At 41.7% G+C, this 115,343-nt stretch carries 93 protein-coding genes (2 of these 93 cut by a window edge); 37 read left to right on the top strand and 56 right to left on the bottom strand.

Features of this window, described 5'->3' with window-relative positions; all coding sequences use genetic code 11:
- The 7 genes from E0Y80_RS01825 to lspA all read right to left on the bottom strand — a co-directional run.
- Positions 1 to 1,440 carry the 5' portion of a sulfatase family protein gene (locus tag E0Y80_RS01825; protein ID WP_156305697.1) on the bottom strand. Its footprint begins 78 nt before the window's first position, so the window shows 1,440 of its 1,518 coding nt (coding positions 1–1,440); its start codon is at positions 1,438 to 1,440; its stop codon lies off the left edge, out of view.
- Between the two features lie 120 nt (positions 1,441 to 1,560).
- Positions 1,561 to 3,813, bottom strand: a complete 2,253-nt coding sequence (locus tag E0Y80_RS01820) for a GH92 family glycosyl hydrolase (protein ID WP_156305696.1) — start codon at positions 3,811 to 3,813, stop codon at positions 1,561 to 1,563.
- 214 nt (positions 3,814 to 4,027) lie between these two features.
- A complete protein-coding gene (locus E0Y80_RS01815; protein ID WP_156305695.1) occupies positions 4,028 to 4,585 on the bottom strand; it encodes a GNAT family N-acetyltransferase in 558 nt (185 codons plus the stop codon).
- Positions 4,586 to 4,621: 36 nt separating this feature from the next.
- A complete protein-coding gene (locus E0Y80_RS01810; RefSeq protein ID WP_156305694.1) occupies positions 4,622 to 5,692 on the bottom strand; it encodes a hypothetical protein in 1,071 nt (356 codons plus the stop codon).
- A 38-nt stretch (positions 5,693 to 5,730) separates the two neighbouring features.
- On the bottom strand, positions 5,731 to 6,150 hold the full coding sequence (locus tag E0Y80_RS01805; RefSeq protein ID WP_156305693.1) for a hypothetical protein: 420 nt from the start codon (positions 6,148 to 6,150) through the stop codon (positions 5,731 to 5,733).
- A gap of 192 nt (positions 6,151 to 6,342) precedes the next feature.
- Positions 6,343 to 6,825 carry a hypothetical protein gene (locus E0Y80_RS01800; protein WP_156305692.1) on the bottom strand — a complete coding sequence of 161 codons (483 nt, stop codon included), beginning with the start codon at positions 6,823 to 6,825 and terminating at the stop codon, positions 6,343 to 6,345.
- Between the two features lie 222 nt (positions 6,826 to 7,047).
- A complete protein-coding gene (lspA, locus tag E0Y80_RS01795; RefSeq protein WP_231595884.1) occupies positions 7,048 to 7,551 on the bottom strand; it encodes a signal peptidase II in 504 nt (167 codons plus the stop codon).
- 131 nt (positions 7,552 to 7,682) lie between these two features.
- Here lspA and E0Y80_RS01790 point away from each other — a divergent pair, with 131 nt between their 5' ends.
- Both E0Y80_RS01790 and E0Y80_RS01785 read left to right on the top strand, forming a co-directional pair.
- A complete protein-coding gene (locus E0Y80_RS01790) occupies positions 7,683 to 8,228 on the top strand; it encodes an RNA-binding protein (RefSeq protein ID WP_156305690.1) in 546 nt (181 codons plus the stop codon).
- Between the two features lie 9 nt (positions 8,229 to 8,237).
- On the top strand, positions 8,238 to 8,621 hold the full coding sequence (locus E0Y80_RS01785) for a hypothetical protein (protein ID WP_156305689.1): 384 nt from the start codon (positions 8,238 to 8,240) through the stop codon (positions 8,619 to 8,621).
- Positions 8,622 to 8,682: 61 nt separating this feature from the next.
- Here the strand turns inward: E0Y80_RS01785 and E0Y80_RS01780 are convergent, their stop codons facing one another.
- Positions 8,683 to 10,878 carry a S41 family peptidase gene (locus E0Y80_RS01780; RefSeq protein WP_197091448.1) on the bottom strand — a complete coding sequence of 732 codons (2,196 nt, stop codon included), beginning with the start codon at positions 10,876 to 10,878 and terminating at the stop codon, positions 8,683 to 8,685.
- A gap of 466 nt (positions 10,879 to 11,344) precedes the next feature.
- Between E0Y80_RS01780 and E0Y80_RS01775 the strand changes: the two genes are divergently transcribed.
- Genes E0Y80_RS01775 through hemW form a run of 3 tightly spaced genes read left to right on the top strand, consistent with a single transcriptional unit; the run spans position 11,345 to position 14,057 of the window.
- Positions 11,345 to 12,349 carry a type IV toxin-antitoxin system AbiEi family antitoxin gene (locus E0Y80_RS01775; protein ID WP_156305687.1) on the top strand — a complete coding sequence of 335 codons (1,005 nt, stop codon included), beginning with the start codon at positions 11,345 to 11,347 and terminating at the stop codon, positions 12,347 to 12,349.
- A gap of 33 nt (positions 12,350 to 12,382) precedes the next feature.
- The gene (locus E0Y80_RS01770; RefSeq protein ID WP_156305686.1) at positions 12,383 to 12,919 is read left to right on the top strand and encodes a hypothetical protein; all 537 of its coding nucleotides are present in this window, start codon (positions 12,383 to 12,385) and stop codon (positions 12,917 to 12,919) included.
- A gap of 10 nt (positions 12,920 to 12,929) precedes the next feature.
- Positions 12,930 to 14,057: a radical SAM family heme chaperone HemW gene (gene hemW / locus E0Y80_RS01765; protein ID WP_156305685.1), complete on the top strand. Its 1,128-nt coding sequence runs from the start codon at positions 12,930 to 12,932 to the stop codon at positions 14,055 to 14,057.
- A gap of 62 nt (positions 14,058 to 14,119) precedes the next feature.
- On the opposite strand, the gene E0Y80_RS01760 is transcribed toward hemW, so the two are convergent.
- Positions 14,120 to 16,585: a glutaminase family protein gene (locus tag E0Y80_RS01760; protein ID WP_156305684.1), complete on the bottom strand. Its 2,466-nt coding sequence runs from the start codon at positions 16,583 to 16,585 to the stop codon at positions 14,120 to 14,122.
- Between the two features lie 333 nt (positions 16,586 to 16,918).
- Here E0Y80_RS01760 and E0Y80_RS01755 point away from each other — a divergent pair, with 333 nt between their 5' ends.
- From E0Y80_RS01755 to E0Y80_RS01740, 4 genes are read left to right on the top strand one after another with little or no spacing between them, the layout of a single operon-like run.
- Positions 16,919 to 20,074, top strand: a complete 3,156-nt coding sequence (locus E0Y80_RS01755) for a PVC-type heme-binding CxxCH protein (RefSeq protein ID WP_156305683.1) — start codon at positions 16,919 to 16,921, stop codon at positions 20,072 to 20,074.
- 25 nt (positions 20,075 to 20,099) lie between these two features.
- Entirely contained in the window at positions 20,100 to 20,954 is an 855-nt protein-coding gene (locus E0Y80_RS01750; RefSeq protein WP_156305682.1) for a sugar phosphate isomerase/epimerase family protein, read from the top strand.
- Positions 20,955 to 21,014: 60 nt separating this feature from the next.
- The gene (locus E0Y80_RS01745; protein WP_156305681.1) at positions 21,015 to 22,274 is read left to right on the top strand and encodes an MFS transporter; all 1,260 of its coding nucleotides are present in this window, start codon (positions 21,015 to 21,017) and stop codon (positions 22,272 to 22,274) included.
- A 24-nt stretch (positions 22,275 to 22,298) separates the two neighbouring features.
- Positions 22,299 to 23,348: a ThuA domain-containing protein gene (locus E0Y80_RS01740; RefSeq protein WP_156305680.1), complete on the top strand. Its 1,050-nt coding sequence runs from the start codon at positions 22,299 to 22,301 to the stop codon at positions 23,346 to 23,348.
- Positions 23,349 to 23,355: 7 nt separating this feature from the next.
- Here the strand turns inward: E0Y80_RS01740 and E0Y80_RS01735 are convergent, their stop codons facing one another.
- Entirely contained in the window at positions 23,356 to 24,603 is a 1,248-nt protein-coding gene (locus tag E0Y80_RS01735) for a 3-deoxy-D-manno-octulosonic acid transferase (protein ID WP_317163504.1), read from the bottom strand.
- Positions 24,604 to 24,659: 56 nt separating this feature from the next.
- Between E0Y80_RS01735 and E0Y80_RS01730 the strand changes: the two genes are divergently transcribed.
- Entirely contained in the window at positions 24,660 to 25,625 is a 966-nt protein-coding gene (locus E0Y80_RS01730) for a UDP-glucuronic acid decarboxylase family protein (RefSeq protein ID WP_156305679.1), read from the top strand.
- 11 nt (positions 25,626 to 25,636) lie between these two features.
- A complete protein-coding gene (galE, locus tag E0Y80_RS01725; RefSeq protein ID WP_156305678.1) occupies positions 25,637 to 26,665 on the top strand; it encodes a UDP-glucose 4-epimerase GalE in 1,029 nt (342 codons plus the stop codon).
- A gap of 92 nt (positions 26,666 to 26,757) precedes the next feature.
- On the opposite strand, the gene E0Y80_RS01720 is transcribed toward galE, so the two are convergent.
- Positions 26,758 to 27,177 carry a DUF983 domain-containing protein gene (locus E0Y80_RS01720; RefSeq protein WP_156305677.1) on the bottom strand — a complete coding sequence of 140 codons (420 nt, stop codon included), beginning with the start codon at positions 27,175 to 27,177 and terminating at the stop codon, positions 26,758 to 26,760.
- An 8-nt stretch (positions 27,178 to 27,185) separates the two neighbouring features.
- Positions 27,186 to 28,181: a helix-turn-helix domain-containing protein gene (locus E0Y80_RS01715; protein WP_156305676.1), complete on the bottom strand. Its 996-nt coding sequence runs from the start codon at positions 28,179 to 28,181 to the stop codon at positions 27,186 to 27,188.
- A gap of 36 nt (positions 28,182 to 28,217) precedes the next feature.
- Between E0Y80_RS01715 and E0Y80_RS01710 the strand changes: the two genes are divergently transcribed.
- A complete protein-coding gene (locus tag E0Y80_RS01710) occupies positions 28,218 to 28,772 on the top strand; it encodes a hypothetical protein (protein WP_156305675.1) in 555 nt (184 codons plus the stop codon).
- Between the two features lie 112 nt (positions 28,773 to 28,884).
- Positions 28,885 to 32,166 carry a transcription-repair coupling factor gene (gene mfd / locus E0Y80_RS01705; protein ID WP_394350215.1) on the top strand — a complete coding sequence of 1,094 codons (3,282 nt, stop codon included), beginning with the start codon at positions 28,885 to 28,887 and terminating at the stop codon, positions 32,164 to 32,166.
- Between the two features lie 190 nt (positions 32,167 to 32,356).
- Here the strand turns inward: mfd and E0Y80_RS01700 are convergent, their stop codons facing one another.
- Complete coding sequence (locus E0Y80_RS01700; RefSeq protein WP_156305673.1) at positions 32,357 to 34,855, bottom strand: M14 metallopeptidase family protein; 2,499 nt, start codon at positions 34,853 to 34,855, stop codon at positions 32,357 to 32,359.
- 108 nt (positions 34,856 to 34,963) lie between these two features.
- On the opposite strand from E0Y80_RS01700, the gene E0Y80_RS01695 reads away from it, so the two are divergent.
- Positions 34,964 to 36,154, top strand: a complete 1,191-nt coding sequence (locus E0Y80_RS01695) for a trans-sulfuration enzyme family protein (RefSeq protein ID WP_156305672.1) — start codon at positions 34,964 to 34,966, stop codon at positions 36,152 to 36,154.
- Positions 36,155 to 36,194: 40 nt separating this feature from the next.
- Here the strand turns inward: E0Y80_RS01695 and E0Y80_RS01690 are convergent, their stop codons facing one another.
- The 16 genes from E0Y80_RS01690 to E0Y80_RS01615 form a co-directional block, all read right to left on the bottom strand.
- Positions 36,195 to 38,147: a glycoside hydrolase family 127 protein gene (locus E0Y80_RS01690; protein ID WP_156305671.1), complete on the bottom strand. Its 1,953-nt coding sequence runs from the start codon at positions 38,145 to 38,147 to the stop codon at positions 36,195 to 36,197.
- Between the two features lie 59 nt (positions 38,148 to 38,206).
- A complete protein-coding gene (locus E0Y80_RS01685) occupies positions 38,207 to 39,865 on the bottom strand; it encodes a sodium/sugar symporter (protein WP_156305670.1) in 1,659 nt (552 codons plus the stop codon).
- 5 nt (positions 39,866 to 39,870) lie between these two features.
- A complete protein-coding gene (locus E0Y80_RS01680; RefSeq protein WP_156305669.1) occupies positions 39,871 to 41,043 on the bottom strand; it encodes an aldose epimerase family protein in 1,173 nt (390 codons plus the stop codon).
- A 20-nt stretch (positions 41,044 to 41,063) separates the two neighbouring features.
- Positions 41,064 to 42,221, bottom strand: a complete 1,158-nt coding sequence (locus E0Y80_RS01675; protein ID WP_156305668.1) for a galactokinase — start codon at positions 42,219 to 42,221, stop codon at positions 41,064 to 41,066.
- Positions 42,218 to 43,270, bottom strand: a complete 1,053-nt coding sequence (locus E0Y80_RS01670; RefSeq protein ID WP_156305667.1) for a UDP-glucose--hexose-1-phosphate uridylyltransferase — start codon at positions 43,268 to 43,270, stop codon at positions 42,218 to 42,220. The genes E0Y80_RS01675 and E0Y80_RS01670 overlap by 4 nt, the downstream gene beginning before the upstream one ends.
- A gap of 40 nt (positions 43,271 to 43,310) precedes the next feature.
- Complete coding sequence (locus E0Y80_RS01665; RefSeq protein ID WP_156305666.1) at positions 43,311 to 44,390, bottom strand: glycoside hydrolase family 43 protein; 1,080 nt, start codon at positions 44,388 to 44,390, stop codon at positions 43,311 to 43,313.
- A 9-nt stretch (positions 44,391 to 44,399) separates the two neighbouring features.
- The gene (locus E0Y80_RS01660; RefSeq protein WP_231595883.1) at positions 44,400 to 45,506 is read right to left on the bottom strand and encodes a family 43 glycosylhydrolase; all 1,107 of its coding nucleotides are present in this window, start codon (positions 45,504 to 45,506) and stop codon (positions 44,400 to 44,402) included.
- Positions 45,507 to 45,623: 117 nt separating this feature from the next.
- A complete protein-coding gene (locus E0Y80_RS01655; RefSeq protein ID WP_156305665.1) occupies positions 45,624 to 46,781 on the bottom strand; it encodes a sialidase family protein in 1,158 nt (385 codons plus the stop codon).
- Positions 46,782 to 46,800: 19 nt separating this feature from the next.
- Positions 46,801 to 48,744, bottom strand: coding sequence for a family 20 glycosylhydrolase (locus tag E0Y80_RS01650; protein ID WP_197091447.1), 1,944 nt, complete (start codon positions 48,742 to 48,744; stop codon positions 46,801 to 46,803).
- Positions 48,737 to 49,930, bottom strand: a complete 1,194-nt coding sequence (locus tag E0Y80_RS01645) for an AGE family epimerase/isomerase (protein ID WP_156305663.1) — start codon at positions 49,928 to 49,930, stop codon at positions 48,737 to 48,739. Before E0Y80_RS01645 ends, E0Y80_RS01650 begins: the two co-directional genes overlap by 8 nt.
- Before the next feature lie 6 nt (positions 49,931 to 49,936).
- A complete protein-coding gene (locus tag E0Y80_RS01640; RefSeq protein WP_156305662.1) occupies positions 49,937 to 52,015 on the bottom strand; it encodes a GDSL-type esterase/lipase family protein in 2,079 nt (692 codons plus the stop codon).
- Complete coding sequence (locus E0Y80_RS01635) at positions 51,999 to 53,225, bottom strand: MFS transporter (RefSeq protein ID WP_156305661.1); 1,227 nt, start codon at positions 53,223 to 53,225, stop codon at positions 51,999 to 52,001. Before E0Y80_RS01635 ends, E0Y80_RS01640 begins: the two co-directional genes overlap by 17 nt.
- A 4-nt stretch (positions 53,226 to 53,229) precedes the next feature.
- Positions 53,230 to 54,351: a hypothetical protein gene (locus E0Y80_RS01630; protein ID WP_156305660.1), complete on the bottom strand. Its 1,122-nt coding sequence runs from the start codon at positions 54,349 to 54,351 to the stop codon at positions 53,230 to 53,232.
- Positions 54,351 to 55,274: a dihydrodipicolinate synthase family protein gene (locus tag E0Y80_RS01625; protein ID WP_156305659.1), complete on the bottom strand. Its 924-nt coding sequence runs from the start codon at positions 55,272 to 55,274 to the stop codon at positions 54,351 to 54,353. The genes E0Y80_RS01630 and E0Y80_RS01625 overlap by 1 nt, the downstream gene beginning before the upstream one ends.
- A 66-nt stretch (positions 55,275 to 55,340) precedes the next feature.
- A complete protein-coding gene (locus E0Y80_RS01620) occupies positions 55,341 to 56,912 on the bottom strand; it encodes a RagB/SusD family nutrient uptake outer membrane protein (RefSeq protein ID WP_156305658.1) in 1,572 nt (523 codons plus the stop codon).
- Between the two features lie 10 nt (positions 56,913 to 56,922).
- A complete protein-coding gene (locus E0Y80_RS01615; protein ID WP_156305657.1) occupies positions 56,923 to 60,210 on the bottom strand; it encodes a SusC/RagA family TonB-linked outer membrane protein in 3,288 nt (1,095 codons plus the stop codon).
- Between the two features lie 144 nt (positions 60,211 to 60,354).
- Here E0Y80_RS01615 and E0Y80_RS01610 point away from each other — a divergent pair, with 144 nt between their 5' ends.
- Complete coding sequence (locus E0Y80_RS01610; RefSeq protein ID WP_156305656.1) at positions 60,355 to 61,044, top strand: FadR/GntR family transcriptional regulator; 690 nt, start codon at positions 60,355 to 60,357, stop codon at positions 61,042 to 61,044.
- 11 nt (positions 61,045 to 61,055) lie between these two features.
- Here the strand turns inward: E0Y80_RS01610 and E0Y80_RS01605 are convergent, their stop codons facing one another.
- The 3 genes from E0Y80_RS01605 to E0Y80_RS01595 form a co-directional block, all read right to left on the bottom strand.
- Entirely contained in the window at positions 61,056 to 62,312 is a 1,257-nt protein-coding gene (locus E0Y80_RS01605; RefSeq protein ID WP_156305655.1) for a metallophosphoesterase, read from the bottom strand.
- A 1-nt stretch (position 62,313) separates the two neighbouring features.
- On the bottom strand, positions 62,314 to 63,348 hold the full coding sequence (gene hemH / locus E0Y80_RS01600) for a ferrochelatase (protein ID WP_156305654.1): 1,035 nt from the start codon (positions 63,346 to 63,348) through the stop codon (positions 62,314 to 62,316).
- A 92-nt stretch (positions 63,349 to 63,440) separates the two neighbouring features.
- Positions 63,441 to 64,289 (bottom strand): 4-hydroxy-3-methylbut-2-enyl diphosphate reductase, encoded by an 849-nt coding sequence (locus tag E0Y80_RS01595; protein ID WP_156305653.1) that lies wholly within the window; start codon positions 64,287 to 64,289, stop codon positions 63,441 to 63,443.
- A 1,006-nt stretch (positions 64,290 to 65,295) separates the two neighbouring features.
- Here E0Y80_RS01595 and E0Y80_RS01590 point away from each other — a divergent pair.
- The 3 genes from E0Y80_RS01590 (at position 65,296) to E0Y80_RS01580 (ending at position 68,102) form a co-directional block, all read left to right on the top strand.
- Positions 65,296 to 66,243, top strand: a complete 948-nt coding sequence (locus E0Y80_RS01590) for a DUF4185 domain-containing protein (RefSeq protein WP_197091446.1) — start codon at positions 65,296 to 65,298, stop codon at positions 66,241 to 66,243.
- A 367-nt stretch (positions 66,244 to 66,610) separates the two neighbouring features.
- Entirely contained in the window at positions 66,611 to 67,420 is an 810-nt protein-coding gene (locus E0Y80_RS01585; protein WP_156305923.1) for a helix-turn-helix domain-containing protein, read from the top strand.
- Positions 67,421 to 67,493: 73 nt separating this feature from the next.
- Positions 67,494 to 68,102, top strand: coding sequence for a DUF417 family protein (locus E0Y80_RS01580; RefSeq protein ID WP_156305651.1), 609 nt, complete (start codon positions 67,494 to 67,496; stop codon positions 68,100 to 68,102).
- Between the two features lie 158 nt (positions 68,103 to 68,260).
- Here E0Y80_RS01580 and E0Y80_RS01575 read toward each other — a convergent pair whose 3' ends face one another.
- Entirely contained in the window at positions 68,261 to 68,806 is a 546-nt protein-coding gene (locus tag E0Y80_RS01575; RefSeq protein WP_156305650.1) for a YciE/YciF ferroxidase family protein, read from the bottom strand.
- Positions 68,807 to 69,224: 418 nt separating this feature from the next.
- Here E0Y80_RS01575 and E0Y80_RS01570 point away from each other — a divergent pair, with 418 nt between their 5' ends.
- The 3 genes from E0Y80_RS01570 to E0Y80_RS01560 are packed head-to-tail and all read left to right on the top strand — an operon-like array spanning position 69,225 to position 73,561.
- The gene (locus tag E0Y80_RS01570; RefSeq protein WP_156305649.1) at positions 69,225 to 71,717 is read left to right on the top strand and encodes a mechanosensitive ion channel family protein; all 2,493 of its coding nucleotides are present in this window, start codon (positions 69,225 to 69,227) and stop codon (positions 71,715 to 71,717) included.
- A gap of 18 nt (positions 71,718 to 71,735) precedes the next feature.
- A complete protein-coding gene (locus E0Y80_RS01565; RefSeq protein ID WP_156305648.1) occupies positions 71,736 to 72,803 on the top strand; it encodes a PCMD domain-containing protein in 1,068 nt (355 codons plus the stop codon).
- Positions 72,800 to 73,561, top strand: a complete 762-nt coding sequence (locus E0Y80_RS01560; protein WP_156305647.1) for a porin family protein — start codon at positions 72,800 to 72,802, stop codon at positions 73,559 to 73,561. Before E0Y80_RS01565 ends, E0Y80_RS01560 begins: the two co-directional genes overlap by 4 nt.
- A gap of 927 nt (positions 73,562 to 74,488) precedes the next feature.
- On the opposite strand, the gene E0Y80_RS01555 is transcribed toward E0Y80_RS01560, so the two are convergent.
- The 4 genes from E0Y80_RS01555 to E0Y80_RS01540 all read right to left on the bottom strand — a co-directional run bounded on the left by E0Y80_RS01555 (position 74,489) and on the right by E0Y80_RS01540 (position 77,428).
- Complete coding sequence (locus E0Y80_RS01555) at positions 74,489 to 74,998, bottom strand: RNA polymerase sigma factor (protein WP_156305646.1); 510 nt, start codon at positions 74,996 to 74,998, stop codon at positions 74,489 to 74,491.
- 987 nt (positions 74,999 to 75,985) lie between these two features.
- Positions 75,986 to 76,183, bottom strand: coding sequence for a hypothetical protein (locus E0Y80_RS01550; protein WP_156305645.1), 198 nt, complete (start codon positions 76,181 to 76,183; stop codon positions 75,986 to 75,988).
- Between the two features lie 47 nt (positions 76,184 to 76,230).
- Positions 76,231 to 76,452, bottom strand: coding sequence for a hypothetical protein (locus E0Y80_RS01545; protein ID WP_156305644.1), 222 nt, complete (start codon positions 76,450 to 76,452; stop codon positions 76,231 to 76,233).
- Between the two features lie 781 nt (positions 76,453 to 77,233).
- Positions 77,234 to 77,428, bottom strand: a complete 195-nt coding sequence (locus E0Y80_RS01540; RefSeq protein ID WP_156305643.1) for a hypothetical protein — start codon at positions 77,426 to 77,428, stop codon at positions 77,234 to 77,236.
- Between the two features lie 1,134 nt (positions 77,429 to 78,562).
- Between E0Y80_RS01540 and E0Y80_RS01535 the strand changes: the two genes are divergently transcribed.
- Positions 78,563 to 78,982, top strand: a complete 420-nt coding sequence (locus tag E0Y80_RS01535; RefSeq protein WP_156305642.1) for a nucleoside-diphosphate kinase — start codon at positions 78,563 to 78,565, stop codon at positions 78,980 to 78,982.
- A 317-nt stretch (positions 78,983 to 79,299) separates the two neighbouring features.
- On the opposite strand, the gene E0Y80_RS20855 is transcribed toward E0Y80_RS01535, so the two are convergent.
- Entirely contained in the window at positions 79,300 to 79,434 is a 135-nt protein-coding gene (locus tag E0Y80_RS20855) for a hypothetical protein (RefSeq protein ID WP_262885844.1), read from the bottom strand.
- A gap of 1,469 nt (positions 79,435 to 80,903) precedes the next feature.
- On the opposite strand from E0Y80_RS20855, the gene E0Y80_RS01530 reads away from it, so the two are divergent.
- The 6 genes from E0Y80_RS01530 (at position 80,904) to E0Y80_RS01505 (ending at position 87,032) form a co-directional block, all read left to right on the top strand.
- Positions 80,904 to 81,626, top strand: coding sequence for a LytR/AlgR family response regulator transcription factor (locus tag E0Y80_RS01530; protein WP_156305641.1), 723 nt, complete (start codon positions 80,904 to 80,906; stop codon positions 81,624 to 81,626).
- Positions 81,627 to 81,859: 233 nt separating this feature from the next.
- A complete protein-coding gene (locus E0Y80_RS01525) occupies positions 81,860 to 82,960 on the top strand; it encodes a sensor histidine kinase (protein WP_197091444.1) in 1,101 nt (366 codons plus the stop codon).
- A 1-nt stretch (position 82,961) separates the two neighbouring features.
- Complete coding sequence (locus tag E0Y80_RS01520) at positions 82,962 to 85,721, top strand: lantibiotic dehydratase (protein WP_156305639.1); 2,760 nt, start codon at positions 82,962 to 82,964, stop codon at positions 85,719 to 85,721.
- A 106-nt stretch (positions 85,722 to 85,827) separates the two neighbouring features.
- The gene (locus E0Y80_RS01515) at positions 85,828 to 86,148 is read left to right on the top strand and encodes an ArsR/SmtB family transcription factor (protein ID WP_156305638.1); all 321 of its coding nucleotides are present in this window, start codon (positions 85,828 to 85,830) and stop codon (positions 86,146 to 86,148) included.
- A gap of 2 nt (positions 86,149 to 86,150) precedes the next feature.
- On the top strand, positions 86,151 to 86,615 hold the full coding sequence (locus E0Y80_RS01510) for an SRPBCC family protein (RefSeq protein WP_156305637.1): 465 nt from the start codon (positions 86,151 to 86,153) through the stop codon (positions 86,613 to 86,615).
- A gap of 6 nt (positions 86,616 to 86,621) precedes the next feature.
- The gene (locus E0Y80_RS01505; RefSeq protein WP_156305636.1) at positions 86,622 to 87,032 is read left to right on the top strand and encodes a DoxX family protein; all 411 of its coding nucleotides are present in this window, start codon (positions 86,622 to 86,624) and stop codon (positions 87,030 to 87,032) included.
- Positions 87,033 to 87,211: 179 nt separating this feature from the next.
- On the opposite strand, the gene E0Y80_RS01500 is transcribed toward E0Y80_RS01505, so the two are convergent.
- The 13 genes from E0Y80_RS01500 to E0Y80_RS01440 all read right to left on the bottom strand — a co-directional run bounded on the left by E0Y80_RS01500 (position 87,212) and on the right by E0Y80_RS01440 (position 98,576).
- On the bottom strand, positions 87,212 to 87,370 hold the full coding sequence (locus E0Y80_RS01500; RefSeq protein WP_156305635.1) for a hypothetical protein: 159 nt from the start codon (positions 87,368 to 87,370) through the stop codon (positions 87,212 to 87,214).
- Positions 87,371 to 87,680: 310 nt separating this feature from the next.
- Positions 87,681 to 88,445, bottom strand: a complete 765-nt coding sequence (locus tag E0Y80_RS01495) for a hypothetical protein (protein WP_156305634.1) — start codon at positions 88,443 to 88,445, stop codon at positions 87,681 to 87,683.
- Positions 88,446 to 88,455: 10 nt separating this feature from the next.
- Positions 88,456 to 89,289: a conjugative transposon protein TraN gene (gene traN, locus E0Y80_RS01490; protein ID WP_156305633.1), complete on the bottom strand. Its 834-nt coding sequence runs from the start codon at positions 89,287 to 89,289 to the stop codon at positions 88,456 to 88,458.
- Between the two features lie 24 nt (positions 89,290 to 89,313).
- Positions 89,314 to 90,603, bottom strand: a complete 1,290-nt coding sequence (traM, locus tag E0Y80_RS01485; RefSeq protein WP_156305632.1) for a conjugative transposon protein TraM — start codon at positions 90,601 to 90,603, stop codon at positions 89,314 to 89,316.
- Positions 90,604 to 90,989: 386 nt separating this feature from the next.
- Positions 90,990 to 91,598, bottom strand: coding sequence for a conjugative transposon protein TraK (gene traK / locus E0Y80_RS01480; RefSeq protein WP_231595882.1), 609 nt, complete (start codon positions 91,596 to 91,598; stop codon positions 90,990 to 90,992).
- Between the two features lie 29 nt (positions 91,599 to 91,627).
- On the bottom strand, positions 91,628 to 92,833 hold the full coding sequence (gene traJ, locus E0Y80_RS01475) for a conjugative transposon protein TraJ (RefSeq protein WP_156305630.1): 1,206 nt from the start codon (positions 92,831 to 92,833) through the stop codon (positions 91,628 to 91,630).
- Between the two features lie 17 nt (positions 92,834 to 92,850).
- Positions 92,851 to 93,492 carry a TerB family tellurite resistance protein gene (locus E0Y80_RS01470; protein ID WP_156305629.1) on the bottom strand — a complete coding sequence of 214 codons (642 nt, stop codon included), beginning with the start codon at positions 93,490 to 93,492 and terminating at the stop codon, positions 92,851 to 92,853.
- Positions 93,493 to 93,503: 11 nt separating this feature from the next.
- On the bottom strand, positions 93,504 to 94,154 hold the full coding sequence (locus tag E0Y80_RS01465) for a hypothetical protein (RefSeq protein ID WP_156305628.1): 651 nt from the start codon (positions 94,152 to 94,154) through the stop codon (positions 93,504 to 93,506).
- Complete coding sequence (locus E0Y80_RS01460; RefSeq protein ID WP_156305627.1) at positions 94,151 to 94,843, bottom strand: conjugal transfer protein TraI; 693 nt, start codon at positions 94,841 to 94,843, stop codon at positions 94,151 to 94,153. The genes E0Y80_RS01465 and E0Y80_RS01460 overlap by 4 nt, the downstream gene beginning before the upstream one ends.
- A 4-nt stretch (positions 94,844 to 94,847) precedes the next feature.
- Positions 94,848 to 97,325, bottom strand: coding sequence for a TraG family conjugative transposon ATPase (locus tag E0Y80_RS01455; RefSeq protein ID WP_156305626.1), 2,478 nt, complete (start codon positions 97,323 to 97,325; stop codon positions 94,848 to 94,850).
- The gene (locus E0Y80_RS01450; RefSeq protein WP_156305625.1) at positions 97,322 to 97,657 is read right to left on the bottom strand and encodes a DUF4133 domain-containing protein; all 336 of its coding nucleotides are present in this window, start codon (positions 97,655 to 97,657) and stop codon (positions 97,322 to 97,324) included. Before E0Y80_RS01450 ends, E0Y80_RS01455 begins: the two co-directional genes overlap by 4 nt.
- Before the next feature lie 2 nt (positions 97,658 to 97,659).
- Complete coding sequence (locus E0Y80_RS01445; protein ID WP_394350214.1) at positions 97,660 to 97,938, bottom strand: DUF4134 domain-containing protein; 279 nt, start codon at positions 97,936 to 97,938, stop codon at positions 97,660 to 97,662.
- Between the two features lie 200 nt (positions 97,939 to 98,138).
- Complete coding sequence (locus tag E0Y80_RS01440) at positions 98,139 to 98,576, bottom strand: hypothetical protein (RefSeq protein ID WP_156305623.1); 438 nt, start codon at positions 98,574 to 98,576, stop codon at positions 98,139 to 98,141.
- Positions 98,577 to 99,095: 519 nt separating this feature from the next.
- On the opposite strand from E0Y80_RS01440, the gene E0Y80_RS01435 reads away from it, so the two are divergent.
- The 6 genes from E0Y80_RS01435 to mobC all read left to right on the top strand — a co-directional run bounded on the left by E0Y80_RS01435 (position 99,096) and on the right by mobC (position 105,955).
- Complete coding sequence (locus E0Y80_RS01435; protein WP_156305622.1) at positions 99,096 to 100,004, top strand: toprim domain-containing protein; 909 nt, start codon at positions 99,096 to 99,098, stop codon at positions 100,002 to 100,004.
- Between the two features lie 15 nt (positions 100,005 to 100,019).
- On the top strand, positions 100,020 to 100,382 hold the full coding sequence (locus tag E0Y80_RS01430; RefSeq protein WP_156305621.1) for a hypothetical protein: 363 nt from the start codon (positions 100,020 to 100,022) through the stop codon (positions 100,380 to 100,382).
- Positions 100,370 to 100,729 carry a relaxase/mobilization nuclease domain-containing protein gene (locus E0Y80_RS01425; RefSeq protein ID WP_156305620.1) on the top strand — a complete coding sequence of 120 codons (360 nt, stop codon included), beginning with the start codon at positions 100,370 to 100,372 and terminating at the stop codon, positions 100,727 to 100,729. The genes E0Y80_RS01430 and E0Y80_RS01425 overlap by 13 nt, the downstream gene beginning before the upstream one ends.
- 553 nt (positions 100,730 to 101,282) lie before the next feature.
- Positions 101,283 to 103,094, top strand: coding sequence for a reverse transcriptase domain-containing protein (locus tag E0Y80_RS01420; RefSeq protein ID WP_156305619.1), 1,812 nt, complete (start codon positions 101,283 to 101,285; stop codon positions 103,092 to 103,094).
- Complete coding sequence (locus tag E0Y80_RS01415; RefSeq protein WP_156305618.1) at positions 103,078 to 103,962, top strand: hypothetical protein; 885 nt, start codon at positions 103,078 to 103,080, stop codon at positions 103,960 to 103,962. The genes E0Y80_RS01420 and E0Y80_RS01415 overlap by 17 nt, the downstream gene beginning before the upstream one ends.
- Positions 103,963 to 103,981: 19 nt before the next feature.
- Complete coding sequence (gene mobC, locus E0Y80_RS01410; RefSeq protein ID WP_156305617.1) at positions 103,982 to 105,955, top strand: conjugal transfer protein MobC; 1,974 nt, start codon at positions 103,982 to 103,984, stop codon at positions 105,953 to 105,955.
- 26 nt (positions 105,956 to 105,981) lie between these two features.
- Here mobC and E0Y80_RS01405 read toward each other — a convergent pair whose 3' ends face one another.
- Both E0Y80_RS01405 and E0Y80_RS01400 read right to left on the bottom strand, forming a co-directional pair.
- Positions 105,982 to 107,811 (bottom strand): Xaa-Pro dipeptidyl-peptidase, encoded by a 1,830-nt coding sequence (locus E0Y80_RS01405; protein ID WP_156305616.1) that lies wholly within the window; start codon positions 107,809 to 107,811, stop codon positions 105,982 to 105,984.
- A gap of 89 nt (positions 107,812 to 107,900) precedes the next feature.
- Positions 107,901 to 109,853: a gamma-glutamyltransferase family protein gene (locus tag E0Y80_RS01400; protein ID WP_156305615.1), complete on the bottom strand. Its 1,953-nt coding sequence runs from the start codon at positions 109,851 to 109,853 to the stop codon at positions 107,901 to 107,903.
- A 194-nt stretch (positions 109,854 to 110,047) separates the two neighbouring features.
- Between E0Y80_RS01400 and E0Y80_RS01395 the strand changes: the two genes are divergently transcribed.
- Positions 110,048 to 111,400 carry a Gfo/Idh/MocA family protein gene (locus E0Y80_RS01395; RefSeq protein WP_156305614.1) on the top strand — a complete coding sequence of 451 codons (1,353 nt, stop codon included), beginning with the start codon at positions 110,048 to 110,050 and terminating at the stop codon, positions 111,398 to 111,400.
- Between the two features lie 22 nt (positions 111,401 to 111,422).
- Positions 111,423 to 112,475: a DUF6807 domain-containing protein gene (locus tag E0Y80_RS01390; protein WP_156305613.1), complete on the top strand. Its 1,053-nt coding sequence runs from the start codon at positions 111,423 to 111,425 to the stop codon at positions 112,473 to 112,475.
- Positions 112,476 to 112,541: 66 nt separating this feature from the next.
- Here E0Y80_RS01390 and ybeY read toward each other — a convergent pair whose 3' ends face one another.
- Positions 112,542 to 112,976, bottom strand: a complete 435-nt coding sequence (gene ybeY / locus E0Y80_RS01385; RefSeq protein ID WP_156305612.1) for an rRNA maturation RNase YbeY — start codon at positions 112,974 to 112,976, stop codon at positions 112,542 to 112,544.
- Between the two features lies 1 nt (position 112,977).
- Entirely contained in the window at positions 112,978 to 113,391 is a 414-nt protein-coding gene (ruvX, locus tag E0Y80_RS01380) for a Holliday junction resolvase RuvX (protein ID WP_156305611.1), read from the bottom strand.
- Between the two features lie 98 nt (positions 113,392 to 113,489).
- Between ruvX and def the strand changes: the two genes are divergently transcribed.
- Entirely contained in the window at positions 113,490 to 114,713 is a 1,224-nt protein-coding gene (def, locus tag E0Y80_RS01375) for a peptide deformylase (RefSeq protein ID WP_197091443.1), read from the top strand.
- Positions 114,714 to 114,732: 19 nt separating this feature from the next.
- On the opposite strand, the gene E0Y80_RS01370 is transcribed toward def, so the two are convergent.
- Positions 114,733 to 115,343 carry the final stretch of an amidohydrolase gene (locus E0Y80_RS01370; RefSeq protein WP_156305610.1) on the bottom strand. It continues 1,102 nt past the right edge of the window, so only the last 611 of its 1,713 coding nucleotides appear in the window; its start codon lies beyond the right edge, outside the window; its stop codon occupies positions 114,733 to 114,735.

Here is a 115,343-nt window from a genome sequence, read left to right as displayed (position 1 = left end):
TTCACCTGGATCTTGAGCAAGGTTGTATAATTGATCCTCTGGATTATTGCCTAATTCAGTATTGGTCAATTTGCTTATTGCAGGACCTTTACTGGGAAGAATATACTTCATATTCCCTTTGGTAATGGATTGGGAGCCTGCTGATTTAACCAGGTATTCCCTGCCTTTCTTATCTTTTCCAATAAAAGTGTTCCATATGTTTTCACTATCCAATTCACTTTGATTGGCCAAAGGTTTCTTGAAGTAGTTTGCAAAACTTGACAATAGGTCCATTTGACAGATTAGCGCATCCGATTCTTGAGATTTTTTAATTCCTTTCGGCCAGCTTATTATAAATGGAACCCGAGTTCCACCTTCAAAAGAAGAATATTTACCGCCCCTGAATGGTCCAAAAGGATTATGTCCATTCAGTTGGGTAACTGCTCCATCTTCATATCCATCATCAAGTACAGCTCCATTATCACTTGTGAAAATTATAATAGTGTTTTCGTAAAGACCATTATCCTTTAGTGCTTTAGAAATTTCACCTACTGTATGGTCCAATTGCAATATAGCATCTCCACGAAAACCTAATCCACTTTTCCCTTTAAATTGCGTTGAAGGCATTCTTGGAACATGTGGCTCCGTTGCATGGTAGCTTAAAAAAAAGGGGTTGTCTTTATGTTGACGGATATAGTTAACAGCTTTGTCAGTAAATGTTGGAGTTACTTCTTCGTCTACCCATCTAGATTGAACACCTCCAGTCATCCAGCCTATTCTACCAATGCCATTAATAATCGTTTGGTTATGCCCATGATTGAGACTAGCTTTCATTTTTAGGAGTTCTGGATTTTCCAATCCTGTAGGTTCATTTCCAACTTTCGCTTTGTAGGAAACATGAATCGGATCTTTAGGGTCAATTCCTTGGACAATGTGTCCTTCGAGGAAAACAGTAGGGACGCGGTCGGCTGTTGCAGGAAAGATATAGGAATAATTATAGCCGACTTCCAATGGCCCGGGCTTAATTTCTTCATTCCAATTCTTTTCAACTTGATTGCCAAGTCCAAGATGCCATTTCCCAACGATTGCCGTTTCATAACCTTGTTGTTTAAATAGTTCAGGTAAGGTAATCTGATTTTGATCTATAATCAAGGCTGCGTCGCCTGGTAGCACACCGGTCCCTGATTTGCGGAAAGGGTACTTTCCTGTCATCAAAGAGTATCGAGATGGTGTACAGGTAGCTGCAGAGGAATGTCCATTCGTAAACCGAATTCCGTCCTTCGCTAATTGGTCGATGTGAGGGGTCTGGATTTTAGTAGCTCCATAAGAACTCAAATCTCCATAGCCTAAATCGTCCACATAAATCATGACGACATTTGGTTTATCCTGTGCAAATACAAAAAGGGGGAAAAGGAATAATAACAATAAAGTATTTTTAAGTCTAATGGATTCAAGTATCATAAAATTCAATTGGGTTTAGAATAGGTCGAATATACAGATTTTAAACAAGTTTTAAAATCGCTAAACAACATAAAAGTCCAAGAGAATCACTTGGGCGTTTATGTTGTTAGGTACAGCAATCTATTTGCTACCCCAATTTTGATTTGCTTTATCACCCATCACAAATTCCAGAACCCCTCCAATTAAAATCTCCTGGTGAGAAATTTCAGGTTTATTCAATGGCTTACCGTTTAACTTAGCAGATTGAATATATTTTACCTTATCTGAAGCTCCCTTTGCAAGAACGGTAAACGTCTTACCGTTTTCTAATGATATGCTGGCTTTTTCGAAGAATGGAGAACCAATACTATAGACGCCAGAGCCTGGAGTAACCGGATAAAATCCAAGTTGAGAAAAAACCACAAAAGAAGAAAGTCCGCCCCCATCTTCATCTCCTGGCACTCCCATCAAATCATTTCTGAACCATTGCTTAATCAGCGTTTTAATTCTTTTTTGTGTCTTCCAGGGCTGTCCCGCATAATTATATAGGTAAGGTATATGTAAAGAAGGTTCATTTGCCATTGAGAACTGTCCTACATTTCCCGTGTGATCAGGAAGCTGTTGATAGAAATCGAATTTAGACCTTCCTAATGGCTGTACGAACATATCATCCAAATACTTTACAAATTGCTGGTTGCCTCCCATGAGATTGATCAAATCCGGAATATTATGTTGAACATCCCATCTATAGATCCAGGCATTGTTTTCCCCATAATACTCTCGAGCACCTTGCCCACCAGAAAACACGTAGTCAAACGGTTCTATAAAATTTCCTTTTTCATCCTTAGGATGGAAGAAATTGGTTTCTTGATTGAATATATTTCTATAATTAAGGGATTGTTTCATAAAACGATCATAATCCTCAGTTTTTCCTAAATGTTTAGCCAATTGTGCAAGACACCATAAGTCATAAGAAGTACCTAAGGTGACAGCCACAGGTTGACGTCGTTCAAAGCCGTCAACTTCAGCATAGATTTCTTTTTCACCAGGGTGAAGCGCAGGGATATACCCCTTCTCAACAAAGAATTTATCCATTTTCCCAGCAGGTTTACCGGACCAAGGGGCTAAAGTTTTTTCGGTTATTGCACCTTTTGCTGCACGATACGCCTCTTCAACATTAAATGAACGAACACCTTTCTCATAGGCATCCAATATAGAGGCTACTCCATGATTTGAATTCATCCTTCTGCTGTCACCATTGATTTCTGGAAAAGTAGGCAACCAAAAATTATCCATCTGTTCAGACATACGAACAAAAGATTGCAGGATATTTCCCTCCTTTTTTGTATCTATCAAAACATTTAAAGGGTGATGGGCACGATAGGAATCCCAAATCCAGTCATCCGTAAAAAAAGGGACCCCATCATCATTGTGAACCTTACCATCAAACGCACTAAAATAACGACCATCCTCAGAAATATTTACCGGTCTTTCAAATGTTCTGTATAAGGACGTATAGAAAATATTCTTATCATTTTCACTGTCACCTTCAACCTTTAATTTTCCAAGAGCTTTATTCCAAACCGATTTTCCATATTCTCTTACTTTGGCTAAATCATAATTTTTGATTTCCCGGTTCATATTGGCCTTAGCTTGAACCGCATCAATAAATGAAATACCATAGCGGATTTTTATTTTTTTATTTGAACCCGAAAATGTTAAGACTAGGTTTGCTTGTTCACCAGTTGCTTCTGAAGATTTAGAAACCTGTCCATTTTTTAAACTAGCAATATCAGATGGCTGTTGATCAAATTCAGCGTATAAATACACTTTTGTATTGTTGCCGATATCTTGGCTACCAGACAGGCCTTTTCCGTCCCATTTCACTTCACCTTTTCGCGTATTGAATATCAACTGTGGATTTCCATCCTTTTCAAAATTGAGCTCATACATTGCGGCCTGGTGAGCAACTGCAAAATGAACATCAATTTGATCTTGGTCAAGATATACTGAATAGCTGTATGGATTGATGGTTTCCTGATCATAGCTATAGTTCAACACGGGTGCTAGATCACGGCCACCGGCAGATAATGGGCTTAAATTAAAAGCAGAACTACCGCGATGACTGGTTACAACTAAGGGTAGGCCCTTAATACGGTCAGAGGTAAAATCCCCTCTTTCAGGGTAAACACGCAGTATGGAATTCGGTAAATGTACCGTTGGATAAGTAGGAACCAATAAATGGGATATATTTCCCATATAGGGGTTGACATAATCAACTTCAGTTTTCTGAGCCATAGCCTGAAAACCGGAAACACAAATTAAAGCAACTGTAAATAACAGCTTACCTTTGTTCCATACTCCTCTCCAATGAGAAAATCTCTCTGTAAACATACAACGGTGTATTTAGTAATTTAAAATTGGACGACTGTTAAAATGCTCGATAAAAAATGGAATTCAAAGGATCAAAAACAGGCCTAATACCAAATTTAACAAAAAATACAACACAAAAGCCAATTTGTCATAAAAAGGTTTTAGCTAATGTTTTGACATATATTATTAAGCAAAAAAAAGCCCATTTAAGGGCTAAAATGAAAATCTTACTATTTTATTTTTTGAGTTGCATATGTTCTAGATGTTTTCCCATTAACCATTTTTCGCCCACAACTTCAAAACCCAATCTTTCATAGAGCTTTTTTGCTTTAGGATTATCATCATCGACCAAAAGACCCAATACGGAATTCCTACGGACCACATATTCTTCGATCAAATATTGAATAATTTTGGAACCAAGGCCTCTCCCTTGCTGATTGGGATTTACTCCTATACAATCGATATAGTATTCGCCGGCTTGAGTTTCGTCCTCGGGATTAAAATCTTTTCCATAATTTACCCGCACAAATCTTGCAACAGGCGCTCTAAGTTCAGCTAACTTTCCTCCATCGTAGACTAAGGCTGTAGCAACAACAAGCCCTTCATCTTCCATAACCCAATTGTTGTCGAAGGAGTATTGATTACCTGGACTTTTTACTAATTCTAGTAAAAAATTTAAAGCGAGTTCATGGTCACGCTGTCCAATAAAACGATATGCAATTTCTTCCATTGCCAATAGCAAATAATTTGCAATTGGCTCTGCATCTTCCACAGTTCCCTTTCTAATTAACATGATTCTATTAAATGATATCTTATAAGGTACTAATAATTATATTCTAAGACTGAATAAGATGAGTTTATACCCATCTTCTGTTCTAAGAAATTCAAAATGGCTTTGACTTCTATTTCCACTGACATCATGATTTACAACTAAATCCATGACTGGATATTTCCAATACATGGGATCCGCACAATGATTATAAAATTTTAGAAATGCTGGACCTTCAAATAGAAAAGGATTCAGATATGATGTACTGATAAAGAAATCAGCCGAACCATCCATAACCGACATTAAAATAGGTTTTATTTTATCCAAATGATCTGCGACAAAGTCCAGGCTATTTTGTTTCAACCAGCCTGTATCTTCATTCCAATATGTTACCGTATCGAAACACATCTCAGTTAACAACTCATCTCTAACTTCTAATGAAAACTGATCTTCTAGATGTTGTTTAAATTCTTTTTCAAAATTGATAAAGGAATAAATTTTGCCATCAACCCCTTTAAATTTTTCCCAATAAGATTGATCTTGAATAGATTCATCGATAAGAATATTATAGAAATCAAGATCAGTTGTAATTGGAAAATCCTCAATGATTACATTGTTGTTTGTATCGATAAGCGAACTTTTTCCACCCACCCAATAACTATGTTCACCATCGCTTTTTCTTTGAGCACCTTTCAGAACAGTGATTAAGCCGTTTTTCACGATATCCATAGCGCTATATTCAGCAGGAATTTGAATTACTCCATCAGCATTTAAAACGCCGACTTTATCTGTTTTACGGTTATGGAACCTAATAAATCCCTCATTTTCACAATCCGGGGTATTATCAAAATAATGCAGGCTATCAAAACCCACTTTTAGACCATTTTTGGTTAAAAAATATTGCTTTATACCCTGACCATCCGTATTCTCTATAACGGAAATAATATTTTGAAATTTATCAGGAAGTCCAAAAAACGCATTCAGATTTGCTGGAATTACCACCTCATTCTTTTGGTTTTTATAGCCCACCAATGTACTATCAGCATTATAAAATGCAAAAAGCCAATCCTTTTCTTGGGAGAAAGCGTTATAAGTTAGTAAACAGCAAAGATATATTAAATGAATCCTCATCGAATCATCCATTTATAGTATAACGCAAAGAACCGATATTAGCGCTTCTTTTTAGTTTTCTTTTTCTTTTCCAGCTGATCAATTCTTGCAGAAAGTGCGGCAATTGTAATTTCTTGAGATTGAATGGTTGCTTGTTGTGCATTAATTACCTTTTCCAATGCAGCAGCAAGAGATCCATTATCTACGGGCCTATCTATTTTAGAGGGCAAAGTAATTGCAACCTCTTCGCTGTGATGATTATCAGCTCTCAACAACTCACCTACTCCAGAAATCAACCATTCAGGGGACACATCTTTATACGTAGATAAAATAGTAGCTATTGCGTCCGAACCAAGTGCGGAGTTCTTTTGGACTCCTTTAAAGTTTGCATAGGACAACCCTAAACCTTTAAAAAACTCAACTTTATGGATTCCTTTGTATTCAGCGATTAGATGTACTCTTTCTTTAATATTGGTCATATTCTTAGTGTTAATAAGTTTGGATAAAATTTAGACTAAAAATATTAATATTTTTATGAATACCAATATGTTAACAATAATATAACTAGATTTTTATAAAGGATCTTTAGATTCATTATAAAAAAAGAAATCCAATTGAGACAATTGGATTTCAAAAAGAAGTAAGTCACCATGCGATGACTTAATTTTTTATTAGAATTTAAAATTAACACCAAGGTTAATAGCAGATACGCTACCTTCATCAGAAAGGCCTCGATAACCTGCATAAGCTTCCCAAGAAGACTGTTGATAACCAATTTTAGGCATGTAGTAGAAACCTCCTCCACCACCAGTACTAGTCACAACACCGTATCCTAAATCAGCACCAATAAAGAATTCAGGAACGATTGAGTATTGAGCAGATGCTGCTAAAGGAATGTAGTTAAAGTTTTCACCACCTGCGTCCTTAAACTCACTTTTAATAAAGTAATTTTGGAAACCCACTGTTGGACCTACTTGAAAGCTAGGAGCGACATTCCACAAATAAGCCGCATCAGCGCCAGCTGTAAATGAAGAAATGTCAGCAGCATCTCCAACAGGAAGACCTACATTAACCCCAATTTTAAATTGTCCACTTTGAGCCTGAGCTCCCAATCCCATCAATAAGACGGCTGCTGCAATAAATAATCTTTTCATTTTTATTAGTTTTAGATGATCGATTTCAAAACCTACCTTCAAAAACCGTTCCATCCTATTTATTTCAAATAATTGTACATTAATATGTTACAATATTTAATCTTCAAAATTCGGCCCAAAATTTAGCTTTAGTTTAACACATTGGACATCACTTCGTAGAGAACAGTCCTTAAAGAGAAGAACTGATTAATTATTCAATCTCATGGAATGGTTAAATAATAATTAGGAGGAGCTTTCTTCGGTATGAAAATAGTTTTGAGAATGGCAGTAGAATAAAGATATGATTCCAATTACAATGGAAACATCCGCCATATTGAAAATGCCAGTTTGAACAATTCCAAAATCAAGATGAAGAAAGTCAGTTACCGATTTAAACTTAAAGCGGTCGATCATATTACCTATCCCACCACCAATAACAAAAGCTATTGAAATGATTAGAACGATGCTTCTATTGGAAAATCTTACCATATAATATAATCCGAATAAGATAAAGACAACAGGCAGAAGCATGAGGAAAAACATTTTTACTGGTGCTAGCCAAGATTCACCAAGACTTAAAAATGCACCGGTGTTTTCAATATTCGTGAGCGTCAAATAATTCTTGATCACCGGAATCATTTCCCCAGGATTAACCTGGGATCTCACAATGGATTTCGTAATCTGATCACAGCTAATATTCATTGATATCACACTTACCCCAAGCAATACTTTAATCCATCTATTCATTACAATACAGTTTATTGCCTTAATAATTTTGGCCTTATCAATAAATAAATATAATAAATAGATTTTATTATAAATGAGGAGAAGTATAACTTTGAAATCGTAAGACCCAAAGTCATCGAACCAATTAGATTATGAGGCATTTATTCACTTTACTGATGATGTTTATTTTAATTATTTCATCATGCAAAACAACTTTCCAGGAAGATCATAAAATTGGGCCAACCGCAACGATTACAAAAAAAGGAAAAATTGAAAGTGTCATTTTCTCAAAAGATGCCGAATGTTCTCTATGCAATCTAGGTGTAATTAGATTTACTCCAACTCTTCAAGAAATTAATGAAGCTGAAGAAATTCTCAAAAAAAATATAAAAGAAGCAAACGTTCCTATGAATAATCAAGGGGATGGCTGTCCAATTATACATAAAAACCTAAAAAATTACAGAAGACAATATTTTGGGTTTATAGACCCAGAAGGCAATAAAGTTTTATATGTGAATTTCAGTTGGGCTAAATATACGATTTCTGATAAGATGAAAGGATATCCATCCCCTAATGAGGATACAAGCTGGAAAGAAGGAAGACTTATAGTGCATGATGGCTGCAGCTATCATTGGGAAATAGAAATAAATTTAACTAAACAAATTTTACAAAATTTGTCCGTTAATGGATTAGCATAAAGAATTGTTATGAGTTGGGATATTGTATTGTTTAAAGCAGATAGGAAAGTTGATCTTCAGGACCCTCAAATTGAAAACTATTTACAATTGTTTGATTTCAATAGCGCTATTGAAATGCACTTTAGAGAAATTGAAAAATCTGTAGATTTTTGGGAAATAATTGGCGATGGATATTCAATAAATTATTATCCCGATAACCAAAAATGTACTCATACAATGGTTAATTTATATGGTGAGAAAGGATTATTCGAATTGATTCAGCTTGCAAGAAAACATAATCTACAAATTTACGATTCTGGACTTGACGATTTTCTTGATCTAGAACATCCAGAAAATAATGGATATAAAAATTTCATTGGGTATGTTAAGCAGATTATGGAGAAAGAGAAATGAAGACTCATTATTAATTCATATTATGAATAAATAGGTCCTGTTCTTATTTTTAATATCAACTTTAATTTTTGATTACTTCAATAGCCTTATTTAATTCATCATCTTTTCTATTCCTTATTCCATTAATCGTCGGTTCTACAAAAATATCTGGAATAATCCCAATCTTTTGTGTTTGTCTTCCATCTGGATATAAAATCCCAATTCCAGAAATAGAAGTGGATATTCCTCCTGGTAAGAGAAAACTAGTCATATTTCCGTCTGCTCCAGCGGTAGCATTACCCAATATTTTAGTGTTTAAACCTGCTTTCAATGCCATTGCTGTATATTCTTGGGAACTTTGTGTATTTTCATTTACAAGTACAATTACTTTCCCTTTATACGTGTCCCCAAATGGTTGGATTTTATTTGGTGAACGTAAAATAAATTCACCTGGCTTATTCATATTCATAACAGCTGTACTAACAAATGGAACCGAACTATCAACAAACAATGATCCTAATTGCTGATAAATATCGGCTTCTGCTGTTGCATGCCTTAAATCAATTATTACTGCATTAGTTGATCTCAATTTTTCCCTTAATTCAGAAATATTCTTTGGTAAAAAAGAACTTGTGTTAATATATCCTATATCTGACTCAAAAACTTTAAAAAAATTCTCTTTCTTTTTTTTGTTATAAAAGTCATTCATATTTAACTCATTTCTTGGATATAATGTAATCTCTTTTGTAATAGAAAGTCCATCACGCAAGAATTTAATTTTCAGCTTATTATTTGCTGATCTTAAAATTTCATTTGCTAAATCTCTTTTTATCGTTCGCTCGTTAGATCCAGGATAAAACACTTTTAAACTATCTATAAGATATTCAACTGTTTTATAATTAATATGTGTAATAACATCTCCTAATTCAAAAGGGATATATATTTTTGGAGTAACTACAAAGTGATCTGTAACAACCAATTTGTCCTCTACAAATTCAACTTTTGAAGGAGAATAAAAATGCCCCTTTAAGTGGTCTATTTTGTCCGCTCCTGACCATATATTAGCATGAGAATCTCCGATTTCACCAATTAATTTTAAAGTCGCTATTTCGTATTCTAGCTCATTTTTGGAATGAATAAGTTGGGGTAAATATTCCTCAAAAACTTTATCCCAGTCTTTTTCTAATAAATTTCTATAAGGATAAAAGTATTGGATAATATTCCAATAGCGCATTAATGATAATAAACGAAACCCGTCATCTGGGTAGGGCATGTTTTCATAAGCAGCCTCATTTTTTAAAATAGGTTTATCTGCTTCTTGTCCAATTCCAATGTAATAATGGTTATTAGTTTCATTCCATCTATTCTCATATACATTTATAAGCTTCTCTTTTAAATCCAAAGAAAATTCACCATTTTTAATCCAATTCAAATTATTTTTTAAGAATATTTTAGGATCAACTTGCTTTGGTTGGACAAGTGTGTCTAATTGTCCTAAATTTTCTATCCACTTTACAAGTCCGATATCTCTTTCTTCAGATGTATTTACAGACAAGTATTTAGGCAAAAACCTAAATAACTCATAATCCCAATTTAGTTCACCTTTGGCTATTTTTGGGTGATGGTATTTTAAAAATCCCCAAATTTTCGTTAATAATAGGAGATCTTCAGTTTTATTACTGCTTAAATCGAAAGTTTTGATTTTACTACCCTTGTCAAACTCCCTATCGGTCGAAGCAGGATAAACTTTTTCTACTAAAAGAGTAATATCTTTTCCATCCACAAAGACTTTAAAATCATCAAACCATACTTTACCACTTCCAATTAAAACACCACCTATAGCAATACTTTTTGTTCTATCCGGCTGTAGCGGTAAACTAACCTTATATTCTTTCCAATCAGTTGTCCCTTTAATACCTTGGTCCTCCATAAAAGTATAAGATACTGCAGGATCAATACGTATCATTAGACCTGCAAATCCATTATTAATATTTTTAGTTTTTATGTAGCCAGAAAGAGTTATTTCTTTTCCTTCTAAGTGCCTTGGTAACATAAATATCCATGCTTTAAATTTAGGATCTGAATTTTCTATCGATTCCAAAACTGCCGAATATTTTCCATGTCTTTTCTCCTCCGAATCTAGATAATTTAAGTATTGATTATTTCCTAGGGTATGCCAATAAAGTGGCTGATTAGCATTAAGTTTATCAAAACTCAAATTATAATCCTCCGTATCAGGTAATTTAGATTCGTGTGCACAAGAAATGCTTAAAAACAAAAATATAATAAGTTGAATACAACGAATTAGATATAGCATTATAAATTGAGATAGTATTCTTAAATATAAAGAAATTAATATCTAACGGCCTAATAATAGTCCTCAAAAATTAATGAAATAAGCACAAAGCAATATTCTCGAATGTGACACCTTACAATTAACTATCTTTGCCTAATAAAAAACTGAGCGAGTACCCAGTATGTGTAATTGCATTAAAAATCAATTGCTTGAGTTTTAAAAGTAACAAATAGAAAACATAGATTTTTAGTTTCTTTTTTGACATTCGGATTATAAATCCAGACAATATCCGGAGAATAGAACCATTATCTGTTTTACAATCCACGAATTACATTGCTATATATTTAATTCAAGGTTTGATTACACATATAATATTTCTTTGATTAATAAATAATGTTCACTGAATTCGTTTGTTCACGTAACGTGAACATAGTAGAAAAATGAACGAATGATAACTCAACAGGAAATCAAGACGGTAAATAAAGCATTGAACAATCTCGAAAATGTAGCGGGTTTACATGGAGAATGGGAACCTACTGATAATTCAGAGATAGATGGAATATTGACAATTGCTTTAGGCGAAAATCGAATTAAATTTAAAACGGACGTTAAGAAAGAAATCCGGCATACACATTTAGAACGAATTAGAACTCTAGCTTACGTAAATGACACGTTTTTACTCTTAGCGCAAAACATTTTCCCTAAAACTAAGGGAATGCTGAGAAAAGAAAACATAGCGTATTTAGATATAGCTGGAAATTTTTACTTCCGCAATGAGAACTATTATATTTTTATTGAGGGAAACAGAATACCAGCAGTGGAAAAAGAAAAACCTAACAGAGCATTTACTCCTACTGGACTGAAAATAGTGTTTTTGTTACTTACTGAAAAAAACGCTTTAAATATGTCTTATAGGGAAATTGCTCATCGAGCAAATGTAGCATTAGGCAACGTTCCTTTAGTTATAAATAACTTACAAGAAGCCGGTTATCTAATCGCCAAAAATAAAAATAAATATATAATAACTCGTAAACGTGAGCTACTAGAGCGCTGGATCACAGGCTATAGTGAGACCTTAAGACCAAAACTAAAGGTAGGGCGGTGCCGGTTTTTAAAAAATAATACGTATTGTAAAGAGCAGCAACTTGCGCCTGGTGATGTATGGGGAGGAGAAGCTGGTGCGAACATAATGTCAAATTATATTGAACCCGAAATAAAAACACTTTACACCAAATTATTGAAGATGGAGCTTATGACAAAAATGATGCTTGTTCCGGACTCTAAAGGTGATATTGAAATCATACAACATTTTTGGCAAGAAGCGAATAATTTAGAGAAAGACTGTGCTCCGCCTATATTAATTTATGCTGATTTAATCCTTAGTCAAGATCCAAGAAATAAAGAGGTTGCAGAATTGATTTTTGACAACTATTTAAAAACTGATTTTTACTAATATGAGATACGGAGAGCTTAAACATATATAGGCATGACCAGTATTCGTGTAGATGGATTAATAGAGGTATATAATAATGGGATAGAAGATGTAAATTTTGAGACTGGGCATTCATTCAAAGTAGCAACATTACCTGCAATAGCCTTACTCAAGCTCATTGCTTACGATGACAGACCAGAACAGCGTCAAAAAGATGCTACTGATATCTCGAATCTAGTTGTCCATTTTTTTACATTAAATGACGAAATGATATATGAACAACATAACGATTTATTTGATGAAACAAAAGGTATAGTTTTCGAAAGCATTGGCCCTATTGTATTAGGGAGAGAAATGAGAAAAATTGCAAATAGCAACGAGGATTTAGAAATAAGACTTAATAATATTTTAGACAAACATATACAAGGGGGAGAAAATAGTGCATTTGTACGATTAATGGTTAATCCATCAAATGATGATTCAACTATTGAAAGTGTTGTAAACACATTAAAAGATATACTAAAGGTTTTAATAATTCTATATAAATATCTTTTTATTCTTAATTCCTTACCTTTGCCTCATACTATCTGAGCGGGCACCCATGTTCTATTTTCACATTCCATTTTGCAAGCAAGCCTGTCACTATTGTGACTTCCATTTTAGCACCTCTATAAAATATAAGGATGAGCTATTGGAGGCAATGCTGCAGGAAATAGTGCTTCGTGCCTCTTACCTTGAAGACAAGAAAGTTGACTCCATTTATTTTGGGGGTGGAACGCCATCAATCCTTCAAGCGAAAGAAATCGATCGTCTTATTGGACATGTTGCCAAGTATTTCGAAATCAGCTCTGGTGCAGAAATTACACTTGAGGCAAATCCCGATGATTTAGATAAAAAGAAAGTTCAAGACCTTCGAAATACGGAAATCAATAGGTTTAGTATAGGGATTCAGTCCTTCTTTGAAGAGGACTTAATATGGATGAACCGTGCACATAATGCGGAGGAGGCCAAATCTTCTATTATGCGAGTTCAGGATGCTGGATTTGAAAATATTACCTGCGACCTTATTTACGGATTTCCGCTATTGACTAATCTCAAATGGAAATCAAATATGAAGCAGCTTATAGAATTAGAGGTGCCGCATATTTCATCCTATTCGATGACGGTTGAAAAGAAGACCGCATTAGCACATATGATCAATAAGGGAAGCACGCCAGCTTTAAATGAGGAACAAAGTGCTGAACAGATGCTGATGTTAATAGAAACTTTGCTTTCCTCAGGCTATGAACATTATGAGATTTCCAATTTTGCTAAACCAGACAGTTATGCCCGACATAACAGCAACTATTGGAAGGGCAAACCCTATTTAGGAATCGGCCCTTCAGCTCATTCATTCAACGGAACTTCACGCTCTTGGAATATTGCCAACAACGCACTTTATATCAAAGGGATCCTAGCAAAAGAACTCCCATTGGAAACCGAGCAATTGAGTAAGAATGATCGCTTCAATGAATATGTGATGACCTCATTGAGAACAAAATGGGGAATTGACCAGGAGTATGTAAAGAAGGAATTTGGAGATGATTATTTAAATAGTATCAAAAGTAACATTGAAGAATACATTCATGATCGTTTTGTCGGGATATCGGAGGATGGGAAGATAATCTTAAATCCATCGGGTAAATTAATAGCGGACCAAATTGCATCGGAATTATTTATCGTTGATTAAAAAATGAAGGGGAATGCAAGCGCATCCCCCCTCTCTAATTAACCTAATATATAACCTGAATCTTAATTCCTTCCTTTAATTTGATCTTCAAATTTCTTTATAAAATATCCACCCACTACCGCTCTAGCTTTAAAGCCCCGTCTTTCCGGCCGATCTGTCCAAGTCCAATCGGACATCGGAACCCGAGTCGTCGATTCATTCATAAAACTGTAAACCGGTTTAATGAATTTCTGGAAGGCATCATGACTATCCGCCATTGTTGCTGTCCAAAATATCCAGTCTGTTTTTGTATAGGCTTCGCGGCTATCCAGAGGTAGGCCGAATTGATTCTGTTTAGTTAAATAGTATTTAATTTCCCTGTTAATAACATTTGGATCAAAAATCCCCATATCGAATACCTTATCCCAAACCAGATTATACTTCTGGCTCCAAGTGCCGGGTTTATCGAAAGTAAGCCTATAGTGATCCCCGTCATTAGCCATTTTCTCCCATTCTTTAGCCATCTCTTTAGCTTTTGAAATATATTTATCGGCAACCTCATTCTTCCCTAGCATCTTTGCTAGATGCCCAAAAGATGCAATGCCCATAATCGCTTTTGCAGAAAGATTGGCATTGTGAGCAAAATGACCTGCAAAATCATCGGTGCAGAGTTGATTTTCAGGATCCAACCCATTTTCTACCAAATAATCCGCCCAGATAGTTAGTGTTTTCCAATGCTTGTCCGCATATTTTGCATTGCCTTCAGCTCTGGCTATGGCATAGGTTAAAACCAACATGTTACCACTTTCCTCCACCGGCATATCATCACCATAAGTTTGACCATTTCCCACAGGATATGTACCAATATCATGAGAAGGGAATGGTTTCGGCCATTTTCCGGATTCCGAATAGTAGAAGATGAAGTTTCCTAAGGCCTTCGCTAATTCAGGGTTATAAGTAAGGAATAAAGGAGCAGAAGGATAGGTTATATCGACTGTACCGATAGAGCCATTACTATCATTCTCCTTAGACAGCCATAGTAGGTCTCCATTTGGAGCCTCCACTAATTTATGAGCAGCAATAGATTGGCGATAGGCTAAGGCACATAACTCTGCATATTCCTTTCCGTATTTCTGATAGTCCAACATAAATTGGTTGTCAAATTTTTCTACTGCCTGCATCAATTGATCATACTCTTTGAATGCGAGCTCAAATTGTTTTTCAATACTGCTATTTTCTTTTCTATTCCAGTAGGGTCTCAGATTCGTGCCAAAATATTGAATAGCAAACACATCGTCATAGCCTATAGCAATCTTACCTTTAGCAGTACCATTTACCTGAAGCTTTTTTGTTAGCGCCAATTGATCTATTCCATTATTCTGACTCTTTGATTCTGGAATTCCTTTTACGAACGAGGATCGTAAAGAGGCACTGTTACCTACTTTTGCCTTTGACCCTTGGCTCTCTGAAGCCAAATAAAAGTAGCCCCAATCATTTTTGACATGATCTCCTTTACGTTCTAAAACCTTTTGGGAAACTGAACCTGTTTTTAGATAAGTAATTCCATTATTCTCAAAGGTTGAGGATACAGATTCTTGAGTTGGAAGATTGAGTGCCCAGTTTGGAGATGCTTCAAAATACAATTCCACATCTTTTGGTTTCGAAGATTTAAGTTCATAACTTAAATAATTGATTGGCCTGGACAACAACTCAAGATTATCCAAAAATACAGGAGCCGTAAAAGTGACTTTCAATTCAACATCTCCACATTGAAAAACATAGATGGTTTGCATAGGCTGAACATCGAATGAAAGCTGTGTTGCAGTTTTCCCGAAATAGGAATCATCTGTTCGTTCAACCAATAATCCAAAGTCTAGAAAACCATTTGCACCACCATTAAAACAATAGGCAGCAATTAAGTTTTTACCTTTCTTTAAGCTCTTTAAAACCTGATCTGAAAGCTCAACTCTTTTGTTTTTCCCTGTTCCCCCTGTATTTACGACTTCAATACCATTGATATAAATTTTGGTATCGTCATCATGGGAATATTCCAAGTAAACAGATTGATTTGAAAGATCTTCTTTTAACTCAATTTCCCTTCTAACCCAAATTTTATCGGTTGTCCAGTTTGTTTTGCTGAGGGATTCATTTTCAATGGTTCCAAAAGCCCCTTTGCCAGAGCTCCATTTAGAATCATCAAAGTTCATTGACGCCCAATGATCAGTGGGCTGATTCGTTGTATATTGGCCATTCCATGATCTATCTTCTCCATTAGGGACTAAGGAAATCATTTCCAATTCTTCGGTACCCATGAACCTATACAATTCTCCATCAATTTTTACAACTCCCAAGAATGGAGTTTTCTTATCGGACCAATGTACTGGACTTGAATCATAAAGATTATTTGTATAGGACCAGCCACTGCTATTGGGGTCGATCGTGATTAATGGAAAAGCAGGTGCTCGAAGGTCATTCTTAGTATGTTGCGCAACTAAGACCTGCACACACAGCGCCAAAAATAGGATTAGTACATAGGTTTTCTTTATCATGCAAAAAGTTCAAAACTTATTCTTTTAAGTATAGACATTGTTTCACAAATATTATATTGTTCAACGATTCATATACCTTTATAAATATAATGATTGACTATAGGTTTATTATCTCTTTAGATAGAACTAAATATAACAACTAAAACGTTTTAAGCAAACTGTGTAAGGAATTCTTTACAAAGTAATTCCATATCAATTGTAATATTTTTATTAAACAGGATAGTACAGGACACCCTAAACAAATTATAAACCTATATTTGAGTTAACCTGAATCGATGTACCTAAGAATTTCGTTTCATATAGATCTATAATCAACCTCTACAAATTTAAATTATGAACTCATTGAGGCATTTAATAGCATTTTCATTTATCCTGTTTTTACTTGGCTGTAGCCATAAACCAAGCATGGAACCCATCAAAATCCATAAAGATTCACGAGTTGTTTTAGTAGGAAATAATTTAGGATCAAGAATGATGGAATATGGGGATTTTGACACGGAATTGCACACTCGATTTCCTGACAGTAATCTATACATTAGAAATATCTGTAGTCCCGGGAATACACCGGGATTCCGGCCACATCCATCGAGAAATTCTCCTTGGGCATTTCCGGGGGCAGAAAAATTCAATCCTGAATTTGATATCAATACAGGTAGCGAAGGCCATTTCCCAACAGAGGACGAATGGTTAAACACTTTAAAGCCAGATCTGATTATTGGATTTTTTGGATACAATGAATCCTTTCGTGGACAAGAAGGAATAGAAGATTTTAAAGGTGAAATAGCTGCATTTATCGACCATACCAATGCACAAGATTATAATGGGGGAAAAGGAACCCAGTTGGTTCTAGTTTCGCCAATTGCGTTTGAAGACCTGTCAAACATCTACGACCTTCCTGATGGCAAAGAAACCAACAAGAATATAAAATTATATGCCGATGCGATGCAGCAGGTGGCTAAGGAAAAGAACGTTCCATTTTTAGATGTATATAATATTACTCAAAAATGGTATGACCAAGAAAAAGATCCTGTAACCATTGATGGATCACAACTTTCAGAAGCTACGTATGCAAAATTTGCAGACTACCTTGTCAGCAATATTTTTGGAAAAGGAGATGGAAAACCATCTGCTCATAAAAAGGAAATTAAAGAAGCCGTTTTAGAAAAGGATTGGGTTTGGAATCAAGACTTTAAAATTCCGAATGGAGTACATGCCTATGGCCGAAGGTATAATCCATTCGGTCCAGAAAACTATCCATTTGAAATCAAAAAACTACGTCAATTAGGTGAGATTAGAGATACCGCGATATGGAAAGCCGCAAAAGGAGAATCCTATGATCTTGCCGCAATGGATAAGAACACCTCTTCACTACCGGAAGTAAAAACGAATTATGATTTTGGACAAGGTAAAGATGCAAAGTACTTATATGGCGAGGAGGCCCTAGCAAAGTTCCATACTGCCCCAGGCTATAAGATTGATCTTTTTGCCTCAGAAAAAGAATTTCCAGATCTAGCAAATCCTGTCCAGATTTCCTTTGATTCTAAAGGAAGACTTTGGGTTGCGACCATGCCTAGCTATCCACATTGGAAAGCTGGTGATGGGAAACCAAATGATAAAATTATTATCCTAGAGGACACTAATGGCGATGGAAAGGCAGATAAACAATCAATTTTTGCAGACCACTTGCATTTACCCATTGGATTTGAATTTATTCCTGAAGGGGTTTTATTATCTCAAGGAAAGAACCTGGTATTGTTGAAAGATACAGACAACGATGGCAAAGCTGATAAGAAGGAAATTATTCTTAGTGGATTTGATGATCATGACACCCATCATGCACATAGTGCTTATACTATGGATCCTTCGGGGGCAATGTTTATGGCAGAAGGCGTGTTCCTGCACACAAATGTTGAAACCTCCTACGGACCTGTAAGAGGTGTTAATGGCGGGTTTTATAGATATTCTCCACAAAACAAGCGATTAGAAAGAGTAGCACAGGTATCCATTCCTAATCCTTGGGGAATTGCAACCGATGATTGGGGACAGACTTTATATTTGGAAACATCTGGACCAGACGTTCGTTGGATGCTGCCTGGTAGTATAAAACCTAGATATGGGGAGGCGAATGACAAATCATTTACCTTAGTAGATGAAGCACATCGCGTTCGCCCAACTTCTGGATTAGAATTTATATCATCCAGTCACTTCCCTGATTCTGTTCAAGGGGATTACCTATTAAATAATACCATTGGATTCCTTGGAGGAAAACAGCATACTTTTGAAGATGATGGAACTGGATATAAATCGAAACATAGGCAGGATTTATTCTGGTCGGATGATAAGAATTTCCGTCCAGTAGATGCTGAGATAGCACCCGATGGCTCTTTATATATCGTAGATTGGCACAACATGCTGATTGGACACATGCAGCACAATGCGCGTGATCCGCTTCGTGACCACGTTCATGGTAGAATCTATAGAATTACCTATCCATCTAGACCACTTGTGAAGCCGGCAAAAATTGATGGTGCTTCCATTGATGAATTATTAGAAAACTTAAAACTTCATGAAAGTAGAACACGCTATAGAACCCGCACAGAATTAAGGATGCGAGATGCTGATGAGGTGGTTAAAAAAACCGTTGAATGGGCTAAAAATTTAGACGAGAAAGATCCTAAATATCTCCATAATTTGACCGAAGCTATGTGGGTAACATGGGGCGCAAATAAAATTAATGCCGATCTTGTACAGAAACTCCTTGAATCCAATGATTATCATGCACGCGCTGCTGCAATTCATGCTTTAAGGTACAATACTGACAAAATCAAGAATTACAAAGAATTGATGGCCAAAGCCACAAAAGATGAAAGTGGACGAGTAAAATTAGAATTAATCGCTGCAGCATCATGGATGAAACCAAATGAAGGACTTGATTTAATGAATACCATAGATACAACGACTCTGGATAAATGGAACAAACCGGCTTATCTGACCTCATTGGCGCATTTAAACAATAAATCTGTCAAAGAAAACAAGGAAACAAGTAAGACTGCTACGAAGCTTACAGGCCCAGCATTAGACCAGTTTAAACGAGGCTCTGTTATTTACGCGAAAGAAGGCTTCTGCGTAACCTGTCATCAGCCAAACGGCAAAGGCTTAAATACCTCAGGCTTCCCGCCATTACAAGCAAGTAGATGGGTAACAGGAAATGAAGATCGATTGATTAAATTAACCTTAAATGGTTTATTAGGACCAATTGAGGTCAATGGTAAAAAGTATCCGGGCCAAGTACCGATGACTCCATTTGGCATGATGTTAAATGATCAGGAGATTGCGGATGTATTAACGTTCGTGCGGAATTCATTTGGAAATGAGGCATCACCGATTTCAGCGGCAAAAGTTAAAGAAATACGTGATTCAATTAAAGATAAAAAAGGTTTCTACTCACCGGATGAGTTATTGAAGGTACACCCTCTTGAAAAAGAATAATTATTTTTAGAAAAAGAAGATATATATGAACAAAATTGGCTTTAATATCTTACCATGGACTGCTGGAGTTTCTTCAAAGGCTTTTCCCATTCTTGACCGATTAAAGAAAATAGGTTATGACGGTGTTGAGGTTTTTATAGGCTCCCCTGACCAAGAAGAGTACAAAGCATTAGCAGAACATGCAAAGAATTTAGGCTTAGAAGTAAATGCAGTTACCGTATTAGGGCTGGATGAAAACCCGATATCTCCAGATAAAAAAACACGTGAGAAGGGAATAGAAAGGATTAAATGGGCAATTGACCGCGCACAGGATTTGGGGGCGGAAATATTATGCGGACCTTTCCATTCCACACATGGATTCTTTACAAGAGCTGCACCTAATGAACAGGAATATCAGTGGGCGGCTGAGGCCTTAAGAATTGCCGGAGATCACGCACAGAAAGCAGGTATAACACTAACTCCCGAAGCAGTTAATCGATTTGAGAATTATTTAGCCAGCTGCATAGATCACCTGTCCTATTTAATAGAGCTGACTAATCATCCGAACGTAAAGGGAATGTACGATACTCACCATGCAAATATTGAAGAAAAGAATGTTACAACATCCATTCAAAAGATAGCCCCAAATTTAGCGCACGTGCATATCAGTGAAAATGACCGTGGAACTCCGGGGAAAGGGTTGGTACACTGGGATGAAGTCTTTCAATCATTGCATGACATTAATTATAAGGGATGGTACACGATTGAGGCATTCTCCAGAGCAGATCCTGATTTTGCGAATTCCATTAATGTATGGCGAGAATATTCGGACCCATGGGAAATTGCCGAATATGGGTATAATTTTATCAATACTAACTTAGAAAAATTTGAAAAAAAATAAGTTATCTTGTATCTTGTTGAAAAATCAACAAGAAAAATTTAACCACAAATAAACCCTATTATGAGTAAACAAGTTAACCCTAGTGCCTTGTTTTTAGGAAGCTGTCTAGCACTAATCACTACAGGCCTTACATTCTCCATCCGCGCAGGAATCTTACCGCAGCTTGGCGAGAATTTTAATCTTTCTGCAGAACAACTTGGATTTATCAATTCCATGTGGTTCCTTGGATTTCCAATTTCAATGATTCTCGGTGGTATTTTTTATTATAAAATTGGCCCCAGCAACATTATGCGTTTCGCATTTATCTCGCATACATTAGGTATTTTGTTAACAATCTTTGCGAACGGATATTCTACCTTATTGATTTCAACCTTATTTATAGGATTAGGAAATGGTTGTACTGAAGCAGCTTGTAATCCATTGATTGCCGATCTATATTCAGGCAAAAAAATGGACAAAATGCTAAACAGATTCCACATGTGGTTCCCAGGCGGAATTGTATTGGGTAGTTTGATCTCCTTAGCAATGACAAAAATGGGAGCATCTTGGCAGACTCAAATGTGGATTATTATGATCCCTACAATTCTGTATGCCGTTATTTTCTATGGTAAAGCATTCCCAAAACCAAAACAAGAAAGCCAAGCTTCTCTATCAAACAATTTGAAAGCGATGTTTTCACCAACCTTTATCTTCTTATTCTGCTGTATGGCATTAACGGCTATTTCAGAATTCGGACCACAACAATGGGTTGGAATTATCATGGCAAATAGCGGAGCAAGTCCAATGTTAGTTTTAGCACTGGTAACAGGTGTTATGGCCGTTGGTCGCTTTTTTGCCGGTCCAGTCGTTAAGGCACTTGGGCAAACAGGGGTTTTACTGGGCGGGGCAATTTTTGCAACCATTGGCGTTTATTTATTCTCCGTTGCAACAGGAGGAATGGTTTATCTTGCGGCATTACTATTTGCAGTTGGTGTATGTTACTTCTGGCCGACTATGATTGCCACAACTGCTCAAAGGGTCCCTCTTAGTGGCGCAATAGGCATGTCTGTAATTGGAGGAGTTGGTATGTTTTCAACATCGATATTCCAACCTATCATCGGACGTTGGATCGACCAATCAAAAGCTGCTGTACAACAATCAGGAGCTGTAGTTGAAAATCTGGACCTTGCAGTTGGTCAAATCACATTGGCAAAATTGGCAATCTTCCCTGGAGTTCTAATCATTTTATTCATATTCTTCCATTTCTGGCAAAAAAGATCATATAAACCGGTACATGAAGAAGAATCCGATCCATTAGATCCTCAAGTAGAAACAACTTAATCAACCATATTTTTAAGATTTATAATGACACACAACCTCAGAACCGGTAAAACCTTTAAGAACAGTTCAAGTAGATTAATTTTAATTCTGTTCTTGGCACTTAGCTTTAGTTTACAAAATTGTTTTGCACAACAAAATAATTGGTTACACTATACACCTGAAAAAGGACAGGATAAAGGAAAGAAAATAGTCCTTATTTCTGGCGATGAAGAATACCGTTCCGAGGAAAGCTTACCCATGCTGGCGAAAATATTAACTCAAAAGCATGGGTTTGAAACTGTCGTATTGTTTTCAATAAATCCAAGCAATAATCAAATCGATCCTGAATTTCAAAAAAACATTCCCGGAATAGAGAACCTGGAAAATGCAGATTTAATGATTATTGCAACTAGGTTCCGCGAATTACCTGATGCACAGATGAAATTCGTTGACAACTACTTAAAAGCTGGTAAACCAGTAATAGGACTAAGAACCGCAACCCATGCCTTTAATTTTTCAAAGGAATCTAAAAGTCCATATAAACACTATGGATATGGAAGCGCTGAAGGAGAATGGAAAGGTGGATTTGGCGGATTAGTTTTGGGTGAAACATGGATCAATCACCATGGAGATCATGGAAAAGAAGGTGCTTTAGGATTGATCAACGGCCTTGAAGTAAATGCCAAAAACCCAATCCTATTAGGTGTTGGTGATATTTGGGTACCCTCCGATGTTTATGGAATTAACAACAATCTTCGCAATGCCCATATCCTTGTCTTTGGACAGCCTACCTTAGGAATGACTGCTGACAGTCCTGTGAATAAAAAGAAAACCATTATGCCGATTGCATGGACTAAAGACTATCAGTTGCCAGGTGGCAAAAAAGGAAAAGCATTTACAACAACTATGGGAGCTTCAATTGATTTATTAGATCAGAACCTTCGCCGATTAATTGTAAATGCCGCTTATTGGGCAGTAGGCTTAGAAAATGACATTAAAGCAGATTTAAATGTAGACCCAGTTGGAAATTATAAACCTATTATGTTTGGTTTCGGCACACATATTAAAGGAAAATATCCTAAAGACTATAAATAGAAAAAACTTAATCTAACAAGCGTTCGGTTTGCAGATATTTCATGATGATCTGTGTCGCGCCAGAACGTTGCTGAACATAATTTTTTGCAGCGGTGCTAGCCTTTAAAAGCTTCTCGCTATTTTGTAAGGCAATATAAACTTCATTTAAGTCTTTTTCGGAGGAAACAGAAAATCCTGCACCTAATTCCAAAAGGTCAATAGCCTCTTGGAATTTTTCATATTTAGGGCCAAAGATAACCGGCATCCCGTAGGTTGCTGCTTCTAAAGTATTATGAATTCCCGCGCCAAAACCTCCGCCAATATAGGCCATTCTACCATAATGATACAGTGAGGAAAGCATACCGATATTGTCAATAACTAAAACCTGTGAAGATGCTATTTGCTGATCGGTATAGCTGCTGAATTTTGAGAACAATAATGCAGTAGGAAATAACTTTTTAATGGAATCAATATGTTCTTCATGTATCTCATGGGGAGCAATAATAGCTTTCAAACTCTTGTTTTTTTCTAAGAGAGCCTTAAGTAGTTCCTCATCTGCCGGCCAAGTACTTCCCGCCACTATTGTTTCGTGATTTAGTGAAAACCTAGCTGCTTCAGAAATCTCTTGATGTTGTTTTGGAAGCTCCACTACCCTATCAAAACGGGTATCTCCCGCTAATCCTGCATTCGAAATCCCAATCCACTTCAACATATTGACACTATCCGTATTCTGAGTGAAGTAATAAGAGACCTTCTTTAAAATTGACCTAAAAAAACCACCATATTGTTTAAAAAAGACCTGATCCTCCCTAAAGATTGCCGAAATCATAAGTAACCTAATCTTTCGCTTATTTAGCTCATTAAAATAATGATACCAATATTCATACTTTGTAAAAACGGCAAATTTAGGATCAATGATATCTAAGAATTTTCGAGCATTCTTTGCAGTATCTGCCGGCAGATAAAAGACATAATCAGCTAAAGGCGTATTTTTTCTTATCTCATAACCTGATGGAGAAAAAAATGTTACAATAATTTTTTCTTGAGGAAAACGCTGTTTTATCTGTTCCATAACTGACCTCCCCTGCTCGAATTCTCCCAAGGAAGCAAAATGAAACCAGATGTATTTTTGCCCCTGTTCAACCGTTTGCTCAATATGTTTCAATATGTCTTTACGACCATTGACCAATAGTCTGGCCTTCGCATTAAAAGGGGCCAGAATCTTGATCAGTAAGCTATAAATAGAAATTCCTAAATCGTAAAGAAAACGCATCATGTTAAAATATTACTTATCTTCGTCAAAGATATTTAAACCTTTTTAAATTCACTATTGTGCAAGAAAACAAGCGCAAACGAATACTTATAACTGGAGCAGCAGGATTTTTGGGATCTCACCTCTGTGACCGCTTCATTTCAGAAGGTTTTCATGTGATTGGAATGGATAACCTGGTGACAGGCGACATTCAAAATATCGAACATCTATTCAAGCTTTCTAATTTCGAATTCTACAACCACGATGTTTCTAAATTCGTCCATATTCCGGGAGAATTACATTATATCCTTCATTTCGCCTCCCCAGCTAGTCCCATTGATTACCTTAAAATCCCTATTCAAACCTTAAAAGTAGGATCGCTAGGTACTCATAACCTTTTAGGATTGGCAAAAAGCAAACAGGCAAGAATATTGGTGGCATCAACCTCCGAGGTATATGGTGATCCTTTGGTTTCACCGCAAAATGAGGAATATTGGGGAAATGTTAATCCAGTAGGACCTCGCGGAGTTTATGACGAAGCAAAACGTTTTCAAGAAGCCATGACCATGGCTTACCACAACTTTCATGGTTTAGAAACACGAATTGCAAGGATCTTTAATACTTTCGGCCCAAGAATGAGGCTGCACGATGGAAGAGCATTGCCGACTTTTATTTCCCAGGCTCTCCAAAATAAAGACGTCACGGTATTCGGTGATGGAAAACAAACTCGATCATTTATCTATGTCTCCGATCAAATAGAAGGAATCTGCAAACTGCTTTTTAGCGACTACCATTTACCTGTCAATATCGGTAACCCCGAGGAAATGACCCTGATTGATATGGCAAAAGAGATCATCGAATTGACAAATAGTAAGTCTCAAATCATTTATGAGCCATTACCGATCGACGATCCTAAACAAAGGCGACCAGACATTCAAAGGGCTAGAGAGATTCTTCATTGGGAACCAAAAGTATCAAGAAAAGAAGGGCTTGAAAAAACAATAGCATATTATAATTCATTATTTAAAGAACATCCAACTATATAAAATAGAATAAAATGAGCAAAATTTTAGTTACCGGAGGAACCGGATTTATAGGATCACATACGGTTGTAGAGCTTTTCAATGCTGGATATACACCAGTATTGGTAGATAACCTTTCAAATTCTAGTATTAAGATTTTAGATCAAATCGAGAAAATCATTGGTGAAAAGCCTGAGTTTCATCAATTTGACCTTTGTGATGCAGCAAAAGTAAATGAATTTGTAGCGGCAAATCCAGATATCTCAGGTATTATACATTTTGCAGCTTCAAAAGCTGTAGGAGAATCGGTTCAAAACCCCCTTAAATATTACCATAATAACTTCTTCTCTTTAATTAACTTGCTAGAGGCTTACCGTGAGAAACCTATTAATTTTGTATTCTCATCTAGCTGTACTGTATATGGAGAACCAGATACCTTGCCTGTTACAGAATCTGCACCGGTGAAAAAGGCAACTTCTCCTTATGGAAACACCAAACAAATAGCTGAGGAGATCTTAGAAGAAACTGCGAATGCAAATAAAAACTATCAGTTTATCGCATTGCGTTATTTCAACCCGGTAGGAGCACATGAATCAGCGTTAATTGGAGAATTACCTCTCGGAGTGCCACAAAACCTGCTACCATTCATCACCCAAACCGCAATCGGCAAACGTGAGAAATTAACCGTATTTGGTGATGACTATGAAACTCCAGACGGTTCTGCAGTTCGTGATTATATCCATGTCGTTGATTTAGCGAAAGCACACGTTGCAGCAATTAAGCTGCTGGAAAAAGGCAATCCTAACGGTAATTATGATGTTTTCAATATTGGAACTGGAAATGGATACTCCGTATTGGAAGCCATCAAAGCATTTGAAAATGCTTCAGGCCAAAAGCTGAACTTTGAAATAGGCCCTCGCCGCGAAGGTGATATTATAAAGGTTTGGGGAGATGTGACAAAATCTACCAAAGAACTAGGATGGAAAGCTGAATTAGGCATCGATGAAATGATGTCTTCCGCTTGGGCTTGGGAAAAATATTTAAAAGATAATCCAATAGGATAATTAGATAAAAGTATAGATTTATAAAGAAAGCGTCTAATTTTAAGAATCGGACGCTTTTTCATTTTTATCTAAGGCATTTATATCTTCTGAAGTTATTTACCCTCCTCCTTTGCCCTTTGAAAGATCTTTGGATTAAACTTGAAAGATGGTGTCATCAGGTAAAGTAGAATAATCCTAGAATATCTATTATTGAAAGGAGCCAACAGAATAGTGGTCGCCAAAGCAACAATAACATATAGCCAGGGGCTTTCAAGATTTCCCGATAGAAGATAGGTTCCCACGCATGCTGTAACCAATTCAGCAACACTCATAGCATAACTCACATACATCGCTACATAAAAATAACCAGGTTCCTTTTCAAATTTTAAATCGCAGGCCGGACACCTCTCCAACATCTTTTGAGACTTAAAACTTAAAAGTGGTGCTGCAAACATATTCCCAGTTCTACATCTTGGGCATTTCCCATCAATAGCACTTTTTAATCCGGATGGGATAGTATATTGTGTATCCATATTAATATTTACTTCCATTGTGATTTTCTGAATTCTTCAGGGGTTTTACCTTCTACTTTTTTAAAAAACTTGGTAAAATAGGAATTGTCGTTGAAGTTCAGGTAATAGGAAACCTGCGAAATTGTCCAATCCGGCAAAATCAACAATCTCTTCGCCTCCAACATAATCCTATTCCTAATTACTTCACCCGCTTGTGCTCCTAAATATTCCTTGCAAACAGAATTTAAATGATTTGGTGTTACAAATAATAATTCCGCATAATCCTTCGGCAGATGCAGTTCCTTAAAATTAAGATCAACCAAGGATATAAAATTCTTAATTAGAACTAGATGGTAATCCACCGTCTTCGTTGGAAAATTAGGAACATAAGCTTGATCCAATTTTAATAGCAGATAAAGCAATAAAGAACGCTTTAGATCAATATTAACCGGCTTTGTATTCAACTCATTCAATTGATCAAATAAGAAAGAAAACCCAGCTAATTGATGTTCTTCCAAGACAAATACCCCCTCATTTAAGGAAGAGAATAAATTTAGATTCTCGATATAATCCGGCTGAATCAAAAGCGACTTGAAATAATCGATATCAAAATTGACAATATACCCTGTCATCTTGCCTTCAAACATCCAGGAATGTACCTGGCCGGGTCCCATAAAATATACCTGCCCTCTCTGAATGGCATATCGCCTGAAATCTATCTCATGCATCCCTTCTCCTGAAAGGAATAATACCATTTGGTAGAAGTTATGACGATGTGGGAAAACAAGGTTATTATTCTTGCCCAAATACACATCCAAGCGATCTGCCAAAAAATGCTTATCCTCCTTATAGGAAACCGTACATTGCTCTAAAACAGGTATCTTGCCCATACAACACAAAGGTAGACAATAACTACCACTAGAAGTGGTATAAAACCAACTATCAATGGTATTATTTACTTTTGTAAACCAAAATTCTGCATTTTTAATAGAATTAATACCATTCAAATCCACAATCTTTCTCACATTGTATAATTTTGAATCTATACTTATCTTTATTTCATGTCATTACACAAGGATCAGGAGTTAAAAGAGGCAGTTCTCAATCTACCAACAAAAGAAAAAGATAAATTATTAGTCAGACTGATTAATAAGGATAAAATGCTTTTAAAGCAATTACACTATGAACTTCTAGAAGATGAGACAGACCTTGAAGATCGGATAATTGACTTAAAAAGTCGTTTGGAATCGCTCTTTGAGACTAACCCTAATAAGGTTAAAAACATACCGGTATATTCAAACTACAAAAATTTGAGCAGCACCTTAAGGCAGGCAAGTGGGTTGGTAAATGAACATGAAAAAATAACGAAAGATAAGTTTTCGGTTACAGAATGTAGGTTATTAATATTACAGGAGGCTTTTGATAGATACTCGTCTCTTTTTGGCCCATCAGCACTCTCGCCGGCATTCAAGTTACATAAATATGTGAGCGGAAGAATAAAAAACGTCGTTAAAATTTACGACAACTTACATGAAGATCTTCAATTTGACCTAAAAGATCAAATGGAATATGTACTTGAATTCGCAGGTGAGCATAAACTAGATAATGAGTTATAGCAAGATAGCATTCATAATCCCCGCTTAAATTTTCGTAAATTTGCAAAAATAATACCGCGTGAACGTTCAAGAACTAATAGATAAATTCAGCCTTTCAGAACCAGTCAAGAAAATTGCACAAATTATTCAAGATGGCAAACCCAAGATCCACTTAAAAGGGTTGATCGGTTCATCAGATGCAATGCTGGCTGCAGCATGTTATCAGATTGAAAAGAAATTAAATGTCTTTATCCTTCCAACTCATGAAGATGCATCTTTCTTCTTGAGCGATTTAGAAAGCTTATTCGATAATCAAATCCTGTTTTTCCCAGCTTCCTATAGGAAAGCTTTTGAATTTACGCTTCTTGACAGTGCGAATGTTCTACAAAGAGCAGAAACATTAAGCTCAATCAATAAAAATTCAGAGCTTCCAAAAATAATAGTTACTTATCCCGAAGCAATTTCTGAAAAGGTCATCAATAAACAAGATCTTGAAAAAAACACGCTTGAAATAAAAGTTGGAACAAAACTCAGTATTGACTTTATCAATGAATTCCTGTACGAATATGATTTTGAAAGGGTAGACTTTGTCTATGAACCTGGACAATTTGCAATTCGAGGTGGAATCGTGGATATATTTTCTTTTTCAAACGACCTCCCCTATAGAATAGAGTTATTTGGCGATGAAATCGAAAGCATCCGAACATTTGAAATCGAGTCACAGCTTTCGGTGAATAAAATCAACTTTGTAACTATCGTTCCGAATGTTCAAGCCAAGTTTTTAAGCAATAACCATATTTCACTCCTAGAATATATCGAAAGAGATTCCATTATCTGGATCAAGGATGTTCAATTTACCTTGGACATCCTTAAAGAAGGATATAAAAAAGCTTCTCAATATTGGAAAGCATTAACAGAAAAGGATATTAAGGACAATCCAGATTGGGTAGACCCTAGGTTTACATTTACAGATGATAAAAATTTCAATGCTATGTTGTTCGAATATCCCATAGTGGAATTTGGAAAACAATATTTTTATAAGGCAGATGAAGTAGTCACCTTTGATACCCACCCCCAGCCTTCTTTCAATAAGGATTTTAATTTATTGATCCACAATTTTAAAGAGAATGAAAAACATGCTATTCATAATTACATTTTTTCAGACTCTACAAAACAGATTGAAAGAATTTATGCCATCCTAGAGGATCTGGATACAACCGTAACATTTACCCCAATTTATAAAGCCCTAAGAGAAGGATTCAGAGACGATAGATTAAAAATCGCTTGTTATACGGATCACCAAATCTTTGACAGGTATTATAAATACAAACGCAGAAAAGGATATGAGCGTTCCCAGGCCATAACCCTTAAAGAATTAAGTGAGCTAAAGCCGGGCGATTACATAACCCATATAGATCATGGTGTAGGAAAATATGCCGGATTAGAAAAAGTGGATGTGAATGGTAAAAGCCAGGAAATGATTAGGCTGGTATATGCCGACAACGACTTGCTTTATGTAAACATCAACTCCTTAAATCGAATATCGAAATATTCAGGTAAAGAAGGTACGGTTCCCAAAATGAATAAATTAGGAACTGATGCCTGGGAGAAATTAAAAAGAACAACGAAGAAGAAGGTCAAGGACATTGCGCGTGACTTGATCCTACTTTATGCTAAACGGAAAGCTCAAACAGGGAATGCATTTAGTCAAGATACGTATCTGCAGAGAGAGTTAGAGGCTTCTTTTATCTATGAAGACACTCCCGATCAGGAAAAGGCTACCGCAGACGTGAAGAAAGATATGGAATCTCCACATCCAATGGATCGTTTAGTATGTGGAGATGTGGGTTTTGGAAAAACGGAGGTCGCTATTCGGGCAGCATTTAAAGCCGTTGCGGACAGCAAACAGGTCGCTGTATTGGTTCCTACGACCATTTTAGCACTTCAGCATTTCCGTACTTTCTCTGAACGACTGAAAGGACTCCCAGCAAACATCGATTATATTAATCGCTTTAAAAGTAGTAAACAGATTAAGGATACTTTAAAGAAATTAGAAGAAGGTAAAGTCGACATCATCATTGGAACACACCGCCTTGTCAGCAAGGACGTTAAATTCAAGGATTTAGGTCTTATGATAATAGATGAAGAGCAGAAATTCGGAGTATCCGTTAAGGAAAAACTAAAGGTGATGCGCGCAAATGTGGATTCCCTTACGCTGACAGCAACCCCGATTCCAAGAACTTTACACTTCTCACTTATGGGTGCAAGAGATTTAAGTATTATCTCGACGCCACCTCCAAATAGGCAGCCTGTTCAAACAGAACTGCATGTCTTCAATGAGACTTTAATTAAGGATGCCGTTAGTTTTGAAATCGATCGAGGCGGTCAGGTATTCTTTATTCATAATCGCGTTGCCGACCTTCCACAGTTGGGCATGTTGATTAGAAAACTTGTTCCAGGTGCTAAAGTTGGAATTGCCCATGGACAATTAGAAGGAGATGAACTGGAAGATGTGATGTTGAAATTCATTAACCATGAGTTTGACGTTCTGATTGCCACAACGATTATAGAAGCTGGATTGGACATTCCAAACGCCAATACCATCATCATCAACCAAGCCCATATGTTCGGATTGAGCGACCTACACCAAATGCGTGGAAGGGTCGGTAGATCCAATAAAAAAGCATTCTGCTATTTATTGAGTCCGCCGCTTTCCACCCTAACTAGCGAGGCCTACAAAAGGTTGTCAGCAATTGAAGAATTCTCCGAATTAGGATCAGGGTTTAATGTTGCCATGCGTGACCTGGATATTCGTGGTTCCGGGAATCTTTTAGGTGCTGAACAGTCGGGTTTTATCGCTGAAATAGGATTTGAAATGTATAACAAGATCCTCGATGAAGCAGTTCAGGAATTGAAAGACGATGAATTCGGAGATCTATTTGCCGATGAAGAAAATAGAAAATATGTCACTTTCACCCAAATAGATACCGATCTAGAGGTGATGATCCCGGATGAATATGTTACCAATGTTTCTGAGAGATACAATTTATACAATGACATATCGAAGCTCAAGGATGAAGGGCAACTTCAAAAATTTGAACAGGAATTATTAGATAGATTCGGTCCAGTACCTGACCAGGTTTTTGAACTATTCAATACCTTAAGATTACAGTGGCTAGGGAAAGAAATTGGATTAGAAAAAATCTCTTATAAAAAGAATGTGTTGAAAGGGTATTTCGTAAGCAATCCAAGATCCAGCTATTATCAATCAGATAATTTTGGCAAGGTTCTATCCTTTGTTCAAAAATACCCAAGTATTTCTAATATGAAAGAGGTAAAAGGACAACTTCGGATTGCTATCAATAATGTAAATAGCATTGAATATGCTATTGAATTGTTGAAACAAATGCAATAGTAACTTAGAATTAAGGGCGTATCGCAGTTTTATAGAGAAAGACAAAATATCCACCAATGAATTTTAGGTATGCCATCGGCAATATTTTAATATTTTTGATCTTGCGATTTCTGGTCATAAAAGGTCCTAATGTTTACTTTCAAATATAAAAGACATTAGGACCTTAAACAATCCCCAAAAATGGGTATTTTTACTCTACGGTTTGGAAGGTTGCATTAGCCATGATTAGCTTTCCGCTTTCCCAAAAATTTCTAAATAGGACATTGTCCGTCAAATAAACCACGGAACCTCGTCCAACATTCTGTGTACCGAATACCATTCCATTCTTTAACTTCTTGTTCAATGAATGTCCAACGAAACCGCTCATTTTAGCATTTTCAGTTATGTAACCTACATTCCATCCCTTTCCTTCTGGAAAATATTGAAACAGATTCTCATCCTGCTTTAAGGTAAAATAATCTTTCAGCCCATACATTAGCGGATGGGTAGGATCAAAAGTAACCTTGAATATTGCTCCAGCAGTATAGTTCTCCAAAGCTCCACGTTCTCTATCCCCATATTTCTTAAGAAGACTAGGTTTAACCTTCGAGGAGGCAGTGTCTGATTTCAGACTTTTCAACTCAGACCAACCTTGAGATGCTAATTGAGTGACGGCAGATTCCAATGCAATAACCTTTCCGCCTTTTCTTATCCAACTTGAAAACTCTTCACTTTGAGCTTTATCCTTTAAAAATGGATAATTACCATTTGGCATAATGAAAACATCGATTTCATCCCATTCTACCCTTGAGAAATCAGCGGGGTTGATTAAAATTATTGGATATTGTAACTGCTGGTCGAAATAATGCCATACCTCGCCAACATTGGTGGCCCTTTGCCCTTCTCCAGCCATCATAAGGACTTTAGGAGCTTTGATGGTCTTAACATCTGAGCTACCTAGATCCTTACCCCCGTCAACAATGCCAGATTGAATTGCATAGGTCCTAACATTTAATCGATCTGCCTCTTCCTTCAAGACCTTTTCAATGGTCGCCGATCTGTTTCCATTTTTCATGACCAATAACGATCCTTTTGGAAATTCTTCAGCCCCTAATTTAAAGCTCTGATCGGATGCCTTAACAGTAATCTTATTTCTCAATAGGGCGGCTAGCAATTGTGCCGAAGAAAACCCGTCCCACTTAATCGCATAACCAAAGCTCGATCCTGTGCTGTTATTGATAGGTTCAAGCTGATAGGGTGTTAGGTTTCCCATTTTGGAAGCAGAAGCAATCGCTGGCAAACCATAGACATACGGTAAGGACCATGCGGTTATGTCATAAGTAACAGAATCAGTTAGTTTCGCCTCAGGTTCGAATAAAACTCGAATTAATGCTGCTTTTGATTGATTCCCAGGAATTACAACATCCTTTGAATTTAGGCTATGACTCTGGTCTTTCTTACTGAAATAATCAAAACCTTTCAGGGAGCCTGTGGATGAATAGTAATTGATCTTATTTTTATCTAGTAATTCTAACAATGCACGGATCGATTTCTCCCTACCGCTATCAAACTTAATGACATAGGTTTGATAGGATGAAAGTTTGCCAGAGGCAGCGTCATCTCCAAATTTCTTGAATTCTGAAACAACTTTATCTGCATTTTGAGAAACTACTTCAATAACATTTAAACCTGAAGCATGATGCTGAATAGCACGATCAACCAAGGTCAGGGTATCTTTTTGATCAGTATACACCCCCAAACCAGCAGAACTGTTCCCGGCTTTTTCAAAGGTCATCCCGATCGATCCCGAATAAATGGGATAAGTATCTCCATAGGATGGATAAAACAAATCAAATCTTTCCTTCGTAAAGTACAACCAACCTTTTGAATCAAAGTACTTGGCATTATGCTTCCCAATAGTTGTTTGAAATTCTCTCTGCCATGGAGTTATTACCTCATGTAAAGGTTCTGCTGCGGGCGGAAAATAATAAGGTGAATTAATCCCTTGTTCATGGAAATCAACGTGAATGTGCGGCAACCATTTATTGTAGATTACAGCACGAAGTGTACTCTCCTTTTGAGTCTGCCATGCCCAATCCCGATTCATATCAAAATAATAATGATTGTACCTTCCTCCTGGCCAGGGCTCACGATGCTCCCGAGCATACAACTCTGGATTATATTTAATGCCTACAACCCCATTGTACCAATTGTTATATCGCTCCGTCCCATCAGGGTTTAAGCAAGGGTCCAAGATAACCAACGTATTTTCCAACCAGGTTTTACTTTTGCTGTTATTCGGGTTTACCAATTCATATAGGGTCATCATGGAAGCTTCAATAGATGAGGTCTCATTACCATGCACGTTGTTACTAATCCAAACAATCGCGGGTGAACTCGTACTTCCTTGCCCTTCTTGGGCATGTGCTAACTTCAGATTGTTAGTCCTGATATTCTCTAGGTTGCTCATGTTTTGCGCCGATGAAACATAGTACACCTTTAATGGTCGCCCCTCGGTAGTTTCGCCATATGACTCCTCTTTAATTTGATCAGGAACCTGTTTTGCCAAATATTGGTAATATTCCAGGACCTTCCAATGTGGCGTAACTTTCGATCCAACCTGATAGCCTAAATACTCAGCAGGGGATTTAACTTGCGCAAAGGAAAAGGTAGAAATTAGACAAGCCAAAATGACTAGCATTTTTTTCATGTTATATAGGTAATTTAGGGTTAATTATTTAAACAATTCGAAGCTGAAATTAAGTATTTACAAGTTATTTTTTTAATTTTCATACCTTTATTTTTTAAACAACCTACGATGTCACATATAGAAACCGACCTTATCCACAAAGGGCGAGAATTTAACGACAGTAAAGCTGTTGTTACGCCTATCTATCAAACTTCAACGTATTATGCAGATGATGATTTGAAAGAATACATTATCGCCGCAACGGAACCCAAAAATCCTAACTTTTACCATAGACATGGTAATCCCACAAACTCTCAAGCTGCAGCGGTTATATCAAGTCTAGAGAAAACTGAAGATGCTTTGGTCTTGGCAACGGGAATGGCCGCCATAAGTAATGCGATATTAGCGGTCGTTAAAGCAGGTGACCATATCGTTACTCAAAATTCCCTTTATTCAGGGGCCATGCTGTTCTTCAAAGAATTCCTATTAGAATATGGTGTAGAGGTGTCTCACGTCGACCAAAAGGATAATAACGCAATTGAAGGGGCAATCCGACCGAACACCAAACTGATCTATATTGAAACCCCTTCTAATCCAAATCTCGACATTACGGATATGGAATTTGTTTCCAGCATAGCTAAAAAGAATGGAATAATAACTATGGCAGATAATACTTTTGCTTCCCCGATCAATCAAACTCCAGCTGATTTTGGAATCGATGTAGTTGTACATTCTGCAACAAAATACTTGGGTGGGCATAGCGATTTGACAGCCGGGGTGGTGTGCGGCAGCAAAGAATTCATTCAAAAAGTATGGCGAAGATCATTAGTTCTTGGCGGATCATTAAGCCCTTTTGACTCTTGGCTCTTATTAAGAGGCTTAAAAACACTGTCCATGCGTGTTAAGCAGATTAACAGCAACGCATTGGCTTTGGCTAAATTCTTTGAAAGTCATCCTGCCATAAAATATACAGGATATATTGGTTTGGAATCCCACCCTCAAAACAAGCTTGCCCAAAAGCAAATGCGTGGAGGTACGGGAATGCTTTGTATTGAGGTGATTGGGAACACTGAAGATTTAGCTTATAAAAATGCACAGCATATCCTTGATAAGCTTGAAATATTTGCAAATGCAGCAAGTTTAGGTGGCGTAGAATCTTTAGTCGTACATCCAGCAAGTATGTGGGGGTCCCACCACGATAAGGCTCAAAAATCTACTTCCGGAATAACCTCAGGGATGTTGAGAATCTCTGTCGGAATCGAACATATTGATGATCTGATAGCCGACTTTGACCACGCATTAAAAGATATTAAACTATAAAAGGAATCCCTCAAAAATTTTGAGGGATTCCTTTTATAGTTTAATTAACCCGTACTGAGGTTAACTTCTCAGGTATCCATACCTGCATGGCACTCTTACCCCTGTTGTTCCATAAAAAGTATGGAATTGCCGTGATTTCTCTTTCCTCTTGAACAACCTTTCCTCCTGAATGATCAATGGATACGACTGGAGCCTTAAATTGAATCACATTGGTTCCACCTAAAAGGTCCGCCCTATAGTTCACCTGAAATTCTGTGCCATCTGGTAGGAACAAGCCGTTTTTAGCATTTGGATTGTCGATATCCTCAACCGCATAAACAATAGGCCCGTACTGTAAGGCAACCTTGTTGTGATTGTCTTTTAATTCATCCGAGGACACAATGCGGCGAACTTCCATATCCATCTTTAAATCGATCTTATCCCCTTTCCTCCACTTCCGGTTTAGCTTCAGATATCCGTCCTCCTCAATTCCCACTGTAGGCTTCCCATTGACTGTAATGGTATATTCGTTCGCTTTATTGCTCTCATAAGCATACAAGCTGCTTGGAACTGGCTGCTTTAACCAACCCGGTATACGAACAAATACCGTAAATTCTCTTGATTTCTTCGGACTGACCTCAATGCTCACCTCCCCATTCCATGGATAATTACCTGTTTGTTTAACAAAAACCTCATTCTTGTTTAAATCAAGCGTTGTTTCACTCCCAATAAATAAATTGACATACAAATCTGTTGCCGAACGGCTATATATATAAGATCCCAGGGAGGATACCAACCTGGCAATATTGGATGGGCAACATGCTGTCCCAAACCATTCACTGCGTTCATAATTCCCATTGGATGCCAATGGATTCCCATAAAAAAAACGATTACCTGTCAAACTCATTCCATCAATTGCAGCGTTATAAAGCGTACGCTCCAAAACATCAATATACTTGGATTGAGCCGAGAGCATATTCATCCTTTGATTCCAGAAAACCATCCCTACGGACGCACAGGTCTCACAATACGCCGTTTCGTTGGGTAATTCAAAAGGCTTTCCAAATCCTTCATTCGAACCTGATGCTCCAATCCCTCCAGTTATATAATAATGCTTATTCAATACATCATCCCAAATTGCATCCATCGTCCTCAAATAACCTACATCCTTAGTCTCAGATGCTATATCTGCAATGCCTGTATACAGGTACATCGCACGCACAGCATGTCCTGTAATCTTGCGTTGATCCCTAACAGGAACATCATCTTGTGCATATTCAGGTGCCTTCCATTCATCCCAAATCTTCCCAACGCCATAACCTTTACCCCGCTGTTCAACAAACCAGTCCGCCAACGCTAAATATCGATTCTCCTTTGTATGGTGATAAAGCTTCATCAGTGCTAACTCAATCTCCTGATGACCTGAAACCCAAGGTTTGTTCCCAACTCTGAAATATTTGTCAATATGGTCAGCAAACTTTGTGGCAACCTTTAGCAATTTATCCTTTCCAGTGGTATTATAATAAGCAATCCCAGCCTCAATCAAATGTCCTGCACAATAATCCTCATGACGTTCCATGTCCTTCCATCGATCCTGTAAACCAGTTAATGTATAGTAGGTATTTAAATATCCATCGGGCTGCTGTGCCGCGGCAATCTTGTCAATCCATCCATCCGTATTGGCCTCCAATTCCTTATCAGGATAATTCTTAAGCGAATAGGCAATCGCTTCAATTGCTTTATAAACGTCAGAATCATCATAATAGATCCCCTCATGCTTTCCAGAACCCAATGCAGCTTTCTCAAAATTACGAATACGCCCCGTTTTGTCCTCCGTATAGGAAACACAAGCATCCAACGTCGCCGTTGCTACCTTTTCCAAATGTGGTGACCAGAAGTGATCCTCAATGGCAACTTTCGAAAAGTTAATGGGATAAATTTTTTGGGTTGGAGTCTGTGCAGAAAGATTTGCAGTTAATAGCAAACCAGCCGAACAGATCAGTAAGCTTCTCATAAGTGTAAGGTTAGTTTAAAAAAAAGGCTGAAGGAGCCTTCCATCCTTCAGCCTTATGATTACCAGAAAATGGTATATAGGGCAGCCGTAATACCGATGACGATCAAGGCTCCAACAGCAAAACCTGTCTTCGTCCTGAACATACTGGAATCGATTTCCAGACCGTTGGTAACAACACCTTTTTTATTCTCATACATACTGATCACATACATACCGATCAGACAGAATATAAATACAAATCCGATACGGTCAATAAATGGTATTTCATAAACACCATTTACAGGAATTGCAAAACCTGTCGATGCTAAGAAGGAAAGATCCATGAAATTAGGCAAGAATTTTAAAACAATAGATAGTAAGAATCCTACAATCGTTGCAAACAATGCAGCATTTGAAGTCGTCTTCTTCCAGAAAAAGCCTAATAGGAACATCGCAAATACCCCCGGAGATACAAAACCTGTATATTCTTGGATATATTGGAATCCACCTTTTTTATCTATCCCTAAATAGGGAGCTATGAAAATTGCTAAGATCATGGAAACAACAATCGTAATCTTACCAACATTCACCAATTTCCTCTCCGATGCGTCCTTATCAAAAATCTTTTTATAGATGTCCAGAGAAAATATTGTTGCTACAGAATTGGCCTTGCCGGCTAATGATGCCACAACTGCAGCAGTCAATGCTGCAAAAGACAATCCTTTAAGCCCCGTTGGCAATAGATTCAATAAGACTGGATAGGCTCTATCCGGATTTAATTCACCTCCTGCAATCATTTCTTGCTGGAACAGTCCGTCATTATACAATACATAGGCAGCAATACCTGGAAGTACAACGATCAATGGCATCAATAACTTCAATACCGCAGCAAATAACAATCCGTTTCTAGCCGTAGGTAAATCCGCTCCCAAAGCTCGCTGGGTGATATATTGATTACAGCCCCAATAATTTAAGTTGATAATCCACATACCCCCGATTAAAACAGAAAGGCCGGGAAGGTCAATATAATTCGCATTGTCCGGTTTTAATATCATATGGAAATGATCCTGCGCTTTGGTATGAACAATGCCAAGACCGTCTAAAACACCTGTCCCCCCAAAATGATCCGAAACAAGATTCAATGCCAAATAAGTTGTCGCTAACCCCCCTAAAATCAAGAAGAACACCTGAATAACATCGGTATAACCAATCACTTTCATCCCACCAAGGGTAATAAAAACCGCAAATACAGCCAATCCGATCATACAAACCTGAAAGTCAATGCCTGATATACTCGATACAGCCAAGGCACCTAAGAATAAAATGGATGTTAAATTGACAACAATGTATAATAACAGCCAAAAAACCGCCATAATCATCGCAACAGTACTATTGTACCGTTGATTCAAGAATTGTGGCATCGTAAAGATCTTATTCTTCAGATAAACAGGCAGGAAAAATACAGCAACCACTACGAGCGTAACGGCAGCCATCCATTCATAGGTAGCGATCGCTAAGCCTATCTTAAACCCTGAACCGCTCATTCCAATAAACTGTTCAGCAGAAATATTTGAAGCAATTAACGAAGCTCCAATTGCCCACCAGGTCAGTGACCCTTCGGCAAGAAAATAATCCTTCGAATCTCCAGAGGCAGATTTCTTTTTATAATAAATGTAAAGTCCATACCCTGCAACAATGATAAAGTAGCACAGGAATACAATATAGTCTTTGGTTTCCATGGATTTTATTTAGTGGTAAACTTATAAATAGATTTGCTTGTATAGGTATCCCCAGGTTTTAATGTGGTCGAAGGAAATGTCGGCTGGTTTGGAGAATCTGGAAAATGTTGAGTCTCTAAACATAAAGCTGTCCTAAAACTATCCTTGGCTCCATTCTTTAAAGTAACCTTATCCGCCATAAAATTGCCGCTGTAGAATTGAATCCCTGGCTCTGAAGTATAGATATCCATCACGATACCAGATTTGTCCCCCGTAAGCGTTCCCGCATGGTTCAATCCGTCAACCTTTGTTTCATTCAAAACCCAGTTATGATCATATCCCTGGCCGAATTTTAACTGCTCATTATCTTGTTTAATATCTTGTCCAATGGTCTTACTGGTCGTAAAATCAAAAGGTGTCCCTTTAACATCCAGTAATTGACCCGTTGGAATTAAAGTACTGTCAACAGGCGTGAACTTATCAGAATTTAATTTTAAGGCATGTTCCGTGATCGTCCCAGACCCTTCTCCATTCAAATTAAAATAAGCATGGTTTGTTAAGTTAACGACCGTCTTTTTGTCGGTAGTAACCTGATAGGCAATCGATAGTTCATTATTATCGGATAAGCTGTACGTCACTTCCATGTGAATTGGCCCAGGAAAACCTTCCTGTTTATCAGGCAGGGTATAAGCAAAGGTAATAGCCTTCCCGTTTGCTGATTTCACATCCCAATTGGCAAAATGCACCCCTTTTAATCCGCCATGTAAGGTGTTTGGACCATTATTGGTCGGCAAGGTATAGGTTTCTCCATCTAAGGTGAATTTTCCATTGGCAATTCGGTTTCCAAATGGACCTACGATTGGGCCATAATAGGGCTCAGATGGATTGTTATAATCTGAGGCTTTATTGAAACCCAATACCACATCAGTCAAGGTCCCATTCCTGTCAGGAACCTGCAAACCTACAATACGTGCACCAAAATTGGTCAAATAAGCTGTAGCTCCCGATGCATTTTTTAATGTATATAATTTTACTGACTTACCATCAATATCTGCTGAAAAAGAAGCGGAATCCAAGCTAGTAACAATGCTGTGCGCTGAATCTGCACCATTTTCCGCTGTTTGTTTAGTTGGCTGTTGGCAGGCAAAAACAGCTAATAGACCGCCCGCAAACACTAATTTTAGGATTGATTTATTCATTTTTTAGTTTATAATTAATTCTAATATACTAATTCTGAGCCGTTATCAGTTTTTACAAAAATTGCCGTTAGCTCTAAATTAAATTTCTCTTTATAGGCCGGAGATAAGGAATCCACCAGTTGCTGCCCAAATCCCTTCTTCACAATATTAATCGTACAACCTCCAAAGCCGCCGCCCATCATCCTGGCCCCTACCACTTCTTCAAAGGCTTTCGCATGATCAACCAAAAAATCCAACTCCGCACAACTAACCTCATATTCCTTACTCAATCCTTCATGCGCACGGAACATTTGTTTCCCCATGGCCGGAATATCTCCCTTCGACATCTCCTCACATGCCCTAGCCAAACGCTCATTCTCCTCAATCACAAATCTTGCCTTCACGTAACTATCCGAATCCACCCCTTTGACCATTTCGTCAAGCATAGCAGGGGAAACATCCCGCAAACTCTTAACATCCGGGTTTTTACTCTTTACCAAGGACACAGCCTTTTCACAGGAATTCCGCCTGTCATTATAGGCCGATGATGCTAGTGAATGCTTCACGTTCGTATTTAATAATACAATTTCGTAATCCCCTAATTCCAAGGGCACATAGGTATAGGTTAGATCCCGGCAGTCTAATCGAACGACATGATTTTCCTTACTCAATACCGAAGCAAATTGATCCATAATCCCACACATCACCCCGGCATAAGTGTGCTCAGCCAGCTGCCCAATCTTTGCAATGCTTACACGATCAATACCAAATCCGAATAACTCATTCAGCCCAAATGCCGTCGCACATTCGACCGCAGCCGATGAGGAAAGCCCGGCACCTACTGGTATATCCCCGTCAATATAGAGGTTAAAGCCCGACAATGAATACCCCCTTTCCCTCAGTTGATGGACAACGCCTAAAATATAGTTTGGCCAACCTCTATCCGTGGGAGCGACATTATCCAATTCTATCTCAAATCTTTCATTAAAATCTTCCGCAAAGAGATGAATTTCATTATCATCGCGCTTCTGCAGTGCAACATATACCGCCTTGTCAATCGCCGTAGGCAATACAAAGCCCTCATTATAATCCGTATGCTCGCCAATAATGTTGATTCGGCCTGGCGACTTCGAAATTAAGGTAGGGACTTCCCCATACAATTCCTTGAATCTTGACCGAATCTGTTCTCTTGCAATCATCTGTTCTTTCCTTTATAATGTACTGTTGCTTGATTTCTAATTATTTCTGCAGCCTTTTCCGCTGTAATATCTCGCTGAGGGTTCGCCAACATCTCATAGCCGACCATAAATTTCTTTACCGTTGCTGAACGTAGCAATGGCGGGTAGAAGTGCATATGCCAATGCCAAAATTCCTGATCCCCGGCATTCACTGGAGCTTGATGCATCCCCGCTGAATAGGGAAAAGAGGTAGAAAAAATATTGTCATAACGAATCGTCAATTCTTGCAGGGTCTTTGCTAAATCAAGCTTCTCCGCTTCCGAAAATTCAGTGATATCCTTCACATGCCGCTTACTGATCAACAAGGTTTCAAATGGCCAAGCCGCCCAAAACGGCACCAAGGCAACAAAATGTTCATTGTCAACGACAATTCGTTCTTGTTTCTTAAGTTCTAAGGCTAAATAATCTGACAGAAGAGTTTTGCCGTGCTGTAGATAATATTCCCGTTGTTGCTTCTCTTCCTTTAAAATCTCCATAGGAAGCTTGCTCTCGGCCCAGATCTGCCCATGTGGATGGGGATTGCTACAGCCCATTATCGAACCCTTGTTCTCAAAGATCTGTATATATTTTATCCAATCGTTCAATGCTAGGGATGCAAATTCAGCCTGCCAAACATCAACTACTTTTTTTATTTCATCAACCTCCATTTCTGGAAGCGTTAGCTCATGTCGAGGGGTAAAAGCAATGACCTTGCAGATTCCCCTTTCGGTTTCTGCAATCAGCATCCCCTCCTCATTAATTAACCCTGCCTGGGTATCTTCTAAAAGCGCTGAAAAATCATTGACAAAAACAAAACTGGCTTGGTAATCTGGATTCTCACTCCCATCCGCTCTTTTATTCCCCGGACATAAATAGCATGCAGGGTCGTATTCCGGCCTTGCTTCTGTTGGCAAATCTTCAACCTGCCCCTGCCAGGGACGCTTGCTCCGATGTGGGGAAACGAGGATTCTTTCCCCCGTCAACAGGTTTAATCGGGTATGAGGAACATCATTAATCTCAAAATTAGGCATAGGTTCATCTATCTTTTGTCCCCCTAAGATACAAATTCCATCAATTAATTGTAGTTGGACCGTGTACTTTTAACACACCTTTCGAATCTATCTCCAACGGATCTATGAAAACTACCCGCTCATTGCCTGTCTTGGTCGTTCGACCATGATAAACACAGTACATCTTCCCGTCCTTCCCAACAAATACAGAATTATGCCCAGTACCGGTCACATCACCCCCCTTTTCATTGTTCTTCTCCAGAACTGGATTGTGATCTGACTTTATAAATGGTCCCAAAGGACTCCTTGATGTAGCATATCCTACTGCGTAGTATGGCCCTGCATAATGATTCGCAGAATACATCATATAATATTGCTTATTATGCTTAAATAAATAGGATCCCTCCGTCCACCTTCTATTGATCTCGCCATGGGTTACGGATCTGCTCTCCCATTCAGCCTGCTTATCAGATGCGCTCACCGGCGGACGTAATAACAGTCTCGGCTCACCAATAACTCCACTCAAATCTGATCTAAGCCGAATCCCATATACCCAACTCTCTTCAATCTCATCATAAAGCCCCTTATCCTTAGCCCAATCAGCTATCTCAGATTTAACAGGGTGCTTATAACAACACCTTGAATAATATAAATATTTACTGCCATCCTCGGCAACATATACATTTGCATCAATGATCGGATAACCTGGATCAAAAAGTGGTTTATCCGAAATATCTTTAAACGGTCCTCTCGGACTATCTGATACCGCAACCCCAATCTTATAGTTTTCCAATTCATTGTTAGGGTTGTTCTTCCAATGGGCGCTATAGAATAAATAGAACTTATCATCCCATTTATAGACTTCTGGAGCCCAAAAATCCTTGGTTCCCCAAGACTTTTCCTGTAGGTTATTATAGATTACGCCTTCATTTTTCCAATCCTTCAAATCTTTGGAAGAATAGACCACAAAACCGTTCTTTGTGCCCCCTGTTCCATATAAATAATATAGATCGCTTTGCTCATCATAAATAATATAGGGATCCCCTAAAGCAACTGACAGCGGATTTCCAGGTAATTCCTGTGCTTTGCCAAGCAAACAGAACAAGAATGAGAATCCTATTAGCAAAAATCGTATGTTCATCTCTGATTATTAAATTATAGGTTTTTTGGTTTTATTTCTTTCTGGTCTACCTGTTCCGATCACTGGCCAGCCATCTTTCCAGGTCATTGGATCTAGCATCAACATCCTTCTGCTTGTTCCATTGCCTAACTTTCCATTGTTTTTATCAATGGCATGGTAAAATATCCAATCCTTTCCTCTGGAGTCCTTAATGATTCTTGAAGTATGACCCGGTCCGACAATAGACTCTGATCCTTCAAGGGCAAGGCTACCATGATTTCTTTCCTTGATATCTCGACCTTCTTTATCCAGATAGGGTCCCAATAAATTCTTCGACCGTGCACTCAACACATGGTATTTACTATTTGCGCCCTCACAGCAACTTCCCTTTGAGCCCATGAAATAGAAATAGCCGTTTTTCTTAAATATGGTCACCGCTTCATAATCTCCGGCAGCTATTTTATGCTTCTCCCCATTCAATATCTTTTTTCCATCCGGCGTCAGTTCCAGAGCATAGGTCCCTTGTTCGGGACTGTCGGAAAAACTTCCCCAGAAAATATACTTCTTGCCTTTATCCTCTACAAAAAAAGGATCTATGGAATTAGGCACATTGGCAGATTTTGAATCAAGCAATTTCCCTTGATCAATAAAAGGTCCTTTTGGGGAATCCGAAATGGCCAATCCAAGACCGGGATTCTTATCCCCCCAGGTAGAAAATGAATAATAGAGGTAATATTTGCCATCTACCAGGTTGATATCTGGCGCCCAAATCCCGCCAGCCTCTTTCCAATTGGGTTTAATTTCAAAAGCATGGCCAACAAAGGACCAGTTCACCATATCCTTGGATTCTAAAATCGGTACCAGACGCGTCCCCTTTCCATCATCCCAATTATCTTGGGTACCATAGGCATAGAATAGTTTTGTTTTTGGGTCCTGGATTACCGTTGGATCAGCGAGCACCGGTTCAAATACAGGATTCTGATAAGTTTCATGCATTGTGCCTGTAACTGCAGTGTTTTTCCTCGAGCAGGAATCCAGTACAGAAGCCGACAGCAACAAAATAGACATGAGCATTGAATTGCGGACCGAAGGAACATTGATCATATTTTTTATATAGGCCACACTTTTCAGAAACATAACTTGATTGGGTTAAATAGGTTAAACAATTAGATAAAATTCAATTTACGGGAATTTTCTGAAAATCGTGGGAATAAAAAAAGAAAACCCTAAGCTTTTTTGGCTTAGGGCTTTCCATTACTTGATCTTTTCAGTAAGAAAGACAATGTCCTTATAATTATCTTTTTCATACAAGATACCGACCATCTTTGGCTTCATCAGGACTACATCCGAATAGGCCGAATAGGCACCTTTATACCCTTCAGGAGCTTTAGCGATTAGTTTTGAAAAATACCAGGTCCTGCCTTTGTCCTTTGAAAGTCTCAAGGTCAGGTTATCCCTATTTTTTTCATCGGCAGCATTAATATGGGCCAGAATAAAATTCTTTCCTTTCTTCCATGACAACACCGAACCTTGGTTGACCGGGTCTGGTAGGTTAGGGTCTGGAGCAGAGCTTTGCCAGGTTTCACCGCCATCCCTCGAAATAGAAACAACCCGTTTCTTCGGGTTCAGCTGTTGGTTTCTAGAGCTCATGTAAACCTCATTTTCACCCACCTGGGCAGCAGAAGATTCATTTGTGCCTGGATAGGGTACATTCTGGCTCAATTCAAAAGTCTTCCCATGATCATCCGTATAGAATGCATGGGCATTCCAATCTTTCCCTTGTGCGCTTGGATCCCCAGCACTATGGTTGGCAGCAATGTAAATCCGTCCTTTATTCGGACCTGAAGCAAACTGGAACCCATGGCCAGGAGTATTCGCATAAGTTCGCCAATCTTCTTTAAAAGAATATTCTGGATAGACCTGCGGCTGATTAGGCCTATGCGTTTGGCTTGTGATGTTCACAGGTTCAGTCCAAGTCTTAGCGCCATCCGTAGAAGTGATGTACCATATTTCGCGCAAGCCCCTACCCTTTCTTACTTCACCCTCATGGTTATTTCCCGTATTATAAAACAGAAATATCCTTCCTGCTGGATATTCCGGATCCATTAGATCCACTACCGGGGCAGCGTTCCCTGCCTGGAGCTTATCATAATCCGCTGCAACATTCAATCTCCCCCAGGTCTTGCCTTGGTCCTGACTGATCTTATAGACGATATCCACATTGCCATAATCTCCCGCATGATCAACCCTTCCTTCTGAGAAAGCGATCAGGTCTCCATTCTTATTCTTGATAATGGCAGGAATCCTATAACTGGCATAGCCATCCTCGCCAGACCGGAAAACCACAGTTTCCTGCGCGGAAGCAGCTGATATCAAGCATGCAGAAAATACTGCTAAAAATAGTTTTTTCATATATAGTATGTATTGATTTCTAATGATAGGGGATAAATGTAAACATCCATTTGGTTGGGTTTTGCCAATCCTTCCCCTTAAAATCTCCGACTGGCAATTTGATCAATATATCGTTCCAGCCTTCTTTCAACTGAACCTTGGTCGGCTCCCTAAAAGAATAACCTTCATCGCTCAATGGCAATTCCAGACCGCCCTTCTGTCCGGGATGTTTCCATTTCGGGGCAGGAATCTTCTGTCCATTGACGAAAACCTGGCTGTGCAGTTCATCCCAAGCCCCTTGAGCAGGAGAATCACTGGCATAAGAACGGGACAGATTCGCAAAACCTATCCAAAACGGCTTTTCTTCCGTTTTATCACTCCAGATTCTAGACCTTGCATAAAAGGTACTATTTTGCTTAGGGGATTCAATAACTCCCGGAATAATATCAGCCCACCAATGCCTCAAAATAATGGTCCCACCGACTTGGTTCTTATAAACGTGGTAATGATCTCCAAATGGGTCCTTTTCAATGAGAAACTCCTTAGTTAAATCGCCAGCATTATCATAAGGACCGATCAAATCCCAAAACATTTCGGTTTGCCTCTGATATGGAAAAGGAAGGTCAGCGAAATATTTCGTTTTATGTAACAAGATTCTTTTCTCAAATGCTGCAAATTCATGGAAGGCTTCCGTTTCTCTTCCTGGCAGAGATGCCCTCCAACCTGATTCACCGCCTCCTCTCCATATTCTTTCGGCAAATGTTATCATCCCAGGATAAACCGCACTTTGCAGGAACATATCTTCAGGCTTTTCAACTGCGCGATCCGGCCAAGAACATAAAATGGCACCGCTAAGCCGTTCGCTTTCCTTCTCCTGCTCCGCAAACCTTCTAAAAAATAAGGTTGTCACAGTTTCCAAAGGATCCATGTGGTTGATATAAAGATGCTTGGAATCCAGATACTGGAGTCCAGCATTTGGATCGATTGATTTTGGACCGCCCATCCACATTTGACGGACAGTAGTTGATTCCAAGTTACTTCCAGGATCCCAGCCATAGGTTTTGAACCCTAAGGATTCCACATATTTCGTGATTTCGGGCATAAACTGTTTATTGCTGATCTTCACCTCATCCCCTCCTATATGCAAATGTTTGAGGGTGGGATAAGTCTCAGAAAATTCCTTAAGCAATTCCTTGATGTGACCAATGCCCTCTTCACTCTGCATATTGACCTTAAAGAACCGTTCAAAAGCAGCAGAATGCCCCGGCATGTCAATCTCGGGCAGGAATAAGATATGCCTATCCCTGCAATAATCGATCAACTCCTGAAACTCAGCGACACTATAATGCTCTCCAGCCCAACGTGTCATGTTCTCCGCAGCAGTGAGACCAGGATATTTTTTACTTTCCAAACGCCAAGCTACATCCTCTGTGAAATGGAAATGCAGAACATTGAGCTTATACTTAGCCATAACATCGATCTGCTCCTTCAACATGGACAGAGACTGATAATTCCTTCCCACATCCAACAAGAATCCCCTAAAGGAATATGCAGGTTGGTCCCTGATGTTCACCAGGGCTACCTGTTTCTCATGAAAGTCCATTTGCCGTAAGGTCTGAAGGGCATAGAAGATCCCTTTACTAGCCAAGGCTTGTATATGGATTCCCTTGGCATCGATTTTCAACCCATATCCTTCCTCGGAGTCAACCCCATTTAAGCTTGACACGATTTTCAAGGAAATGGCAGGTCCCCTCTTATCCTTCTGGATATTGATGCTATGTCCTTCTAAAATATCTCTTAGCAGGTTGACCTCGTTTTTTCGGATTGATTTGTCAATTTCTAGATGCATCCCCTTGGACAAATCCAGTTTATTTCCTGACCCCTGAATATCTTGAGGCATTGGTATCAAGGCCTCCTGGGAGCTCAGGTTACTGACCGAAAAAAGGTTGATCAACAGTAGAAAAAAATGGGCTATCCTATTCATTGTTTTCCTTATTCTTAAATTGATTAATAATAGTCCAGCAGTACCATTCTTGCCTAGGCAAGTGGAAAGGTCCTTTAAATAAATTCCCTTTTGCGGTTTGGGCCTTTCTCCCATCCCGATGTAGATAACCGAACCATTCCCCATTTTCTTTATCATGGAAATTGGTATAGGCATATTCATGGATCTGCTTATGCATATGGGCATACTTCTGATCCTTGGTTATCAGATATGCCAATAAGGTAGCTATGATGGCCTCGTTCTGTGGCCACCAAAATTTCATGTCCTGCCAATACTCTTGGACAGGCCTGTCATATACGTCTCTAAAATACAGAATACCTCCAAATTCCTTATCCCAGCCTCTTTCCCACATATAGTCCAGCATCCGCAATCCTAGGTTGATCAATTTCTCATCCATATTTCTATGAACGGCTTCATGGAGAATAAACCAAGCCCCCTCAATAGCATGTCCAGGATTGAGCGTTCGCCCATCAATATGATCGATGATGCTACCATCAGGAGCTACTTGCTCCATTACACAGCGGATATCGTCCTTCACAAAAAATCGTTCAATCTCTTGTATCCAATTTTTAATTTCCTGATCACATCGCGGGTCCCCAATGGTATCCCTTAATTGCTGTGCGGTATTGCACATGATCATCGGAATACCTATCCCGCGGCTTGGTCGAGTTACCTCAAACTTTGGTTCCATTTTCCGTCCTCCACTGGCATACTCCAAACAAACCCCAAACAGATCACGGGCAAAATCAGCAGCTTCTTGATCTCCCGAAGCCTTGGCATAAGCAGCACTGGCAATTACAGCAAATGTTTCCGAGAAAAAATAACGGCGCATACGGATTGGATTTCCTTCCTGATCCACATGGAAATACATTTTCCCCTCCGCATTAAAGCATTTGTTTTTCAAAAATTCATAGCCCAAGCGAGCCCCTTCCAACCATTCATCCCGTGGCTCCACCGTGTTATAGAGGGTGGAAAGCAACCAACAGGCACGACCCTGAATCCAAACGGCCTTATCGGTATCGATCAACGAACCATCTTGGTCTCGCATTAACAAGTATCCACCAAACTCATGATCAAATGATCTCGGAAACCAAAAAGGAACCGTATCATTCACCAATTGATCTTTATAAAAATCTGCCAGTGCAGTTAGCTCTTCTTTATTGTACATTCTTTATTATCTTTTAATCGAAAACGTGGAAACAGGAACCCCTTCCTCATTCACTAAATTTGCTCTTGAAAAGGGCTTGTATCCATAATATATCTCGGTTAAGCATCTGGGGTTTTCCAGGACAACCGAATTCCCCCTTATTTCCACTACCTTGAGATCTACCAAATTTCCGTGTCCATCCTTAGCCTGAAACCCTAGAACCTCTTTTGATCCCATAGCCCTTAATTGCTTGGCATGGCTGAATCTAATTTCATGCTTACCTTCCTTGCAATAGGAATAAATGGGCTGGGGACTGTCCGAATTGTTATCTATCCCAAATTCATGCTTCAAGACCAGGTTTGCCAATCGCTTCCCGATGATTAACTTCTCCCTTGGATGTACATCCAAGGAATCACCTACATCAAAACTGATAGCCATATAGACATCCTTCGATTCATTGCTGAGCTTTCTTTGGCTATCCCTGAATTTTGGCCATGACGGCCTATCTATACTGGAAAGCTGAACCGTATAGAATGGCAACCTTTCCCTTTTACCCAAAAAGGGCTTATAATTCGCTCTCCAAGAAGCAATTAATATCTTGAATAAGTGTTCGTGCAATTCAACGTTATGGGCATTACTTTCTCCCTGATACCATAGAATCCCCTTTAATGAGGCATCCTTCCACTTATTGTACCCAGCTTCAAAATTATAGGCCGGTCCATAGGGATGTCTCTGGTTCTTGACCATTGATTTCTTTAGATTGACCTCAGCCCTGTTCCTACAGAAATCCTGGATAAAATCAGATTTTCGCCACCCGTGGATATAAGTCGCCAACAGCGGGTCTTCCTCCAAGCTTCTTCTTGGAATCCAAGACTCGGTATTCGAACCCCCAACGGCTAGTTCAATGATTCCGATAGGAACCTTCGTTTGCTGTCCCAGTGCTTCTGCAAAGCTGTAAGTAATGGCTGAAAAGTTGGCGGCATTTTCTGCCGTTAACCTCTCCCAGTTCCCGGAGAAGTATTCCAGATCATTTACCTTCTTTAAAGTAGCCTCATCCCACTCTTCATTATTTGTTTCCTTTAGGATCTTGTTCTTAAAAATTCGAATATCATTGCGTTTGGAAGCCTCCCGGATCAATTCGCTTGATCCATTGGCATCCTTTAACGGAAAAGCCATATTGGACTGTCCTGATGCCAAGAACACATCGCCAAACAATATATCCTCCAAGAATATCGAATCCTGATCCGTATAGATTTTCATCCGATATGGTCCACCAGCAGGCTTGGCAGAAATATCAATTGCCCACTCCCCTACTTCGTTCGCACTGGATAGGGCAGTTCCTCCATCCATTTCAATAAATACACCCTGCCCAGCATTCGCTTTGCCTTTTATCCGATTAGTTTGATCCCGTTGCAATACCATATGCGAACCTATACTTTCATGTACCGAAAGCCTCTGCCTTACAGGAATTATTCTATCGAAAATGGTCTTTGCAATAATTTCTGCACCTTGTTCAGAAGGGTGTAGATAATCATCAAATAGATCGATACGAAAAGCTAAAGGAGGATAGAGATCAACGAGCTTGTGGAAATGTATCACCGCCACAGCGCCTATTTCTTTCTTGATATCCCAGTACCAATCTCGAGTTCCTGAAAGGAACCGAGGATGTCCACTAAAAATTGGCGTATTTTCACATACATAAACTTCTACCTCCAGATTTTCGTTTTCAAAAAGAGAGATCAGTTTATTGTAGTCCCGTTGAAAGTCCATTTGGTAGTTAGGCCAATTTCTTGGATCTGTATCATTCAGACCTAGGGAAATGACAACCAAATCAGGTTTAAAGGCTATGGCAGCCTTTAGTTCTTCTGATTCCAGATAAGGGTTGTGCCCTTTTTCCAGCAGCGTTGCGCCATTTCTCCCAAAATTGCGGACTTCATAACCATCACCCAGTAATTGCTGCAATTGATCCGGATAAGTCTTCCCTTTAGCCAAATTAGAGCCTTTAGTAACCGAATCGCCAATACAGGCCACCCTCTTCTTTTGTTGGGCAAAAAGAAAGTTGAACGAAAGAATAAATAAGAAAAGTACTTTAATCGATAGCCTCATTTCCCTTCGGTTTTAGTACGGCCAATTGGATGATCAAAACGATCAACACAATTCCCGCCAATAAAGCAAAATCACTTCCCAATTGCCCCTCATCCGCCGAAGCACCAAGAATCTTGGTGATGTAAGCTCCTGCAAATACACCCACCATATTCATGATTCCATACGCCGTTGCCCTGTATTTTGAGGACACAAACTGACAGAGGATCGGCATATTGTTGGCATCAAACATCCCAAAACCGAAGCCAAACATCAGGCCTGCAGCAACGATAGCAAAGACACTGTGCCCATATCCAATCAATATTACCGCAGGAATGGTCAATGCCAAACCAATAGCACTGGTATAAATCCTTCCTCGCACGTTCTTTTGTATCCATTTATCTGAAATAACACCTCCAAGGATTACCCCAAAGAAAGAAGAAAGGGCTATGGTAATGGTGGCCAAGGGACCTGCTTTTTCCATAGGGATATGCAGGTTTTCCGAGAATAAGGTAGGCAACCAATTCTTGGTTGCCCAGCCTGGCAGGCTAGGAACAGCAAAATATAATAGGATGACCCAGAAAGCAATATTGGAGAACAAGATGGAAAGCCCTTTCAACAAAGGAACCTTGTTTCCCACCAACTTCTTGGCATCAGCTCGTTGATCGGTTTCATGTAAAAACAGAATTAGGACTATGGAATAGACGATACCGATCAATCCAAACAGGATAAAGGTATAATGCCAAGAATAGGATGCAGCAACGGTAGCACCAAAACCTCCCAATGCCTGTCCAAAATAGAAACCGGTCATGTGGATCCCCACAGCTAAGGACCGTGACTTATCCGAATGGTAATCGGCAATCAAAGAAAGTCCAGCTGGAATATACAAGGCTTCACTCACGCCCATAATCGCACGTAAGGAATACAGTTGCTCGTAGGTATTGGCATAGCCCATCGCCAGAGTTACTGCCGACCATACAAACAGACTCCCTACGATCAACCATTTCCGGTTCCACTTATCGGCAACAATCCCAGCTACAGGACTCATAAAACCATATATCCAAAGAAATACAGCCATTAGGTTGCCAAATACCGCAGCACTTTCCAATTCCACAATATCGATGGCCATTGCGGGGCGCATGGTTGATAGGATCTGGCGGTCCATATAATTCAGGAGTGCCACAAACCATAACAAGCCTACAACGATCCAAGGATATCTTTTACTGTTTTTCATAGGTTTATTTTATCTGTCCAACCAAGATCTGATCAGTACGGACCCCTGCCCGAACCTCTCCTGATGGAATAAAAAATAGATTTTCTTTTAAAACTGCGGTTGTGGTCACTGGACTTTCTGCTTCCGTCCCGTCCAATCTTGCCCAAGAATCAGTCTTTAGCTCATATACCCAATTCTCTTTCGAAAATCCGGGATGTCCTGCCTGAAGGCTATTCTTTGCTTGAGTCAACTCTTCCTTTTTCAGCGGATCATTTTCCTTGGCAATATAGGCTATAGCCTCCTCTACCTTTGTAAATATGCTTCCATCATCCCCTCCGAAAACATATATTTTCCCCTGTTTATAGATTCCTGTTCCTGCTGCCAAAGCCATAGGGAGCTTAGTGAGCTCACGAACAGTTTTGGTTTTAAGGTCTAATTCCAACAGTCCATCATAAATATCACTCGTGGCATTTGGATTTTTCTTCCTTCCACCGATCACATAGGTTTTGTCCTTCCCATTTCCAAGCACAACAGCATGGCTTACTGGATAGGGCAATTGCATATATTCCATCCAATCTGCAGTCGAATCATCCAATTTCAGGGAATAAACCTGATCAGAGACCGATTCTGCATTTTCACCGCCAACAAAGAAGATTTCATTGATTCCCGCTGCCATCCCAGCATTGGTCAATGCTACTGGCAAGGGCTTTAGGTCTCTCCTTTGTAGCCTTCCCCTTTCTGATAGTTCATATTTGGCAACCTGATCAATAGGACCGGTTTCATTTTCTCCCCCTGCAATATAGATGGAATTTGAAAGACTGAGATTCGCAGTATAGGCAATCCCCGCTCCAAGGTTAAATATCGTATCCAGCTTTAAGCTTGATCCTGAAATGGAATAGACATATCCTTGAGATTGGTAAACTTTCTTTCCTCCATCCCAAGGCAATCCATCCGGGAAATTAGCACCAGCAGCTACAATCAGTTTGTCCTGAATGACACCGGTCATTGGTCCTGCGACACCTATATTTTTTAATCCAGAAACCGCAGGCAAATGACTTGCTTCTCCCCATAATACACCGGACCTGATCTGAGAATCAGAACAACCAACCACTAAAACCGCCATAGATAATATTGCCTTAATCCGCATTAATTAATTGACTTAAAGGAATCAAAGCCCAATGCCGCAACATCTGCCTTGAACAATTCGAAATTCTCTTTTGACATATTGGCTATCGGCAAACGGAATCCGCCACAATCCAAGTCCACTAATTTCATATAAGCCTTTCCGGTCGCAATACCTCCGTATTTGCCCAACAAACGGATCATATCAATGGATTTCTGCTGCAATTTATTGGCTTCCTCAAAATTGCCCTGCTCATAAGCTGCTATTAGATCATTGTATAATGGGGCCGCATAATTATAGGTACTTCCTACTGCGCCTTTTGTTCCTAATACCAAGGAGGACAACATGTTCTCATCACGTCCCCAAAGCATATCGTACTTCCCATTTTTATGATTCAAACAGGATAAAAAATCCATAAAATCTTCATGCGTATATTTGATGCCCTTGAAGGTAGGAATTACATTATCCACCGCTTCCAACAGGTCGATCATATTATAGTTTCCGCCTGTAAGCACTGGGATATGGTAATAATAAAAGGCTGTATTTGGTGCAGCCGCAGCAATTTCCTGACAGCATTTTGCCAATTGCTTCACATTTGCAGGCTTGAAATAATAAGGGGAAGTAAAGGATATGGCATCTGCTCCTTCTTGTTCGGAGATCGCTGCCAATTGCTTACATTCCCTTACATTCGTACCGCCTAAAAACATAATCAGGGCAAAATCTGGATCTGCTTTGGTCAATACTGTCCAAGCCTTCAATACTTGCACTTTCTCATCAAAGCTCAAGGATACCCCTTCTCCTGTCGAACCACAAATAAAAGCTCCCTTTACATTATTTCTCTTAAGAAGCTGATAATAAGCAGGAATCAGTTCCAGGTTCAGTTCATTATTTGGATGAAATGCCGTAAATGGAGCAGCAATCAATCCTTCAATTTTGTTTGTTAGCATATACAAATTATTAAAAACTGGATAACCTATCCTGACCGGCAGGATAGGCTTATATTAAATTTATCATTAAGTTCCTGAATATCCAGGATTTTGGTCCCCATTTAACTTTGGATCCGCCGTTAGGGTTCCAAGGTCAATTGGCCAAAGGATTTTATGTTTCTGGGATTCGTTGTCATCCAACACCCCAACCAAATTCAGGTCCTTACGGAAAACCAATGGTCTTCCAGTTGCATCTTGCATGCGGCGTAAATCATACCATCGCTTACCTTCCGAAACAAACTCCTTGGTTCGTTCATAAAATATGGCAAGTTCATTAGCTTCAAACCCTCCGTTTACAAATTGCGGTGCCGTACCTTTATAGGCCCTGTTCCTCACCAACATAATTTCCCCACTCGGGTCTTGACCCAATTTATTCTTGATTTCTGCCAATAACAGATAGGCATCGGCTAAACGATAGATCGGATAGTCGTCCGAATAATTCCTAACACCATCCACAATGGTCCCTAAGAATTTACGTAGAACCACTGCATGCACATCTCCTTTGTTAAAGTTCAGGAAGGTTGCATTGGCTCTGCTATCTGCGGCATCATACAATTGGTACAGGCCATACTTGTATTCATATCGGATAATACCGGTATTGGAAATCTTCAGAGGATCTGCCGGAATTGGCTCTCCTTTATCATCGACATAGCCAGAAATATCATCACTCTGTGCATACAGGAAATTATTGAAGAAATTGGTCGCTTCACCGTATTGGTACCTCAAGGTAAAAATGGTTTCCGAATTCCCTTTATTGGAAGCTGAACTTGCCGTTGCAAATACATTAGCATAGTCATCGACCAACGTGAATTTTGGAATAATGCTCTCCACAGCTGCCTTGGCAGTCTGCAGATCCTGGGCCGTGGAAGCGGGCGCGGCCCCATCGACCCTCACCTTTGCCGACCATAGGTACACCTCCGTTTTCAGCATCTGTGTAGCAGATAATGACCATTGCGATTTTTGGTTCAGGATATTATGGTCATTGTTGAAGCTAGAGACTGATTTTTCAACATCCGCTTTTATAAAGTCAAGAGTCTCTTTTTCCGTTATACTACGGGCAGTGTACAGCTCTTCAGCGGAACTTGGCGCTTGATTGGCTACCTTAGCCTCAGAAACCAGGGGAACGCGACCCCAGGTCCTGAAAAGGTTGAAATAATAATAGGCCCTCAAACCATAGGCTTGACCTAAATAATATCCCTTTTCCGAATCTGACAGATAAGTAGCGGATTCCACCTGATAGATAAAGTTGTTGATCTGAAAGATCTGACCGTAAAGGTTTGCCCAACTGCTAAAACCTGGACTGCTCTCACGGATATCTTGGATGATAATGGAACTCGAATTTAAGGAGGCGGTACCCGTAAAGCTGGTTCCATCGCGCAAGGTACCCCCCCTCAATTCACCGAAACTCCATAAGGTTTGCTGGGCATTCCTTAATTGGCTATGGATACCGAACATTGCTCCCTTCACCTGGTCCGGTGTTTTCCAGAACGATCCACTAGCAAAATAATCTTCCGGGGTTAAATCTAATTCCATCTTGCTGCAAGAGGAAAATGCTATGCTGGTTGCCGCTATTGCTAAGGCTATTAATATCTTTTTCATGATTTAAGGTTTAAAAGGTTAATTGAAGACCAAAAATGACCGTTCTTGGCAATGGGTAACCGCCGCCGCCCTGTCCTACCGATCCACTTTCTGCAGAAAACAGGGTATTTGCTGTCCAGTATTGGAGGTTCTGCCCAGTTACTGAAACGCTTAAATCCTCCATTTTGATCTTGTTTGCCAAGGATCTTGGTAAACGGTATGCCAGGGAGATTTCACGGAATGCCAAATAATTACCTTTGTTATAGAACATGCTGCTTTCGCGGCTGGTATTATTCTTAAACAATTGGTCCGCCCAGTAATACGTCGGGTATATTGCATCGGTATTTTCAGGGGTATAGGTATCCATCACTTCAGTAGTGGTATTGAATGTTCCCTGCATCATCCCTAAAAACCAAGCTCTGGGCCCATCATAAGCAACATATCCGAGTGCATAGTCGAACCTGGCACTGAGAGAAAAATCCTTATAGGTGGAATAAAGGCCGAATCCTCCGGTCCAGCGCGGAACAGTATTCCCCATATAAACCCTATCGTAGGAATTGATGATACCATCTTTATTGACATCTCTCCACATCACGTCACCTAGGGCCAATGGATAATGCAGGGCCTTTTCCGAAGCGGTCATCGCATTAAATACATCCGGATGCACCAAGGTTCTTGCTCCAATCAAATCCTTTAACTGAAGGGCATAATTATCCAAGTCCTGTTGGGTACGGATAATCCCTAATGCCTCGTATGCATAAGCCACGTTCGGATCTTGTCCTTCTTGTAAACCTCCCACCCATTCAAGTTCCATGGTACTCGGATTATATACCTGGTAACCATTCTGTCGGTTGTTTTCAACACCGTTGAATGGCAGTTTTAGAATCTTGTTCTTATTGTAGGCTGTATTCCAGTTGAAGCTCAAGGTAAAGTCATTTGCACGGACGGCCTGGTAATTCAGGTCAATCTCAATACCTTGGTTTTGCATGTCACCATTATTGGTACTAATGGATGTGAAGCCTGCTGATGAAGGCAATTCAAGGGTAGCAATCTTATCTGAAGTTGTTCTATGGTAATAAGCCACAGATAGATCTAGCCTATTCAACAATCTGGCCTCCAATCCAACTTCCTTGGTAATCAAACTTTCCCATCTCAGATTTGGGATACTTAAGCTGGTCATGGCATACCCTACATTACCATCATACTTTGATGTTCCATATGTCCCTTGCAGAGTGTATGCACCAATGCTTCCAATGTTTCCATTTGCACCATAGCTTGCTCGTAATTTTAGAGTATTGATCACCTGGTCAGCTCCCATAATATTTGCAAAGATATCTTCATTATGTAGGTTCCAACCTAAGGACACCCCTGGGAAAGTTCCCCATCGATTGTTCAATAGATTTGAATATCCATCACGACGCAAGGTCCAGGTCATTAGATAACGTCCATCATAATCATAGTTCAAACGTCCGAAAAAGGAAGTGATCCGATTGCGAACATGGTAAGAATCGATTCCACGACGGTTTGCTTCAGTACTGGTCAGGCCTAGATCCATGAAATCATCAGATGGCGCGCCTGACCCCGATGCTGAAAATCCAGTATTATAGGAATCAAAGAATTCCCATCCTCCCATCGCATCAATATTATGCTTTAGGGCAAAGGTGCCTTTATAGTTTAAAACCGCATTATAGGTTTGGTTCAAAATCTTATCATAGCTGGCTGAGGAGTTACGAGTCCTTACCCAGTTTCCAGGGCTCGCCAAATAATCCCTGTTGAAGGATTCATTGTTACTTTGGTTAATAAACCAGTTTCCACTTGTTCTCAAACTCAATCCTTCAAATAGATCAATAACAAAAGCTTGGGACATCGTAAATTTCTGGTTTTGGTTGTTACGGATAAAACGATCATTATTTACCGCAGGGTTACCATCCTGCCAGTCGCGACCTACCAATAGGTCCCCATTTTCATTAAATCCCCGCATTGTTGGGGGTGCTCCCAGGGCACGAGTCATATAGTTGCCCTCCCCGTTGATAGCATCTCTCCATTTCGTATTGGCGAAATTCAACCCTGAATTGGAGGTAATCCAAGGCTTGATCTTGTAGTCTCCATTCAGTATAAAGGTCAAACGATCGTAATTAGTCCCAATTGGCACCCCTTGTTCATAGTATTTACCCAAACTTGCATAATATTTACTCCTATCATTCCCCCCTTGAACAGCAAGGTTATAATCTTGGGTCAAGGCATTTTTGCGCAATGCATAATCGGTATAGTCAAAATCCCTGTAGATCAATTCCTTACCTGTTACCGGATCGATCATGGTTTGATAGCCTTGTGCCAACAATTCCCTGTTAGAATCATCTAAGAACATGGTGCTCCAAACGGCATTGCTCACTTTGTTCCCATCCAATACATTGCCCTGGTCATCCTTATATTTGTTGCCGGTTCCAAACGGACCTACCGAGGTCAATTGGTTCAACTGGTTTGGTTGATAGATCCCCGAGGTTTGCACGCCTTTTCTAGACCAATACAGATAATCCTTGGCATCTAAAAACTCAAAGGGGATATTCAGGGAATTGACACCGATTTTTGATTTCAACGCAATGTTGGAAACGCCTTCCTTTCCGCGTTTGGTAGTGATCAGGACGACTCCGTTTGATGCCCTGGCACCATAAATAGCTGTCGCCGAAGCATCTTTTAAGACGTCTATTGATTCGATGTCATCTTGGTTGATATCCGAGAAGCCCGACCGGATCAAACCGTCCACGATCACCAGCGGCGATCCTCCACCCCCGTAGGTGGTTCCTCCACGCAACACGATGTTGGGAACAGAACCAGGACGGCCTGAAGTTTGCTGAACCCGCAGACCCGGAATGGTTCCGGCCAATGCGGATGCGGGGTTTGAACGTACCCCAGTTTCCAGGACGCGTTTGTCCAATCTGGATACAGATCCCGTCAGATTCGATTTCTTGATACTTCCATATCCCAAAACCACTACTTCTTCCAGATCTTCCCCAGAAGGACTGAGTGAAATCTTTACGGGATCCAGGTTCTCTACGTTTAGTTGCTGCGATTGGTATCCGATTGAGGAAAATGAAATTGCATCCAACACCTTGGCCTGCACGCTAAATCTTCCCTGCCTATCGGTCTTTGTAAGAAGTCCCTGTGTTTGGTTGGAAACCGTTACGCCCTCCAGGGGATTGCCCTCATGGTCTGTAACCGTTCCGTTGAAAGCGGTCTGCGAAAATACTGCCAGGTTAATGCAGCATAAAAAGGCTAACAACAGCCCACCCCGCAAGGATTGGTAAAAAAGGTTTGTCATAATTTAATAATTTTAAAATTGGATTATGTATAACATAATAATTATTCAAATGTAATACATAATATTTTACTTCCAAATTTTTTTTCAATATAATTGTACCATGGCCCATGAGACCATATCGTCAACATGGGACCATAGAGAAATATGGAAAAATTAGGAACAATAGACACCTCGAGCTTGGTGGACAAGGCAGAGGCCAGGATCATCCAGTTCATTCAAGAAAAGAACATGGCCGTAGGGGACGTACTTCCCAAAGAACTCGATCTGGCGGATAGCCTTGGTGTAAGCAGGACGGTTGTTCGGGAGGCCCTATTAAGGCTAAAGACCATCGGTCTGATCGAATCTATTAAGCATAAAGGGGCCGTGCTCAGAAACCCGGATGTCCTGGGGTCCCTGAGGAAGGTCTTTCACCCCTCCATATTGGATGATGACACACTGAAAGACATGTTTGAAATGAGGTTGGCCCTGGAAGTAGGAATGGCCGATTTTATTGTCAATAATATCACCGACGGTGACATTGAAGAATTGGAATGCATTGCCAATGAGATCGTTTCGGGAGATACGGCGAATCCCTGGCAGGTGGATGATGAAATTCGGTTCCATGGCAAACTATATAAGATCTCAAAAAACCGGATCCTACTGGAACTGCAGGAAATGCTGTTTCCGATTTTCCAGTACGTGCACCAAAGCGGACTGTTGGAAAAAGATATAATCAAAGGTGATTTTATTTCCCACAAAGAACTCGTAGAAGTCTTAAAATTAAGGGATGCAGATGAATATAGGACTGCAATCAGAAAGCATCTGAACAATCATTTTGCAAGGATCCTTAGTTAGGGGAATAATGACTAGCCCCTAACTAATTCGAATATGGTTATTTCAGGCGCTATACCCACACGTCCCGGATACCCTAAGAACCCATATCCTGTGTTCACATACAGTTGGGAATGACCTTTGGAGTAAAGCCCTGCCCATTCCTTATAGATGTATTTGGCAGGACTCCACTGGAAGTTCTCCCCTCGAACCCCGAATTGCATCCCATGGGTATGCCCGGCGAACATAACATCAACATCCGTATCCAAAACCTGTGCACGCCAATGCGAGGGATCATGTGAGAGTAATAGCTTGACGGACTTCTCGTGTGTCCCTAACAACGCCTTCTGTAGGTCCCCTTTCTTAGGGAAACGCCCTGTTCCCCAATTCTGAACCCCAACGATCGAAATCTCATCGTTTCCGACCTTTAAGGTCCTGTTCTCATCCATCAATAGATCCCAGCCCATGACCTTGTGAGTCTGTATTAGGTCTTGAAGGTTCTTACGCTTGGCAGCAGAATCGCCAGGACCAAAGTAATAATCCCCATAATCATGGTTCCCCAAGGTCGAATACACCCCTAAGTCAGCTTTAACATGTGAAAATATATCCTGGTAATCCCGCATTTCACTGGCCACATTGTTGACCAAATCTCCCGTAAAGAAAATAACGTCAGGCTTCTCTCCCAATAGCATCTCAACTCCACCCATTACGGCCTTCCTATTGTAGAATGACCCCGAATGCACATCAGAGATCTGCCCTATGGTCATCCCATGAAACTCCTTTGGCAAATTAGGAAGGACCAGCTTCTGTCGTCGAACACGGTAGTCATATGCCGTGGATATTACGCCCCATGCCAATGGAATCATCGGAAGGGCAGCGACAACAATTCCAGACTTTAATAAAAAGTCTGACCTTGAAATCCCCTTCTTGGGCACCTCCGGCAAGGGGTCTTCCAAAGTCTCCATGCGCTCCGGCAGATCCTTACCCCTTCCCCTAGAAAATAAGCGTCCTACCCAAACTCCCCCACGACGAAGATCATCGATGATCAGCACAACTGCATAAATAAACTTACTGACGGCCGTCAGAAAAAATGCAACCAATATTATCGAACGGACTGATAACGGAATGCTGTATTTAAAGGAAATAAATAAACCGGCCAATAAGGAAAGTGAATACCCCCACCATAAAATAGTGAACCACCTGGTCTTTATAAATTTAATATTGGTTGCACGTAATGCAAAAAATATATAAAAATCCAATAAAAATAATAGAACCGCGTTTATCTGTAGCATCTTAATTTCCGTTTTCCAACACCATATTCTTTAAAGCTTCTATCCACTTGGGATTGCCGTTCAAACTCTCAACCATATCGACCTGTTCTCCCCCCAGCTCCCTGAACTCGTTTGCATATTCAACCTGTATTTCATCAAGGGTCTCAATGCAGTCCGCAACAAATGCCGGACTAAACACCAATAATTTCTTTTTCCCTGATTTTGCTAAGCCATGCAAGGTGTCCGAAGTATAGGGCTGAATCCAAGGGGTCTTACCCAGCCTTGATTGAAAACACACCGTGAACTTGTCCTCTGGGATGTTCAACTTGCGAACAATTGCCCGAGTTGTGGCATAGCACTGCGACAAGTAACAATATGCATTCGTTTCATTCCGACAGGAATCACATCCAAAATCTGGACAGCTACCCTCAGATTTAGGATTTACCTTATCCAACTGACGAACAGGCAGCCCATGATAGCTGAATAAAAAGTGATCATAGTCCTCCAGGTCATGACGTTCGGCATGCTCAGCAATAACATCAACCATCAATGGATTATCACAATAACTACTAACGAAACTTACCTTGGGAAAGTATTGCCACTCCCGCATCAACTCCATTACCCGATCGATCACCGAACCCGTTGTCGCAGATGCATATTGAGGAAATAAGGGAATGACAATGATGGAGTCCAAATACATCTTCTCCAAATTTCTGAGCGCTTTGGAAAGGGATGGCTCCTGGTAGCGCATCGCCAGTTCAACATGATACCCCTCTCCCAACTCCTGCTGTAGCATACGCTGCTGAATAAGGCTATAGTGCATCAATGGCGAGCCGTTCTGTTCACTCCAAATGGTCGCGTAGGTATGAGCAGATTTTGATGCCCTGCGAGGTACGATTATCCCTTTGACCAATAAGGTCCGCGATAGGTATGGGATATCCATAACCCGTGGATCCATCAAAAACTCTGTAAGATATTTCTTTACCTCACCGGAAGTTGGCGAATTTGGCGTCCCCAATTGAACCAACAAAACACCCTTTTTTGCCTTTTTACTCATACTAAACAAAACTAGCTATAATTTCACAGCAATTCAGACCCATCAAACTATTTCAAGGGTATAAAACAATGAATTTTAAATTAAAATGACGATTATAAAGCTTCAAGCCTCTCTTTAACCTTTTTCATCAACCACATCGGAGTCGATGTAGCCCCGCAGATCCCAACTGTCTCATGATCCCCAAATAAACCCGCGTCTATCTCCTGAACATCGGAAATAAAATAGGTGTGCTCATTCACTTGCCTGCACACATCAAATAACACCTTACCATTGGATGACTTTTTCCCAGAGACAAAGACCACCTTATCATATTGCCTAGCAAAATTCCCCAAATCCTCGTATCGGTTGGAAACCTGCCTACAGATCGTATCATTCGCCTTCACTTCATATCCTCGACGGAGCAATTCATCCTTGATGGCATAGAAACGATCCACACTTTTGGTAGTCTGGCTATATAGTGTAAATTTTGAGGGTACTTCGACATGGTCCAACTCATCGATGTCCTGAAACACAACCGCCTCATTATTGGTCTGCCCCTGCAAACCGATAACCTCAGCATGGCCATGCTTGCCGAAGATCAAAATCTTCTCCTGATCATCAAAAGATGTCTTGATACGATTCTGGAGCTTCAACACAACGGGACATGAAGCATCAATTAAGGTAATATTGTTCTCTAAAGCCGTCTTATAGGTCTCCGGAGCCTCTCCATGTGCACGAATCAAAACCTTCTCGTTCTCCAAGCCCGGTAACTCCGCATGTGAAATAATACGTAGCCCCTTTGCCTTCAACCTCGCTACTTCCTCATCATTATGCACAATATCTCCCAGACAGTATAGATAACCGTCCTCCTCCAAAATCTCCTCCGCCATATCTATCGCATAGACTACGCCAAAACAAAATCCTGAATCCTTATCAATCGTTACCTGCAAGTTCTTCGACATAGTACAAAGTTATCCTTTTTATCAATAAGTTGTCTCTCTAATTCACTAATCATCATATATAGTATAACTAGTTAATGACCAAAAAAACGCAAAAGATCGCATGCAAGGAAGTGCAACGGAAAGCTACTGGCCCCTGACTGATCTATTCCCTAATTTTACCGATGGATTGAGAATGGTTAATAACTTCAGAAGGCAACTCGCTTTTTCGGTAAGTCAGAACTCAAATCGCCCGTACATTGGGGGGGGGTACCGACCCAATGTACCAAGATTTTAGAAGGGATTCCATACGAACAGCTCAGGTTTTCTCCAGGTAATGCCTAAAATGATACCTGGGTTCATCCTCAAGCCAGAGCATAAACCGTGAGACGTTTAGTTAAAGGGGACCTAAAGATTTTTTTTATGGAGGTTCAGCAATAAAAGGTCTAACAAAAGTTAAGGCCATTTAGTAACTAACAAATGGAGCCTGTTTATGCTTGCCGAGCATTTGTTTCGCTCATTCCTTTATGGCCGCCTCCGGCTCGTCAACTATACTGTCATTTTCCCGAATGCTGTCACCTAGACCTGTACCGAGCACGAAAAATGCCCCAACTTCCATCATTCGGGAACTTACTCAAATATTGACCTATTGATTGAGAGCAATCTTAACGGCAGGAGTTCAGATCTTTTAACAGAATTTTTATTAATTTCAACTATGAAATGGCACTATCCCCACAATTTCCCCACTTTCGTTGAAATTCGTATTAATTCTTTCATCAAAAGGCAAGTTTTCCCTTCATTGACCGGTTCGATCATGATGACCTTACTCACTTATGGGACAATTCAGGGTAGGGAACTGACGGCAGCCCCGCAGCCTCCTGTGCTTGACACTACTGAAATTCGCATTGTTGCCGAAAGGGCGGACGAATGGACGGATCTTTTCAAGAGGTCGAATGGGTGGTTCGGCGGAGATGGGATATACTCTATCCCAATCCTGTCTAGCCATGGTATGGAAAATGGTGTAACCACGATGTTCATTTTTAGCGATAGCCTCATTGGACAATTGTTGAATGGGAAGCTTACTTCCAGCTATAGGATGATCAATAATTCCGCTGCCTTCCTGTCGGGCCTGCAGCCCAACCGGGACAGCCTAAGGTTTGTATGGGGCCTGAATGGAAATGACAGGATTTCTTCCTTATTTGTCCCCCGGGACCTAGGTGAGGGTCAAAAGGACTACTATTGGCTGGGCGACGGCTTCGTGAACCGAGAACTTAGTAAAACCTATATATTTGCCTATAGGATGAGGAACCGGGACTCCGGTGAGGAATGGTCCTTTGAAACCGTTGGAACGGAACTCATTGCTATCCCAAAGGATTGTCCTCCGCCATTCAAATGTCATGTGCAGATACCCACCCCCCTCCATTTCAACGATGGAGATTTTGGGGCATGTATCTTTCCCAATTCGGAAAAATACGGAGCTCCCCTTCCAGACGGATATGTCTATATCTACGGCGTGAGGGGAAAGGCCAAAAGACTGATGGTAGCCAGGGTAAAGCCGAAGGAATTTGAAAACTTTTCCAAATGGCGGTTTTGGAACGGGAATTATTGGGATGCAAAATCGGATAACATCGCCTATCTAGCAGATGGAGTGTCCAACGAGCTGAGCCTAAGCCCCATTCCTGGGGGTAAATATGTACTGACCTATCAAAAAAACGGAATCGAACCGGAAATTATGGTCAGGTTCTCTGATAGCCCAATTGGCCCGTTTGGCCCGGAAATTAAGGTTTGGCAATGCGAGGAAGCGAAGGTTCACAATCATTTTGCCTATAACGCCAAGGCACACCCTGACATTTCTGCCCCTGGGGAACTGTTGGTAAGCTACAATGTAAATGCGTTCAATTTTAACGAAAATATCAAGAAGTATCCACAGTTATACAGACCACGGTTCATCAGGTTGAAATTCCAGGAAAAAAACTGATTTAACCTATTTAAACAACTTAGCGCATCGTGATTCGAAATACTCCATCCGGCTTACCCTATTGGAATCTGGGTATTTTGCAAAAAGGCAATAGTATAGCAGCGGACAACTTCTTATGTTGATATTTACGTGAATTGTTTTTTCTAACGATGGGGCCAATACGATATCTCCATATGAAATTTTAAAAGTAAAAGGAACGGGTGATCACTGTTAACTGACTTCTGAACAGGGCATCAACCAATATGCTACCGACCAATTATTCGTTCCCATTGGGGCCTTTTTTTATATTATTTCGCTAAAATCAACCACCTCTTTGACAAAGAGAAGGATTTATTTTTTAAATTGTTTGAAAGATGTTTTAAATGGGATGAATAGAATCACAGTATATGATAGAATTGAGGCAGCCTATGGATTTTCTATTGTTAGCCCTCTTTATCATCTAATATTAGCGAGAAGGAACATTCGATTTACGGTGGATAAAGTACCGTACAGTCTGGATGGACCAGGCTGTATTTTCCTGTCACCTTATCAACAATTTTTAACGCTAAATATATCGGATATTTCAGTATTAGGCTTTCACGGCGATTTCTACTGTATAGAGTACCATAAGAAGGAAGTAGCGTGCAACGGTATATTGTTTAACAACATATACATGCCACCCTACATTGTATTAGACCTGCCCCAGTACCAGGAAATAGATACAATATTTCAAAAAATCAATGTCCTTCAAAATAGATTTGAAAGTTATGAAGAGGCACTAATCAAGGCTTACCTACAGGTTATTTTAGCTCTTTCAAGTAAAGAAAAACAAAAGGCAATACATATAGAAACTCAAGATATAATAAGCCCATATTTAAACTTTAGGGAGATAATAGAGGAGTTCTATATACAAGAGAGGACTTTAGGGTTCTATGCTGATTATTACGGTACGAGCACACAGCAATTAAGTAAAAAAATAAAGGCACTTTTCGGAAAACCTCCAAGTGTTTTAATCCGCGAGCGATTGATTCTGGAAGCTAAGAAATTACTTCACCTAACTTATAAAAACATTAATGAAGTAGCCTATGAGCTGGGATTTGAAGATGAGTTTTATTTTAGTAGATACTTCAAAAAAGAGGTGGGCATTTCCCCAAAAAAATACCGAAAAGATGTCGGAATTTCCATTGTGGCAAAATAGTACATGGATCCTACCTAAATGTCCATTCTTAAAGACCACAATTAAATATAATTTTGGATCTAAATTCATTCTAATGAACAGGATCTATAAGGTGTTTTCTACGTCTCAGTATTACTTTGTCAATTTTATTCGAATTGCCATTTTTATCGTAATGGCATGGATTGGGGGCCTGAAAGCATTCCCATATGAAGCGGACGGAATTGTTCCTTTTGTAGCCAATTCTCCTTTGATGAGTTTTTTTTATGAGAATTCTACAGATAAAGCAATCACAAATGACGGCAGGGAAGTCCTCGAATATACCCTCCATAAAAATCCCGAAGGTAGAACAGTTCAAAAAAACAAAGAATGGCACGAGAGAAACAACACCTATTCGTTTTCTTACGGTCTAGGTGCGGCCATCTTTTTTATAGGTTTTCTCGTTATCTTGGGAATTTGGTGCCCGAAGTTGGGGTTTTGGGGAGGCGTGCTAACTTTTGTAATGTCATTGGTAACACTGTCCTTTCTGTTCACAACACCCGAAACATTCGTACCGAATCTCGGAGGTGATTATCCCACGCCACATTATGGATTCCCATATCTCTCGGGCCCGGGCCGATTGGTACTCAAGGATTTAATCATGATGGCGGCAGGTCTAACGGTTGCCTCCGATTCAGCCAATAAGATTTTGAGCAAAGCCATTTAAATTAGTTTAGGAACTCATTCTATCAAAAAAAATAAGGAGATCTAATTATAGCATCCCGACGGGCCGCTTCCCTAATGAACGGAAAGATTGGTCTATAAAAAACAGAATGTCAACGCTTAGAGAGTTGACATTCCGAGATATAATGTGTTATAGATAATTTACTTTTCCGCTTTGGAATTTAGGTTGGTATCGGCTATGGAAGTAAGTTTTTCATCACACGCCTTTTCCTCTTTCAAGGTTGATAACAGCAATTTCAATCCTTCTTTATGATCAAGAACTTTAGCAAATGCACATAAAGTACCATAAGATGCAATTTCATAATGTTCAATCTTTTGAGATGCAGAAATAATCCCGGCATCTCGAACTGACCCTACCTCGGTCTCTTCCATAATACTCTTTCCTTCTTCTAAAAGACCTGCCATTGCATCACATTTTTCAGCTTTCGCCTTAATCCCTATAGACTTAAAAACGTCTTCCAACCTACTTACATGTCCCTTTGTTTCTTCGAGATGGGATTGAATAGCTGTTTTAAGTTTTGGCGAAGTTGCATTTTTTTCCATTTTTGGAAGAGCCTTGACCAATTCCTTTTCTGCCCAATAGATATCTTTCAATCCATCTTCAAAAAGATCATTCAAATCCTTAGCAGCATCAGTCTTTGCCTTAATCTTAGTTTCTTTACCAGTGGTTTTCGTTGTTGTTGCCATAATGATTTTTAGTATGTTTATTATTAATATGATAACACCCCATATTGGAAATAGTTTGCCTAAAACCAGATTATTTGATTATTCACTGAATAATTTTCCCATATAATTTCATCCCCAATTACCACATTACTGATTCTAAGAAATAAGGAAACCATCTGTGAATAGCCGACTTTGATTCGAATGATGCAATTCTAAGTTCTGATTCAAATAAGGCTGCTGAAAAACATACCTTAATTTATATATTTTGTTAACTAATGCAGGGAAAGCATTTTTTTAAGTTGAGTATTCGAAAACTTCTTCTGCCCAAACAATGTGCAGATAAAATATGTTAATGAACAAATAATAATATTATCTTTAGCTCATAAAATTCACATCTACCTTTATACTAAGTCTTTATGAAGGTTTTTTATTTGAGCTTATGACAAGATTGTTTTGGATTATTCTTTTCTATCTCGCATTCATTCCAGAGCAAGGTGGTTTTGCTGCCCATAAGTTCATACCTCAACAGGACAGCTTAGATTCTTTGGGAAACATTAAAGATGCCTATCTGGTCAAGATGGACGAGTTTTTTCGGAACGCAGCCATTCAGAGCGAGAATGACCTCGCTATGGATAGGGCCCTAATCCGGCAGGGTCAAATTTTCGAGGAGATCAAGGTCATATCAAGGCAGGCGCGATCCTTCTTAAAAAAGGGCATTGATACCTTGGCATTGCGGAGTCATCTTAGGGAAATTGAAAAATGGCACGTCATTTCTGGCGATGGTGTTTTTCAGAATCGTGGCAGCGCCCATACATCTCGAAATTTAACCGCCACCTACAATATTCTTAACGCTCTCCAAATACAGGTTCTTGCCTACAAGAAACAGGTCGACAACTATCAGGATAAGCTGGTGGGGTACAGACTACAGATAGACTCACTCTCAAATGACAAATCACTCTTCGTCTTCTCCAGGGATTCTGCCGAGCTAAACGAATATATTAAAAAATTAAGGTTGCTATCCAGTGCCATAACCCCAATAAACAAACAACTTGCCACCAACATAAAAGGAATACAATCGCTTCAGGACGAAGTGAATATTGAGCTCCTTGCCCTGGAAAACGGCCTTGAGGAAATCCTATACTTCCAGCATGAGATCGCTAATAATAATTTTTTGCAGGATTTTACACCTTTATGGGAGAAAAGCACGTATAACAGACCGATTAAGGAGATTGTACACTTCTCGATTCTCAAGGCACAATTGGTATTTACGTACTATTTAAGGGCGCATACCGGGAAGTTGTTCTTTAGCATTGTAATCCTGATGGTCATTCTGTTATACGTTGATGCACTCAACCGCGGAGTTTTGAAAGATGGGAATAAAACCATGGCCAAAAGCATTCTTCTGTCATCGCCAATTTCCTCGAGCTTGTTCATTGGCCTATCAACCGTCCAATTTCTCTTCCCCAATCCACCCTTTGTCTTTTCGGCAACTTTCCTCGCGCTAAGCGCTTTGCTTCTCACGTATATTTTTAGACGATTTATCTCAGTGTATTGGATGCTGGTCTGGTTGAGCATTTTCATACTCAACTTACTGGCAGCACTGGACAATATGGTACTTCAGGCTTCCCGACCGGAGCGTTACCTGATGATCGTCATATCGATTCTAGCAACCATTTGCAGTGGAATTGCAGTTTTTAACAGGTCTAAACATCACGAACTACAGGAAAGATGGATTCTTTTTCCCATAGGCCTGATGGGGGTCCTAGAGATTGGTGCTATGCTGTTTAACCTTTTTGGTCATTTTAATTTTGGGAAAGCACTGATGGTATCGGGCCTCGTCAATGCCACCGTGGCAATCATTTTTCTGTGGGTAATCAGACTGATTAACGAAGGGCTTAGTTGCGCCTCAGTTCTTTACACTAAACAGGAGCGGCGACTTTTCTATATAAACTACAATAGGGTGGGAAAGCGTGCCCCTACCTTTTTCTATGCATTATTAATAGTTGGATGGTTTATCCAGTTTGGTCGAAATTTTTACGAGTTTCATTTTATTTCCGAACCAATCGGCACTTTTTTCTATAACCAGCACAAACTGGGGGCGTACAGCTTTTCGGTTATCAATATCGTAATCTTTTTCCTGATCATGCTCAGTGCCATGGTGCTCTCCAAGGTCGTATCATTTTTCGCAACAGATCCTCAGTGGAACACGCGCGACGAAAAAAATGACAGAAAGTTCCATTTGGGCAGCTGGATCCTGCTAGTTCGCATCAGCATCATTGTACTGGGGTTGTTTTTGGCGTTTTCAGCTGTCGGTATCCCCTTACAACAGATTACGATCGTTATAGGTGCATTGGGCGTAGGCATTGGCTTTGGATTACAGACGTTGGTCAACAATTTGGTCAGCGGGCTGATTATAGCATTCGAGAAGCCCGTGAATGTTGATGACCAGATTGAAATAGGCGGGCAATCCGGCAAAGTAAAATCCATCGGGTTTCGTAGCAGCGTGATTGCCACCGCAGATGGAGCTGACCTGATCATGCCCAACGGAGACCTGCTCAATTCCCATGTGATAAACTGGACCTTGGGGGGAATTCGAAAACGTCTGCACATTAGGCTTGAAGTGAAATATGGCACAGATCTGGCGAATAGCCGGCAGCTATTGGTCGATCTTTTTGAAAAAGAGGAGCAAGTTCTGTCGAGTCCTCCTGCTGTTGTTCAATTTGCTGAGGTAACAGCGCAGTCGGTTGCCATAGACGTGTACTTTTGGGTGAAAACACTAAAGGATGCGGGGCAGATCAAGAGTGACCTTCTGGTTGCAATAGGACACCTGTTCCAGGCCAACAGTATACCGTTGGCAATTGACCAGCAGGAAATTAGTATCGTGACCGTGCAATCTCCCAAACAATCGAATACGAACCAAAACAGCAATTAAAGTATATAGATTAAACCAATGATATATAGAAAGATTTTAGCCGGGTTCTGTCTGGCCTTCTTAGCCCTACATGGCTGCATCAAGGATGCTCCGCTCAACCCCGAGGCTGATATTGAATCCGTACAGCTCGATCAAAGCTTACTGACGGGAAATGTATTTATCGACCAGATAAACCGAACCATCACCCTGAATCTCACCGACGATGCTTTCCAGAACGGCATTAGCCCCGTCCTTCGACTATCCGAAGGAGCTTCCGTGGTACCCGAAAGTGGAAGCACAATAAAATTTGACGGGACAGAGGATATTACCTACTCCGTAACTTCCGCTTCAGGAAAGAACACCAAGATATACACGGTAAAAGTCGTCAATGTAGGAAATTGGGGCTTCGACTTTGAAAATTGGCAAAGTAACCCAACCGACGGCTATGAGTTTCCGATCGAAAGCGGAAACGTACAGATCTGGTCTTCTGGGAATCCCGGAGTTGCACTCTCCGGCATACCTCCACGCCGTGATGCTTATCCGACCAGGTCAACTACCGATGGTTATCTTGGAAGCAAGGCGGCCGAACTCGTTACCATCAAAGGGACTACCTTATCGGAGTTTGTCGGTATCCGACTGTTTGCCGGATCTCTTTTTTTAGGTGGTTTCAATGCTTCGCAAGCCCTGCTCAATCCATTGGCAGCGACAGAATTTGGCCAGCCCTACGTAGGGCTTCCGGATAGATTAACCGGCTACTACAAATACACTGCCGGGGCGGAATATCAAAACCGAGAAGGTGCGGTACAACCTGGAGTAAAAGACAGATGTGCGATATACGCCGTACTCTTCAATGGATCAGAGCGCCTGAATGCCACAAATGTAATGACGTCCGACAGGGTGATTGCACGTGCCCAGCTCGCTGATGGATCAGATAAGGCTAGCTTTACCCGTTTTGATGTCCCATTTGTCTACAGGCAAGGTGTTACTATCAGCGACAACGTGATGGTTGCCATAGTGGCCTCCTCCAGCGCTGATGGCAATGAGTACCGTGGGGCAATTGGCTCCCGTCTGATAGTAGATAGTTTACGTGTAATCCCAAGGTTATGATTTCTTATATTTTACGACTATTTCTATGTGTCCTATTTTTACAAATGAGCCAGCTCTATGGACAACATACTTTTCGATTCAGTGACATAAAACACCATGTCGGTATTGGCTATAATCTTGGTGCAAGCGCCCCCTTTTCGCTGCCCAGTACCATTCGTGAGATAAAAAGCTATTCCCCTCTTTTTACACCCTCCATCGGATACGAAGCTACCTATGACCTTTCCCAGAGGTGGTTGGTCGGTGCAGGTTTGCGCTTTGATATAAAAGGCATGAAAGTGACGGATAGTGTTCAGTACTTTCATACGATCATAACGGTCGATAATGGATCTGGAGACCGAGGCACCTTCGAGGGCGATTTTAGCGGAACGAACGCCACAACAGCAAAAATCAGTTACCTTACCCTTCCGATGTTTGCGGGATACCGTTTCGGTACTTGGAATCTGAAGCTGGGTCTGTATGTGGCCAGGTTAATTCACGGACGTTTTGATGGCAGTGTGTCCAATGGATATATCCGTAAGGGGGATTCCCTTGGCGAAAAGGTGCTCATCGACAGGGCAACCTTTGATTTTGCAGAAAAGATTCGTAGTTGGGATTGGGGAGGACATATAGCCCTTGGCCGCAACTTTGGTCAGCATTGGCAGGCTAACCTAACAGCGCAAGTAGGTGCTCAACCAATCTTTCCACCGTCTTTCAAAGGTGTAGGTTACGAGCTGCATAATATGTATGTGACCCTTGGCGCTGCCTATCATTTGTGGTAATTGACGTCAATCCATGCAGTTGGGCGAAACGGGCAAATTATCCAAGTTAATGAACTTGGCTTTTTAAATCAATTTGCGGTCATTTTACAGACGGCCTCAAGTGCCTTGTAACCAAATGCTACGGCTCGGAACCACTAAGTTCTAGCCTGAGAAATGCCGATAAATTGAAGTCCAACACGATACACAGTCCATTCAACACATTATTAACACTAGAATGGACAGATAATATTTGATATGGTGTAAAATCAACAAATATTTAGATAAATAAAATAAAATTAACTAAATTCGTCGCACCCATCGATAATAAAGAGGTAATATTAATTATTGATTTATTTGAGGTTAACGATTTCCCTTGCCTTTGGCAAGGGATTTTTTACATTTATAAAAAGATAACCACCGAACAATTTTGAGAAAACTGCTTAATCTCAGATGAGACATAAACCCAAGTATGTCTTCAAGGATATTACAAAGAATTTTTAGGTTCATTGTTTTACGAATTGTTAAACACAAAGTCTTCTAAGTTAATTTTTTTTAGGAGCTTTTTTTAACCCTTTAAGTACTTTAAAAAATCAGGTTTGTTGAGAGAAACCGACCTATATTTTACATGTTACCTTGCCATTGAATATTGTTCAATCATGTTATGGGGACAGTTCTTAAAAAAACTAATATTCATCCGAATAAGACCAAAAAAGCCATCCTTTAAGGGGATGGCTATAAATTAATTGATACCTAACTATATTTATAAACTTATTTCAAAACAAGTTAATAACAATAATGTTTGTAATAAATTAACAATTTCATCCCGTGCTTAAATCATACAGGAGTTCAAACTTTTATTACGACTTTGTACTACGTATCATAAATCAATTTTTTCTATATGAGATTTTTCAGTCATCTTAAAAAAGACTTAATTCTATAGTCATGTGTTTAGGAATTTATGTCCCTATAATTAGATAATTTCCTCTGCAACAATTTCCTTGCTGTATGAATTCTGGTTTTTATAGTCCCTTCGGGAACGTTGAAATGTTCAGCAATTTCATAATATTTGTATCCTTCAAAGTACATCACAAATGCTTCGATGTACTTTTCAGGGAGGGACTTCATGACCTTTAGTATATCTTCTCTTACAAAACTGTTCTCACCTTTATTCTTTGCTGAGTTATTAATCACCAAGCTGAATGACTTTATATTCTTGAAATAATTCTCTTCAATCTTTTTTTTGCGGCAGGCATTTAAGAAAATACTCCTCATTATTGTATATATCCAACCTAAAAGGTTAGTTCCGACCGAATAGTTCTTTTGGTAGCGGAATACTTTTATAAGGGTTTCCTGAAGGAGGTCTTTGGCCTCATTTTCATCCTTTGTGAATCTGTTGGCATACTTTAATAGAGTATCAGAATGAACCAACACTTCATTTTTTACAAAATCATTGTTCATTTTTAAAACTATTTGGTAAATAACTAAATTCTTAAAAAAGTCCTTGCGCAAAGACGGTTTAGAAATAATTTGACTGGTATTATAAATATTCTTTAAACAATGAATATGCCAAAGGGAAGAAAAAACACACAATATTTATACGTTATTTAGAAGATTTTACACCTGATTGGACACCGTATTTCCACTCTTTTTTAAGCCATGAACATTCCTCTTTCGTATTGAATCGTCCCGAAAGCATTGTATGAACGACCTATAGGACTTTACAAATTCTCCTCTTTTCTTCCAGAACAGATAGTACAATTCAAAAAGGTGTTTTTGAAACTTTTTACCTCCACATCAATGATACGTAAAGAACGATTTAAGGTGGAAATTCCATTTCCGGCGCATCAATAAGAAGCAGTGTAAATCCTATGGGTGATTATTCGTTGAGCAGAGACTGTAATTGACGTCCATTAGGCCCCTTGGAAATACAACTGCCCAATCAAAGTTGGAAATTTCATTTTGAGATCTAGCCCTGATTGATATAAGTAAGATTCTAAATGCTAGGCACAACACAAATCGGTATGAGCCAATTGATGACTTAATGACCAAGATAAAATTGGATAGACCAGAGTCAAAAGATGACCATGTGTCCTGGGTGAATGCATTCTTAGGGGAAATAAAGCTTTGAATATTAAAAGTAACCAAAACCCTCATATTTATTTAAACACATTCGAAGAGTGTATCTGGATTATATACTTTGAGAAACCTTTAAAAGTATAATAGGCATAAAAAAACATTCCTTATACCATGAACAAACCTATAGTTTTAACTTTATATATAAGCTATTACTATTACATTCAAAAATGGTGAAGAGATTAAAATTACATTTTTGCTTTTAAAATATCCTGACCATAATTTTCTGTTCTTCGGGAAACCATCTAGAAATACCATACCTAGAGCTTGGGGTACCATGAAGTAGGATTTTTTAGTAAAAGCCTAAATTTCTTACTTGGATTTCTTAATATCCAGTATGAATTTTTGTATTTCCCCTTCAATTATATCTGGCCATGGCTCCAAGGCTGATTCGATGTGCTTGACCGCTTCCTCAGTATTTAAAAGTTCCTCCATTTTATGGGCTTCTACTTGAATGTGTCTTAAATAAGAATTACTAGGTCTTTTATCAACTTGATCAGTTGAATCCATAAAAGTTAAGTGTAGTTTATTTAAATCCATAGATTAGTTAATTTAGGTTATATTTTTTCAGAAAAATATAGGTCGAGCTCCAAATCCATTATTTCCTTCCAATCCTTGAGTGCATTTCTTAGGTATGCCTCCCCTGTTTCTATTTCATTAATATCTTTTAACTTCCTTGCCTGAACTCTTACTTTTTGGACGTAATTATCAAATAAATTCTTTATGGTATCTGAGTCAGAATCCAATTTTGAAATTGTTTCTATGTTGTGTTTTTCCATAATTAATAAAAAGGCCTTACCCGGACAGACCGCCTGGAAGGGAATATTAAAATAGCTGTGTGATACTCAAAGGTAAATAATTACAAATAAATCACAAAATTGTGAAAGAATTCTAGTGTTACTCCCCAAGCCACATTACAAATCAGCCTACTTCCCATTTCAATTTTCCTTTAAATAAAAAAAATACAAATCACAGCCGATCTTAAAAAACCTTATAATTTAATGAATCAACGGATGTCGTTTATTAAGATTTTTTTGTTTTAATCTTAATTATCCCTAATTTAAAGCTGTTTATTTAATTTTTAATTTCATTAAAGTATCTACGGAACCCAATAGTTTCAATGCTATTGGGTTTTTCACCTCTAATGAAAGGAAAAGTGAAGTAAATGAAGAAGTATCCCATACTCCACATATAAAATAATTGGACATTTTCTGGTGATCGTTTAGGTGAGGATGAGTGAGTTCCTACGAAAAGACTAGTTACGCCACTAACTCAAATGCTTGAACTTACGTATTCATCAGTAACTAAAAAAAATAGGTTTGCTCTATTTTTAGGCAATCTTGCCAATGGTAATATTCTGAAAAGCTGGATGTTTGCAAGCCAATTTGAAGAGGTAAATTAAACAGGCGTCAGAAATAGATTTTCATAGTTGTAAGTACCTAGGACTTAACGAATGGAAGTTTTAAGCAAGGTATCCCCACTAATTAATAACGTACCTTATCTTTCAAGATACTTTTAGTTTAGATTAATTTATTTTGATCAATATTAATATAAACCTTTTTAAAGCTTCAACCTGACATTTTGAAGCTGTTGGTCATTCCAAGTCAGGAGCTCCTTTAGTATAAGGACTTCCAGAACCTCTTTGTCCAGTCCTGATAGATAATCCCACAGGTCACCTTGAATTTTCAATGGCTCTCCATTTTTAAGAATCTGGAAACCTGCTGATAGAAGTTCTTTTACGTTCTCATGGGTCATTACTAAAGTTCTATTTAAATGGTTATTCTAAAAAATTTGGACATCTCATATGTATGTCCATTGAGTTGGTTACAAATCCCTATACTAACTCCCAACCAATAAAAATAAGATCCTAAAATAGATGATAACTAGCTGTATCATTGGCAATAAAATAGGACATAAAAATTAGAAATATCAAATTAATACGGTTTTTGCAATATTTTGAATATAAACCAGGTTTTAACCTTACTTCCTTGAGAATATCTCATTTTTTTGATTGACTTTTAATAAATCCTAACACAATTTAGTATATAAACAAATATATCCAAAAAAAAAGGACAAAAACATCTTTTATCGGATGTGCTAGATAATATGTTTTAATTAGAAAAGTTAAAAGGGGTCAGAGAAACCGGTCTTATCCTGCTTCTCGCTTAAGTCTAGTTGTATGGATTTCCGGGTATCCATCTCTCCTGGCATCCTGTCTTTTCGTTAAAGAAATACAGAATCTCCTTATTAATCCAACCGGAGGTCTTGAATGCTCCTAGGAAGGAAAATTAACTAATAAAACCATATAGCAGAGGGACTCTCATTGTCCTGAATAGTACTTTGCATGCCTTCTCCAGATAAATCTTGCTGCCTAATATCGTTTATCGTCGCTAAAGAACCCTGGGCACGGAACTCCATTAATTTCTTAAAATTTTCAGGATTATTCCCGTATTCGATTACAACATGAAAACAAAGTTAACCCTAGCTAAAGGTACATAGACCGTAAGGCGCTTATATTCCTTTGTGATCTAGGGCCTCCCAAATAATTTTCAATCCCTGGGATTGCCAGGAAATTCAGATGGTGGTGATGATCTTCCTTATTAGAGCACGCCTTTGCAACTAGATGTTGGCCCCTAGGTAAAGATCAAATATAAATGCCCGATCTCAGTATCTGCACCAATTTTTTAATCCATGCCGACCTGAGATCCTTAAGGAAGTGCATGATAATTCGAAGTGACCCAACAAACCAAGTGAAGGTGTCCCAAAAATATTATTGGGTTGGCACGAAACGTTCTTAAAATGAAGGGAAAGTAGAGGAAAATGAAAATAAGCAGCAGGATGCTCAGAACTGGACAGGATTCCTTAACTTTGCAAAAAATACAGTAAAAAATGGCTACAAACAGAACATTTACAATGATTAAGCCGGATGCTGTGACAAATGGTCACACCGGCGCTATCCTAAATGACATCATCTCTGCGGGATTTAAGATCATTTCAATGAAGTACATCCAATTGAGCGAGATAAGTGCGGGAAATTTTTACGCTGTCCACAAGGAACGTCCATTCTACGGGGATTTAGTAAAATTTATGACATCCGGACCAATCGTTGCGGCGATCCTTGAAAAGGAGAACGCCGTTGAAGATTTTCGTTCCCTTATTGGCGCTACGGACCCATCCAAAGCAACTGAGGGAACCATCCGCAGTAAGTATGCTAAATCGATCGATGCAAATGCTATTCACGGATCGGATTCAGACGAAAATGCGGAGATCGAAGGAAATTTCTTCTTCTCACAATTTGAAAGGTTCTAGTCCATTTACGGACGATCCAGTACCGTTGGCAGAATCTCAAGCGTTGCCAAGTCTAAAAACATTCACTGTAGGGCCTTATTGCTAGTCCTCAAACAGGCATGTGCAAGTACATAATTTAGGAGGGTCCTTAGAATGGACTCTCCTTTTTCCGTCTTTCCTCACCATAGATTTAGTACAATTTCCTGTCTGTGCTCCATAGCCGTGACCCTAAGTGTGTACAAAAAGAGCGGCACCATGGTACCGCTCTGTGACCGACCTCTATGAGATCATGTACACTTGGTTATTTTATTCGGACCTGATTTCTTCAGAATCATCGATTAAACCTTCCTAACTGGTTCTACTGCAAGAATCCCTGCAGAAAACCACCATTGAATCATCCATGCAATTAAGGAAAATCTTAAAAATGAAATGTCCTTAGGCGCAGATAAAGCTAAAACAGTAATCAATTCCATTACATTATGAAAGGCTATCTGGTTATTTGGCTAGCATAAAGATTTTAAATACCAAACATCTTCCAAAAGCATAGCCTTGGATTCTAATTTAAGCAGTCTTGTATCCGGGGTCTGTTAAGGGCAATGAAGATTTGGCATATTATTTCCTTTATTAGTTATATGAACACTTGTTGGTTTTTATTTGTAGTCCCACATACATTCTATAATTAGCTGGAAGGTACTTTGAACCATGCTTGCTCAAAGTATACCTGGGCCATAATTGACAGAGTGGGTCGTTGCACAATATTAGGATTTTTATTTTTTCGCACAAAATAAAAGGAAAAAAACAATGGCATTTTAGCCATCCTTTTATGCCTTATCACGCTGATGGCATAATATGATAACAATTTGACCGATAATATAAAGGAAAGTCGGAGTCGGATTAGTTAGATGGCAAAATTGCCTGAAACACTTTACGGCCGTGAGATACTTGGCCAAGGGTTAAATCTAAAAAAAATCGGCTTTTTTATGAAGGAAATTAAGCTTATGCAAAAAATAGAGCCCACCCGGAAAGGGCGGGCTCGTTAACCAAGTGTTCATAATCCTCTAAGGACCTGAACTGCAAATGTAATTTCTTTATTTTAAAAAAAAATGATGCTTGCGATTTTTTTTTGTGACTTTGAGCAAATTTTTCAAATAATAAGGTAGGATACTGCTCAATCCGATCCATTCTGTCCATGTAATCCATAGGCTTGACCTTCATAAAGTACACTGGTATTTCAGTGTTCAATAAATTATTCGAAAAGGTTGCCAGGCGGGTGGATGTAGCATTTCTTTAAGAAATTATTAGCCGGCCCGTCCAGGAGTCAACAGGTATGTTTCAATATCGGGTCTTGGGAGCTTAAACAAGGATAATCATAATCGGACTACAAAAAAGAGCGGCACTCTTTGTACCGCTCCGTGACCATATCCCTGAAGGATGCTGAACACCTGGTTCCTTAGGACCTATGCCAACCAGGGGACCGGCCCAGATGCCTATTCCGATATTGAATATCAATGACGATTTATCTTTAGAAAGATCAATTTGCGTGGTATAGATATAAAAAAATGGAGATCAATGCATACGTTCGATCTCCATCATAACCAATTACCTTTTTACCTAAATTATTCTTCAAATTTTTTGAACGCTTGAATGACATTTACTCGATTCAAAAACCAAAACAGAACGGCATGTAAATTGAAATTTTCCGGAAGGAAATCCTAATTAGCACTTTTACCTTCCGGGACTGTACTTAATAAATAACTAGTACAAATCAAGGCAATAAGACTAACAATGCATAAAATTTTATAGCAAGCTCGATTAATATTATATGAATGTCCCTTTTTAACTCTAATTGGAGCTACGGCACTTTTATTTTCCTGTATTTTACAGGGCATAAGGACTTTTATGGATTTTTATATTAATTTTGATATAATCCCCAAATTTACCAATGGAACTAACTTGCATAATTATCGATGACGAATTCCACGCTCAAATAGAGCTGAAGGACGCATTGGAAAAGGTCCCTTCGATTTCCGTAAATGGATCCTTTGAGAACATATCGAATGCACTTAACTTTTTGGAAGACGGTGATATTGACATTATTTTCTGTGACATCAATCTTCCAGACTTGAACGGACTCGAGGCAGCGAGGCTACTCCAGCTTAATTGCAAATACCTGATTTATGTAACGGCACATAGGGAGTATGCCCTGGATGCGTTCGGCGCCCATGCGGACGGCTATCTCCTAAAACCCATATCACAGCGCGCGCTCTTGGATAAGATTGCCCATATCATCGAAGTCCAGAAGGTAGTACCAACGAATGCCCATGGCGTTGAAAATTTTGTATTTGTTAAGGGAAATTCCAAGAACAGCTTCATCAAACTGGACCTGAATAAGGTGGTCTTCATAGAGGCAATGCTCAATTATGTAAAGATATGGCTGGAAGGATCATTCCACATTACCTATTCCACGTTAAAGTCTATGGAGAGGAAACTGGATGGAAGCGCATCGTTTATCAGGATTTCGAAATCGATTATAATAAATTCTAGCCACATCAATGAGGTGGACGGTATGATCGTCAGGATGACAGATGGGAATAAATTCAGCATTGGGGATTCCTATAAAAGTGCGTTCGTCACTTTTCTGAACAAACGCACATTGGGTGTCTGATCAACCTATTGTCATTCCAGAGGTTGTCATCGTAGTTGTAGGTACAGTAACCTCCGATTTGGAAGACTTAACATAGCTACCTTTTTCGAACACGTACAAGCTTACGCTTTTGATCTTTTTCTTTTTTGTATATTTCATCTTGCTATTGGAATTGGATGTCGTTATTATACAAAACTTCCACCAGAACAGCATCTTTTTTATACGAACTATACATAATATTATACAAAACCGAAATGTTTCGCGATAAAACCTACAGGATCCACCTGCTTTGCTGGACCATCTATATCGCCTACGAGATTTTACTTACAGGCACATTGAACGGCAGATTTAGCCACCCTTTAACCTATATATTTTTCTATTCAATTGAGATCGGCCTCTTTTATGTCCATGCCCTGATAATTATGCCTAGACTCTTTAGGGCCCATGGGAGCAGGTACATCTTGGAGGCAGTACTTCTGGCCTCCCTGCTATGCAGTTATACCATCCTTCTGGTCCTTTCCAGCTACTTTCTGGAATTGGTCGGAGTAAGGAAACGGCCACTTACCCTGGACGGGGCATTCTTCCTGTACCTTTGCTGGAGAGCCGTCCTTTTTCTGATGTATGCCACTGGATTCTTCTTTGTCCGTAGGTACATCCAACAAACGGCTGAACAGGCCAGAAGGTCACTGGATTTGGAGCGTATGCGGACCAAGATGGCCCAGCTGGAGAGCGACTACCTACGTTCTCAGATAAGTCCCCATCTTCTCTTCAATACACTTAACTTCATAAAATTTGCAGCAAAGCACCGGCCGGAACAGAGCGAAGAAGCAATCCTGCTCCTTACCCAGACCCTTGACTTTTCACTTTCAAAAAGTCAGTACGGCCTCATTCCTCTTAGGGAGGAACTGAAACAGGTGGAAAACATCATCCGAATCAACCAGCTCAGGTACGACGGTAAGGTCACCGTGGAATTGCTTAAGGAGCTTGAGGTCAACGGCAAGCTCGTTCCACCCATATCAATCCTGACCATCGTCGAAAATATTTATAAGCACGGCGACCTCCTGAAGGAAAAATATCCCGCCAGGATCTCCATTACCGAACAGCAAGATAGCCTGACAATCAAAACGGAAAACCTGATAGCTTCCTATCCGGATTCCCAGGCTCGCGGAAGAGGATCAGGTCTTACCAACTTGAAAGAAAGGATGGAGAGTTTCTATGGTGAGAGGAACTTTTCCCTGGAGTATGGAAAACACGGCAGGTACTTTAGGCTCGAGCTAACCATACCGACCACATGGAACCACATCCTAACGGAAACGGAGTTTCCAACAATCTCCCAGCGCAAACTCGACACATAGCATGACGGAAAAAGAACAAAATCAGCACCCTTCCCCAATTGGAGCCGGGATCTGTAGGACACCCTACTTCCATTTGGACCGGGACCTTGAATCGGCATGGCCGGAACTTAAGACTCTAATCTCACAATCCGCTCCAGACTTCTATGAGCGCATCCGAAACCTATCTTATGATGAACTCCTGGGTAAGGATGAGAGGACACGCTTTACGGTCTGGAAGTATTTCAATAGGGCAAGGTATAGGGCAACACCCCTTGGGAGCTTTGCGGCTGTATCACTTATCCCACCAAACCCTAGCAAGGAGAAAAGAACCCTGACCATCTTCAGGGAAATGGATGTTTTTGCAGTAACACGAAACCTTTCCGAGGCGATCTTCAAGGGATTGAAATCAGGCAGCTCCCTAGGGTTGGGATGTATTGCGAACTCGACCTGTTACGTCATGGGAAGCGAAATAAGGTACCTGTCCCTGCAACAGAACCGTTATTCTTTGAGTTCCATTCCATTCACCGAGGAAATTGGTGAACTATTAAATTTCTGCAGCTCAAAGAAGACTTACATTGAGCTCATTGACTTCCTGCAGAACATCCAGGGGATGGACATCAGGAACGCAAGATCCACCCTGGAACAACTGGTGGACTCTGGGGCAATAATTACAGAAAAAGCCGGTTCCGTAACCGGAGGGTTCCTTGCAAAACGGATCCCGATAGAGGAAACTGCTGGCACAGATCTGAAGTATGTTATCAGTTCCAGAAAGATTGCAGGGACGGGCCTTTCCAAGGAAATTAAGGATAAGGTTCTTCAATACGCAATTTTTCTCCGCAAAACATTCCCCATAAAGCCAAACAAAGATCTCGAAGAATTTAAGGTCAACTTCAATAGGAGGTGGGAAAACCGTGCTGTTCCACTAAGTACTGTGCTCGACCCCATATACGGAATACCCTATGGTAATCTTGGATCAGCTGGTAAGGGTGGTCCCTATGAACTTCTGGGCATAGAAAGGATGGATCGGTCTGGGCGAGTCTTCCAGTTCGACGGGTTCGTTGAGTTCCTGTTGCGCGAACTTGTCAAGGGAGAAACCATCAGGCTGGAAAACTTCAGGGCCGATTTGCAAAATGCCCCCGGCAGTCTCCCAAACACCTTCAGCGCCATTCTACAGACCTTTCAGGGCCGTCCGGTCATAAGGTCAATTGGAGGGTATTCCTCAAGCTCCCTATCGGGAAGATTTTCGACATTACCAGATTTTGAACCAAAGCTGCGGGAGATCGCAGGGCTAGAGAAATTGGCAAATCCGGGAATTACATTCTTTGACCTAGCCTACCTCAGTGGGGAGGGAGCCGACCATATAAACTGGAGGCTGCCGCTTTTCGAAGGCGAACTTCCATTTGCCTGCTGGCCGTCCCTGGACAGCCCAGTTCGCTTACAGGACATCCTGGTAAGCGTGGACGGGGAGCGGATACTGCTCCACCATGCCCCGACGGGAAAGAGGATGGTACCAAGGTTCGCCTCTGCCTACAACTTTCGCAGATCAGAACTTCCCCACTTTAGGTTCCTGATGGATGTCCAGGGACAGGACCTCCACCTCCTTCAGCTTCCGGTTATGAGCTCGCTACTGCCGGGGCTCGACCACTATCCCCGAATCGTTTACAGGGACTGCATAATCGAACCCGCCGTTTGGAGATGTCCAGCCTTCAGTTCCCGTTCTGAGCTTACCCAGTGGATCTCAACCTCTGGACCCAAGGGACCCTTCCTTGTTGGGAATTACGACCAAACACTGATGATAGACCCTAACAAAGAGGAGGACCTGGCATATTTCCTAACCTACTGCAAGAAGAACACAGCCCCTCTAGTTAAGGAAGCCTTGATATCCCAAGAAGGCAGCATTAGGGACGAGGAGGGATTGCCATACTTTTCAGAATATGTCATAGACTTCTTCCACGGGCACACCGTATATGAGGACATACCGCTAAGGGAAAGCAAAAAAATCCAGACGGACATAAAGTCCTTCAACAGCGATTGGATATATATCGAACTCCTCATGAACCAAAGCGCATCTGACAGGTTCATATCCCAGGAACTTAAGGCATTTCTAAAATCTGCCGGGGACTGGATACAGTTGTGGTTCTTCGTGCGATACAACGATCCCAGCCCCCACATCCGGTTGAGGATAAGAAAAAGGTATGATAGTCCCGACGTTTTAAAGGATATTGGGGAATACTTCGCGCCTTTAAGGGTTAGTGGGATAGTCTCGGGAATCACCATCAGGGAATATGACAGGGAGATCCAGAGGTACGGACCGAAGGCAATGTCCCATGTTGAAAAATTCTTTCATCTGGACAGTGTAAATGCCTTAAGGGACATTAATAGGCCGACGAAAGAGCGATATGCCAGGATGGTCAACCTAATATGGGATCTCACCCAATACATTCTCCCCGATATCATTGAGAGGGAAAAATTCTATAGGGCTATGGCCGGATATTTTGCCAAGGAAATGGACCTTCAAAGTGAATCGTGGAAGAAGGTAAACCTCTTTTCTTCTGACTTCAGCATGGAAGGAGTCAGGTCCGCAAACAAAGCGATGGTGGGGAAACTACGTACGATAATGCGTCATACTCCCGAAATGGACAGGCGCAAAATGCTTTCCGACCTTTTCCATATGGCAATAAACAGAAGGTTCAGCGGCGAGCAGAGGGTTCATGAGGGCATAATCTACCAAATAGTCCATAGACTCACCAAGGTCATGCTCCATAAAGAACGTGACCATTAGAGGCACCCCGCTGAACCATGGAAACCTCCATTACCAAAAAGGATTATCAAATTAATTTGCGTAGCCATTTGACTACACTTATATTTGTAGTCAAATGGCTTCATATATGAATTTAAGACGAGATGTTTTTCAGGCTATTGCCGACCCTACTAGAAGGGCAATATTGCTTTTAGTCGCTACACAATCCATGACTGCGGGAGCAATAGCATCAAACTTTGACTCAGCACGACCGACAGTTTCCAAGCACCTCCAGATTCTCACAGAATGCGAATTGCTTATACAAAAACAGAACGGAAGAGAGATTCTCTACCGCATCAACGCTGAAAAGTTGAGGACAGTCGCCGACTTTATTGAACCGTTCCGCAAGATGTGGGATGAAAGGTTTAACATGTTAGAGGACGTAATGAAAAAGTACAAAAACAGATAATTATGGAACAGCTAACCAAAGTGAATGCCGAGGACGGCAAACAGGAAATCGTAATCACAAGGGAATTTGATTTGTCCGTTGAGTTACTTTTCAAGGCCTACGAAGATCCTGATCTCTTTGAACAGTGGATGGGAACCAAGGTTTTGAAAATGGAAAACAGAAGACACGGCTCCTATGCTTTTGAGACATCGCACAACGGAAATGTGGTGTTTCGGGCAAATGGGACAATTCACGAATTTGTTCGCAACCGGAAGATAACTCGAACATTTGAGATGGAACAAACGACTTTTCCTGTTCAGATTGAATATCTGGAATTTGAAAGAATCACTCAGCAAAAGAGTAAACTGACAATTCACATTGTTTTTAAATCAATTGGGTTCAGAAACCAACTTTTACAAATGCCCTTTGCTCAAGGTATTAACATAGCTCACAACAGGCTGCAGGAAGTGGCAGACAGGCTAAAATAACGAAGTATGAAAAATCGAAACAGAATAATTTATTGGGTCACGACCATATTCCTTTCAATCGGAATGACCGCTGGCGGTATACAGCAAATTTTTCAGATAGGAGGTTACAACGAAATAGTAAGTGCGTTGGGATATCCGCTGTACATGTTGAGTATTATCGGAACTTGGAAAATCCTTGGGGTCATTGTCATTCTCGTCCCGAAATTTCCGTTATTTAAGGAATGGGCCTATGCAGGTTTTTTCTTTGTGATGTCAGGCGCCCTGATCTCTCATCTGGCTGTCGGCCAAGAATTTTCACAAGCTATCCCCTCCATGATTTTATTGGTCTCAACCGTTTTATCCTGGTATTTCAGACCAGGAGAAAGAAAGTTTGAATCCGACAAAGCCCGGTCCCACCTCCGTGACCAGGCAAGCTGAAATGTTTTTTAAGGGAACGGCGGAAATTGAGTAACGTTATCCAAAGGCTTGAAACTCAAAGGTCCTGCCCTCTTGCAAAATAGGGAATATACAATAAGATAAGATAGAGCATGATCGGGGACGGTAAAAACAGCGAATTCCGTTTGATAGTCCATAGTTAAATTTTAGGAAGATCGTTTTTACCTTATGGCGACTTTGCCTAGATAATCAGAAATCACTGTTCCGCTTTTGCCTCCGGAATATTCCTTCCATTTCCCTTTTGGACTGTATTTCCAAAGAAAGCTCGATGACCCCGAGAATTCAATGGAAATTGAATATTCCAGAGACAGATTTTCCATCACTCGCCATTTTGCAGAAAAAAAAGGTAAATCGAGCTGGGCAGATTCTTATTAAAGGACGGTACGTACTTCAGGTAGCCAAACTCATGGAGCTCCCTTAGACAATTGCGATAGGTAGCAAGGCACATCTTTGCTTCCTTTGCACCCTGGCTGGAGTAAATCCTTATGCACCCCTGATATTCCATACAGGCCCACTTCCTAATCAGGGAAAAATAGAGCGAAATGTGTGCTGTCGAGAGTCGTGGGTCCCTATCCATGGCCTCAAAGAATCTCGGCAGGACCGAGCCCAATGCCAGAAAGGCTTCAGGTTTCATATCCTGTGTCCTCCTTTCCCCGCTCCTCTGGCCCTAACCTGAACCTGCCTCTGAAGTTCCTGCTGCTTAGCACTAGGCCTCTGGTGCAGTTCTGTTCGGTCGTCCATAAATTCCTGCCTAATCCCCTGCTCATTGAAGATGCACACAGCCTTGAATCGGGGAAGCGCTTCAACATAGAGTCTTTCCTTGCCCCTGCTGAGATTGAAAGTTACCAACTGGCGATTTCCCCTGCAAAGTGAATCTAGAATCCTCTTCCTGCTCCGTTCGTCAGCGAGTTCCTCAATAGGGTACCGTTGCAGCTGCTTCTCTAGGTCATATCCATAATTTTCATGGAACTTAAGGAGCTTATTGTTGCCTTGAATGTCCATGGTCTTGGAATCAAGCTGGTACCAAGCCCGGTAGGATTCACCCTGTACGTCCGACATCAGCTTCTGCACGGAGCGACCATTCAGAAGATTGTAGGCTTCCTTCAATGTAAATCGCTCGTTGCCATTCACATAGAATTTCCTGGCATTCACCGTTCGGGATGGATCAGCAGGAAGTTCGAGCCTGTAGGAATTGAAGAAATACATGTCGGTTTGCTTGCTCCTGGAGAAATGGAGCTCTGCCTTTACCTCCTCACCCTCCAATTTAGTCCTTAATTGCAATTGGAACTCATTTTTTCCTTTTACTATCTTGTTATGCATGTCCTCTTGGAGCTGGTTGCCAAATCCTGAATAGAAAAGTTGATCCTTCAGGTATTCATAGTTCTGTACGTTCATGATATGGGATTTATTTAATGCGAATTGGAATGGGAAGTGCTTTTAAGAGATGCCTGTTTTTCACCTTCTGGCTTAAATCCCTGCCTCCAGAGAGCTCCATTATTTCAATGGATAAATGCTTCCCTGTGGGGAGTGTAAAGCTGGGAAGAACGAAAACAAGGGTATGCTGAACATGTTCATGGAATCTCTCCAGGTCGCCATCTACAAATTCAGGGAGTATTTCCACCTCCTGTTCTGCAGTGCGCTTTGTACCTCTGGTTTCCTTTAGGAAGAATCTGAACTGATCGATCTGGTAAGGTATATGGGAATCATTGTATATCCGGAAACGCAGGTACATTCTGTCCCCATGGATAAAAATACCGTCCAACGAAAGAGATATCCCGTTGGAATTCCGCCTGAGCCGCAGGGGGGTAAGATCGGTACTTCGGGTCCATTCCAATGCTTCCTTGATCTGTTCAGTAGGAACCCTCCTTCCGTTAGGCATGGACCGGTAAGAATCCGGTTCACGTTCCTGAACACTTAAGTTGATGGGTTCAGCATATTCCGAATAGCTCACGAGAAAGGAATGTAAGGTTCCATCTTGGGTGATCACCGTTAGGTTTGTGCGTTCCAGGCTCGGACCTTCAGCCTTCACCTGCAGGATGTTCTGCACCCCCTCGGCTCTCTGGGCAAGGAGCCCCGCACTGCCGAGGTCTACACTAATAATCGGCTGGGGAAATATCAGGTTAGTGGTCATTTTTTCACTTACCCCCAGTTCCCTGGGAGTGATTTCCGACTGTCCGTTGACGGATACAGCGGTGACAATAAGGATTGATGCTAGGATTTTCTTTTGGAGACTTATCATAATGTGATCGTTTTTAGTTTTGGCCTACTGGCCATTCTGTTTTTTATCGAACAACAGCAGGCGGTAACCTGTGGGCAGTATCACCTTTCCCGCCTTGAGCTTTTTTCCTATCATACTTTTGGCGGCCTGAATGCCCACTGATGCTGCCTTGGTCTCCCATGAGGGATCCAGAGAGGATAGCCCGATTCCCTGAAGTGTCCGTCCCGTAGATTCATCCATCCCTTGCTGGAGGAGGTTTCCAGGAATATTGATTCCCCGCATGCCGTCCAGGTCATGAACCTGCATATCCACGGAAAGAAGATCCGGACCCACCCTAATATTGGAGACCCTGGCCTCCATCCGCTGGGATGAAAAGCTTACCCGCGCGAAAACCAGATGTCCTTTTGAAACCTCCCTGCCTGCAATGGACACGTCCTCCAATAGGTGCATCTTCAAGGTAGAACCATTGGTGAGTTCCTGTTTTCCGTGGACGACTGCCTGAATGGCCCTTCCTCCAACAGTTTCCTTGATTGGAGGGTCAAGCGAATAGAACCTGACCGCCCTGCTAAAGGAATCAACATTAAGTCCACGTCTTGCCATTGTGGTTATTGCCAAGGCCTCTTCGCTAGAGGTAACTGGCACGGTACTGTCAGCAGAACCGTCCGATGAGGCCGTTTGATAAGTCCCCCCGGTAGGATTCTGAATTTCAATGATCTTGTCGAGCATCGAATTGAGCTCAGAAATCTCCTCTTCCTCTCCGAGTCCTCGGGAAACCATGTCAGGGTTGTCATTTTCCAGATCAAGCATATCTCCGGGTACGGTGGTCACGGCCTGGTAATCTCTACCCTGAAAGGGCTGTGTATTCTCAAGGATTCCCCTGGCCTCACCTTGCGGATCTTTCAATTCCTTATTTAGGTCGGCCAGCTTGGCGAAGATATCCTCGGAAATCAAGTCTCCGGGATCCTTTTTAGCGGGCATGAAATCATCCCATACGGTTTCTGATTTCATAAAATCATCTTCCTGATACAATCCTGATGAATCCTCCGGGAGCAGGTGGTAGGGATCGTTTCTGATAAGTTCCTGAAGCCTCTGGGAATCGCGCTCCGCCCTTTCGTAGTAGTCAAGTTTATCAAGGCCTTCTTCACTGGAACGAACCATATCGGGCAGTTCGGAAGATAAACCCTCTGGTCCCTGGCTCCTGGAAATACCTCCCGGTACCCTTCCTACCCCCATCTTCCAAAACAGGAAGAACAGAAATGGTAGGGCAACCAAAGGTGCAAGCAAAAGGAACCTGGCCCGGCGCCGATTGCCGTTTACTGTGTCATTTCTTTCCATTGCATTTTTATTATTGGTTATTGATTTTTTTAATTTTTTGCTTCAGTCCCCTATATTTTTTTATTAAAACATTACTTTATCTGGAATCCGTTCCGAATGGAGGCGGTATCCTTTGGACCCGATAGCGGGGAATTTCGTACCTCAAGGGTGTCTACCGGGATATGCGGAAAATCGATGGAACCCGGTTTTTCCGCAAGTTCACTCTTCTCCGACCATACGGCCCGATAGACTTGGAGCGTGCTGGCAGCACCGCCGGTCATCAGCATGGCCAATAGGCATAATTTCCAGGTCCTTTTTGAAAAGTCCCTGGTAAGCATCCCCATCTTTCTAGCCCAAACATTGTTAAGTCTAGACCAAAAATTCACATAGGTTCTTTTCATTTACCATCAATTGCGGACCTCTGTTTTTAGATCCCTGTTTTCCAATATTTCCCATCGCTCGATAATCAAACCATGTGAGTTGTTTTGACTTCTAGAGATTTCCCGGAGCATTCCTTTGCTTACCAGGTTTCGAGTGGTCTGGCTGGTTGGCCTGACAATAAGCTGTTTTCCGAAGTAAAGAAAGCTGTAGGGATAGTTCGAAAAGTCGACCTTCACGCTGTCCATCCTTATACTCTGGTTTACGTTGGCAGAAATGAGCTGGGAATAAAAGTCTCTTTCACTAAGATTATCATAAACTTTCTTAGCACTGCGGTCCGCAAGATAGAGGGCCTTTGCAGTTGTCTCCCGAATCGCCGATTCATCGGGGTCCAACGTAAAGAAGAGTTCATGGAAGCGAAGGATATGGTCTCGGGCCTCAGCAGGAAGGTTTTCTTGCCTTGAGGATGATGAGGCCAGAAAAGCCTGGCCGTTCCCAAGTACGTAAACTCTGTCCCGTTGCCTACCGATGGTCTTGAGGCTCCAATAGAGACAAAGACAGCTGAAAGTTATGCTTGAGAGCACTACCACAGCCGTAAACAACCTGATATAGCGAAAGGCCGAATCTATATTTTTCATTTTTCTAAACATGGTGGAACATTTTACGATTAGCCATTACCTTTCAATTTGTCCCCCATGTATCCGTTGGAGGCATCTCTTTCTGTAAAATATGGTTCGCTCAGGGATCTCTGGGCCATACTGCTTGAGTTCCTTGCCGCAGAATCTCCCATTGAGTCATTGGCCATGGAGCCTCCCCCGTGTACAATTTTGGTCGGAAGGCTCGCTGCCGAGCTCTGAAAAATGTTGGTTACGCTCCTAACGAAGGCTCCGTTTTCCGATGCATTCACGATATAGTTGGCAATACTTGGGACAGAAAAATATCCAACGATCCCGATGATAAGGAACAGGAGATAGGCAGCGTCAGCTTGGGAGAAAAAAGTCTGGCCGTCCTGCTGGATCTGGGAAATATCTATTTTCAGCATGTTTTCCTGGATCTTCCCGATCATGCTTCCAAAAATATTGGCAACCGGCAGCCATAGGAAAATATTGATGTATCTGGCTAACCAGATGACCAGGGTGTGCTGAAATCCATCAAAGACTGCAAGTCCGAACACAAGGGGTCCCAGGACCGACAGTACGACCAGCTGAAAAGTTCTGAGCGTGTCGATGCACAAGGCCGCCGCCTGAAAGAGAACAGCAAGCACTTCTCCCATCCACTCCTTGACCGAATTTCTGAAGCTATAGGCAGCTTTGGACATCGCAAATTTATAATCGTTTCCTATGCCCTCCCAAAAGCCCTCAGAGCCCGGATCGGATTCCGGATGGGAGTACCTGTACCACTGATCCCTATTGCCCTGGCCGTCAGGTCCGATGTACATCTGGTAATGGTCCGTCCGCTCCATAGCCTCCCTTTTTCTATTAAGGAGTTCTGTAATGGCACGGTTGGAGTCCCCCACCATTCCCGAGGTGGCAGATACGATGGGGGTTAGGACCCCGTTGATAACGCCCATGACCATGGGAAAGAAAGAAATACAAAAGCCTATGACAAATGGACGGAAGAGCGGATAGAAATCAATGGACTCCGCAGCCGCAAGGTGCTTCCACACCCTTGAGGAGATAAACCATAGTGCCGCAAATCCTGCAATTCCCTGTCCCACCCCGATCAGGCTGGAACACAAAGGCATCATCTGGTCATATAGCATCTGTAGTACCTGATGGAAACTTGCTACCCCTTCGAAGGCATCCTGCCCAACCGCTTTTAAAGGAGCCATGGCAGCCATCCCAAAGATCCCCTGTATTATTTTTATTTTCATCGTTCGTTTTTTTTAGTCTATTTTTCTGACCGGCCAAAGAGCCTCCCTATGCGCTCCGACTCCTTCCTCTCCTGGCCGCGCCGTACCATGAGCACGTCCGTTTCGTGAAGGAAGCCCCTTAAGAACGCCGTGGCATCCTCCATTTGGGCATGAATCCTATCGATTGCACTAAGCCGTTCGCCGTCGTTCATCTGGACCTCCCCGTCCAAGAGCAGCGAGGTGAGTTCCTGGAGGTACGCAAGGGATCCTTCGAGTACCTTTTGCCGTACTTTGGAAAGGTAATCCAGCTCATCCAGTGTAAACCTCCCGGATTTTCTATACCTAAGTACGGCCTGCCGGGATTGCCTGACCAGCTGAATCTGGAGAATGGCTATTCGGTCTACCTTATGGTACTTACTGATCGTTGGAGATGCCTTCATCAGGCCTTGTAAAAAGGCCCTGTGCAGGTTGAAGTTTCCCCTGGAGAGGTCCGTGACCATGCCGTAACCTTTGGAGAGTATGGAATAGCCCTGCTTCATCTGGTAGAGAATTTTCTTCATTTGGGTCAGCTTCTCCACATTAAGCAGCAATTGCGAAATCTCTGTACGCTGCGGGAATGCCCTTTGCGATGGTATGATGAGAAAGGTGGAGATGAATAGGTAAAGTTTGAATGTCTTCATATCGAGTCTTTTTAAGGTTTGAATATCACTTCCGCCTTCTGCAGGTCGCTTCCGAACTGCTTGATCAGTAGGGAAAGTGTCAATGAACCGTCCAATATGCCCTTGGAAAAAAGCAGCAAGCCGTACATTTCCCCTCCTATCTCCTCAATAGCCAGAATCCGCTGTCCATCGTCCATTTTCAGATGTCCTTCCCTCAGGACGGCTCCAAGGTCGTTTAGAAGCCCATTACAGCGGCCAAGCAGGACAGGATAGACCGATTCAAGGGTTTTTCGCCCTTGGATTGAAGTCAATCCGTGCAAACGTGTCCTTGACCGGAATTCAGCATAGTGCGCCAGAATATCAGCCTGCATTGCCAGGATTCCCATAATCTTGGGGTACCCCTTGACCTGTGGACTTACCGTACACAGCGAGTTAAAGAAACGGTTGTGCAGGTCAACCTCAGCACCCTTTTTACCCTGGATCTTTCCCCATCCCGACCTGGCGAAATTTACTCCATCTTTCACCAGCTTGAGATATACCCTTTGGGCAGCAATATGCTGGACCAAGTACCTCTTTTGCGTAGCCTTCTGACGTACCCATTCCCTCAGGGTCTGGCTTTGGCCATCCGTAACGGCAATGGCAGTCAAAATGCATAGAAGCCCGGTTATTTTCCTGACCTTCATCTTTTCGTTGTAGGTAGATAAAACTTACGAATCCGATCGACATCACGGATTTCAGCTGATCTATGGATACTCAACAGAATGTTCTGCCTGTTGAAGTTCACAAGGTCCCTGTGGTTGGCATAGATCTCACGAGAAGCACTCTTTATCATTTCGCTACGCTGGCTGTCGTTCATTTCCAATTGGAAGGACTTTATGACCAGGGCGATCTGCTCTACGTCCTGCAAGCTTCTTTCCAGGATTCCTGTATATATCTTTTCCATATACTCAATCTCATCGGGACTGAAATTCCCGTTTTTCCTTATCGTGGGCCAGACTTGCCTGTATTCCTTGAGCATGGAAGCCTGTAGCTGGACTATCTGGCGCACCTGACGGTAGCGGCTGATCGCCGAGCGGACCTTTCTGAATCCAAGGTAATGTTCCCGGTACTGCTGGGCCTGCCTTTGGGTCCACTCTGAAATTTCCTTAAGCCGCCTTTTACTCAGAGAGTTTTCCAGGGTCTTCTGAGCGTTCTGCAACCATACCGTACGGTTCTGCAATCGCTGTACTTTCAGGTCGACCGCCTTGACAACCCGCTTGATTCCCGCCCGGATCACCTCGGCAATGGCGAGCTGGGCCCTGGCCTGGTTGGTGGGGGTACATGCTAATGTTAAAAATAGGAGTGAAATCCTTATTATGGTGATTCTCTTCATAGCTTCAAATTTTTATTAATCCTTCGCGTATATCCCTTGCCATTGCTGAAATGGCATGGGACAGGTCCCCGCCGAGCCGGTCGGCATATTGCGAAAGCTTAATCCTTTCCGATTCCTCAGTTGTATAGCAAATGTATTCCTCAAGGGATACCTCAGTTCTATAGATCCTGGAGTGGACGCCACCTAAGGAGATGAACACCTCTTTGTACCTGTATTTGGGATCGTTGTCCCGGTTAATGGAAAGGACCATTGATTTTTCCTTTTCGCTAAGCCCCAGCAGCTGTTGGATCTGGTCGAACCGATTGACGAATTTTCGCTGGTCCAGCAGGATCTTGCAGTCACTGTTATTGATAATGGACTGTTTGACCACAGGCGAGGATATGATATCTTCTATATCCTGGGTGACTACTATCGCCTCGCCGAAGAATTTTCGGACGGTCTTGAAAAGGTACTTTATGTACTGGGCAAAGCCTTCTTTCATCAGTGCTTTCCATGCTTCCTCTATCAAGATCACCTTTCGCAGGCCCTTTACTTTCCTCATCTTGTTGACGAATACCTCCATGATGATGATGGTGACAACGGGAAAGAGAATGGGATGCTCCTTTATATTGTCTAGCTCGAAGACTATGAACCTTTCCCCCAAAAGATTGAGCTCCTGGCTGGAATTTAGCAGATAGTCGAATTCACCACCTTTATAAAAAGGCCTCAGGACATATAGGAAATTGTCAATGTCAAAGTCGCTGTCCTTGACGCCCTCCCCTTTTAGGCTATAGACATAATGGTCCCTTGCGTACTCATAGAAACTGTCGAAACACGGCTTGATCTTTGGCTTTGACGCCAAAAATTCAAAGTAACCCGTTATGGCATTGGAAAGCGCAACATATTCCGAGCGCTTGAATGCCTCGTCGTCCTTCTTCCAAAGAGCCAGGAGCAACGTTTTTATACTTTCCTTCTTCTCGGTATCCAGATTGTCTCCATCGCCGATTTGGAAGGGGTTAAAACGTATGGGCTCTTCCTCCGAATAGGTAAAATACCGCCCCCCTAGAAGTTGGCAGAGGCCCCGGTAGCTGTGACCGACGTCCACGAGTACAATATGGCTGCCCTGCTGATGGTATCCCCGGAGCATATGGTTGGTAAAGAAGGACTTTCCACTTCCCGTAGGTCCCAGAATGAATTTATTTCGGTTGGTACATATACCCTTCTTGATCGGCTCATCGGATAAGTCCACGTGAAGCGGCCTGCCCGTCAGCCGGTCCCCCAGACGGATACCTGTGGGGCTCAAGGAGCTGGAGCTGCCCGTCTCTAGGTTCAGAAAGCAACTAGCCTGTTCCGCAAAGGTCTCGAATGTCTCGCTCAGCGGAAGGTCCGCAGAATTCCCAGGGATTCCAGCCCAATAGATCTGTGGGGCTCCCACGGTCTCCTGTTTGCAGAGGCTGTCCATGTTGGAAAGGGCAGAGGTGACCATGTTTCTTATGACCGGGAGCTCACTCTGCTCAACAGTCCATGCAAGTAGGTTGAAATGTGCCCTTACCGGAAGGCGCTGTTGGGAGAATGCTTCATTCAAAAATTCATCGGTAGCATCTCTGGCTATCCTGTTCCCTCGACTGTAGGACGAAAGTGACTGCAGCCTTAGGCGCTTCCTTTCCAGCCTCTTCAGCGTCTTTTGGGGGTCGGAAATTAGGATGTACTGGTTGTAAATATGGTTGCACGAGAGGAGCTGACCTAGGGAAGAACAGAACCCCACGCTGAAACGGGACCTATCTGTTGAGTATCGATCGAAATCGATCCTGCTACCGCACATCGAAGGAAGTTCACTCGCATCGCTCAGGGTATACAGTTGGCAAAGACGGTCTCCTATCCGGATTCCATCTGAAAAGCTGATGTCCCCTATAATAGGCCTGGAATCTGTGCCTTCAAGGAGACAGTAACGTTCAATTAGACCCGCCCGTTCCCTCCCGCTTGCCAGCTCCTTTCCAGATATGCGTTCCAGCCGAATTAAGGAAGAGTCCTCCAAAATTCTCTGAAATTGTCCACAGGCGGCAAAAAAATCGTCGAATCCATCCTTGGAAATCGTCTCGGCAGGAACCAGATTTCCCCTTAACAGACTTGAGAAGAGGCTATTTGGCACCTTCCCTGAAGATCGTGGCTTGGTAAGCAGGATGAAGCACTCGTGGTCCAAATAGGGACGTTCGTTGAAGTGCTTCTCACTGGCAAGGTCTAAAGCACCAATTTCCGGTCGGCAAAGATCCGGCCTATGGATTCTGTTTTCGAACCAATCCTGCTTGTGCATTATACTTCCTGCCGGAAGGGACCTGAGTGCCCTGATCCAGCTCTGGTGGAAGGTTTCATACTCTACGTCGGAAAGCGTGAATATCTCTGGAAGCTTAGCTCTATAAACAAGGGTCACATCGCCCGTCTTGCTCAATATACAGTCGTGTTCAACGTCCATTAGCGGAAATACCGTCGTGATTTCCCTGTTCATCTTCCCTCCCCGTTGAAACTGATATCCATAAAGATGCGCCGGTCCCTTATGCGGACCGACTCGGGTAGCTTTCTCCTAGCGTAAGCCTTCAGTAGGCCATAACGTCCAAATCTCCTGCTCAGCCTTTGGACCTTAACTGCCCAGATCATCGCGGTCATAGTTACCGAGAGCAGGCTGGGTATCCTTGGAATCCCAGCATAGTACAGGCCTATAAAGGCAGCAAATAACAATAAAATGCCGACTGCAAATATCACCATGAACAGAGACTTCAACCCATAGAATTCAATTGGTTTATTGATATCGCGCTGAATGCGGTAAATCGAATTTGCCATGCTCAGTTTATTCCAAAGAATGATTCGATGACGGTAGTAACAACCACCAGGAAGACACAGCTACCAAACCAGGCAGCGGCGACCTTAGCGGTATCAGGATCCCCATTGTTCCATTTCTGAAAGACCTTTATAGCTCCGATCAGCCCCAAGAGTCCCCCTACGGCATACATGAGTTGGGTTCCTGAACTAAAATAACTTCGGACCTGGGAATTGGCTGCCTCAATCCCGGCATTGCCGTCTTGGGCAATGCAAATTTGCATACCCAGCAAGTGGAGGGTCAAAAGGGAATGCCCTAACCGTCTGTATCCAAGGCCGATTCTGACGAAAAATTTTCTTTTATGTTTCATATCTTAAACTATTTTAACAGGTTCAATAAAAAGCGGCATGCGGTCCCGAGTTAGCTGCAAAGCGGATTTCCATGAGGTGCGTGCACCGATCAGAACCGGGAGCGCAGGCCAGCTTAGATTTGTAACCTAGGGTCCTAGGTTTTTCCGGATTCGTTTTCTTCCACAATCTTTACCTTAAATTCATGCAGTTCTTCCTCCAACACTTTCATCAAGATACTGCCCCTTTCACTATTTCCCGTTGGGTTATACTTGGCCAGCAGGTCACCAAGGACATCCCCTTGTGCAGAACGGTACAGTACTCCATTCCTATAGGGCTCGAGGTAAAGCCTTAGCTGATCAAGAAATTCGGTGCTGCCACCGTCCCCCTGGCCCAGAGGAATTCCGTCATTCCCTCCAAAGTTCCAGGGCCTCGAGGCCCAGCCCTGTTTCCTTTTTCGCGATGGAACCTTACCCTGATCGATCCTGTCCACCATCCCACTTGCAAAACAGGTCGACAGCACCCAAACGTAGTAGATCGCCAGTCCCACTGAAAGTGGAAGCAGAACTTGCAGCCATGTTAAATTCTCCAACATATTTCCTCCTGTTTAATTGTTTGACCGTACGATTGCCTTTGCTGGACTTATCGAACGCTTTCTAATCCAAAATAACTTCGTAAAATCTCCCTCGACAAGTACAACATTTACTGTACCGCGGTCGTGCCCCGAAATGACGTAATGGCCTTCGACACCGGGACCAATCCCTGTCCGGTTTTACCGAGCGAGCTGAATTTTCAGCACGAATTACTGGAACCCTTTACCCACCCCTCTTTTCATTTTTCATTAATGAATACTTCAGCCACATTTCTTGTCCATTGGAACGCTCGGATCCTCTTTTTTACGCAGGGGTTATCAGTCCCCTCTTGTCGATGGGAGGAAGTGCATTTATTTTGGCCTTATTATCCCTTTGAGTAGAAAATGGCATACATCCAGGAACCATATCCATCTAAAGCGACGTTCGATCCTGCTACATATTTTAGCTGGGACGGAATTCTGTCAGCCGGCGTACTTAATTTTAGTCCTTGGGGGTATTAACCATCAATCAACAATGTGGATATGGAAGAAAACAAAAGCGATATCTCACTGGAACAGATCAGGGAGATGGATCTGGTAAACTATCTGTCGAACCTTGGACATGAACCATCCAGGGTCAGAAACAATGACTTCTGGTATCTCTCTCCGCTGCGACAGGAGTCAGAGCCGTCCTTTAAGGTCAACCGGCGGATCAACCGTTGGTATGACCATAGCCTGGGCATTGGAGGCAACCTGATCGACTTTGCCATCCGCTATCAGGGGTGCAGCATTTCCGAGTTCCTGGAGGCATTCAGGAATAGCCCTGCCCTCAATCTACCATCAAGGAAGGCTTATCCATCCAGCTCCCATCAGCCCGAGAGCAGGTTGCACGTACTCGAGCACTTCTCACTTCGCTCGGATTTACTGATAAGGTACATCCAGGACCGCCGGGTGTCGCTGCCAATGGCCGATCGCTACTGTCGGGAAGTCGTTTATGAGATTGGTGGGAACAGCTATACCGGCATCGGTTTTGCGAACGATAGCGGTGGTTTTGAGATCCGAAGCCCTCACTACAAATTAGGGAACTCTCCAAAGGACATTACCAGCCTGGACCATGGAAACCGAGAGATACTGGTATTCGAGGGATTCATGGACTTCCTCACCTTTCGGACCATCCATCCGGATCTTGACGAAAGTAAGGTCGACTTTCTGGTCCTGAATTCAGTCTCGTTCTTCGAACGGGCCCGCAGGAAAATGGAAATTCATGAAAAGATCTCCCTCTACCTGGACCGCGATAGGACGGGAATCGAGCTCACAAGATTAGCCCTTTCACTCGATAGCGCCTACTGCGACAAGAGTGAGCTTTACAAGAACCACAAGGACCTCAATGAATGGTCCATGAACCTGGGGATGCCGACCAACGGTTGCCCTGCCCTAAGGCTTAGCAAATAACATAGAATCAGATATATGAAGACCCAAGCAAGAGAACGGAGGGTAAAGGCCATTACGCTGAACTTTACACAACGGGAGTTCCACTCCCTACAGGACCAGAGGGAAAAAAGCACCTGCCCCAATATGGCCCTGTACCTTAGAAAAAGGCTTTTCTCCAGAAAGATCGTCACTACCTTCCGAAACCGCTCACAGGATGACATCCTCGAGGAGCTCTCCAGGAATAGAATGTGCCTTGAGCGAATGATGGAAGCCCTGGAGGAATCTCCGGGCCAGGGCCCTGAGGCCCAGTCCACAAGGAAGGCACTGAGACAAATCGAAGTTAACGTGACCGTACAGACCGGCCTGGTCAAAAAGCTGCTCGGATTATGGTTGTCCTAACCCATGACCTGGCAGGTGCATCCAGGATAATCTCCTACCATGAGAACAAAGTCACTTTGGGGACGGGGAATTGTCTGTATGCAGGAAACATGCCTTTAAGGGCATTTGAACTCGACAGGGCAGAAAAAACTTCCTATATGCAGAACAGGTGCACGCTCAATGCAAACATCAGGATTTCCTGCCTCCATGCCATCCTGGGATTCCATCCCATGGATGGCCGACTTTGCAATGACCAATTTACCAGGATCGCAAAGCGCTATATGGAGCTTATCGGATTTGGACGGCAGCCATATCTTGTTTACCGCCATACGGACACTTATCATCCCCATCTTCATGTGCGCCCATAAGGGCATATAATAAATAGAACAGTAGCAAGTTCTTTGACAAGCGTTTAGACGTCAATTACTACCCGACTTATCTGAAAGGGAAACCGGACAGGGAGTGTAGCATGTTGGGAAACTCATAAGTCAGTTAACTGTTAAGCTGCGACTGAATGGGGAGGTAAAAAGATGAACATAAGGATAAAATCCATACTGATTGAACGATAGCCTGAGCGGTCACATGCGGGAGCTCTGACGGAAAACAGTTACCAACGTCAGACTGTACTACTCCATATTTATATGTGCATTTAATGGAGCATAAACGGAGTACAGCGCATCTACAATAAGTAGAAAAGGGCGGACATCGTATCCGATAGTTCATCGAGCTATGTTATTATATGTCTAAATGGGGATTACCTAACCTGGAATGCCACTGGCATGGCTATGAGACTTTAGGCCTCTGAATATCCAGCATGGTAACGGAGCTTCCGTAGTAGTCCGAGCAAGGGAAAGCCTTGTACATGGCGAAGGGAAGCAGTTAATATTTTTAATACGATTAAAGGAAAATGTGAGACACATTATGAGAAATCCAGAGAAAGTATTAAACAGTCTATCAGAGCAAAGCAAGAAATCATGCTATAAGTATGAGCGGCTCTACAGGATTTTGTTTAATGAAGAAATGTACTTCGTCGCCTATCAAAAGCTTTATGCTAATGCGGGCAACATGACTAAAGGTGCCGACGGTAAAACGATCGACGGCATGAGCATTTCTAAAGTTAAACAGCTGATTGATGTGATCAGAAATGAAAGCTATCAGCCAGCACCATCAAGGAGAACGTATATCCTAAAGAAAAACGGAAAAAAACGTCCTCTGGGAATACCAAGTTTTGGAGACAAACTAGTGCAAGAAGTGATGAGAATGATACTACAGTCGATTTATGAGGGCTACTTTGAAAATAGCTCACATGGCTTCAGACCAGAGAGAAGCTGTCACACTGCGCTTGTTAGTGTTCAGAACACTTTCACAGGTACAAAATGGTTCGTTGAAGGCGACATCAAAGGATTCTTTGATAACATCAGTCACGATGTTTTGATAGGAATACTAAGAGAACGCATTGCTGACGAACGGTTCCTGCGCCTGATCAGGAAGTTTTTGAATGCGGGGTATGTAGAGGATTGGATGTTCAATAAGACCTACAGTGGTACACCACAAGGCGGAATAATAAGCCCAATTCTGGCCAACATCTATCTGGATAAACTGGATAAATATGTAGCCGATTACATCGCCAAATTTGATAAAGGGAAGTCCAAAGCGGTTAATCCTGAATATGCCAAACTCAAATGGACAGCGGAAAATATTATTGCTAGAAAGCTCAAAGTTGAAAATGATGGATCGATTAGAAGCCAGTTGTTGGCACAAATTAGTGAATTGAAAAAACAACGTATCCTAGTTCCTTATGCGAACGCAATGGATGGAAATTACAGAAGGATGAAGTACGTGAGGTACGCAGATGACTTTCTAATTGGAATCATTGGAAGTAAAGCAGACGCTCAAAAGGTTAAAGAAGACTTGAAGATATTCATATCCGAAAGACTTAGTCTGGAGCTGTCTGATGAAAAAACCTTGGTTACCAATGCGAAATCGCCTGCAAAATTTCTTGGGTATGAAGTCTCAGTGAGAAAGTCCAACGCAACTAAGAGGAATAAAAATGGCGTTTTAGCCAGAGCTTTTGGAGACCGGGTTGTATTAGAAATTGGAAATGCCACTATGAAGAAAAAACTTCTAGACTACGATGCCATGACTATCACAAATAGGAACGGTAAAGAAGCTTGGAAGTGTAAAGCAAGACCATGTATGAAGAACAACGACGATCTTGAAATCCTATCGCAATATAATGCCGAAATCCGAGGTTTCTTCAACTACTATTCGATTGCCAATAACAGCTATACAATCGATTCATTCTACAACATTATGGAGTACAGTATGTACAAAACTTATGCTTGTAAATACCAATCCACAACCCGTAGAATGATACGCAAGTTCAGCGAAAACGGGGAATTCATAGTAAAATATGAGAACAAGAAAGGTAAAGTACTAAGCAGAAAGTTCTATAATGATGGGTTCGCAAGAAAGACACTCACGTATAACGAGGTCGATCTACTACCCAACACCATACAATTCACCGCTGGAACAAGTCTGATCGACAGGCTTAGGGCTGGAAAATGTGAGTTTTGTGGAGCCACTGAAGAACTGGAAATGCACCATGTGCGGAAACTCAAAGACCTGAAAGGTAAACAGGATTGGGAGAAACACATGATCGCAAGACGCAGGAAAACTTTGGCTGTATGTTTCAACTGTCATAGAAAAATACACTATGGAAAGATGGACTGATAATATTAATGGAGAGCCGTATACGCTGAGAGGTGTACGTACGGTTCGGGGGCGAGTACTTGGAGATCCTATCACAGTAATGTGGAAAGGCGCCGGGTACTTAGCCTACATCGTATCGACCAACATTCGTAGCGACGGGAGCCAGATCTATACCCACCAGCTCGGCAGGCGGCTTTCCTATCCCGCTTCGACCCGTTTGGAAGACGAATTCGGCCTGGTACCTGCCATGGGGCGGCATCTGGCCAACACTCCCCTCCCGCGCCACATCCGGATGCTCTCCCATGCAAGCCATCCAACCTTTGAGGGAGTAAGGAATATCATTATGTACCTTTCCAGCACATATAGCTTTTCAGAGATCAAAGAGTGGAACGCCCTGCTTAGGCCTTATAATATACTGGCGCTCTGTCCAAGGAAGGGAGCCCAAGGCACGTCAAAGGGCCTGATGTACTACATCATGGACAGCCAGGGCAGGGCCTTGAGCAAGGGAATCCCAGAAAGAAGGTTCAGTCCGGAGCCTTTTATGCACAACGCTGGAAAACAGCAGATGATAGCCCGGGAAAATGCAGCGGTTTCCCGTATTCGGATTGTACTGGCCCAACTTTCCCAACAACCTTGGGCAAATGAAAATGGGCCTTCCGTTTCGGAAAGCCTGCTCACCCAAGGCCTTCAGGTCATAGAGCTTGCGGGGGAGGAAGGAAAATCTCCAGAAAAAATCATCCTAGACCATCAGCTCAGGTGCTCGATACATGAAAGGAGGCTGAAGTTGGATCCTGAAATATGGACATACCAGGAAGCGATGGATATCAGGGAGGCCCGAAAGAAGAACCAGGAACAAAAGGTTACCCCTGGCAAGTCATTTGACCTATAGTTTTAAGATCTCAAAGAGTATGAACAGTACCGAAAATCCCCAAGCCATGAAAAAGATAGCCGATATGTGCCGCTGGATAGCCTTCGTCATTCTTGGCGTTCACTACTACCATCTGGGATATGTCTGGTTCGTAGATCTGGGCCTGAACTGGAAGCTTACGGATCGGATCCTTTCTTCGATATCAGGAACCGGCTTGCTTGACTCCTTCAATACCTCCAAATATTTCTGTCTGTTATTCCTGCTGTTCTCGTTGATGGGCACCAGAGGAAGAAAGGGCCGAAAGTTCAATCTCGGCACTGCCTTTCTGTGGCTACTCTGGGGACATGGGGTATATTTCCTCAGCGGCCTGCTGCTGTATTTTTTTCAGCGCTCACCATGGTCCCTAATTGGATATTATGCACTGTGTTCTATGGGCCTGCTAATGGTGATCAAGGGGATGACAACCATTGCCAGAATCATCTGGACGAGAATTGACCAACAGGACATATTTAACCTGCAGAACCAGACCTTCCCGCAGCAGCAGGGGTTGCTCGAGAATGAATTTTCTGTTAATTTGCCCTATCGCTTTAGATTGAAAAACCGTAGTTTAAAGGGGTGGATCAACGTCATCAATCCATTCAGGGCGCTGCTGGTCCTTGGAAACCCCGGATCAGGCAAATCCTATTACATAATTAGGCACGTCATCTCTCAACATATCAAGAAGGGCTTTTCGATGCTTGTCTATGACTTTAAATACGACGACCTATCCAAGATTGCCTACCATCACTGGATCCTGGGCGGCAGGAAAATGGAATTCTTTAGGATCGACTTTGACGACCTAGCACGTTCCCATCGCTGCAATCCTTTGGAGCCATCCGCAATGAACGATATAACCGATGCGGCCGAATCCGCCAGGACCATCCTGCTCGGACTGAACAGGGAATGGATCAAGCGCCAGGGGGACTTCTTTGTGGAATCGGCCATCAATCTTTTGACGGCAGTGATCTGGTACCTCAGACGCTACCAGGACGGGGAATACTGCACGCTTCCCCATGTCATTGAGCTGATGCAGCAGGATTATGACCGCCTTTTCTCGCTACTGCGAAGCCAAGAGGAGATACAGGTTCTGATAAATCCTTTTGTGAACGCCTACCTGAACAACGCCATGGAGCAGCTCGAAGGGCAGGTGGCCTCGGCCAAGGTCGCCCTGGCAAGGCTCTCCTCCCCCCAGCTCTACTATGTACTCTCGGGAAACGACTTTACCCTTGACATCAATAACCCGGAATCTCCCAAGATCGTCTGCATGGGGAACAACCCTCAGAAGGTACAGATTTATGGGGCCGTTCTTTCCCTGTTCGTAAACAGGCTCATCAAGCAGGTCAACAGAAAGGGAATGCAGAAGTGCAGTCTGATCTTCGATGAATTTCCTACGATCTACTTGAACAATATCGACAGCCTGATCGCTACGGCCAGAAGCAATAGGGTTGCAACGTGCCTTTGTGTCCAGGACATCTCGCAGCTTAGGAAGGACTACGGACGGGACCAGGCCGACGTAATACTTAATATCGTGGGCAACGTGATCAGCGGTCAGGTATCAGGTGAGACCGCCAAACAGCTCTCCGAGAGGTTCGGAAAGATCATGCAGGAAAGGCAAAGCCTGTCGCTGGGTTCCAGCGATACCTCCATAGGCCTTTCCAGCCAGCTTGAATTGGCTATCCCCCCTTCGACCATATCGAGCCTCTCCTCTGGTGAGTTCGTGGGAATGGTAGCAGACGACCCGCAGGTTCCCGTCTCCCTCAAGGCATTCCATGGAAAGGTCATCAATCATCATCGGAAACTGGCAAGCGAGGAGTCCAGTTTCCGAGAACCGGAGGTTATAAGGAAGCTGGACGAAAAAAGCGTCCAGCAGATCTACCTCATGATCAAGAGGGAAGTTCAGGAAATCACCTATTCTGAAATGGACAGATTGCTCTCGGACCCGGCATCAAGGCATCTGGTCGTACCAAAGAAATGAACGGACCTTGGCCATGGCCCTTCCGGCTACCGTAGCGCATCCCGGAACGACTCCCTTCCACCGACGACCGGAAGGGTCAGGATGGTACCCTCAAGGTCCACGGTAATCTGTGTGCCCGCATCCGGCCACAGGGTAAACTCAGGGTCGCTCGAAAAGATCATCAGTCCGATCTGCTGACCGGCAGGGATGATCTGATCATCGGGCTGCAGATCAAAGCTAACATCATAGAATTTTCCAGGGACCAGGGCACTGCCATTCCTTAGCGACGCGTGGTTCTGAGGGTCTGCCCAGCCCCGGGTGATGATATCGTCCGTAATCCTGCCCTGTTTGCCCTGTTGCTCCCAAGGTAGGGCAACTAGCCAGACAGACAGGTTCGCCGACGTCTTTGTGCTGGCCATCTTGATCGAAATTTTCGAAACTCCTGAAAGGTGGAGCGGCTTCTTCAAGACGGGGCTCAGGTAAAGCAAACGATGCTGTGAACTTGCAAGCTGGGCAAGCGAATCCCCCGTAAAGGAAACATCGTCGACCAATGTTTCTTTAACGGATTTATTCGATTTTTGGAAATCCAAGGTCCCATGGTTTAACCCACCGGCCCCTAAATATAGGGCAACGTCCGAAGCTGCAGGATTTGGATAGTCGGCATACGGGGTCGGCTCGGACTGACGGTCATTTTCACGGACGATCCACGCCTTGGCATCCTTTTCAACACCATTCTCAATGCCAAAAAGGTACCTGGTGAACCAACGGTTCATCATCTGCATGGGCGGTGGGCCACCATGGCCATCTTGGTGGTAGTAGATCTGGGCCGGAAGTCCCATCTCCTTGGCCTTTTTATAAATCCTGTAGCTGTGCTCGGGCATCACGTTCCAATCATTGAATCCATGGGACATCAGTAGTGCGGCCTTCATCCCCGCCATATGGTTCAGATAGTCACGGCCGGCCCAAAAATCATTGTAGTCGCCGCTCCTTCGGTCCTGGCCGTTGGCCATCTCCGTATCTCGGATCACTTTATTCCCGTATGCCCGCTTGGATTCATCCCCACTATGTACAAAATCATACAGTACATCTATATCCTCTCCCAAATAACCCCCAGGACTACGAACTAAACCGTTCGACCGATAATAGTGATAATAGGAAGTATTTGGGGCTACCGGAATGATGGCTTTTAGACCTTCAACACCTGTTGTTGCTGCGGCGATGGGCAAGGTACCGTTGAACGAAGTCCCCGTCATCCCTACATTTCCGGTTGACCAGTAGGCCTTAACCTTCTCACCGCCTACCCTATCTTTATAACCATTGTCCTTCCCGCAGAGCCACTCGACCACAGCTTTTGGGGCCAATGACTCATTGGGACCGCCAATCGTCGGCGATCCATCGGACAGCCCCGTCCCTGGTGATGAAGAATGGACGACGATAAAACCGCGTTTTACCCATTCCCTAATCAGACTGTTCGAAATAATGGGACGCTCCCCCGTTCTTTTCACCTCCGGATGTAGACGCCCTGTAGGGGCATCCGATCCCAGTTCATGCTTTACGTTCCACATAATCCCATCGACCATCTCCGCCGTCCCCGCATAATAGGGGGAGGTCTCATAGATGATGGGCAGCCTCAATTGCTCCGTTTCCGTCTGAAAGGGTCGCGTTACGTCAACATGCATACGATCCAATTTACCATCCCCATCCGTATCAAAATCCGTCTCGACCCAAAGGTCTTCCCGTATCCATTTCTCAGGAGTATTAAATCCCTCAACAACCTGTGCCTCCCCTTCCTTAAAAACGGGAACTGTTTGCGAATAGGCTGAAAGACCCCAAGTCAGCGCCGCGGCCAGGGATATAGAGTATAATTTGTACTTCATGTATTTATTCATCACTAGTTGTTCAATAAAATTTATGTCACATTAGAATTGCAGTTTAAATATAGGATTAATTCTTTTCCCCGAACGGATTACCATCCAATTCCGTAATCCTCACCGTTGTTACTACTGCCGCCCCATAGCGTACCATGCTTCTGGTCAAAATAGATGGCATTGATAGGCCCGCTTGTCCGATCTCCCAATTGAATGCTATAGCCCATATCCCTCAATGCTTCCAAAGTCTCTTTTGGCGTTTTATGATCCAGGAGGATGCTGCCAGCCCGTGGTTTGCGGTCCTCCGTCTTAGTTCCTCCCAGGGATAGCCACAATTGGTTGCTGTTGAAATTTGCAGCCTCGCTAGCCTGCTGCGCTGTCATCCCAAATTCAGCAACATTTAAAAAATACTGCAAAAGATTCTGGTCTTGCGTATCCCCTCCCTGAACGGCAAATGAAAGATATGGCTTTCCCTGCTTTAGTGCCAGAGAGGGGGTTAGGGTGACCCGGGGGCGCCTGCCCGGAGCAACAACGTTAAATGGATTGATCAAGGAGTCCAGAACAAAACTCTGAATCCTTTGGCTCATGCCAATCCCTGTATTTCCCGCAATGCAGGCCGGCAGCCACCCCCCGCTCGGAGTGATCGAAACCACCCAGCCCTGGGCATCGGCCGCCTCGACCGTCGTGGTCCCTCGCCATAAACGGTCCATATAATCCCTATCAACACTCGCAAAATTCTGAACCAAAGGGGTTCCATCCCCCATGGGGGTACCCGTCACATCATGCTTGGGAACAAAATCACCCTTTTTCTCCTGTACAGGCGGATAGATTGCCGCCCTCTTATTGATCATCTCCAAATAGGGATTCGTTTTGCCATTAACGGAATAGGGGTCCCCTGGACCTGTAAAGGGGTTGTTTTTCATAGGATCTATCTCTACCGCCCGCTTCTTTCCATACTCCGAGCTCAGCAGGCTCTCGATGGGAGACGGCGGTCCAAAATAGGGATCCCCATAGTAAAAATCACGGTCAGCAAAAGCCAGGTTCATCGACTGATAGACCGTGTGTATGTAACTCGCCGAATTATAGCCCATCTTTTGCAAGTCGAAATTCTTCAGGATCTGCAGCGCCTGCAACATTGCCGGACCCTGCGTCCACTGCTGTAGTTTATAGACATCTATGCCTTTATAGTTGATGTGCAATGGTTCTTCCTCAATCGGTTTCCAATTCGCTAAATCCTCTTTAGTTATCAATCCGCCCTGTTCCTTGCTCCCCCGAACGAACTCTTCAGCAATATCGCCTTTATAGAAGCGATCCGAGGCCGCCATAATTGCAGCTTTCCTGTCCTTCCCAGCGGCAAGGGCTTTACGCTCGGCCTCAACCAGCTTGGATAACGTTTGATACAGGTCTTCCTGAACGAAGATCTCTCCGGCCTCGGGAGCCTCCCGCTCTGCCCCTTCGTGGACCAAAAACACCTTCTTGCTATAGGGCCACTCTTTGATCCTATCCTTCCCCCGTTCAATGCTGTTTGCCGTCTGAGCGTCGATCGGATACCCCTTGGCCATCTCCATTGCAGGTGCCAGCACCTCTGCAAGACTCTTTGTTCCATACTCGGCAAGCATATGGCATAATCCTCCGGGAGTACCCGGCGTCAAAGCGGCCAGAGGACCATACTCTGGTGGAAAATCATAACCCTTTTCCTTAAAAAAAGAAACCGTCGCACCTGTCGGTGCAACTCCCAGGGCATTGATCGCGATCACCTTCTTTAGACCTGGATGATAGATCAATGCCTGCGTCTCGCCTCCCCAGCTCAATACATCCCACATCGTACAGGTCGCCGCCAGCATGGCACAGGCCGCATCAACGGCATTGCCGCCATCCTGAAAAAGCTGCGCCCCAGCCGTAGCGGCCAATGGCTTGCCCGTAATAGCCATCCAGTGTTTCCCGTGCAACGGCGGTTTCTGGGTCCGCTGCCCATAGGCTGTTGGGCTTATGAACAACATGAATATCGCCTGGACACAAACGATGCACCTTGTATATTTCTTGAATCTCATATTTAGGGTTCTTTTGCCGGGCAATATACCAATTTTACACCTTAGATAGGTTGAATTCCTCTTTTTCAAAATGAATCAAATGTTTTTTCAACAATTAAAAAGAAAAATCGTAACTTACTTAATGATAAGCAGCTAACCTAGGCCGCTAAAACATAAACCTATAAACTGACTTGATAATTTAAAGCTAATCAATCATGGAAAAACCTAATGCAGATTATTCAAGAAGAGATTTTATTAAAAAAGCAGCAATCGGCGCCGGGGTCTTCGGATTGTCCACTATGGGAATGAGCGCCAAGAGCTATGCAAATATTATCGGGGCCAACGATAGGGTCCGAGTGGGCATTATCGGATTCTCCAACCGTTTCAAAGACTCGCTCGTTCCTTCCTTTCTAAATCACGCCAAAGAGCTTAATTTTGAATTCGTTGCCGTTTCCGATATATGGAACCGCAGAAGGGACGAAGCTGAAGCCTATATCAAACAAAAAACCGGCAACAGCATCATTAAATATCGGAACAACGACGAGCTGCACGCAGCAAAAGGAATCGATGCGGTCATCATCAGTACCGCGGACTTCCAGCATGCCCTGATGGCTGCCCAGGCAGTCCGCAGTGGAAAGGACGTCTACGTTGAAAAGCCAATGGCCGAGACCCTCGAAGACGCTAAAATACTGTTGAAGGCGGTCAAAGAAACAGGAAAAATACTGCAGGTGGGCTCCCAACGCCGCAGTGCGCCGAACTACATTGCAGCGGACGAATATATCAAGTCCGGAAAATTTGGAGACATCAATATGGTCGAGATGACCTGGAATGTCAACCAACCCGGCAGATGGAGACTTCCAAAATTAGTAAGCGAAATCCGTGAACAGGATACCGATTGGAACCGGTTCCTAATGAATCGACCCAAGGTCGCTTGGGATCCCCGAAAATACCTCGAATTTAGGCTCTTCTGGCCATACTCATCGGGAATCTGGGGGCAATGGATGGCACACCAAATCGATACCGTACATTGGTTCTCCGGCCTGGACCATCCAAGAAGCGTAGTGGCCAATGGCGGTATCTACACATGGAAAGATGGCCGCGAAAATCCCGATACCGTTACCGCTGTAATGGACTATGGACCTAACAACGATCCCACAAAAGGATTCCAGGTCCTCTATTCCTCAAGATTTACCAATTCCGCCGGCGGAACTAAGGAACTATACTACTCAAATGCCGGGATGCTAAACCTCGATACGAACCAGGTCAGCTCCGAAGGGGGGCTCTCAGAAAAATCTGCCGCAGAAATGGGAATGAAAGCCAACCTCCTGCAACCTTTCACCCTCCCCAGCGCCACAAAAATGGAAACCTCCGCAAACACCGGCGGCGACCCCATGACATCCCTACATATGAGAAATTGGATGGATTGTGTCCGAAACAGAAAAACCCCAAATGCTCACGTGCAGGCAGGGTATAACCACTCAGTAGCAAACATCATGGCTAGAACCGCAATGGAAACCGGAAAACGCGTCACATTTGACGATGCTAGACAAGAGGTAATAACGAGTTAACACTATTTTTAAAACAGTAATCATGGACGCTAAAAAGAAATTATTTCGAATCCTGCTGGCATTACCCTTATTGACATTCTTCACCACGTACGTAATGGCACAATCTGGATTTGAAATGGTCGAAAATAAAAATGAAAAGCGGGTGGACATCCTTTTCAACGGGGAACCATTTACCTCCTACATCTATCCTGATGATTTGATGAAACCTGTTCTATATCCTTTAAGAACAAAAAAGGGAACCCTCATTACGCGCGGCTGGCCCCTGGACCCTAGGCCGGGCGAACGTGTGGACCATCCCCACCATGTCGGTCTCTGGCTGAATTATGGAAACATAAATGGTCTGGATTTCTGGAACAACTCCACGGCCATACCCGCCGAAAAGAAAAAAAATTACGGAACCATAAAACATGTCTCCGTTAACAAAATGGAATCCAATAAGGACAGGGCAATGTTGCAGGTTACAAAGAATTGGCAAGCTCCTGAAGGAAATACCATCCTCAAGGAAAACACCCAATACCTATTCACTGAAAAGGGGCCCCTGCGGGAAATAGAAATCAACACCAAACTCACCGCCATGGAGCAAGAAGTATCCTTTGAGGACAACAAGGAGGGACTGATCGGAATAAGGCTGGCCAGGGAATTGGAACATCCTTCCGATAAACCAGAAATATTTACCGATGCGGGTGGAAACCCCACACAAGTCGCTGAAATGAACAATGAGCGCGTAACAGGAAAATACCGCAGCAGCGAAGGAATCGAAGGTGACAATGTCTGGGGCACTCGAGGAAAATGGGTTAACCTCATGGGTAGAATAGAAAATGAACCGATTTCATTGGTCATTCTCGACAATCCAAAAAATGTGGGCTATCCGACCTATTGGCATGCACGCGGATATGGTCTGTTTGCAGCAAATCCCCTGGGTCAGAAAGAATTTTCCAAAGGAAGGGAAACCCTAAACTTCAAGCTGAAAGCTGGCCAATCCGTAGAATTTAAGTACAGAATATTAATCAGTTCCGGAGAAACACTGTCAGATCAACAGATAAACAAAGAATTTGAAAGCTTCTCTAACAAATAATTAATCTTAAATGAATTAATAGGAACACCCTTTTATCGTCCCAACTCACTCTTATGGGAAGGGACGTTAGAAATCCCTCTTGCTTAGATAATAATCCTCTTTCTCGGTCATTAACGACTTTTCTTCTTTTTTCTTGTCATAATAGCCGCAAAGATGCAATACGCCATGGATAATCACCCGATGTAGCTCGTCCCGCTCCGAGGCCGAAAACTTGGACGCATTTTCTCGAATGCGATCAACGGAAATAAAAACATCTCCCGCTATAGAATCCTTCTCTTCCGAGGAATCAAATGTCACAATGTCCGTAAATGTATCATGGTCCAAATACTGCTTATTTATCTCCAGCAGATAAGGGTCCGAACAGAACACAAAGCTCAAGCTCCCGATTCGCTTAAATCCTTCAGATCTGATTGTCTTGCCGATCCATTCCCTAACCTTCTGCTTCTCCTTTAAAGTAAATTCGATATCCTCCGAAAAAAACTGTATATCCCTTAATGCCATCTTAAAATGATTTTCTGTCCATGTAACTCTGCAAGATCAATACTGCAGATACCTGATCTACTAATTTCTTATCCTCCCGCTTATTTTTCTTTAGCCCAGATTGGGATATAGCCCGAGAGGCAATCTTCGAGGTAAACCGCTCGTCAACTTCTTCAATCGGAATATGGGGATAGGTCCTCTTTAACTTCCTACGAAACCCAACGACATGCTGCGCCGATTCTGAGGCGGTACCGTCCATTTGCATAGGCTTGCCAACGACAAAGGTCCCTACAGTCTCCCCCTTCATATATTCCTCCAAAAACTCCCATATCTTATCCGGATGAACCGTGCTTAATGCACTGGCAATGATCTGCAAATTGTCCGATACCGCAACACCTATGCGCTTCGTACCGTAATCAAACGCCATTATTCTCATATCCCTGCAATTTTCCCAAAATTACAATTAAACTTTAGAATTCGCTTATGCTTAATTCCCAAAAATATCTATATTTTTGATAGATATTATTCTTTAAAATGAAAACATTCATCTATATCATAATCTTATTGACCCCTTTCATGGCGATGTCCCAATCCTTTGAAAAGGAAATCGAAAACTACAGGGAGCATCAGGTCAGGGAAATGACCAAAGATGAATTCGGTCCCCTAAGACAGAATCAGGTCGAATATATCAGCTTCTTTTCACCAAATCAGGAATATGCAGTAACCGCAGATGTAGAGCCTTTATTCAATGAACCTACATTCAGGATGCCTACCTACGATGGTACCTCCAACGAATACAAACGCTATGCAATCCTACGTTTTACCTTGAACGGTAAAGAACTTGCACTGACCGCATACCAAAGTATTGCCCTGTTTCAGAACCCGACCTACAAAAACCACCTCTTTGTACCATTTATGGACGATACAAATGGAGGAACGACCTATGAAGGAGGCCGATACCTGGATCTTAGCATCAATGATATCAAGGACGGAAAATTAGAAATCGATTTCAATAGAGCATACAACCCCTATTGCGCCTATAGTAATGGTTATCGATGCCCCCAACCTCCAAGGGAAAATATCCTCAGCCAGATCCAGATCGAAGCCGGAGAAAAAAAATACAAAGGACCTAAAAACGAAAGAAACGTGAACACGAGTACCGCAAAGAATTTCAACGATGAAGAAAAGGCCATAATCAACGCTGGTGACCAAAACTCACTCATGCATGTCTACCAAATCACGGATCCCAAAGAACTTTCCGTATTGAAAAAACCTTCTGAGGATCTCAAGTTCGACGACCCTCTTTTGGAAAAACTGGCCGCAAGGATGCTCCTGACGGTCAAAAATCCCGAGCACCCAGGGGTAGGAATCGCCGCGCCGCAGGTAGGAATCAATAAAAACGTCATTTGGGTACAGCGCCTGGATAAAGCTGGTGAGCCCTTTGAATTCTATATCAACCCTAAAATCATCTGGCGCTCCAAATTAATCAGAATGGGCGCCGAGGGGTGCCTCTCCATCCCTGACCTGAGGGAGGACGTTAAACGGAGCTACGCAGTCAAGCTACAGTATATCGATAAAAAGGGAAGTGTCAAGGAGGAGCTCATAGAGGGTTTTACGGCAGTGATATTCCAGCACGAGGTGGATCACCTTTATGGCATCCTGTTTCCCGATAGAATCGAAGAGTCAGGTAAAGTCGAATACGAACCGATTACTGAAAAGCCCCTTTTCTTCTTTCAAAGAGGGACCTTACGGCCTTAGGCACCGGCATCGACCCGGCCTATCTCCGGTAAAGGGTCCTTCCCTCTTTGATCGTCTCCAATACCCTGACTCCCCTGAGGTCCTTTGGGTCCATAGCAAGGGGGTTCTTGTCCAGGATGACCATATCGGCCAACTTGCCGGTCTTAAAGGAACCCTTGCTCCCCTCCTCATGTATCTGGTAGGCCGCATTTATGGTAATGGCCTTGAGTGCCTCCAGAACAGAAATCCGCTCATCGGCCCCAAGAATCCTTCCCGAACGAGTAACCCTGTTTACCGAAGAAAAGACCGCAGTCATTAAATCAGGTGGCGTGACGGGTGCGTCGTGGTGCATGGTAAAAATGATTCCAGCCTTGCTCGCGGAATTTGCCGGGCTAATGAACGAAGCGCGCTGGGGCCCGAGAACGCTGCTGTAATGCCAATCTCCCCACAGGTATACATGCGAGGAAAAATAGGACGGGATTACCCCAATTTCCTTAATCTTTGCGATATGGTCCGGCCTGCTGTTCTGAACGTGGATTAGGGCAGCCCTCAGCCCGGGAACGTAGTAACCTTCATTTTTAAGCCTGGAGATGACCCGGATGGCCTGGTCGATGGCTGCATCCCCATTGACATGCAACTGGGCCGTAATTC

Source organism: Sphingobacterium endophyticum (assembly GCF_009733535.1).
Classification (GTDB): domain Bacteria; phylum Bacteroidota; class Bacteroidia; order Sphingobacteriales; family Sphingobacteriaceae; genus Sphingobacterium; species Sphingobacterium endophyticum.
This window is presented reverse-complemented; position numbering and strand designations above follow the sequence as displayed.

Excerpts from the sequence above, each read along its gene's own strand:
- E0Y80_RS01720 (WP_156305677.1), bottom strand. The coding sequence starts at position 27,177 with ATGGATACACAATATACTATCCCATCCGGATTAAAAAGTGCTATTGAT.
- E0Y80_RS01560 (WP_156305647.1), top strand. The coding sequence starts at position 72,800 with ATGATTTCTTATATTTTACGACTATTTCTATGTGTCCTATTTTTACAA.
- E0Y80_RS01700 (WP_156305673.1), bottom strand. The coding sequence starts at position 34,855 with ATGAAAAAAATGCTAGTCATTTTGGCTTGTCTAATTTCTACCTTTTCC.
- hemH (WP_156305654.1), bottom strand. The coding sequence starts at position 63,348 with ATGAGTAAAAAGGCAAAAAAGGGTGTTTTGTTGGTTCAATTGGGGACG.
- E0Y80_RS01580 (WP_156305651.1), top strand. The coding sequence starts at position 67,494 with ATGAACAGGATCTATAAGGTGTTTTCTACGTCTCAGTATTACTTTGTC.
- E0Y80_RS01740 (WP_156305680.1), top strand. The coding sequence starts at position 22,299 with ATGACACACAACCTCAGAACCGGTAAAACCTTTAAGAACAGTTCAAGT.
- E0Y80_RS01675 (WP_156305668.1), bottom strand. The coding sequence starts at position 42,221 with ATGATTGCAAGAGAACAGATTCGGTCAAGATTCAAGGAATTGTATGGG.
- E0Y80_RS01515 (WP_156305638.1), top strand. The coding sequence starts at position 85,828 with ATGAATTTAAGACGAGATGTTTTTCAGGCTATTGCCGACCCTACTAGA.
- E0Y80_RS01690 (WP_156305671.1), bottom strand. The coding sequence starts at position 38,147 with ATGAGAAGCTTACTGATCTGTTCGGCTGGTTTGCTATTAACTGCAAAT.
- E0Y80_RS01395 (WP_156305614.1), top strand. The coding sequence starts at position 110,048 with ATGGAAAAACCTAATGCAGATTATTCAAGAAGAGATTTTATTAAAAAA.
- E0Y80_RS01635 (WP_156305661.1), bottom strand. The coding sequence starts at position 53,225 with ATGAAAAACAGTAAAAGATATCCTTGGATCGTTGTAGGCTTGTTATGG.
- E0Y80_RS01650 (WP_197091447.1), bottom strand. The coding sequence starts at position 48,744 with ATGAATAGGATAGCCCATTTTTTTCTACTGTTGATCAACCTTTTTTCG.
- E0Y80_RS01540 (WP_156305643.1), bottom strand. The coding sequence starts at position 77,428 with ATGACCCATGAGAACGTAAAAGAACTTCTATCAGCAGGTTTCCAGATT.
- E0Y80_RS01505 (WP_156305636.1), top strand. The coding sequence starts at position 86,622 with ATGAAAAATCGAAACAGAATAATTTATTGGGTCACGACCATATTCCTT.
- E0Y80_RS01620 (WP_156305658.1), bottom strand. The coding sequence starts at position 56,912 with ATGAAAAAGATATTAATAGCCTTAGCAATAGCGGCAACCAGCATAGCA.
- E0Y80_RS01640 (WP_156305662.1), bottom strand. The coding sequence starts at position 52,015 with ATGAGGCTATCGATTAAAGTACTTTTCTTATTTATTCTTTCGTTCAAC.
- E0Y80_RS01665 (WP_156305666.1), bottom strand. The coding sequence starts at position 44,390 with ATGAACATACGATTTTTGCTAATAGGATTCTCATTCTTGTTCTGTTTG.
- E0Y80_RS01805 (WP_156305693.1), bottom strand. The coding sequence starts at position 6,150 with ATGACCAATATTAAAGAAAGAGTACATCTAATCGCTGAATACAAAGGA.
- E0Y80_RS01555 (WP_156305646.1), bottom strand. The coding sequence starts at position 74,998 with ATGAACAATGATTTTGTAAAAAATGAAGTGTTGGTTCATTCTGATACT.
- def (WP_197091443.1), top strand. The coding sequence starts at position 113,490 with ATGAAAACATTCATCTATATCATAATCTTATTGACCCCTTTCATGGCG.
- E0Y80_RS01530 (WP_156305641.1), top strand. The coding sequence starts at position 80,904 with ATGGAACTAACTTGCATAATTATCGATGACGAATTCCACGCTCAAATA.
- E0Y80_RS01460 (WP_156305627.1), bottom strand. The coding sequence starts at position 94,843 with ATGAAGAGAATCACCATAATAAGGATTTCACTCCTATTTTTAACATTA.
- E0Y80_RS01585 (WP_156305923.1), top strand. The coding sequence starts at position 66,611 with ATGAATAGAATCACAGTATATGATAGAATTGAGGCAGCCTATGGATTT.
- E0Y80_RS01615 (WP_156305657.1), bottom strand. The coding sequence starts at position 60,210 with ATGACAAACCTTTTTTACCAATCCTTGCGGGGTGGGCTGTTGTTAGCC.
- E0Y80_RS01745 (WP_156305681.1), top strand. The coding sequence starts at position 21,015 with ATGAGTAAACAAGTTAACCCTAGTGCCTTGTTTTTAGGAAGCTGTCTA.
- E0Y80_RS01430 (WP_156305621.1), top strand. The coding sequence starts at position 100,020 with ATGAAGACCCAAGCAAGAGAACGGAGGGTAAAGGCCATTACGCTGAAC.
- E0Y80_RS01685 (WP_156305670.1), bottom strand. The coding sequence starts at position 39,865 with ATGGAAACCAAAGACTATATTGTATTCCTGTGCTACTTTATCATTGTT.
- E0Y80_RS01405 (WP_156305616.1), bottom strand. The coding sequence starts at position 107,811 with ATGAAGTACAAATTATACTCTATATCCCTGGCCGCGGCGCTGACTTGG.
- E0Y80_RS01425 (WP_156305620.1), top strand. The coding sequence starts at position 100,370 with ATGGTTGTCCTAACCCATGACCTGGCAGGTGCATCCAGGATAATCTCC.
- E0Y80_RS01570 (WP_156305649.1), top strand. The coding sequence starts at position 69,225 with ATGACAAGATTGTTTTGGATTATTCTTTTCTATCTCGCATTCATTCCA.
- E0Y80_RS01500 (WP_156305635.1), bottom strand. The coding sequence starts at position 87,370 with ATGGAAAATCTGTCTCTGGAATATTCAATTTCCATTGAATTCTCGGGG.
- E0Y80_RS01820 (WP_156305696.1), bottom strand. The coding sequence starts at position 3,813 with ATGTTTACAGAGAGATTTTCTCATTGGAGAGGAGTATGGAACAAAGGT.
- E0Y80_RS01710 (WP_156305675.1), top strand. The coding sequence starts at position 28,218 with ATGTCATTACACAAGGATCAGGAGTTAAAAGAGGCAGTTCTCAATCTA.
- E0Y80_RS01760 (WP_156305684.1), bottom strand. The coding sequence starts at position 16,585 with ATGATAAAGAAAACCTATGTACTAATCCTATTTTTGGCGCTGTGTGTG.
- E0Y80_RS01815 (WP_156305695.1), bottom strand. The coding sequence starts at position 4,585 with ATGTTAATTAGAAAGGGAACTGTGGAAGATGCAGAGCCAATTGCAAAT.
- E0Y80_RS01755 (WP_156305683.1), top strand. The coding sequence starts at position 16,919 with ATGAACTCATTGAGGCATTTAATAGCATTTTCATTTATCCTGTTTTTA.
- E0Y80_RS01545 (WP_156305644.1), bottom strand. The coding sequence starts at position 76,452 with ATGGAAAAACACAACATAGAAACAATTTCAAAATTGGATTCTGACTCA.
- E0Y80_RS01565 (WP_156305648.1), top strand. The coding sequence starts at position 71,736 with ATGATATATAGAAAGATTTTAGCCGGGTTCTGTCTGGCCTTCTTAGCC.
- E0Y80_RS01680 (WP_156305669.1), bottom strand. The coding sequence starts at position 41,043 with ATGAATAAATCAATCCTAAAATTAGTGTTTGCGGGCGGTCTATTAGCT.
- E0Y80_RS01550 (WP_156305645.1), bottom strand. The coding sequence starts at position 76,183 with ATGGATTCAACTGATCAAGTTGATAAAAGACCTAGTAATTCTTATTTA.
- E0Y80_RS01535 (WP_156305642.1), top strand. The coding sequence starts at position 78,563 with ATGGCTACAAACAGAACATTTACAATGATTAAGCCGGATGCTGTGACA.
- E0Y80_RS01595 (WP_156305653.1), bottom strand. The coding sequence starts at position 64,289 with ATGTCGAAGAACTTGCAGGTAACGATTGATAAGGATTCAGGATTTTGT.
- E0Y80_RS01735 (WP_317163504.1), bottom strand. The coding sequence starts at position 24,603 with ATGATGCGTTTTCTTTACGATTTAGGAATTTCTATTTATAGCTTACTG.
- E0Y80_RS01575 (WP_156305650.1), bottom strand. The coding sequence starts at position 68,806 with ATGGCAACAACAACGAAAACCACTGGTAAAGAAACTAAGATTAAGGCA.
- E0Y80_RS01630 (WP_156305660.1), bottom strand. The coding sequence starts at position 54,351 with ATGCGGATTAAGGCAATATTATCTATGGCGGTTTTAGTGGTTGGTTGT.
- E0Y80_RS01455 (WP_156305626.1), bottom strand. The coding sequence starts at position 97,325 with ATGAACAGGGAAATCACGACGGTATTTCCGCTAATGGACGTTGAACAC.
- E0Y80_RS01800 (WP_156305692.1), bottom strand. The coding sequence starts at position 6,825 with ATGAAAAGATTATTTATTGCAGCAGCCGTCTTATTGATGGGATTGGGA.
- E0Y80_RS01645 (WP_156305663.1), bottom strand. The coding sequence starts at position 49,930 with ATGTACAATAAAGAAGAGCTAACTGCACTGGCAGATTTTTATAAAGAT.
- ruvX (WP_156305611.1), bottom strand. The coding sequence starts at position 113,391 with ATGAGAATAATGGCGTTTGATTACGGTACGAAGCGCATAGGTGTTGCG.
- E0Y80_RS01810 (WP_156305694.1), bottom strand. The coding sequence starts at position 5,692 with ATGAGGATTCATTTAATATATCTTTGCTGTTTACTAACTTATAACGCT.
- E0Y80_RS01525 (WP_197091444.1), top strand. The coding sequence starts at position 81,860 with ATGTTTCGCGATAAAACCTACAGGATCCACCTGCTTTGCTGGACCATC.
- traK (WP_231595882.1), bottom strand. The coding sequence starts at position 91,598 with ATGAAAAATATAGATTCGGCCTTTCGCTATATCAGGTTGTTTACGGCT.
- E0Y80_RS01470 (WP_156305629.1), bottom strand. The coding sequence starts at position 93,492 with ATGAAGACATTCAAACTTTACCTATTCATCTCCACCTTTCTCATCATA.
- E0Y80_RS01770 (WP_156305686.1), top strand. The coding sequence starts at position 12,383 with ATGACCAGTATTCGTGTAGATGGATTAATAGAGGTATATAATAATGGG.
- E0Y80_RS01750 (WP_156305682.1), top strand. The coding sequence starts at position 20,100 with ATGAACAAAATTGGCTTTAATATCTTACCATGGACTGCTGGAGTTTCT.
- E0Y80_RS01605 (WP_156305655.1), bottom strand. The coding sequence starts at position 62,312 with ATGCTACAGATAAACGCGGTTCTATTATTTTTATTGGATTTTTATATA.
- E0Y80_RS01390 (WP_156305613.1), top strand. The coding sequence starts at position 111,423 with ATGGACGCTAAAAAGAAATTATTTCGAATCCTGCTGGCATTACCCTTA.
- E0Y80_RS01415 (WP_156305618.1), top strand. The coding sequence starts at position 103,078 with ATGGAAAGATGGACTGATAATATTAATGGAGAGCCGTATACGCTGAGA.
- E0Y80_RS01510 (WP_156305637.1), top strand. The coding sequence starts at position 86,151 with ATGGAACAGCTAACCAAAGTGAATGCCGAGGACGGCAAACAGGAAATC.
- E0Y80_RS01790 (WP_156305690.1), top strand. The coding sequence starts at position 7,683 with ATGAGGCATTTATTCACTTTACTGATGATGTTTATTTTAATTATTTCA.
- E0Y80_RS01495 (WP_156305634.1), bottom strand. The coding sequence starts at position 88,445 with ATGAACGTACAGAACTATGAATACCTGAAGGATCAACTTTTCTATTCA.
- E0Y80_RS01775 (WP_156305687.1), top strand. The coding sequence starts at position 11,345 with ATGATAACTCAACAGGAAATCAAGACGGTAAATAAAGCATTGAACAAT.
- E0Y80_RS01520 (WP_156305639.1), top strand. The coding sequence starts at position 82,962 with ATGACGGAAAAAGAACAAAATCAGCACCCTTCCCCAATTGGAGCCGGG.
- E0Y80_RS01465 (WP_156305628.1), bottom strand. The coding sequence starts at position 94,154 with ATGAAGGTCAGGAAAATAACCGGGCTTCTATGCATTTTGACTGCCATT.
- E0Y80_RS01610 (WP_156305656.1), top strand. The coding sequence starts at position 60,355 with ATGGAAAAATTAGGAACAATAGACACCTCGAGCTTGGTGGACAAGGCA.
- ybeY (WP_156305612.1), bottom strand. The coding sequence starts at position 112,976 with ATGGCATTAAGGGATATACAGTTTTTTTCGGAGGATATCGAATTTACT.
- traN (WP_156305633.1), bottom strand. The coding sequence starts at position 89,289 with ATGATAAGTCTCCAAAAGAAAATCCTAGCATCAATCCTTATTGTCACC.
- E0Y80_RS01670 (WP_156305667.1), bottom strand. The coding sequence starts at position 43,270 with ATGCCTAATTTTGAGATTAATGATGTTCCTCATACCCGATTAAACCTG.
- E0Y80_RS01655 (WP_156305665.1), bottom strand. The coding sequence starts at position 46,781 with ATGAAAAAACTATTTTTAGCAGTATTTTCTGCATGCTTGATATCAGCT.
- E0Y80_RS01695 (WP_156305672.1), top strand. The coding sequence starts at position 34,964 with ATGTCACATATAGAAACCGACCTTATCCACAAAGGGCGAGAATTTAAC.
- traM (WP_156305632.1), bottom strand. The coding sequence starts at position 90,603 with ATGGAAAGAAATGACACAGTAAACGGCAATCGGCGCCGGGCCAGGTTC.
- galE (WP_156305678.1), top strand. The coding sequence starts at position 25,637 with ATGAGCAAAATTTTAGTTACCGGAGGAACCGGATTTATAGGATCACAT.
- E0Y80_RS01435 (WP_156305622.1), top strand. The coding sequence starts at position 99,096 with ATGGAAGAAAACAAAAGCGATATCTCACTGGAACAGATCAGGGAGATG.
- mobC (WP_156305617.1), top strand. The coding sequence starts at position 103,982 with ATGAACAGTACCGAAAATCCCCAAGCCATGAAAAAGATAGCCGATATG.
- E0Y80_RS01450 (WP_156305625.1), bottom strand. The coding sequence starts at position 97,657 with ATGGCAAATTCGATTTACCGCATTCAGCGCGATATCAATAAACCAATT.
- hemW (WP_156305685.1), top strand. The coding sequence starts at position 12,930 with ATGTTCTATTTTCACATTCCATTTTGCAAGCAAGCCTGTCACTATTGT.
- lspA (WP_231595884.1), bottom strand. The coding sequence starts at position 7,551 with ATGAATAGATGGATTAAAGTATTGCTTGGGGTAAGTGTGATATCAATG.
- E0Y80_RS01420 (WP_156305619.1), top strand. The coding sequence starts at position 101,283 with ATGAGAAATCCAGAGAAAGTATTAAACAGTCTATCAGAGCAAAGCAAG.
- E0Y80_RS01625 (WP_156305659.1), bottom strand. The coding sequence starts at position 55,274 with ATGCTAACAAACAAAATTGAAGGATTGATTGCTGCTCCATTTACGGCA.
- traJ (WP_156305630.1), bottom strand. The coding sequence starts at position 92,833 with ATGAAAATAAAAATAATACAGGGGATCTTTGGGATGGCTGCCATGGCT.
- E0Y80_RS01590 (WP_197091446.1), top strand. The coding sequence starts at position 65,296 with ATGTTCATTTTTAGCGATAGCCTCATTGGACAATTGTTGAATGGGAAG.
- E0Y80_RS01785 (WP_156305689.1), top strand. The coding sequence starts at position 8,238 with ATGAGTTGGGATATTGTATTGTTTAAAGCAGATAGGAAAGTTGATCTT.
- E0Y80_RS01660 (WP_231595883.1), bottom strand. The coding sequence starts at position 45,506 with ATGTTTCTGAAAAGTGTGGCCTATATAAAAAATATGATCAATGTTCCT.
- E0Y80_RS20855 (WP_262885844.1), bottom strand. The coding sequence starts at position 79,434 with ATGGAATTGATTACTGTTTTAGCTTTATCTGCGCCTAAGGACATTTCA.
- E0Y80_RS01400 (WP_156305615.1), bottom strand. The coding sequence starts at position 109,853 with ATGAGATTCAAGAAATATACAAGGTGCATCGTTTGTGTCCAGGCGATA.
- E0Y80_RS01440 (WP_156305623.1), bottom strand. The coding sequence starts at position 98,576 with ATGTTGGAGAATTTAACATGGCTGCAAGTTCTGCTTCCACTTTCAGTG.